This window comes from Desulfosporosinus hippei DSM 8344, from assembly GCF_900100785.1.
In the GTDB taxonomy this organism is placed as follows: Bacteria; Bacillota; Desulfitobacteriia; order Desulfitobacteriales; family Desulfitobacteriaceae; genus Desulfosporosinus; species Desulfosporosinus hippei.
The window spans coordinates 57672-172761 of sequence record NZ_FNCP01000007.1 but is presented as its reverse complement, the minus strand read 5'-3'; the positions used below and the strand labels follow the sequence as shown (position 1 = coordinate 172761).

The 115090-nt window shown below is 40.5% G+C and carries 121 protein-coding genes, 1 tRNA gene, 1 pseudogene and 2 riboswitches (2 of these 125 only partly in view); of the genes and pseudogenes, 94 read left to right on the top strand and 29 right to left on the bottom strand.

Annotation, left to right across the window (positions count from 1 at the left end):
* Positions 1-845, top strand: the end of a protein-coding gene (locus BLS16_RS08440) for a YgiQ family radical SAM protein (RefSeq protein WP_092332231.1). 1204 nt of this gene lie to the left of the window's left edge; only the last 845 of its 2049 coding nucleotides appear in the window; its start codon lies beyond the left edge, outside the window; it ends in the stop codon at positions 843-845.
* A gap of 210 nt (positions 846-1055) precedes the next feature.
* Here BLS16_RS08440 and BLS16_RS08435 read toward each other — a convergent pair whose 3' ends face one another.
* Positions 1056-1700 carry a hypothetical protein gene (locus tag BLS16_RS08435; protein WP_092332256.1) on the bottom strand — a complete coding sequence of 215 codons (645 nt, stop codon included), beginning with the start codon at positions 1698-1700 and terminating at the stop codon, positions 1056-1058.
* Positions 1701-1867: 167 nt separating this feature from the next.
* Here BLS16_RS08435 and pstS point away from each other — a divergent pair, with 167 nt between their 5' ends.
* From pstS to BLS16_RS08335, 20 genes are all read left to right on the top strand, one after another.
* A complete protein-coding gene (gene pstS / locus BLS16_RS08430; RefSeq protein ID WP_092332229.1) occupies positions 1868-2953 on the top strand; it encodes a phosphate ABC transporter substrate-binding protein PstS in 1086 nt (361 codons plus the stop codon).
* A 62-nt stretch (positions 2954-3015) separates the two neighbouring features.
* Complete coding sequence (gene pstC / locus BLS16_RS08425) at positions 3016-3960, top strand: phosphate ABC transporter permease subunit PstC (protein ID WP_092332226.1); 945 nt, start codon at positions 3016-3018, stop codon at positions 3958-3960.
* Positions 3957-4793: a phosphate ABC transporter permease PstA gene (gene pstA, locus BLS16_RS08420; protein WP_092332224.1), complete on the top strand. Its 837-nt coding sequence runs from the start codon at positions 3957-3959 to the stop codon at positions 4791-4793. The genes pstC and pstA overlap by 4 nt, the downstream gene beginning before the upstream one ends.
* A 12-nt stretch (positions 4794-4805) precedes the next feature.
* On the top strand, positions 4806-5558 hold the full coding sequence (pstB, locus tag BLS16_RS08415; RefSeq protein WP_014903573.1) for a phosphate ABC transporter ATP-binding protein PstB: 753 nt from the start codon (positions 4806-4808) through the stop codon (positions 5556-5558).
* A gap of 20 nt (positions 5559-5578) precedes the next feature.
* Entirely contained in the window at positions 5579-6229 is a 651-nt protein-coding gene (gene phoU / locus BLS16_RS08410) for a phosphate signaling complex protein PhoU (protein WP_092332221.1), read from the top strand.
* A gap of 126 nt (positions 6230-6355) precedes the next feature.
* Complete coding sequence (rimO, locus tag BLS16_RS08405; RefSeq protein WP_092332218.1) at positions 6356-7687, top strand: 30S ribosomal protein S12 methylthiotransferase RimO; 1332 nt, start codon at positions 6356-6358, stop codon at positions 7685-7687.
* A complete protein-coding gene (pgsA, locus tag BLS16_RS08400; RefSeq protein WP_014903570.1) occupies positions 7684-8241 on the top strand; it encodes a CDP-diacylglycerol--glycerol-3-phosphate 3-phosphatidyltransferase in 558 nt (185 codons plus the stop codon). The genes rimO and pgsA overlap by 4 nt, the downstream gene beginning before the upstream one ends.
* A 200-nt stretch (positions 8242-8441) precedes the next feature.
* Positions 8442-8966: a hypothetical protein gene (locus tag BLS16_RS08395; protein WP_092332216.1), complete on the top strand. Its 525-nt coding sequence runs from the start codon at positions 8442-8444 to the stop codon at positions 8964-8966.
* Between the two features lie 24 nt (positions 8967-8990).
* Positions 8991-10460 (top strand): AAA family ATPase, encoded by a 1470-nt coding sequence (locus tag BLS16_RS08390; RefSeq protein ID WP_092332213.1) that lies wholly within the window; start codon positions 8991-8993, stop codon positions 10458-10460.
* A 162-nt stretch (positions 10461-10622) separates the two neighbouring features.
* Positions 10623-11861, top strand: a complete 1239-nt coding sequence (locus BLS16_RS08385; protein WP_092332211.1) for a competence/damage-inducible protein A — start codon at positions 10623-10625, stop codon at positions 11859-11861.
* A gap of 24 nt (positions 11862-11885) precedes the next feature.
* A complete protein-coding gene (locus BLS16_RS08380; protein WP_092332209.1) occupies positions 11886-13499 on the top strand; it encodes a DEAD/DEAH box helicase in 1614 nt (537 codons plus the stop codon).
* Between the two features lie 192 nt (positions 13500-13691).
* The gene (gene recA, locus BLS16_RS08375) at positions 13692-14729 is read left to right on the top strand and encodes a recombinase RecA (protein WP_092332206.1); all 1038 of its coding nucleotides are present in this window, start codon (positions 13692-13694) and stop codon (positions 14727-14729) included.
* The gene (locus tag BLS16_RS08370; protein WP_092332204.1) at positions 14716-15246 is read left to right on the top strand and encodes a regulatory protein RecX; all 531 of its coding nucleotides are present in this window, start codon (positions 14716-14718) and stop codon (positions 15244-15246) included. The genes recA and BLS16_RS08370 overlap by 14 nt, the downstream gene beginning before the upstream one ends.
* A 279-nt stretch (positions 15247-15525) precedes the next feature.
* A complete protein-coding gene (gene rny / locus BLS16_RS08365; protein ID WP_092332201.1) occupies positions 15526-17073 on the top strand; it encodes a ribonuclease Y in 1548 nt (515 codons plus the stop codon).
* 201 nt (positions 17074-17274) lie between these two features.
* A complete protein-coding gene (locus tag BLS16_RS08360) occupies positions 17275-17781 on the top strand; it encodes a hypothetical protein (protein ID WP_092332198.1) in 507 nt (168 codons plus the stop codon).
* A gap of 117 nt (positions 17782-17898) precedes the next feature.
* The gene (locus tag BLS16_RS08355) at positions 17899-18681 is read left to right on the top strand and encodes a TIGR00282 family metallophosphoesterase (protein WP_092332195.1); all 783 of its coding nucleotides are present in this window, start codon (positions 17899-17901) and stop codon (positions 18679-18681) included.
* A gap of 164 nt (positions 18682-18845) precedes the next feature.
* The gene (locus BLS16_RS08350) at positions 18846-19106 is read left to right on the top strand and encodes a stage V sporulation protein S (RefSeq protein ID WP_014903560.1); all 261 of its coding nucleotides are present in this window, start codon (positions 18846-18848) and stop codon (positions 19104-19106) included.
* Positions 19107-19247: 141 nt separating this feature from the next.
* Positions 19248-20198, top strand: coding sequence for a dipeptidase (locus BLS16_RS08345; protein ID WP_092332192.1), 951 nt, complete (start codon positions 19248-19250; stop codon positions 20196-20198).
* A gap of 39 nt (positions 20199-20237) precedes the next feature.
* On the top strand, positions 20238-21083 hold the full coding sequence (locus tag BLS16_RS08340) for a PHP domain-containing protein (protein WP_092332190.1): 846 nt from the start codon (positions 20238-20240) through the stop codon (positions 21081-21083).
* Between the two features lie 77 nt (positions 21084-21160).
* On the top strand, positions 21161-21427 hold the full coding sequence (locus BLS16_RS08335) for a hypothetical protein (RefSeq protein ID WP_014903557.1): 267 nt from the start codon (positions 21161-21163) through the stop codon (positions 21425-21427).
* Positions 21428-21475: 48 nt separating this feature from the next.
* Here the strand turns inward: BLS16_RS08335 and BLS16_RS08330 are convergent, their stop codons facing one another.
* Complete coding sequence (locus BLS16_RS08330; protein WP_092332187.1) at positions 21476-21976, bottom strand: HD domain-containing protein; 501 nt, start codon at positions 21974-21976, stop codon at positions 21476-21478.
* 149 nt (positions 21977-22125) lie between these two features.
* Between BLS16_RS08330 and guaB the strand changes: the two genes are divergently transcribed.
* The 6 genes from guaB (at position 22126) to BLS16_RS08300 (ending at position 28437) form a co-directional block, all read left to right on the top strand.
* Complete coding sequence (gene guaB, locus BLS16_RS08325) at positions 22126-23577, top strand: IMP dehydrogenase (protein WP_014903555.1); 1452 nt, start codon at positions 22126-22128, stop codon at positions 23575-23577.
* A gap of 188 nt (positions 23578-23765) precedes the next feature.
* Positions 23766-24101, top strand: coding sequence for a hypothetical protein (locus BLS16_RS08320; protein WP_092332185.1), 336 nt, complete (start codon positions 23766-23768; stop codon positions 24099-24101).
* Between the two features lie 6 nt (positions 24102-24107).
* Positions 24108-25274, top strand: coding sequence for a glycerate kinase family protein (locus tag BLS16_RS08315; protein WP_092332182.1), 1167 nt, complete (start codon positions 24108-24110; stop codon positions 25272-25274).
* Between the two features lie 91 nt (positions 25275-25365).
* Positions 25366-25947 (top strand): TetR/AcrR family transcriptional regulator, encoded by a 582-nt coding sequence (locus BLS16_RS08310; RefSeq protein WP_092332180.1) that lies wholly within the window; start codon positions 25366-25368, stop codon positions 25945-25947.
* Between the two features lie 74 nt (positions 25948-26021).
* A complete protein-coding gene (locus BLS16_RS08305) occupies positions 26022-27098 on the top strand; it encodes a DmpA family aminopeptidase (protein WP_092332177.1) in 1077 nt (358 codons plus the stop codon).
* A gap of 91 nt (positions 27099-27189) precedes the next feature.
* Positions 27190-28437 (top strand): hypothetical protein, encoded by a 1248-nt coding sequence (locus tag BLS16_RS08300; RefSeq protein ID WP_092332175.1) that lies wholly within the window; start codon positions 27190-27192, stop codon positions 28435-28437.
* Here the strand turns inward: BLS16_RS08300 and BLS16_RS08295 are convergent.
* A complete protein-coding gene (locus BLS16_RS08295; RefSeq protein ID WP_242876234.1) occupies positions 28403-29560 on the bottom strand; it encodes a two-component system sensor histidine kinase NtrB in 1158 nt (385 codons plus the stop codon). The two genes, BLS16_RS08300 and BLS16_RS08295, sit on opposite strands and share 35 nt — an antisense overlap.
* Before the next feature lie 561 nt (positions 29561-30121).
* On the opposite strand from BLS16_RS08295, the gene BLS16_RS08290 reads away from it, so the two are divergent.
* Together BLS16_RS08290 and BLS16_RS08285 are read left to right on the top strand one after the other, a co-directional pair.
* Positions 30122-30574, top strand: a complete 453-nt coding sequence (locus tag BLS16_RS08290) for an N-acetyltransferase (protein ID WP_092332169.1) — start codon at positions 30122-30124, stop codon at positions 30572-30574.
* A 137-nt stretch (positions 30575-30711) separates the two neighbouring features.
* The gene (locus BLS16_RS08285) at positions 30712-32298 is read left to right on the top strand and encodes a prenyltransferase/squalene oxidase repeat-containing protein (protein WP_092332167.1); all 1587 of its coding nucleotides are present in this window, start codon (positions 30712-30714) and stop codon (positions 32296-32298) included.
* 139 nt (positions 32299-32437) lie between these two features.
* Here BLS16_RS08285 and BLS16_RS23525 read toward each other — a convergent pair whose 3' ends face one another.
* Both BLS16_RS23525 and BLS16_RS08280 read right to left on the bottom strand, forming a co-directional pair.
* Positions 32438-32599 carry a hypothetical protein gene (locus BLS16_RS23525; RefSeq protein ID WP_014903546.1) on the bottom strand — a complete coding sequence of 54 codons (162 nt, stop codon included), beginning with the start codon at positions 32597-32599 and terminating at the stop codon, positions 32438-32440.
* A gap of 148 nt (positions 32600-32747) precedes the next feature.
* Positions 32748-33527 (bottom strand): tetratricopeptide repeat protein, encoded by a 780-nt coding sequence (locus BLS16_RS08280; RefSeq protein ID WP_092332164.1) that lies wholly within the window; start codon positions 33525-33527, stop codon positions 32748-32750.
* Positions 33528-34031: 504 nt separating this feature from the next.
* Here BLS16_RS08280 and BLS16_RS08275 point away from each other — a divergent pair.
* The 5 genes from BLS16_RS08275 to rd all read left to right on the top strand — a co-directional run bounded on the left by BLS16_RS08275 (position 34032) and on the right by rd (position 39041).
* Positions 34032-34604 (top strand): LutC/YkgG family protein, encoded by a 573-nt coding sequence (locus BLS16_RS08275; protein WP_092332161.1) that lies wholly within the window; start codon positions 34032-34034, stop codon positions 34602-34604.
* The gene (ldhH, locus tag BLS16_RS08270) at positions 34604-36772 is read left to right on the top strand and encodes an L-lactate dehydrogenase (quinone) large subunit LdhH (RefSeq protein WP_092332159.1); all 2169 of its coding nucleotides are present in this window, start codon (positions 34604-34606) and stop codon (positions 36770-36772) included. The genes BLS16_RS08275 and ldhH overlap by 1 nt, the downstream gene beginning before the upstream one ends.
* 705 nt (positions 36773-37477) lie before the next feature.
* The gene (locus tag BLS16_RS08265) at positions 37478-38173 is read left to right on the top strand and encodes an HAD family hydrolase (RefSeq protein WP_092332156.1); all 696 of its coding nucleotides are present in this window, start codon (positions 37478-37480) and stop codon (positions 38171-38173) included.
* A gap of 302 nt (positions 38174-38475) precedes the next feature.
* Positions 38476-38781: a hypothetical protein gene (locus BLS16_RS08260; protein WP_242876233.1), complete on the top strand. Its 306-nt coding sequence runs from the start codon at positions 38476-38478 to the stop codon at positions 38779-38781.
* A 98-nt stretch (positions 38782-38879) separates the two neighbouring features.
* Positions 38880-39041: a rubredoxin gene (rd, locus tag BLS16_RS08255; RefSeq protein ID WP_092332150.1), complete on the top strand. Its 162-nt coding sequence runs from the start codon at positions 38880-38882 to the stop codon at positions 39039-39041.
* 111 nt (positions 39042-39152) lie between these two features.
* Here rd and BLS16_RS08250 read toward each other — a convergent pair whose 3' ends face one another.
* On the bottom strand, positions 39153-41402 hold the full coding sequence (locus tag BLS16_RS08250) for a DEAD/DEAH box helicase (protein ID WP_092332148.1): 2250 nt from the start codon (positions 41400-41402) through the stop codon (positions 39153-39155).
* 137 nt (positions 41403-41539) lie between these two features.
* On the opposite strand from BLS16_RS08250, the gene BLS16_RS08245 reads away from it, so the two are divergent.
* Complete coding sequence (locus BLS16_RS08245; RefSeq protein ID WP_092332145.1) at positions 41540-42397, top strand: hypothetical protein; 858 nt, start codon at positions 41540-41542, stop codon at positions 42395-42397.
* Here BLS16_RS08245 and BLS16_RS08240 read toward each other — a convergent pair.
* Together BLS16_RS08240 and BLS16_RS08235 are read right to left on the bottom strand one after the other, a co-directional pair.
* Positions 42394-43068, bottom strand: a complete 675-nt coding sequence (locus tag BLS16_RS08240) for a Crp/Fnr family transcriptional regulator (RefSeq protein ID WP_092332142.1) — start codon at positions 43066-43068, stop codon at positions 42394-42396. The two genes, BLS16_RS08245 and BLS16_RS08240, sit on opposite strands and share 4 nt — an antisense overlap.
* 212 nt (positions 43069-43280) lie before the next feature.
* Positions 43281-43565 (bottom strand): late competence development ComFB family protein, encoded by a 285-nt coding sequence (locus BLS16_RS08235; protein WP_092332140.1) that lies wholly within the window; start codon positions 43563-43565, stop codon positions 43281-43283.
* Positions 43566-44076: 511 nt separating this feature from the next.
* Between BLS16_RS08235 and BLS16_RS08230 the strand changes: the two genes are divergently transcribed.
* From BLS16_RS08230 to BLS16_RS08220, 3 genes are all read left to right on the top strand, one after another.
* Positions 44077-44556 (top strand): HD domain-containing protein, encoded by a 480-nt coding sequence (locus BLS16_RS08230; protein WP_092332138.1) that lies wholly within the window; start codon positions 44077-44079, stop codon positions 44554-44556.
* A 224-nt stretch (positions 44557-44780) separates the two neighbouring features.
* Complete coding sequence (locus BLS16_RS08225) at positions 44781-45086, top strand: zinc-ribbon domain containing protein (RefSeq protein WP_014903533.1); 306 nt, start codon at positions 44781-44783, stop codon at positions 45084-45086.
* A 92-nt stretch (positions 45087-45178) separates the two neighbouring features.
* Positions 45179-45541 (top strand): TfoX/Sxy family protein, encoded by a 363-nt coding sequence (locus BLS16_RS08220; protein WP_092332136.1) that lies wholly within the window; start codon positions 45179-45181, stop codon positions 45539-45541.
* 12 nt (positions 45542-45553) lie between these two features.
* Here the strand turns inward: BLS16_RS08220 and BLS16_RS23520 are convergent, their stop codons facing one another.
* Complete coding sequence (locus BLS16_RS23520) at positions 45554-45709, bottom strand: hypothetical protein (protein ID WP_176786107.1); 156 nt, start codon at positions 45707-45709, stop codon at positions 45554-45556.
* A 125-nt stretch (positions 45710-45834) separates the two neighbouring features.
* Between BLS16_RS23520 and BLS16_RS08215 the strand changes: the two genes are divergently transcribed.
* On the top strand, positions 45835-46503 hold the full coding sequence (locus BLS16_RS08215) for a YczE/YyaS/YitT family protein (protein WP_242876232.1): 669 nt from the start codon (positions 45835-45837) through the stop codon (positions 46501-46503).
* 106 nt (positions 46504-46609) lie between these two features.
* Here the strand turns inward: BLS16_RS08215 and BLS16_RS08210 are convergent, their stop codons facing one another.
* Genes BLS16_RS08210 through BLS16_RS08195 form a run of 4 tightly spaced genes read right to left on the bottom strand, consistent with a single transcriptional unit; the run spans position 46610 to position 49487 of the window.
* The gene (locus tag BLS16_RS08210) at positions 46610-47365 is read right to left on the bottom strand and encodes an ABC transporter ATP-binding protein (RefSeq protein WP_092332132.1); all 756 of its coding nucleotides are present in this window, start codon (positions 47363-47365) and stop codon (positions 46610-46612) included.
* Between the two features lie 10 nt (positions 47366-47375).
* Positions 47376-48371 (bottom strand): ABC transporter substrate-binding protein, encoded by a 996-nt coding sequence (locus tag BLS16_RS08205; RefSeq protein WP_092332129.1) that lies wholly within the window; start codon positions 48369-48371, stop codon positions 47376-47378.
* Between the two features lie 45 nt (positions 48372-48416).
* Positions 48417-49193 carry an ABC transporter permease gene (locus BLS16_RS08200; protein ID WP_092332126.1) on the bottom strand — a complete coding sequence of 259 codons (777 nt, stop codon included), beginning with the start codon at positions 49191-49193 and terminating at the stop codon, positions 48417-48419.
* Positions 49194-49487 carry a thiamine-binding protein gene (locus tag BLS16_RS08195; RefSeq protein WP_014903526.1) on the bottom strand — a complete coding sequence of 98 codons (294 nt, stop codon included), beginning with the start codon at positions 49485-49487 and terminating at the stop codon, positions 49194-49196.
* Between the two features lie 62 nt (positions 49488-49549).
* Positions 49550-49652: riboswitch (TPP riboswitch) on the bottom strand.
* Positions 49653-49853: 201 nt separating this feature from the next.
* Between BLS16_RS08195 and BLS16_RS08190 the strand changes: the two genes are divergently transcribed.
* From BLS16_RS08190 to BLS16_RS08165, 6 genes and pseudogenes are all read left to right on the top strand, one after another.
* Positions 49854-50120, top strand: a complete 267-nt coding sequence (locus tag BLS16_RS08190; protein WP_092332124.1) for a FeoA family protein — start codon at positions 49854-49856, stop codon at positions 50118-50120.
* A gap of 166 nt (positions 50121-50286) precedes the next feature.
* On the top strand, positions 50287-52374 hold the full coding sequence (feoB, locus tag BLS16_RS08185; RefSeq protein ID WP_092332121.1) for a ferrous iron transport protein B: 2088 nt from the start codon (positions 50287-50289) through the stop codon (positions 52372-52374).
* 29 nt (positions 52375-52403) lie between these two features.
* Positions 52404-52691, top strand: coding sequence for a winged helix-turn-helix domain-containing protein (locus BLS16_RS08180; RefSeq protein ID WP_092332118.1), 288 nt, complete (start codon positions 52404-52406; stop codon positions 52689-52691).
* Between the two features lie 206 nt (positions 52692-52897).
* Positions 52898-53482: a fatty acid metabolism transcriptional regulator FadR gene (gene fadR / locus BLS16_RS08175; protein ID WP_092332116.1), complete on the top strand. Its 585-nt coding sequence runs from the start codon at positions 52898-52900 to the stop codon at positions 53480-53482.
* Positions 53483-53513: 31 nt separating this feature from the next.
* The gene (locus BLS16_RS24865) at positions 53514-53912 is read left to right on the top strand and encodes a hypothetical protein (RefSeq protein ID WP_427846371.1); all 399 of its coding nucleotides are present in this window, start codon (positions 53514-53516) and stop codon (positions 53910-53912) included.
* Positions 53913-54236: 324 nt separating this feature from the next.
* Positions 54237-54472, top strand: a pseudogene (locus tag BLS16_RS08165) (DUF2922 domain-containing protein).
* 250 nt (positions 54473-54722) lie between these two features.
* Here the strand turns inward: BLS16_RS08165 and BLS16_RS08160 are convergent.
* Both BLS16_RS08160 and BLS16_RS08155 read right to left on the bottom strand, forming a co-directional pair.
* Complete coding sequence (locus BLS16_RS08160) at positions 54723-55916, bottom strand: MFS transporter (RefSeq protein WP_092332113.1); 1194 nt, start codon at positions 55914-55916, stop codon at positions 54723-54725.
* Positions 55903-56277: a PadR family transcriptional regulator gene (locus tag BLS16_RS08155; RefSeq protein WP_092332111.1), complete on the bottom strand. Its 375-nt coding sequence runs from the start codon at positions 56275-56277 to the stop codon at positions 55903-55905. The genes BLS16_RS08160 and BLS16_RS08155 overlap by 14 nt, the downstream gene beginning before the upstream one ends.
* Before the next feature lie 233 nt (positions 56278-56510).
* On the opposite strand from BLS16_RS08155, the gene BLS16_RS08150 reads away from it, so the two are divergent.
* From BLS16_RS08150 to BLS16_RS08135, 4 genes are all read left to right on the top strand, one after another.
* Entirely contained in the window at positions 56511-57227 is a 717-nt protein-coding gene (locus tag BLS16_RS08150; protein WP_092332108.1) for a demethylmenaquinone methyltransferase, read from the top strand.
* A gap of 87 nt (positions 57228-57314) precedes the next feature.
* The gene (locus BLS16_RS08145) at positions 57315-57737 is read left to right on the top strand and encodes a CBS domain-containing protein (RefSeq protein ID WP_092332106.1); all 423 of its coding nucleotides are present in this window, start codon (positions 57315-57317) and stop codon (positions 57735-57737) included.
* A gap of 213 nt (positions 57738-57950) precedes the next feature.
* Complete coding sequence (locus tag BLS16_RS08140) at positions 57951-58340, top strand: thioesterase family protein (protein WP_092332104.1); 390 nt, start codon at positions 57951-57953, stop codon at positions 58338-58340.
* A 1-nt stretch (position 58341) separates the two neighbouring features.
* Positions 58342-58956, top strand: a complete 615-nt coding sequence (locus BLS16_RS08135) for an IMPACT family protein (RefSeq protein WP_092332101.1) — start codon at positions 58342-58344, stop codon at positions 58954-58956.
* Between the two features lie 428 nt (positions 58957-59384).
* Here BLS16_RS08135 and BLS16_RS08130 read toward each other — a convergent pair whose 3' ends face one another.
* Positions 59385-60434, bottom strand: a complete 1050-nt coding sequence (locus tag BLS16_RS08130) for a sensor domain-containing diguanylate cyclase (RefSeq protein WP_092332099.1) — start codon at positions 60432-60434, stop codon at positions 59385-59387.
* Between the two features lie 334 nt (positions 60435-60768).
* Between BLS16_RS08130 and BLS16_RS23140 the strand changes: the two genes are divergently transcribed.
* Genes BLS16_RS23140 through BLS16_RS08115 form a run of 3 tightly spaced genes read left to right on the top strand, consistent with a single transcriptional unit; the run spans position 60769 to position 63495 of the window.
* A complete protein-coding gene (locus BLS16_RS23140; protein WP_143015515.1) occupies positions 60769-61479 on the top strand; it encodes a hypothetical protein in 711 nt (236 codons plus the stop codon).
* Positions 61480-61492: 13 nt separating this feature from the next.
* Positions 61493-62344: a PRC-barrel domain-containing protein gene (locus BLS16_RS08120; RefSeq protein ID WP_092332094.1), complete on the top strand. Its 852-nt coding sequence runs from the start codon at positions 61493-61495 to the stop codon at positions 62342-62344.
* A gap of 26 nt (positions 62345-62370) precedes the next feature.
* Positions 62371-63495 (top strand): VanW family protein, encoded by a 1125-nt coding sequence (locus BLS16_RS08115; protein ID WP_092332091.1) that lies wholly within the window; start codon positions 62371-62373, stop codon positions 63493-63495.
* 212 nt (positions 63496-63707) lie between these two features.
* Here the strand turns inward: BLS16_RS08115 and BLS16_RS08110 are convergent, their stop codons facing one another.
* Positions 63708-64460 (bottom strand): TSUP family transporter, encoded by a 753-nt coding sequence (locus BLS16_RS08110; protein ID WP_092332089.1) that lies wholly within the window; start codon positions 64458-64460, stop codon positions 63708-63710.
* Between the two features lie 161 nt (positions 64461-64621).
* On the opposite strand from BLS16_RS08110, the gene BLS16_RS08105 reads away from it, so the two are divergent.
* The 6 genes from BLS16_RS08105 to BLS16_RS08080 are packed head-to-tail and all read left to right on the top strand — an operon-like array spanning position 64622 to position 68525.
* Complete coding sequence (locus BLS16_RS08105; RefSeq protein WP_092332087.1) at positions 64622-65677, top strand: HD-GYP domain-containing protein; 1056 nt, start codon at positions 64622-64624, stop codon at positions 65675-65677.
* 17 nt (positions 65678-65694) lie between these two features.
* Complete coding sequence (gene nth / locus BLS16_RS08100) at positions 65695-66372, top strand: endonuclease III (RefSeq protein WP_092332085.1); 678 nt, start codon at positions 65695-65697, stop codon at positions 66370-66372.
* A gap of 4 nt (positions 66373-66376) precedes the next feature.
* Complete coding sequence (locus BLS16_RS08095) at positions 66377-67135, top strand: fumarylacetoacetate hydrolase family protein (RefSeq protein ID WP_092332083.1); 759 nt, start codon at positions 66377-66379, stop codon at positions 67133-67135.
* Positions 67136-67157: 22 nt separating this feature from the next.
* Entirely contained in the window at positions 67158-67976 is an 819-nt protein-coding gene (locus BLS16_RS08090; RefSeq protein ID WP_092332081.1) for a menaquinone biosynthesis protein, read from the top strand.
* Positions 67977-67979: 3 nt separating this feature from the next.
* Positions 67980-68318 (top strand): GIY-YIG nuclease family protein, encoded by a 339-nt coding sequence (locus BLS16_RS08085; protein ID WP_092332078.1) that lies wholly within the window; start codon positions 67980-67982, stop codon positions 68316-68318.
* Between the two features lie 21 nt (positions 68319-68339).
* The gene (locus tag BLS16_RS08080) at positions 68340-68525 is read left to right on the top strand and encodes a 2-hydroxymuconate tautomerase (RefSeq protein WP_034598897.1); all 186 of its coding nucleotides are present in this window, start codon (positions 68340-68342) and stop codon (positions 68523-68525) included.
* A 120-nt stretch (positions 68526-68645) separates the two neighbouring features.
* Here the strand turns inward: BLS16_RS08080 and BLS16_RS08075 are convergent, their stop codons facing one another.
* Positions 68646-70034, bottom strand: a complete 1389-nt coding sequence (locus tag BLS16_RS08075; protein ID WP_092332076.1) for a uridine kinase family protein — start codon at positions 70032-70034, stop codon at positions 68646-68648.
* 202 nt (positions 70035-70236) lie between these two features.
* On the opposite strand from BLS16_RS08075, the gene thrC reads away from it, so the two are divergent.
* On the top strand, positions 70237-71721 hold the full coding sequence (gene thrC / locus BLS16_RS08070) for a threonine synthase (RefSeq protein WP_092332073.1): 1485 nt from the start codon (positions 70237-70239) through the stop codon (positions 71719-71721).
* 61 nt (positions 71722-71782) lie between these two features.
* Here thrC and pheA read toward each other — a convergent pair whose 3' ends face one another.
* The gene (pheA, locus tag BLS16_RS08065) at positions 71783-72646 is read right to left on the bottom strand and encodes a prephenate dehydratase (protein ID WP_092332071.1); all 864 of its coding nucleotides are present in this window, start codon (positions 72644-72646) and stop codon (positions 71783-71785) included.
* A gap of 510 nt (positions 72647-73156) precedes the next feature.
* On the opposite strand from pheA, the gene pepF reads away from it, so the two are divergent.
* Positions 73157-74959, top strand: a complete 1803-nt coding sequence (gene pepF, locus BLS16_RS08060; RefSeq protein WP_092332068.1) for an oligoendopeptidase F — start codon at positions 73157-73159, stop codon at positions 74957-74959.
* Position 74960: 1 nt separating this feature from the next.
* On the opposite strand, the gene BLS16_RS08055 is transcribed toward pepF, so the two are convergent.
* The gene (locus tag BLS16_RS08055) at positions 74961-75683 is read right to left on the bottom strand and encodes a tetratricopeptide repeat protein (protein ID WP_092332065.1); all 723 of its coding nucleotides are present in this window, start codon (positions 75681-75683) and stop codon (positions 74961-74963) included.
* 231 nt (positions 75684-75914) lie between these two features.
* Here BLS16_RS08055 and BLS16_RS08050 point away from each other — a divergent pair, with 231 nt between their 5' ends.
* The 6 genes from BLS16_RS08050 to BLS16_RS08025 all read left to right on the top strand — a co-directional run bounded on the left by BLS16_RS08050 (position 75915) and on the right by BLS16_RS08025 (position 80560).
* Positions 75915-76544, top strand: coding sequence for an HD domain-containing protein (locus tag BLS16_RS08050; RefSeq protein ID WP_092332062.1), 630 nt, complete (start codon positions 75915-75917; stop codon positions 76542-76544).
* A gap of 23 nt (positions 76545-76567) precedes the next feature.
* Entirely contained in the window at positions 76568-76807 is a 240-nt protein-coding gene (locus BLS16_RS08045) for a hypothetical protein (RefSeq protein ID WP_092332060.1), read from the top strand.
* A gap of 93 nt (positions 76808-76900) precedes the next feature.
* Entirely contained in the window at positions 76901-77227 is a 327-nt protein-coding gene (locus BLS16_RS08040; protein WP_014903496.1) for a HesB/IscA family protein, read from the top strand.
* A 270-nt stretch (positions 77228-77497) separates the two neighbouring features.
* Entirely contained in the window at positions 77498-77791 is a 294-nt protein-coding gene (locus tag BLS16_RS08035) for an ACT domain-containing protein (RefSeq protein ID WP_014903495.1), read from the top strand.
* 43 nt (positions 77792-77834) lie between these two features.
* Positions 77835-79202: a PFL family protein gene (locus tag BLS16_RS08030; protein WP_092332057.1), complete on the top strand. Its 1368-nt coding sequence runs from the start codon at positions 77835-77837 to the stop codon at positions 79200-79202.
* 432 nt (positions 79203-79634) lie between these two features.
* A riboswitch (cyclic di-AMP (ydaO/yuaA leader) is annotated at positions 79635-79776 on the top strand.
* 7 nt (positions 79777-79783) lie between these two features.
* A complete protein-coding gene (locus BLS16_RS08025; RefSeq protein ID WP_092332253.1) occupies positions 79784-80560 on the top strand; it encodes a C40 family peptidase in 777 nt (258 codons plus the stop codon).
* Between the two features lie 631 nt (positions 80561-81191).
* Here the strand turns inward: BLS16_RS08025 and uvrC are convergent.
* Positions 81192-82958: an excinuclease ABC subunit UvrC gene (gene uvrC, locus BLS16_RS08020; protein ID WP_092332055.1), complete on the bottom strand. Its 1767-nt coding sequence runs from the start codon at positions 82956-82958 to the stop codon at positions 81192-81194.
* A 148-nt stretch (positions 82959-83106) separates the two neighbouring features.
* Here uvrC and BLS16_RS08015 point away from each other — a divergent pair, with 148 nt between their 5' ends.
* Positions 83107-83631 carry a hypothetical protein gene (locus BLS16_RS08015; protein ID WP_092332052.1) on the top strand — a complete coding sequence of 175 codons (525 nt, stop codon included), beginning with the start codon at positions 83107-83109 and terminating at the stop codon, positions 83629-83631.
* Positions 83632-83636: 5 nt separating this feature from the next.
* On the opposite strand, the gene BLS16_RS08010 is transcribed toward BLS16_RS08015, so the two are convergent.
* Positions 83637-84080, bottom strand: coding sequence for a DMT family transporter (locus tag BLS16_RS08010; protein ID WP_092332050.1), 444 nt, complete (start codon positions 84078-84080; stop codon positions 83637-83639).
* A gap of 205 nt (positions 84081-84285) precedes the next feature.
* On the opposite strand from BLS16_RS08010, the gene BLS16_RS08005 reads away from it, so the two are divergent.
* The 7 genes from BLS16_RS08005 (at position 84286) to BLS16_RS07975 (ending at position 88987) form a co-directional block, all read left to right on the top strand.
* Complete coding sequence (locus BLS16_RS08005; protein ID WP_034598911.1) at positions 84286-84660, top strand: hypothetical protein; 375 nt, start codon at positions 84286-84288, stop codon at positions 84658-84660.
* Between the two features lie 132 nt (positions 84661-84792).
* Entirely contained in the window at positions 84793-85902 is a 1110-nt protein-coding gene (gene mqnE, locus BLS16_RS08000; RefSeq protein WP_092332047.1) for an aminofutalosine synthase MqnE, read from the top strand.
* 23 nt (positions 85903-85925) lie between these two features.
* Positions 85926-86408, top strand: coding sequence for a metallophosphoesterase family protein (locus BLS16_RS07995; protein ID WP_092332044.1), 483 nt, complete (start codon positions 85926-85928; stop codon positions 86406-86408).
* 31 nt (positions 86409-86439) lie between these two features.
* The gene (locus tag BLS16_RS07990; RefSeq protein WP_092332042.1) at positions 86440-86982 is read left to right on the top strand and encodes a DUF2103 domain-containing protein; all 543 of its coding nucleotides are present in this window, start codon (positions 86440-86442) and stop codon (positions 86980-86982) included.
* A gap of 87 nt (positions 86983-87069) precedes the next feature.
* Positions 87070-88179 carry a hypothetical protein gene (locus BLS16_RS07985; RefSeq protein WP_092332039.1) on the top strand — a complete coding sequence of 370 codons (1110 nt, stop codon included), beginning with the start codon at positions 87070-87072 and terminating at the stop codon, positions 88177-88179.
* Positions 88176-88475 carry an EscU/YscU/HrcU family type III secretion system export apparatus switch protein gene (locus BLS16_RS07980; RefSeq protein WP_092332037.1) on the top strand — a complete coding sequence of 100 codons (300 nt, stop codon included), beginning with the start codon at positions 88176-88178 and terminating at the stop codon, positions 88473-88475. Before BLS16_RS07985 ends, BLS16_RS07980 begins: the two co-directional genes overlap by 4 nt.
* Before the next feature lie 68 nt (positions 88476-88543).
* Positions 88544-88987: a DUF2383 domain-containing protein gene (locus BLS16_RS07975; RefSeq protein ID WP_092332034.1), complete on the top strand. Its 444-nt coding sequence runs from the start codon at positions 88544-88546 to the stop codon at positions 88985-88987.
* A gap of 35 nt (positions 88988-89022) precedes the next feature.
* Here BLS16_RS07975 and BLS16_RS07970 read toward each other — a convergent pair whose 3' ends face one another.
* Positions 89023-89346, bottom strand: a complete 324-nt coding sequence (locus BLS16_RS07970) for a hypothetical protein (protein WP_092332031.1) — start codon at positions 89344-89346, stop codon at positions 89023-89025.
* 233 nt (positions 89347-89579) lie between these two features.
* Here BLS16_RS07970 and BLS16_RS07965 point away from each other — a divergent pair, with 233 nt between their 5' ends.
* Entirely contained in the window at positions 89580-89843 is a 264-nt protein-coding gene (locus tag BLS16_RS07965) for an antibiotic biosynthesis monooxygenase (protein ID WP_014903480.1), read from the top strand.
* A gap of 81 nt (positions 89844-89924) precedes the next feature.
* Here BLS16_RS07965 and BLS16_RS07960 read toward each other — a convergent pair whose 3' ends face one another.
* The 3 genes from BLS16_RS07960 to BLS16_RS07950 form a co-directional block, all read right to left on the bottom strand.
* Positions 89925-90737 (bottom strand): aminotransferase class IV, encoded by an 813-nt coding sequence (locus BLS16_RS07960; protein WP_092332029.1) that lies wholly within the window; start codon positions 90735-90737, stop codon positions 89925-89927.
* The gene (gene pabB / locus BLS16_RS07955; protein ID WP_092332026.1) at positions 90724-92754 is read right to left on the bottom strand and encodes an aminodeoxychorismate synthase component I; all 2031 of its coding nucleotides are present in this window, start codon (positions 92752-92754) and stop codon (positions 90724-90726) included. Before pabB ends, BLS16_RS07960 begins: the two co-directional genes overlap by 14 nt.
* Before the next feature lie 172 nt (positions 92755-92926).
* Positions 92927-93433, bottom strand: a complete 507-nt coding sequence (locus BLS16_RS07950) for a hypothetical protein (RefSeq protein WP_092332024.1) — start codon at positions 93431-93433, stop codon at positions 92927-92929.
* Positions 93434-93595: 162 nt separating this feature from the next.
* Between BLS16_RS07950 and BLS16_RS07945 the strand changes: the two genes are divergently transcribed.
* The 6 genes from BLS16_RS07945 (at position 93596) to BLS16_RS07925 (ending at position 99822) form a co-directional block, all read left to right on the top strand.
* Complete coding sequence (locus BLS16_RS07945; RefSeq protein ID WP_092332021.1) at positions 93596-96367, top strand: helicase C-terminal domain-containing protein; 2772 nt, start codon at positions 93596-93598, stop codon at positions 96365-96367.
* 60 nt (positions 96368-96427) lie between these two features.
* The gene (pssA, locus tag BLS16_RS07940) at positions 96428-96964 is read left to right on the top strand and encodes a CDP-diacylglycerol--serine O-phosphatidyltransferase (RefSeq protein ID WP_092332018.1); all 537 of its coding nucleotides are present in this window, start codon (positions 96428-96430) and stop codon (positions 96962-96964) included.
* Positions 96965-97409: 445 nt separating this feature from the next.
* Complete coding sequence (locus BLS16_RS07935; RefSeq protein WP_092332016.1) at positions 97410-97760, top strand: recombinase; 351 nt, start codon at positions 97410-97412, stop codon at positions 97758-97760.
* 206 nt (positions 97761-97966) lie between these two features.
* Positions 97967-98449, top strand: a complete 483-nt coding sequence (locus BLS16_RS07930) for a hypothetical protein (RefSeq protein ID WP_092332013.1) — start codon at positions 97967-97969, stop codon at positions 98447-98449.
* A 330-nt stretch (positions 98450-98779) separates the two neighbouring features.
* Entirely contained in the window at positions 98780-98926 is a 147-nt protein-coding gene (locus BLS16_RS23515) for a hypothetical protein (protein ID WP_169315538.1), read from the top strand.
* A gap of 11 nt (positions 98927-98937) precedes the next feature.
* Positions 98938-99822, top strand: a complete 885-nt coding sequence (locus BLS16_RS07925) for a DUF1858 domain-containing protein (protein WP_092332011.1) — start codon at positions 98938-98940, stop codon at positions 99820-99822.
* Positions 99823-99888: 66 nt separating this feature from the next.
* Here BLS16_RS07925 and BLS16_RS07920 read toward each other — a convergent pair whose 3' ends face one another.
* Positions 99889-100077 (bottom strand): ferredoxin, encoded by a 189-nt coding sequence (locus BLS16_RS07920; protein WP_014903471.1) that lies wholly within the window; start codon positions 100075-100077, stop codon positions 99889-99891.
* Positions 100078-100496: 419 nt separating this feature from the next.
* Between BLS16_RS07920 and spo0A the strand changes: the two genes are divergently transcribed.
* The 7 genes from spo0A (at position 100497) to BLS16_RS07885 (ending at position 107891) form a co-directional block, all read left to right on the top strand.
* The gene (spo0A, locus tag BLS16_RS07915) at positions 100497-101294 is read left to right on the top strand and encodes a sporulation transcription factor Spo0A (RefSeq protein WP_092332008.1); all 798 of its coding nucleotides are present in this window, start codon (positions 100497-100499) and stop codon (positions 101292-101294) included.
* A gap of 429 nt (positions 101295-101723) precedes the next feature.
* Positions 101724-102401, top strand: a complete 678-nt coding sequence (locus BLS16_RS07910) for a dTMP kinase (RefSeq protein WP_092332005.1) — start codon at positions 101724-101726, stop codon at positions 102399-102401.
* A gap of 29 nt (positions 102402-102430) precedes the next feature.
* Positions 102431-104074: an ABC transporter substrate-binding protein gene (locus tag BLS16_RS07905; protein ID WP_092332002.1), complete on the top strand. Its 1644-nt coding sequence runs from the start codon at positions 102431-102433 to the stop codon at positions 104072-104074.
* A 23-nt stretch (positions 104075-104097) separates the two neighbouring features.
* Positions 104098-105030, top strand: a complete 933-nt coding sequence (locus BLS16_RS07900) for an ABC transporter permease (RefSeq protein ID WP_092331999.1) — start codon at positions 104098-104100, stop codon at positions 105028-105030.
* A gap of 23 nt (positions 105031-105053) precedes the next feature.
* Positions 105054-105911, top strand: coding sequence for an ABC transporter permease (locus BLS16_RS07895; RefSeq protein WP_242876229.1), 858 nt, complete (start codon positions 105054-105056; stop codon positions 105909-105911).
* Entirely contained in the window at positions 105874-106857 is a 984-nt protein-coding gene (locus BLS16_RS07890; protein ID WP_092331994.1) for an ABC transporter ATP-binding protein, read from the top strand. Before BLS16_RS07895 ends, BLS16_RS07890 begins: the two co-directional genes overlap by 38 nt.
* Positions 106854-107891 (top strand): ABC transporter ATP-binding protein, encoded by a 1038-nt coding sequence (locus BLS16_RS07885; protein WP_092331992.1) that lies wholly within the window; start codon positions 106854-106856, stop codon positions 107889-107891. Before BLS16_RS07890 ends, BLS16_RS07885 begins: the two co-directional genes overlap by 4 nt.
* A gap of 54 nt (positions 107892-107945) precedes the next feature.
* Here BLS16_RS07885 and BLS16_RS07880 read toward each other — a convergent pair.
* Positions 107946-108021 (bottom strand) — tRNA-Arg (locus tag BLS16_RS07880).
* A 206-nt stretch (positions 108022-108227) separates the two neighbouring features.
* On the opposite strand from BLS16_RS07880, the gene BLS16_RS07875 reads away from it, so the two are divergent.
* Together BLS16_RS07875 and BLS16_RS07870 are read left to right on the top strand one after the other, a co-directional pair.
* On the top strand, positions 108228-109106 hold the full coding sequence (locus BLS16_RS07875) for a YitT family protein (protein WP_176786105.1): 879 nt from the start codon (positions 108228-108230) through the stop codon (positions 109104-109106).
* Positions 109107-109309: 203 nt separating this feature from the next.
* A complete protein-coding gene (locus tag BLS16_RS07870) occupies positions 109310-110206 on the top strand; it encodes a hypothetical protein (protein ID WP_242876228.1) in 897 nt (298 codons plus the stop codon).
* Here the strand turns inward: BLS16_RS07870 and BLS16_RS07865 are convergent, their stop codons facing one another.
* Positions 110207-110995, bottom strand: coding sequence for a polysaccharide deacetylase family protein (locus BLS16_RS07865; protein ID WP_092331984.1), 789 nt, complete (start codon positions 110993-110995; stop codon positions 110207-110209).
* Positions 110996-111655: 660 nt separating this feature from the next.
* On the opposite strand from BLS16_RS07865, the gene BLS16_RS07855 reads away from it, so the two are divergent.
* The 4 genes from BLS16_RS07855 to BLS16_RS07840 all read left to right on the top strand — a co-directional run.
* A complete protein-coding gene (locus BLS16_RS07855) occupies positions 111656-112918 on the top strand; it encodes a tetratricopeptide repeat protein (RefSeq protein ID WP_092331978.1) in 1263 nt (420 codons plus the stop codon).
* Between the two features lie 107 nt (positions 112919-113025).
* Positions 113026-113553 carry a hypothetical protein gene (locus BLS16_RS07850; RefSeq protein WP_034598944.1) on the top strand — a complete coding sequence of 176 codons (528 nt, stop codon included), beginning with the start codon at positions 113026-113028 and terminating at the stop codon, positions 113551-113553.
* A gap of 2 nt (positions 113554-113555) precedes the next feature.
* Positions 113556-114089 carry a cob(I)yrinic acid a,c-diamide adenosyltransferase gene (gene cobO / locus BLS16_RS07845; protein WP_092331976.1) on the top strand — a complete coding sequence of 178 codons (534 nt, stop codon included), beginning with the start codon at positions 113556-113558 and terminating at the stop codon, positions 114087-114089.
* 134 nt (positions 114090-114223) lie between these two features.
* A protein-coding gene (locus tag BLS16_RS07840; RefSeq protein WP_092331973.1) for a PrkA family serine protein kinase crosses the window boundary here: on the top strand, positions 114224-115090 show its start. 1035 nt of this gene lie beyond the right edge of the window; 867 of the gene's 1902 nt are visible here — the first part of the coding sequence; the start codon lies at positions 114224-114226; its stop codon lies off the right edge, out of view.

Below are 115090 nucleotides of genomic sequence, written 5' to 3'. Positions count from 1 at the left end.
GCCGCCTGCGCAGCTTGCCTAGAGTAAAAAAAGTTTTTGTCCGCTCAGGTATCCGCTATGATGCAGTGCTAGCGGATCGTAAATCAAAGTTTATTCGTGAGCTTTGTGAGCATCATGTCAGCGGTCAATTAAAAGTTGCTCCAGAACATGTCAGTGACGAGGTTCTTAGATTCATGGGCAAACCGGGTAAAGGTGTTTACGAAGAGTTTGTTCAGGAGTTTCGTAAGGCCAATGAGAAGTTAGGGAAGCAACAATATTTAGTTCCATATTTAATGTCTTCACATCCTGGAAGCACAATTAAGGAAGCTGTTGAATTAGCTGAATATGTTCGGGATATGGGTGTAAATCCGGAGCAAGTGCAGGATTTTATTCCAACCCCTGGAACTCTCTCAACTTGTATGTACTATACAGGCTTAGACCCTAAGACAATGACACCAGTTTATATTCCAAGAAGTATGCATGAAAAAGCAATGCAGAGGGCATTGATTCAATATCGTAATCCTAAAAATCGAGCCTTGGTTGAAGAGGCTCTACGCTTAGCTCATCGGGAAGATCTAATTGGCTTTGGGCCAAAATGTTTAATTCGCCCTAGAAATTATGTCAAAGATGCTCAAAATGAGGCGGGTAGTAAAAAAGGTAAAAAGCCTACCAGACGATCTGGTATGAAGAAAAAGGATCCATCTGCTAAAGAGGTACCGGGAAAATCTTCTTCTTATAAAGGATCACCAGGGAATGCTAAAAAAAGTGTTGTAATTAAGTCCGATCGGGTTCAGCCCCAAAGTAAACCCGAGGGCCCAAAGGATGTTAAACGAAAGAAACATGCCAGCCCAAAAAAGATCAAGTGATTCTTAGCTTCAGATGGAGTTTGCCTAAGAGGAATACTTACTCCAGCTGAAGCTTAGAAGAACTTATCCAGGGACGTAGCAGCCGTTATCTCCCAACTTATAGAAGATGGGAGTCTTACGGCTGGTAGTCATCGGATAAAATAAGGGATTTCAAGGCCCCTAAGCTGAAAATTAGCTTAGGGGCCTTGTTGATATTAAAATATATCATTATTAATAGAGTTCCGCCCCGAACTCATCAATCAGAGTAGTCTCAACATCATCAAGACTTATTCTCCCTAATTCCTTAAGATGGCCATCTTCCAACCATTCTAGGTAATTTTCATAGGTGAAGTTTGGATCATCATAGTAAAATTTCAGAAGAGAAAAAGAAAAACCCGCTGAATGAGGATCCTCATCATAACGAAGCAGGTAGTATTCAGTGTCTTCAAGTTTACTCTTAAAAAAAACAGCTTCTCCAGGTACAATCTGCACCACTTTAGCATCCTCATACTGACGATTGACGAATTGAAGAGTAAATGCCTGTAATGGAATCTGGTTATTAGGATGGTGGTCGGTAGTTACACCTGATTCCGGTAGTGGGTTGCTAATTGGCTGTTGTAAAGTTTCCCAGGTATAAACTGATTCGGTAGACAGATCCTCTTCCATCTGTTCAGCGATAACTTCCAACCGGCGTGAAACAACTGAGGGGAGACGGAATTCGGGGCATGAAGTATTGCGACAGTGATAGACAGGAACATTATTCACACGTCCGACACCGTGGGCTAAATCAATTGGAATCGTCCTGGCTGTCAGATATCCTATATCCCCACAACCGCACATTTCTGTAGGTTCTAAAAGTTCATCTTCATCAAACACTGATTGCACCTCGCTAAAGATTAATGTAAGTAAATTCGCCAAGTTTAAGATAATTCCTCTAAACTTATACATTAAATCTAGCCAATTAACGCAAACTTTAAAACAGATAAGATTTTTTATCAAAATACTTACTTATCAAGCACTAGAACCTTGAAGGGGGGATAATTATGTCTATAAGAAAATGGAGACTAATGGTTTGGATGGCCGTCGTAGTTTTGACAATTTTACTTACTGGGTGCGGAGGAGAAAACAAAGAACCAACCGGACAAGAAAAAAGTGATTCTGCTAATCTCACTGGCTCAGGGAGTTCATTTGTTTACCCTTTATTAAATCAACAAATTGAAGAGTACCGTAAAAATAACCCTAAGATTTCCATCAATTATCAAAGCACAGGTAGTGGTGCAGGAATAAAACAAGTTTCTGAGCAAACCATTGATTTTGGGGCAACTGATGGTCCGATGACAGATGAACAGCTCAAATCAGCAAAGGGAGGAAATCTGCTGCACATTCCTTTAACTCTAGGTGCCGTAGCGGTTACCTACAATCTTCCGAGTACTCCGAAGGATTTGAAAATTAGCCCTGGGGTTCTAACGGATATTTTTCTCGGCAAGATTACAAATTGGAATGATAAAAGAATTGTCGACGATAATCCGGGAGTAGCTCTGCCGGATTTACAAATCACAGTTGCCCATCGCTCGGATGGGAGTGGAACCACATATATTTTTTCGGATTACCTAAGCACTATCAGTCCTGAATGGCGAGAAAAAGTAGGTAAAGGGACTTCTTTAAATTGGCCTGCAGGAATTGGCGGTAAAGGTAATTCCGGAGTTGCTGGGGTAATTCAACAAACCTCTGGTTCAATCGGATATTTAGAACTGGCTTATGCAGTTCAGAACAACTTGTCCTATGCCATGATGAAAAATAAGGAGGGCAAATGGACCGCTCCATCTCTCCAAACTACCTCCGCTGCAGCAGCGGCTGCAACAATCCCTGAGGACATGAGGGTGTCAATCGTTAATGCTCCCGGAGCTGAGGCTTATCCGATAGCTGGATTCGCTTGGGCTTTGATCTATCAGAATCAAACAGATAAAGCCAAAGGGACTGCGCTGGTTAACTTCATCAATTGGGCGATACATGATGGTCAGGCGCTCTCAGAGGGGTTACATTATGCCAAGCTGCCTGCTAATTTAGTAAGTCGTGAAGAAGGGATGTTAAAAACCATTACTTTTGAGGGAGAGCCTTTGCTAAAGTAATATTAGTATTGTGTAATCTCGGTGGGGGGCAGAAATGAAGGGAAGGCAAAAGGATTAAGAAAATGAGTAAAAAGCGAAGATTTAAAACTTCTTTAGGGGATCAATTTCTGAGACTTGTCACCTTCCTGATGGCCTTCAGTGTCTTGGTACTCATGGCATGGATGGGATGGCAAATGTTTGATGCTGCGCGACCTAGTATTCATACATTTGGATTTGGCTTTATTACCAGCCGTGTATGGGATCCGGTAAAGGAACAATTTGGAGCACTCCCTTTTATCTATGGCACATTAATGACCTCTCTACTGGCCTTGCTTCTAGCAGCACCCATCGGACTTGGTGTGGCAATATTTCTCAATGAAATGGCCGAATCAAAGTTTCGAGCGGTGATCGGTTTTTTAGTTGAGATGCTGGCAGCTATACCAAGTGTTGTCTATGGGCTGTGGGGGATTTTCGTCTTAGCCCCTTGGTTAAGGGAAACTGTGGAGCCCGGTCTGGCAAAGTGGTTAGGCTTTGTTCCACTATTTCAGGGTACTCCCGTAGGCTTTGGTATGTTAGCTGGTGGATTAATTCTAGCCATGATGATATTGCCGACGATTGCTGCTATTTCTAGGGAGGTTATGGCTTCCGTTCCCAATATGCAGCGTGAGGCTGCCCTTGCTCTCGGAGCGACTAAATGGGAAATGATTAAGGTGGCTGTTTTACCTTACGCTAAGACAGGAATAATGGGTGGAATAATGTTGGGCTTAGGACGAGCACTTGGAGAGACCATGGCGGTAACTATGGTAATTGGCAATCGTCCGGATATTCTTCCTTCTTTATTTGCCCCTGCCTACTCTATGGCGGCAGTGATTGCCAATGAATTTACAGAAGCTACCTATGATTTGTATTTAAGCGCTCTGGTGGAAGTAGGATTTATCCTGTTCGGGATTACATTAGTTCTTAATTTTCTTGCTCGGCTCCTTGTCTGGTCTGTAGCACGTGGGCCTAAGGGAGGAAACTTGGTATGAAGGAATACATTCGAAAATACAAAAATTGGTTAATGTTGAGCATCTTTGTCGCAGCAACTATTATCGCCTTGGTGCCCTTATTTGGAGTTTTGGGGTATGTCTTGAAAAATGGCCTTGGGGCATTGAATATTCAGTTTTTCACCAACTTACCCAAAGCCATGGGGCTGTCAGGTGGGGGAATGGCCAATGCTATAGTAGGGACTTTGATCATGGTATTAATTGCGAGTCTGATCGGTATCCCTGTTGGGATTCTGGCAGGAATTTATCTAACTGAATATGATCGCCATAGTTGGTTCAGTACAGCGGTTCGTTTTGCAACTGATGTATTAACAGGTATCCCTTCAATAATTGTTGGGATAGTTATATATACCGCCGTAGTATTAAAAATGGGTAACTTTTCGGCCTTGGCAGGTGGTTTGGCCTTGGCAATTATTATGATTCCCTTAATCATTCGTTCCACAGAAGAAATGCTAAAGCTTGTTTCCCATTCAATTAGAGAAGCCGGATATGCTTTAGGTATATCTAAAGGTAAAACCATTTTAAAAATTGTGCTTCCAACTGCCGCCAAAGGAATAATTACTGGAGCAATGTTAGCCATCGCTCGTGTCTCAGGGGAAACCGCTCCTCTATTATTTACAGCCTTAGGTAATCAGTATTGGGCACGATCTCTGAATGAGCCGATTGCTTCGTTGCCAGTTCAAATTTTTCAATATGCTACATCTCCCTATAAGGAGTGGCACCAACTTGCTTGGGCCGGATCCTTAGTATTAATTCTTATGATTATTATTATAAATTTGGCTGCCCGATTTGCATTTCGCTCGAGACATAGTTAGGAGGGGATCTATGTGGGACAGACTTTGAGTGTTCGTAAGCTTGAAGCGTGGTATGGCCCTAACAAGACTCTTAAAGGCATAAATATGGAGATTGAGGCTAATCATGTGACAGCTATTATTGGCCCGTCAGGATGTGGAAAGTCAACTTTTGTTCGTTGTATAAACCGTATGCATGAGACGTTGCCCGGCACAAAGGTTATTGGAGAAATCATTTTAGATGGGGAAAGCATTTATGACCAAGATCCCGTGGCCTTAAGAAAAACTGTCGGCATGGTCTTTCAAAAACCAAACCCGTTTCCTTCAATGAGTATTTTTGAAAATGTAGTTGCCGGGGTACGATTAAATGGTCAGAGAAACAAGCAAAACCTACAGGCCATTGCAGAGAGAAGTTTACGGATGGCTGCTCTCTGGGATGAAGTAAAAGATCGCTTGAATTATTCTGGTATTAGCTTGTCGGGTGGTCAGCAGCAGCGCTTATGTATCGCCAGGGCATTGGCAGTAGAGCCTGCAGTCTTGCTTATGGATGAGCCGGCGTCAGCCTTAGACCCTATAGCGACAACTCACATTGAAGAATTAATTAGACAGTTAAGAGATAATTACACTATCCTTATAGTTACGCATAACATGCAACAAGCGGCACGGATTGCAGATTCCACAGCATTTTTTCTTAATGGAGAACTTGTTGAGCATGGAGCAACCTCTGAAATATTTACAAACCCAAAAGATAAACGAACTGAGGACTATATTACTGGGCGATTCGGCTAGAAAAGGAGGATGTAGGTTAAATGAGACAGTCACTTAACGAAGGACAATTTGTTTTAATCCAGTTACTTAAAGATATGGGAAAAGAGGTTGAGCGTATTTTATTGGGTTGTATGCAGACGTTGATTTCTTTAGATCGAATACAAGCAGATTATTGGATTGCCGAAGATCAGAAAATTAACGACTTCGAACGTCAAGTCGATGATGAATGTGTGCGTTTAATTGCAACCCAGCAGCCTGTTGCCAAAGATTTACGGAAAATCATTTCGGCGATGAAAATATCCACTGACCTTGAACGCATGGGGGATTTAGCCATTGATATAGCCAAGATTGTCCGGAGAATCGAGGGGCCATTAATTAAGCAACTTATAGATATTCCGCTGATGGCTGAGAAAGCTCTGGAAATGATGAGACGAGGCTTAGAAGCCTATGCTAACGAGGATATGGAACTGGCGAGTGGTTTAGCTGATCAAGATGATCAAGTTGATCAGCTGTATAAGAAAGTTGTCAGAGATTTACTGGTAATTATGACAGAAAGGCCAGAAGTTTTAGATCAAGGCATGTACTTAGCCTTTGTGGGGCGATACCTAGAAAGGTTTGCAGATCATGCAACTAATATTGGAGAAAATGTCATATATATTGCAACAGCCGGGAGACAGGATTTGAACAAGTGATTAATTTTTATAAACAAATGTTTGAATGAATGCATACTCTGAATACTAATACTGTTAATATTTTTTGACCTTGTTGAAGTGTTGGTTTATACTAAGTACAGCAGACCAATGATATGAGGTGTAGTGTTGACTAAGAAAGTTACAGTTGTCACTTTAGGTTGTCCCAAAAATCAAGTGGACAGTGAAGTGATGTCAGGTTTACTGGCTAAAGATCACATATTTGTCGAAAACCCTGAAGAGGCAGAAGTTATTGTTGTAAATACCTGTACGTTTATTCAATCTGCCAAGGAAGAATCCATTGAAGCCATTTTCGAAATGGCCAATCTTAAGAAATCTGGTAATTGTCAGACCTTGATTGCAGCTGGCTGTTTAGCTCAAAGATATGGTTCAGAATTAATGCAGGATATTCCTGAATTAGATGGTGTTCTTGGAACAGGGAATATCGATGAAATAACAAAGTTAGTTCAAGCAACTGAAAAATCACGTACCTCTCTGATTAAGCAAGGAGCGCCGGATTTTCTCCACAATGAACAGATGGCTAGAATCCGTTCTACACCGGATTATCTGGCTTATGTAAAAGTTGCCGAGGGTTGCGATAACTATTGTACTTATTGTGTTATTCCCTATGTACGTGGGCGTTTTCGTAGTCGTCCCCTGGAATCCGTAATCCATGAAGTAAAAGAAATGGCTGCTCAAGGGGTTAAGGAAATCCTGGTTATGGGCCAAGATACCACACGTTATGGACAGGATTTATATAATGAACTTCGACTTCCTGAGCTTATTCGTGAGCTTGCTCGTATAGAAGGAATCGAATGGATTCGATTAATGTATTGTTATCCAGAGCGTTTCACGGATGAATTAATTGAAATTATGAGCCAAGAACCGAAGGTTTGTAAATATATTGACTTACCGTTGCAACATGCGGATAATAAAATATTAAGAGATATGAATCGACGCGGAACTATTGAGCAAGCAGAGATCCTGATTAATAAATTACGGACTGCAATCCCGGACATAACTCTGCGAACAACTATGATTACTGGTTTTCCCGGAGAAACTGAGCAGGAATTTCAAACGATGCTTGATTTCATTAAGCGTGTCCAATTTGATCGCCTTGGAGTTTTTGCCTACTCTCAAGAGGAAAATACCCCGGCAGGTCAGAGAGAAGATCAGGTACCCGTGGAAATTCGCGAACAGCGTAGAGATCAGATTATGGAAATTCAACAAAGCATATCTCGGCAAAGACTTCAGCGTTGGGTTAATAGAATAGTTAAGGTGCTTATTGAGGTAAAACTGCCCGATGGCCGGTGGATGGGACGAACAGAAGGGGATGCTCCAGAAATCGATGGTCAAGTCTATATCAAGAATACACAGGTCTCATTTGAAGAAGGGGAAATGGTCAAAGTTCGCATCATTGAGGCGGATAACTACGATTTAGTGGGAGTGGTTGTCTCGTGAATTTACCCAATCGATTAACCCTAGCCAGAATTGTATTGATACCTGTTTTTATGACCTTATTGTTATTGAAATTTCCAAAAGGTTATACGCTTTTTCCTTATCAAGACTTGGTAGCGGCGGTAATCTTTATCTTGGCTGCCGCGACAGATGGTTTGGATGGCTATATTGCGCGTAAGCGTAATCAAGTTACGAATTTGGGCAAATTCATGGATCCCTTAGCTGACAAGCTTTTAGTGTCAGCTGCTCTAATATCTTTAGTTCAACTCGGAGAGGTTACGGCGTGGATCGCTTGGATCATCTTGGCCAGAGAGTTTGCAGTTACAGGGCTTCGAGCCATTGCTGCCGTCGACAGGGTTGTGATAAGTGCCAGTAAACTTGGTAAAATTAAAACCACGACTCAAGTAATTGCTATTTCTGCAATATTATTACACGATTGGCCACTTTCTCTTGTAGGTATATATATTGGTCAACCGCTTTTGTACATAGCCCTGTTTTTCACAGTTATTTCAGGCCTGGATTATCTAATGAAATCTCGTAAATTATTACGTAAGTAAGTTTAACTCAAATTCTTCGCAACTATTAATGAGTGCTCTTCCAAAGATGAGCACTCATTTTTAATGTTCTGAACGGAGTATTAATTAAAATTTAGAATTCCTCATATAACCATATTTGGCTATAAAATATTTTTTCTCAGTATATACTACGTGCTATAATGTCGATATAGCATGTAGTATATCAAATGGAGGAAAATGTGATGACAAATCGCCGAATACTGTTGATTAGCCTCGTTGGATTTCTGATATTTGGATTGCTACTGGGGGGTAAATATATTTATCAGAAGCAGTGGGTTGATGTTACCATCTTAAGTCAAAGTCAGGAAATCCCCGGAGTTGTTTCAGCGAAAGTCGAAAGTCACAATGGTTTAAAAGAGATGGTTGTAAAGACCAATCAGTTAACTAACCTTCGACAAGCCTGCCAGATATTAAAAAAAGTTGCGGAAAATGTGCCGATTCGCTTTATTGACAGCAGGAATCAAACTCTTGAGCGGGTCCTTGGGCAAATGCAGTTTGCTGTACAGGAAGGTATCGCAAGTGGAAATTTTACGGTTATGGCGCAAAATCTAAGAACCCAAGCAGAAAATGAAGATGTCAATTTAGAACTGGAAATGGATAGTGATGCCATTTATTTGATCCTTAATCAGGGCCCAGCTCAACTGATAGAGGTTATCGAACGGAATGGGCAAGGTGAGTTTCTATCCAGTGAAAAGGATATGGGTTAATTTAAGAAAGGGAGAAGGTAAGGTATGAAATATGACATCTTATTAGGCCTTGGGATAGGAGTCTTTGCCTTTTTGATGACCATGGGCTATAACGTGTTTCCTATAGGTTTGCTTTTTGTAACGACCTATCTGGTTTGGAAATATGTCATTTCTCGTCAGATGGTTAAAAATGGTAGTGGGGTAGCCGTGCTGACAACCGGAATAGATTTTGAGGACATCGGAGGGCAAAGTGTCGCTAAAAAAGAGTTACAGGAAGCATTAGACTTTCTACTCTATTCAGATAGAATGAAAGCCTTAGGAATTCGTCCTTTGAAAGGAATATTATTGTCCGGTCCCACTGGGACAGGTAAAACATTATTAGCTAAAGCAGCTGCTAGGTATACAAATTCAGCATTCTTATCAGTATCTGGTAGTGAGTTTGTGGAAATGTACGCAGGTGTCGGAGCTGAGAGAGTACGTGGCTTGTTTCGCAGAGCAAGGGAAATGGTGCGCAAGGAGAAGAAGTCTAGTGCCATTATTTTCATTGATGAAATGGATATTTTAGGGGCCAAGCGTGGCAGCAATGTATCCCATCATGAATATGATCAAACACTTAATCAACTCCTAATTGAAATGGATGGTCTTAAAGCAGATCAAGGTCCTAACATCCTAGTTATGGGGGCAACGAATCGACCGGAAGCCCTAGACGCAGCCTTACTTCGCCCAGGACGTTTTGATAGGCAAGTGAAAGTTGATCTGCCAGATAAAGACGGCCGATTAGCAATACTAAAAATTCATACAAAGAATAAGCCACTAGCACCGGAAGTGCGCTTAGAAAATATTGCTCATGAGACTTTTGGTTTTTCAGGCGCTCATTTAGAGAGTTTAACCAATGAAGCCGCTATCCTGGCAATGCGTGAGGAAGCTAGTGAGATTAATGAACACCATTTACATGAGGCTGTTGAAAAGGTGATGTTGGGCGAAAAGCTTGATCGAAAACCAACCCCAGAGGAATTAAGGCGTATTGCGATTCATGAAAGTGGCCATGCCCTCCTGGCAGAAACGGTTCGACCAAATTCTGTTTCCCAGGTCTCTATTCGTTCTAGAGGAAATGCTCTTGGTTACGTTCGCCATTACCCCAAAGATGATTTATATCTTTACACAAAGGATATGTTGGAAGAGCAGATTATGGTGGCCTTAGCAGGAGCAGTTGCTGAAGAACAGATTTTAGGAACCCGGAGCACCGGTGCCGCCGGAGATTATGAGCAAGCTTTAAGCCTTGTTGAAAAGATGCTGCTGGCAGGTATGTCTTCTTTGGGAGTTGCTGATATTTCTCGCTTGAATGCAGATCAACGTCAAACTGAGACAAGAGATATTTTGACTGGGCTTGAAGAACGAACGACAAAAATACTTAAGGAGAACATTGAAACCTTATTAAGGATTACAAAGATTCTTGAAGAAGAAGAGACTTTAGGCGGGGAAGTCTTAAGATCTCATTTACAGACTGTAGCCTAAGCAAAGCCCTCCCAAGTTGAAGGATAACCTTACTTGGGAGGGCTTTTACTATGTCATTGATATTTTAACAAGACAAAGAAGGATATTTTCGTGCTAGATCAGAAATAATTAATCAGGTATGAATCATGAATTTGCGTTGCTTATAGGAGAGTGATAAACTATATGAAAGCTGAAATTGTCTCAACTGGGACTGAATTATTACTTGGAGAAACCCTCAATACCAGTACTCACTATTTAACAGGAAAACTGTCGTCATTAGGCATTGAAGTAGACTACCATACGACCGTAGGGGACAATCCAGAGCGATTAGAACAAGTTTTACGCCAAGCAATTGAGCGCAGTGATCTTATCGTTACAACTGGAGGGTTGGGTCCAACAATAGATGACTTAACAAAGGAACTGGTTGCTAAAGTCTTAGATTTGAAAATGGAGATAGATTCCGCAAGTTTAGAACAGATTAAGCAGTTCTTTGGCCGCAGAAAAGCTCCAATGCCTTCTAGTAATGAGAAACAAGCCTTCTTTCCCACAGGTTCAAAGATCTTGCCAAACCCTATAGGAACCGCTCCGGGAGCTCTTATTACTAAAGATAACAAGACCATTGTTATCTTGCCTGGTCCTCCTTTTGAAATGCAGCCTATGTTTGATAACTATGTTTGGCCAGAATTAGAGCAAATGATTGGACTGCATGCTGAACGGATGAATGAACGTGTCCTTAAAGTTTTTGGTATGGGAGAATCTGCTATTGAGAAAGTACTTTATGACCTGATGAATCTTCCTAATCTTACGATGGCCTTATTGGCTAAAAGAGCTGAGATGCACATTCGTTTAGTTGCCAGAAGCACTGAAATCATGGCGGGTGAGGCTAATAAGGCTCTGGATCAAGTGGAAGAGGAGATTCGGCGGCGTTTAGGAAATAAAGTATTTGGGCGAGATCAAGAAACTATGGTCAGCATTGTTGGAAGAACTCTAAATAACAAGAATTTAACAATTTCTACAGCTGAATCATGTACTGGAGGCTTGCTTGGGGCCGCTTTAACTCAGGAACCGGGCAGCTCCAAGTTTTATTTAGGTGGAGTAGTGAGTTATTCAAATTCTTTAAAACAAGGCCTACTAGGGGTAAGTGAGAAAAACCTTAAAGCATTTGGAGCAGTGAGTGAAGAGGTTGCCAAGGAAATGGCATTTGGTATTCGTTCCAAGACAGGATCAGATCTGGCTATCTCAACAACGGGAATAGCAGGGCCAGATGGAGGCAGTGATGAGAAACCGGTGGGACTAGTTTACATTGGTTTTGCAACGGCTAAGGGTGTCCATGCTGAAAAATTTCAGTTTTATGGTGAACGGGAGTCTGTTCGTCAGTTGACCGTTCAAGCTGCCCTTAATGGAGTACGCCTGATATGTTGAACAGTGAAGGGAGATTACAATTAGGTGATGGTTGAACGTTTACAGACTTTTGGAGATATACAGTTAAGTAAACCACTTTTACAAGCCCTTACGGAGATGGGCTTTGAAGAGCCTTCTCCAATTCAAAAAGAAGCAATTCCGGTTGCTCTAGACGGAGTAGATCTTATCGGACAGGCTCAGACAGGTACGGGTAAAACAGCTGCTTTTGGAATTCCTATTACGGAAAAAGTTAATGCTAAGTTTCAAGCAGTTCAGGCGCTGATTGTAACACCTACTCGAGAACTAGCTATTCAGGTTTCGGAAGAAATTGCGAAGCTTGGCAAATATAAGCACGTAAAACCCTTGCCAATCTATGGCGGGCAGCCTATTGATCGCCAAATTCGGGCATTACGAATGGGTTATCAAGTGGTTGTTGGAACACCGGGCAGGTTATTGGATCATCTGAACCGTGGGACGCTGCGTTTACAGCACGTAAAAATGGTAGTTCTGGATGAGGCTGATGAAATGTTGGATATGGGCTTTATCGATGACATCGAGAGTCTTCTCAGGGAAGTTCCGGCCGAAGGTAAGCAAGTCCTGCTTTTCTCGGCTACCATGCCTCCCGGAATTCGCAAATTAGCCCAAACTTATATGAACTCCCCGCGTTCTGTTACGGTGAGTCGGGATGAATTAACCGTGCCACTGATTGATCAGGTTTTCTATGAGACTAGGGAAAGTATTAAAGTGGATGCCTTAGGGCGGATCATTGACATGGAGGATATCGGTCAGGGGATTATTTTTTGTCGTACAAAACGCGGAGTCGATGAACTGGTAGTGGCCCTCGAAGCCAGGGGATATTTTGCTGATGCTTTGCATGGAGATTTAAGCCAACAACAGCGGGATCGAGTTATGAAGCGGTTTAGGGATGGGAAGACTGAATTGCTAATTGCTACAGATGTTGCTGCTCGGGGCTTAGATATTAATAATGTGACTCATGTTATCAACTTTGATATTCCCCAAGATCCGGTATCCTATGTGCATCGAATTGGACGAACCGGGCGAGTTGGACGTAAAGGGCAAGCGATAACCCTAATATCCCCAAAAGAATATCGTCAGCTTCGCCTAATCGAAAATCTTATTAAGACCAGGATTAAACGGCAGGAGCTGCCTTCCTTAGCTGATATTAGTGAGCGTCAAGCTGAAAATATCAAGATGCAGTTGATTAAGTTAATGCAAAGCAATCGACTGGGAAACTACCGTGCAATTGTTGGGGACTTGCTCCAGGAATATGATTCTATGGATGTAGCGGCTGCTGCCTTAAAATATGCCATAGAAGGAGCAAATGTCGATGAACTTGTTGAAGGCAAAGACTCAGACGAACAGCTCTTTGCTAACACGGGAGCATCTGCAGGTATGGTGCGCTTTTTTATAAACATCGGAAGACTTCAACAAGTCCGGCCCCAGGATATTATCCGCTGGATTGCAGATCAAAGCGGGATCTCTGGAAACAGTATCGGAATAATAAATATTTATGATAAATTTACCTTTGTAGAAATTCCTGATAAATATGCTTCTAGAGTTCAAAGCTGTATGCATCAGACTATGATTAAAGGCCGCAAGGTGAGTGTCGAACCAGCTAAAGCACGTGAAAACTACTAATGTTGATAGAATAAGCCTAAAAAGCTAACCGTTGTGGTTAGCTTTTTGCGTAATTAAGCAAAAAGGCTTTACTAACAGTTTCATAAACAAATTGACAAGTATTGAGGAGGACATCTATAATAAGAACCGAACAGATGTTTTGCTAAAGTGACAAAATGCTAAGGCATATGAGAAGGATAAGGAGGATAAAGCATGGCCGAAACAAATAAGCTCAAGGCACTTGATATTGCTCTTGCTCAGATTGAAAAGCAATTCGGTAAAGGTTCGATTATGAAACTCGGAGAGTCCTCGACAGATAGGATGATTGATATTATTCCGACAGGTTCTTTGGCAATAGACCTGGCCTTAGGAGTTGGAGGGGTGCCTAGAGGGAGGATTATCGAAATCTACGGACCTGAGTCTTCAGGAAAAACTACAGTAGCCCTTCATATTATTGCCGAGGCGCAAAAATTGGGGGGAGCAGCAGCATTCATAGATGCAGAGCATGCCCTTGATCCGGTATATGCCAAAGCATTAGGGGTTAATATTGATGACTTGCTTGTTGCTCAGCCGGATACTGGGGAACAGGGCTTAGAAATCTGCGAAGCTCTAGTGCGCAGTGCTGCCGTCGATGTAATCGTGGTTGACTCTGTTGCTGCTTTAGTGCCACGTGCCGAGATCGAGGGCGAAATGGGGGACAACCATGTCGGCTTGCATGCTCGACTAATGTCCCAGGCCTTGCGTAAGCTGACCGGATCAATCAGCAAGAGTAATACTTGTGTTATTTTTATTAACCAAATCCGTGAAAAGATCGGGGTAATGTTTGGTAGCCCGGAAACCACAACCGGTGGGCGCGCTCTAAAGTTTTATGCCTCAATTCGGATGGATATACGTCGTCAAGAAGCCATAAAATCTGGGCAGGACGTAGTTGGCAACAAGACCCGGGTAAAAGTGGTCAAGAATAAAGTTGCCCCCCCTTTTAAACAAGCTGATTTTGACATTATGTATGGAGAAGGTATTTCTCGTGAAGGAAGTATCGTCGATATCGGGACAGAGATGGAGATAATCGCCAAGTCAGGCGCCTGGTATTCCTATAATGGAGAGCGGTTGGGGCAGGGCCGGGAGAATGTCAAAGAGCATCTTAAACAACATCCGGAAATAGCTCTTGAGCTAGAACAACGGATTCGAGCTAACTTAATGCCTGTAGCAGCTACCCCTGATAAAGAGGAAGATACGTTTGAAGAGTTCTAAGCCTTGCAAAAGCACAATGGAGGCTGCCCTTGATTTATTATCACGTCGGCTTCTTACTCATTATGAATTAGAAACCCGTCTGCTTGAGAAAGGCTATGAAAGCTCGGAGATTAAGGCTGTTTTGGAGAGAATTCTTGAATGGGGCTATGTCAACGATCGGGAGTTAGCGTTAATGTATTCGGAAAGTCGTCTAAAGCGTTATTCCCGGCGAAGGGTTCAACAAGATATGCAAAATCGAGGGATTGAATCAGAACTGATCGATCAGGCTTTAAAAGCAACTTATTCGAGTAATGACGAGTATGAGCAGTGCATGTCGCTGGCTGAACGTTGGTATACCCAAGAAGAAAAACGGTGGGAATTGAAGTGTGCGAAAGATAACGCCAAAAGAACAATCCCTCGTGAACTATGGGTTCGACAAAAAGTAACTCGCAAGCTTGTTCAGAGAGGTTATCCTTCAGATATGGTGCGAAGTGTCATCAATCAAATCGGAAATGAGAGAGAAGATGGCAGTGTATAGAATTGAGCCATTTAGGACAAGCTTGACATTAACTGCAAATGATATTAAAATCTTAACAGAGACCTGTCTCTGTTAAGATTTAACCTTTAAAGGTTTTCTTATAGATTTCGTTGTAGTTAGCTAAAATATGGTTTTTTTGACTAGCGAGCGAGAGTTGTAGGAAACAGGAGGAATGCCTGTTTTAAAGGTTATGCTTAGAGTGACTGGTTTTGGAAACCAGTTTTTTTTATGTAATAATAGAATTTAAAAAAATTTAAACCAAAGGAGGTGTGTAGACGTATGATCGAACTAATTATCACAGGGTTGGTCTCGGTTCTAGTGGGATTAGGTTTAGGTATCTTTGTTGGTTGGCTTTTCCGTAAGAATACGGCTGAAAAGAGTATTGGTTCTGCAGAAGAGGAAGCAAAACGGATTGTCGAAAATGCCCATGCGGCAGCAGAAAGTAAGAAAAGGGAGTCCGTGGTTGCAGCCAAAGAAGAAGTTATGCATATTCGCAATGAAGTTGAAAAGGAAACCCGGGAACGGCGCAACGAACTTCAACGGTTAGAACGACGCTTGCTTCAAAAAGAGGAAAGTCTAGATCGGAAAATCGAATCACTGGAACGTAAAGAGGAAAACCTACACCGCAAAGATAGTGAAGTAGAACAACTTAAAGAAGAGTTGACTCAGATTGTAGGTAAGGAACAGGCGGAACTAGAACGTTTATCTGGTATGACCTCGGAAGAGGCTAAACAGTTGTTGCTTAAACGTGTAGAAGAAGACGTTCGCTATGAATCGGCAATTCTAATTAAGGAAATTGAAACTCGTGCAAAGGAAGAAGCTGAGAAAAGGGCGAAAAATATTATTGCCCTCGCAATACAGCGATGCGCAGCTGATCATGTCGCGGAAACAACAGTATCTGTTGTAGCATTACCGAGTGACGAAATGAAAGGTCGGATCATTGGTCGTGAGGGACGAAATATCCGTACCATAGAAACCCTAACGGGGATTGATCTTATCATTGATGATACTCCTGAGGCTGTCATACTATCAGGCTTTGATCCAATTCGCAGAGAGGTTGCGCGGATTGCTCTTGAAAAACTCATAGCAGATGGCCGTATACATCCGGCACGGATCGAAGAGATGGTAGAGAAGGCTCAGAAGGAAGTTGACCAAAAGATTAGAGAAGAAGGAGAGCAGGCGACTTTTGAAACAGGAGTACATGGATTACATCCTGAATTAATTCGTTTGCTGGGCCGACTTAAGTTCCGTACAAGTTATGGACAAAATGTCCTAAAACACTCGACAGAAGTATCCCATTTAGCAGGCTTAATGGCTGCTGAGTTGGGAGTTGATATTCAGCTTGCAAAACGTGCGGGTCTGCTCCATGACATAGGCAAGGCAGTTGACCATGATATGGAAGGTACCCACGTTCAAATCGGTGTTGACTTAGTCAAAAAATACAAGGAGTCCACCGAAGTAACCCATGCAATCGAAGCTCATCATAATGATGTGGAGCCAAAGACGATTGTTGCAGTACTTGTGGCAGCGGCAGATGCAGTTTCAGCAGCTCGTCCTGGAGCGCGCAGAGAAACTCTGGAAACCTATATCAAGCGCCTGCAAAAGCTTGAAGAAATTGCTGAGAGCTTTGAAGGGGTAGAAAAATGTTTTGCTATCCAAGCAGGACGTGAAGTTCGCATTATCGTTAAACCAGATAAAATTGACGATGTGTTGGCTCCGCGTGTTGCACGAGAAATCAGTAAGCGGATTGAGGAAGAACTCGAATATCCGGGACAAATAAAAGTGGTTGTTATTCGGGAAACTCGGGCTGTAGATTTTGCAAAGTAATTATTATACAAAATAAACAATCAGGCGGCCATTGGTCGCCTGATTGTTATTAGGAGCCAAGGTATTTGGCTTAAGGCTTAGTTTCTAGGGCTAATCCCATAAATGACCAGCTTAAATATGCGTTGATTGAGCAGGAGATTGTTGAACGATGCCGAATAATAAGCATGTTAGGACAGCGTATAGAGAGGGCTGAAATCGAGAATGTTTAGTACTTATAAAGATGGAGGGCGTTTGCAAGACGGAGTGGGTCTGCTTACTTCAATACTCATGAGATATAACGAGGTGGGATCAGTTCACTATTGGAGAGAAGAACATGCACTAAAGTTCACGTTCCTGGTTTCCCAACCTCAAAAGGTCAAGTCTCTCCAGGATTTATTAGCACCTGCCTTGGAATTCTTCCATCACTTAGAAGGTCAAAAAATGCGAGTTTTTGATGTGGTTTGTAGAAGCGAGGAGTCAGTCTGTGTCATTACTGTGACCAGAGATGTTGACAGTATGTCTCAACGGGAGGTAGGATTAATCGTTGAGCTTATCAAAAAGAAGTACAAGCTGGAATTAATTTATGATGAATTATATTTGCCAGAAGATGAACAGGTATATCAGGAAGAAAAGATCAGTCAGATGTTGTCTTCGATTCAGAGTAATGATATTAATAAGAATGTTCTAGCCTTGCGAGAGGAAGGCAAAGTATTAGTTTTTAAGACGTAAATGATTATATTTATTTATCGAAATTTTAGTTAAAACAGTTATTTAGTATAGTAAAAAATGGTATCCTATGTATATTGGCTAAATTAGGGTTAGCCGCTGGGAAGGAGGGTTAATTATTTGCATATATTGTTTATAGGGGATATAGTGGGAAAACCTGGAAGAGAAGCTGTTAAACGATTCCTGAAACCACTTCAAGAGAAACATCAAATTGATGTAACCATTGCCAATGGTGAAAATGCAGCTGCAGGAAAAGGCTTAACCAAAGAGATTGCCGATGAGCTCTATGCCAATGGAATTGAATTCTTAACAATGGGCAATCATGTTTGGGATCAAAGAGATATTATGAACTTTATTGATCGTGAGTCTAGGTTGATTAGGCCAGCTAATTATCCAGTTGGAGCACCGGGACAGGGACATGGTTTCATCCGTACTAAGGGTAAAAAAATAGGAGTTTTGAATCTTTCAGGCCGGGTATTTTTACCCTCGCTAGATGACCCATTCAGTGGAGCTATTCGCTGGATTAATCAAATTAAACAAGAAACCTCCATCATTATTGTGGATTTTCATGCTGAAGCAACTTCGGAAAAGGTTGCTATGGGGTGGTTTCTAGATGGAAAGGTTAGTGCAGTCATTGGTACTCATACTCATATCCAAACTGCAGATGCTCGCTTACTTGATCAAGGAACAGCGTATATTACTGATGTCGGTATGACAGGGCCCAGGGATTCAGTACTAGGAGTAAAAAAGGAAATAATTATTAATCGCTTTTTAACTCAGCTACCTGCAAAGTTTGAATTAGCAAATGGACCAATACAGCTGAATGCTGTGGTTTTAGATATTGACGAAGAGACAGGGAAAGCGCGGCGGATCGAAGCAATTCAAGTGACTGGTGAGAAGTGATACTGCCCAAATTCACCCTAAGGTTTATTGAAAAGATGTCTTATCAGTAAAAAATCTGAAAATTCTTTATTGATAAATAGAGGATTTTGTCTGCTCCTTCTCGAATACATATATTCTAAGTTGTGGTAATACTTGTAAATGAATTCGAGCAGGAGGATGTGTCTATGGAAGTTTTAAAAGTCTCAGCAAAATCAAGCCCGAATGCGGTTGCAGGAGCACTTGCGGGAGTACTTCGTGAAAAGGGCGGCGCTGAGCTACAGGCTATTGGTGCCGGTGCTCTTAACCAGGCTGTAAAAGCCGTAGCAATTGCACGTGGTTTTGTGGCTCCGAGCGGAGTCGATCTTATATGTATTCCAGCCTTTACAGACGTTTTAATTGAAGGAGAAGAGCGGACAGCAATTAAATTAATTGTACAGTCTCGTTAGGGAAGTTTGGAATATAGAAGGAAGCGATTAAACACCTGTTTGCCTAGGTCTAGAGCAAACAGGTGTTTATTATACTAGTCAGAAAGCTTAATGATTCTGTTTGTAAAAAGGACGTTCCGATTATTGAGGGAGGCGGATTGCATGAAATATCATATTATTGACGGTCATTGTGATAGCTTAAGCCATTATGTCAATGGTGAAAGAACATTGCAAGATCCCCTAGATGGAGGGCATTGGGATATCCAGCGGGCCAGGGCAACAGGCATAACTTTGCAATTTTTGGCTGCGTATATTGAGACAGAGTATAAACCTATGATGGCCACACATCGGGGCTTGCAGTTAATTGAAGGTGCTCATCGACTTATTGAAAGTCATAGGGAACAACTATTTCTTATACAGAGCAAGAACGATCTTAATAATATTCCTGACCCTAATCGAACAGGGATTTTGTTAAGTGTGGAGGGGGGAGAGATATTAGGGCAAAATCTCTTTATGCTTGACATAATCTATCGTTTGGGAGTGAGGGCCTTAGGACTAACCTGGAACCAACGCAATGAGTTGGGAGATGGGGTTGGAGAATTGAATACTAGGAGCAGATTAACGAGTTTAGGAGAAAAAGTCGTCTTACGTATGAATGAATTAGGGATGCTGATAGATGTTTCGCACCTTAACGAAGAGGGATTTTGGCATGTGACTGAATTGTCTAAGGATCCTATCGTTGCAACACATTCTTGTTCTAAGATGTTGTGTAATCACCCGCGTAATTTAACGGATCAGCAATTACTGGCTTTGGCCAAGCATAAAGGGCTAGTGGGGGTGAATTTCAATCCAGGCTTTCTAAACGAAAATGGGGCGGCAACGAGAGAAGACGTTGTCCGTCATATTTGTTATATTGCAGAGATGGCAGGGGTGGATGCGGTTGGATTAGGGTCGGATTTTGATGGAATTCCTGAAGTGCCAAAGGGGTTAGAACATGTGGGAGAGTATTGTGATTTACTGGATGATTTAATAAAAGTTGGCTTTTCGACAAAAGATGTTGAAAAGATTAGTTATCGTAACTTTAGAAGAGTACTCCTAGAAGTTTTAAAGTAAGCAATAACAACTTTGCTGCTGCAAGAAAGGGGTTAAAAAATGTCTTCAAGAAATGCGTTATATGAAGTTGATTTGCACTGTCACACCACTGCCTCTGATGGTTTATTGACCCCCCGAGAACTTGTTCGCATGGCTGCCGAGATAGGCTTGAAAGGCATTGGAATTACTGACCATGATACAATCCAAGGCTGGCGTGAGGCAGAAGAAGCCGGAGTCCAATATAAAATAGAAGTACTTCAGGGAGTAGAGCTTAATACAGATTGGAAAGGACAAGAAGTACATATCCTTGGATACGCACTCGACAATACGCCTAAGTTGAATAAGCAGCTTAAAAGTCTTCGTGAAGCTCGTGAACTCCGAATGCAAGATATTTTGAAGTGTTTGGCCACACTCCATATAGAGCTTCATGATGAGGAAGTTCGGAAGCTATCACAAGGGGATTCCATTGGTCGCCCTCATATAGCCCAGGCCCTTGTAGAACGAGGTATTGTGCGAGATACACGTGATGCCTTTGAGAGGTATCTAGGCAGGGGTGCACCAGCTTACGTTCCACGTTATAAAATAAGTACCGAAGAAGGAATTCAATTAGTTCGAGAAGCTCAGGGTGTGGCGGTTCTTGCTCATCCGGGGATGCAGGGACTTGACAACGAGATTGCTGTATGGGCGAAAATGGGTCTTCAGGGACTGGAGGTTAGACATTCTGAGCACAGTGAAGAGGATGTCAGAAGATACATGGCAATTGCTCAACAGTATGAGTTAATTATGACAGGTGGTTCGGATTTTCATGGAGAAAAACGTAAGCCCGGAGTTGAGCTAGGAGAATGGGGAGTTCCTCTTACTGTTCTCCGACAAATTCAGAGATTATCAATTCTCAACAAAAAATAGATTCCGCAGTGACGGGTTTAAAATGCATTTTTCCGGCATAGACTATTAATACAGATAATGCCGGGGGGGCGTAATGATTGAATTCAAACGAGGAAATAAAGCTATTAAGGGCCCGTGTCGGAGAATTAGAGCAGCGTGTCGAACATTTACGAGTCAGTCGTAGAGTGCTTATGAACTTGTTAGAGAAGGTAGAAAGAGAAAAGGTAGCTTTAGTGCGCAACCTGGAAAAGGAAAATGTGCGCTTACAGCGAGATAACAAAAGGTTTGCTAAATGGATTTTTATCAAGAACAGGGAAATTGTAGAGCTTCAAGATAAAATGGAATCATCCGCCAAAAAAGCATGAACCACCTTCCGGTGGTTCATGCTTTTTTGGCGGATGAATTTTAGTAGCTTAATGTGTATCATCCGCTTGTTTCAATATTCGACCCAAATCAGTATTTGGAGAATGGTGTTCGCGAATTAAGTGACAGACAATGGAATTCATTCCGGATTTTCTAGCTAAGTATTCACTCCACAGAGAGTGTCGGGTATAAATTTTTAAGGGGAATGAAAAAAATGAGGGCCCCTTTTCCAAGATAGACCATAGAGGCTTAGGTGCTTTATGCATCAGAACAATATAAACCCTTTGCCAGAGACGGATTGAGACAACTGATTTTCCACAATCATGAAGGAGAGCAGCAGAGATCAGATTTTGATAATCCAAATAAGAAAGAGGATAGCTGGCTTTAATGATACTCTTGGCGACATCAATGGCATGACGTTGCTCTGCTTTGGACTGGCGCAAAAAAAGTTCCGCAGCAGCTGATGATAAATGCTTAGTTGCCCATTCAACATCGGCTGGTTTAATACGGGGCATAATAGTTCGAATGAATTGGTGAATACGGTAAAACATGCTTTACCTCCTTCATCCATCATAATAACAATGATAATGTTATACAAGCAAGAGGGGTACAATAACTGAAATGAAAAAAATTATTTTGTTATGCTTTTTTACTCTATTTCTGATATACTAATTAGAAAACTATTCGAAGGGAGCTAATTATGTCCAATCGTATAATCAATGAAACGGCACTAACGTTTGATGATGTTCTCATTGTTCCGGCTAAATCTGAGGTATTACCAAGAGATGTCGATGTAAGTACGTACTTAACAAAAAAGATTAAGCTTAACATTCCCCTTATGAGTGCGGGCATGGACACTGTTACAGATTCTCGGATGGCAATATCCATCGCTCGAGAAGGCGGAATAGGGATTATTCATAAAAATATGAGCATAAAGCAGCAGGCCTTAGAGGTTGATAAGGTTAAACGTTCCGAACATGGTGTTATAACAGACCCGATCTATTTAAATCCAACTGATACTATTATGCAAGCTTTAAAACTTATGGAGCGTTACAAAATTTCTGGGGTGCCCATTACCGTGGCTGGCAAGTTGGTTGGAATCCTGACAAATAGAGATTTGCGTTTTGAGAAAAACTATGAACGGCTAATTTCAGAAGTCATGACAAAGACTAATCTAGTGACTGCCCCTGTTGGAACTACCCTCGAACACGCTCAAGAAATTTTAGGGCAGCATAAGATCGAAAAGTTACCGATCGTAGACCCGGAAGGTATGCTAAAAGGACTTATTACCATTAAAGATATTGAAAAAGCTCGTCAATATCCGAACTCAGCAAGAGATGAAAGTGGTCGTTTGCTAGTGGGGGCAGCAGTAGGGGTTACTGTAGATACATTACAGCGTGCTGAAGCATTGGTTAATGCTCGTGTCGATGTTATCGTCTTGGACACCGCCCATGGACATTCCAAAGGGGTAATAGAAATGGTAAGTCTATTGAAAGAACGTTTTCCTGAGACCCAAATCATCGCAGGTAATGTAGCAACCGCTGAAGCTACTCGTGATTTGATCGAAGCAGGCGCTGACGGAATTAAAGTCGGAATAGGGCCGGGCTCAATTTGTACCACGCGGGTAGTAGCGGGAATTGGCGTTCCACAAATTACGGCTGTTATGGATTGTTCGGAAGAAGCTGAAAAATATGGAATACCGGTTATCGCCGATGGAGGGATCAAATTCTCAGGAGATATTGTAAAGGCCTTGGCAGCCGGTGCTCGAATCGTTATGATTGGAAGTCTCTTTGCTGGGACGGAAGAAAGCCCTGGAGATTTAGAAATATACCAAGGGCGAAGCTTTAAAGTATATAGAGGGATGGGTTCAATAGGTGCCATGAAAGAAGGCAGCAGAGATCGCTATTTCCAAGAAAAGGATCAGAAACTTGTTCCGGAAGGTATTGAAGGACGAGTTCCCTATAAAGGGCCTGTCTCTGAAACGATCTATCAAATGATTGGTGGATTGCGGGCTGGTATGGGATATTGCGGAACTCCAAATATTGATGCCCTGAGAACTAAGACTCATTTCATTCGCATTACCGCTGCTGGACTTAGAGAAAGCCATCCTCACGATGTGACGATAACTAAGGAAGCACCGAATTATAGCTAGAAAGCCTTTAACTTTAAATCTAACTCGTGTTTGAGGGGTTTATTCGGGGAACCAATCCACTTATCCCCTTTTCATTAAATTATTTAACCTACGAACTATATTAGCCGATAATCACCGGAAAGAGGGGGAGAGTGTTACTCTCTCCCTAATAGTTAGTGGAGGGGAAGTTTGTAATATAGGGGGTACTAATGAATTTAGCTTTTTGGCGATATTTGCTTATCCTAAGCTTACTTTTTATTTTTTGGGGTGATTTTTTTGACTCGGGTGGGACACTTAATCAATTAGCCTTTAATTTTGCACTATTTTATCCAGTTGGGTTTCTGGTGGGTTATCGTGGGAAGTCTGAAAATTTGGTTTCTGCATATATTGCGGCCTTTTTGTTTAATCTATTATCCTATCTGATTGCTTATCTTGTAGAGTTTCCAATTGAAAGTTGGTTAATCGTTGTAGCTGACTTTACAAGTCTTGTTGTTTATCTTAACATTGGAATCTATGTTGGACGACGTGCTCAATCTAAGGAGTGAATCATTATGAAAATCGTTATTGCTCCAGATTCATTTAAAGGCTGCTTAAACGCCTTAGGGGTTGCCAAAGCAATGCGTATGGGGGTTCAAAGAGTTTATCCGGAAAGCAATATTGAAATGATCCCTATGGCGGATGGTGGAGAAGGAACTGTTGATGCAATCCTTAGCTCAGTTAAAGGAGTTAAGATCGAGGTTAGTGTTACAGACCCCCTTGGACGACCAATACAGGCCACCTACGGTCTTATCGATAATGGTCAAACAGCTATTATTGAGATGGCAGCTGCATCAGGGTTGACCCTCTTAGCCTATAAAGAGAAAAACCCCAGAATAACCTCGACTTATGGAACAGGCTTGCTCATAAGGGATGCTCTTGAGCGCGGTGTAAATAAGATTCTTCTCGGGATTGGTGGGAGTGCAACTAATGATGGGGGAGCAGGTATGGCTGTTGCTTTAGGCGTGAAATTGCAGGATTCTGAGGGCAAGGCTCTCCCGTTGGGAGGAGAAGCGCTTTTAGATTTGGCGGAAATTGATATGTCAGAAATTGATCCGCGCTTGTCCGAAGTTAAAATTGAAGTTGCTTGCGATGTTCAAAATACTCTCTGTGGTTCGGAAGGCGCAAGTGCTGTTTACGGGCCACAGAAAGGTGCCAGTCCAGATGATGTAAGAATACTGGATGCCGCTTTGAAAAACCTTGGAGAGCATATAAGTTTAGTAAAAGGAACTAATTTGTTGGAATTAAGCGGCGGGGGGGCGGCAGGAGGGCTTGGGGCAGGTGCTGTAGGATTTTTAGGTGCTCAGTTGCGAGGGGGGTCGCAAATTATCTTAGAAGTGTCAAATGCAGAGGAAAAGATTAAAGACGCAGACTTGGTTCTCACTGGTGAAGGAAGAACAGACTTTCAGACAGCTTACGGGAAAGTCCCTGTTGGAGTTGCTGCTTTGGCTAAAAAGTACTGTGTTCCGGTTTTGGTAATATCAGGGTCTGTTGAGGGGTCTCCTGACGCTTTTTTTGTTCAAGGAATTCAAAGTTGTTTTAGTGTTTCTGAAGGGCCCGGAACCTTAGATCAAGCTTTTGCTAAGGCGAAATCCCAACTGGAGCGTACTGTCTGGAGGGTTATGACGGTTTGGAAACTTGGAAGGGACAGTGTTAATAGAAAAAAGTATTTAAACAAATAAAATCCCCCTGGAAAAAGAAGGTAAATAATGGAAGATGTAGAATGATATATAAGTCAGCTATATCTACATTGGTATGCAAGGGGGGGGATAGATGAGTGAATTATCTCGTAGAGAAAGAAAAAAGAATGAAACCCGAGAAAAGATATTCTCCAATGCTATGCAGCTATTTCGTTCGCAGGGTTTTTCCGCTACCTCTGTTGAACAGATTACCCAGCAAGCTGATGTAGGCAAAGGAACCTTCTACAACTATTTTCCTACAAAGGAAGCAGTTATTAAAGAGTTTTCCAAGCGATCTTGGCAGGATCTTGCAAACAGAGGGCGTCATAAGCCTAGTTTGGGTACACGACAACGTTTAAGTGCCCTCTTACAGGACTGGGCTGAATTTATGATTAGGGATCGTGAAATTGCCTGGGTAACTATTCGGAGTCGTGAAGGTGCGGATTACGATATGAGCTTACATTATGGTTTACTGGCAATTCTCACGGTTGGACAACAAAATGGCGAGATCAATAGTGAATATGATCCCTCTTTTTTGGCGGAGAGCCTTGAAGGAATGATGGTTCAGCACTTTATCCGTTGGCATGTTTCAGGGAGCGGAGATCTCCGCGAAGAACTGAACCACGCCTTGGTTGTCTTCTTTAATGGCCTCTCGGAAAAGAAGTGGGAAGCCTGAACGATTTAATAATTATTTGTTATTACTCATATCCCTCCGTTGTACACATAACCATACAACGGAGGGGTTTTTTGATGCGTGCAAGAAATACACCCAGAGATTTAGGGCTTTGGATGGGTCTGATGCCAGCAGGAGAGAATAATGATATAACTGATGTACCAGGAGTTCGTGTAGGGCATCTGTCATTAATTGAAGGGTCTGGCCCCCTGATTAAGGGAAAGGGACCAGTCAGGACTGGGGTAACAGCGATTTTGCCTCGACCGGGGAATCTCTATCGCCAACCATGTAAGGCTGGAGTAGAGGTAATAAATGGATATGGTAAATCTCTCGGAGTTCCCTTCATTCAAGAAATGGGCATTCTAAATTCACCGGTTTTATTAACGAATACCCTTAGTGTAAATGATGTAGCAAATGGAGTGATTACCTATCTCTTACAACAGAATCCTGAAATAGGAAATGATGCCAGAACTCCAAATATTGTTGTCTTGGAATGTGATGATTCATACTTGAATGACATTAGAGGACGTCATGTAAAGTCTTGGGATGCAATATTAGCCTTGCAACGTGCTTCAAAGGGGCCTATTGAGCAGGGAAGTGTGGGGGCAGGGGTTGGAATGTCCTGTTTTCAATTAAAAGGAGGTATCGGGAGCTCCTCCCGGTTAGTTCAAGGTCAAAACGGTCGTAGTTATGTTGTGGGAATAATTGCGTTAGCAAACTTTGGTTTACTAGAGGATTTTATCTTAATGGGAGTCCCGGTTGGAAAATTATTATCGCTAAAGGAATTAGGCTATATCCCGGGGTCTTTAATTCTTGTAGGAATAACGAATGCTCCCCTGTCCCGTTGGCAATTGAAGCAACTGGCTGGTAGAGCAAGTCTAGGAATGGCTCGGACTGGCTCGATCTCTATGCAAGGCAGCGGTGACTTTTGTTTAATGGTTAGTAATAATACTCATGATGAGGAATACTTGTCAGACTGGGCTTTAGATGATTTTTTTAGGGCAGTCGTTGAAGCAAGTGCCGAGAGTATTTGGAATTCTATGTTTTCGGCTAAGACTATGGAAGGAAGAGATGGGCGTATTCGTTTAGCCCTGCCAATCGAAGAAACACTATACTTATTACGTAGTTGGCAAGGCGGTTTGGCAGAACGTTAATGTGATAGCAATGTTATGTAGATTATTTGTCATGATCTTCGTACTTAGCGCGTAAACATCCTTATGGAGTAAAGCTAAGGGAGGGTCATTGTTGAGTATTACCTGGAATTCAATCTGGGAAACTCATCCTGACGTTTTTATCGTTAGGGAATGGAAGGAATACCCAGAAGATAAAAAAAGAGCAAGTCGTCTTCCTCTTCAGTATGCATATTTTATGGGTGGTGAGACGACTTTACGAGTAGGAATTATAGCAAGTGCAACAATGAATAGGGAAGAAGAATTTCTTCTCGCAGGATTATTATGGGGACATCGACTCAGCAATGGCACAAAGACGGTGATTTACTATGTAGCCCCGGACTTTTCAACGTCCTTCTTAACAGCGCTGTCAAAGGTTGGAGGGATTATTGATGCAAGAGCAGTATATTGGCGTGAAAAATTAATGCCTAGCTTATATCCTATTCCGGAGAAGCAACTATTTAGTCGTGTAAGATATCCAATGGGCGAAGACCGACCGAATTGGAAGCGTTGGGGAGAAAGTCTTAATCCTGTGGCTAGGCAACAATTGGTAACGGTGAATAATTTTTTTAGTCAACTGGCTGATAGAAGAGTTCGTACTGTGGTTAAAAATCAAACTATTAATATCTATTGGGGAAACTATGAAATTGCTGAAGTTCGGAAAAAAGGAAAGAAATTTGAGCTTAATAGTAAAGTAAAATGGCTCAAATCATCCGAACAAATGCAAAAATGGCAAAAGCAAGGGTGGGTCGATGCTTCAGGTTCTCTTAACCCTGAGTTTTCTGCGACAATTTTAGAAATTTTAGATTACCTTGAATCTTTGCAGAAGGCAGGTCAACTTCGCTTCCATGATCATCTTGCTTTGATGCTCCATAATGGGGACGGTGCATTAAAGATGCTGTGGGGGAGTCCATGGGCCTGGCCATGGCTTCCCAAAGACCGTAGTGAAACCGCAGTACTAGAATTAGAAGAGTGGTTTTATTTTCAGGGAAATGGCCAGCTGAGTGTTGTATGTCCAATATTTGACAAGTCTTTATTGAGAGCTGCCCGCAGTATTTTGTTGGCTTCCGTGCTGGAAAGGAGCCTGTTATTAGTGAGCGCCAAAGACGATCAGGGAAATATTTTAGTATGGGATGGTAGAGTACACTGGCTTACGACACCGGGTAAAGAAGAGGAACTTCGGCGTAGTTACTCTTGGTTAAGTGATGTAAGCAGGTTCCCTATATGGACACTGCCAGAAGACTGGCAAGAAAATGGAATCGATGCGCTAAATTGTCAAAGTAATCACTTTAGTCAGTCACTCGTGCAGAAAGGGTATCTGTAAAATCTTCTAAACGTGGAAGATTTATTGTTACAACTGTACCGGTTGTGGTAGATGAATCAGAAAAATGTAGCTTACCGTGGTGGGTTAGAATAATTTGTTGAGCAATAGTTAACCCCAGTCCAGTGCCTTCTTCATGCGTAGTAAAGAAAGGATCAAGAATTTTGTGGCGAAGGGTCTCAGGAATACCCGGCCCATTATCAGTGACGCTTATGCTGACCCAGGACTCATTTTGGGTTAATTGTATGCGGACTTTTCCGCCTAGGGGAGAAGCTTCAACGCCGTTGTTAACGATGGAGATTAATGTCTGGTGAAGCTGTTCTCTGTCACCCATTACATAGACAGACTGCGGGGGAAATTCCACATCTAGAGACACTCCGTGTTTTGAAGTATAAGGTTTAGTAGCTTCACTTAAGGAAGAAATGCATTCTACCAGGTTGAGCTTTTCAAAATGTGGTGCAGAAGGACTAGTAATTAAGATGAACTTGTTAAGTAGCTGGTTAATTGTTTCAATTTCATCGAGTATTAGTACTTGATATGGGCGAAATAGCTCAGGCCATTGCTCAGGAGTAATTAATTGCATAAAGCCTTTAATTGTCGTCAGGGGATTGCGGATTTCGTGGGCTAAGCCGGCTGAAACTTGACTCACTATCGAAAGCTTCTCAACTTGTAACTCATTTTCTAAACGATTTATTGATTCGCTGATATCAAATAGGGTTACAAGGGTTCCTGAAGGTATGTTCCGGTCTAGCAAAGGGCGGGTTCGAAATTTTAAATGCTTGGTAAGACCTTGTTGTGTCCAGTTAAAATCACCATTTTCAGGTATATTAGTCGGTTGGGCATTTGGTAAGATACCTAGAACATTATAAATGGATTTGCCGACTAAGCTGGATTGGGGTAGAGATAAAAGTATTGAGGATTGTGCATTTAAGTCTAGAATAGTACCTAGATTATCCAGGATAATGACTGCTTCGTTAGTATAATCTGCTGTTTGAATTAGAGGAGGATTTTGCCGCAAAAGCACTCGAATCGTTTTAAGATGGTGTTCATGGAGACGAAGTTTTTGTTTTTCTGTATGATTAAAAAGAAGCATCATGACAAGCAGAAAAAAGACATGTGCCAGCATTAATGGGCCAGAAGGAAGTACTGGATTTAGATATGAACCTAGTATAAGCAGGGTCGACGCTATTATCCAAACTTTTCCCCATGAGGTAAACCAAGGCTCGAACCAGACAACTAGGATTGTGAATGTGATAAATTCTAAAGTAATGCGCACTAATTCAGAGACGGGCAAGTAATAACATAAAACAACGCAGATTAGAAAAAAAACTGAGAATAGGTTAAAAACCCATTGTCGATGGAAAGACTGAAATCGAAATTTAAGGGGAACCACAATGAAAGTCTCCTTCCAAAAACTACTAAAAGCAACACACTGACATAGTTTACCATATAACGAGGTAAAAAAATGTAAGAAAAAGGAGAAATGATATTTTTAGGAATAATGACAAATCCGCCTCACAGGCGTGCTTAGAAAAATTAGATGGAAAAAAATAGAACAAAATCCGACAGGTAACCGTTTGCTTAAATACTGATAGAAAATATTAATTGTAAATTAACGAATATGGGTATGCAAGAAAATTAGATATGGTGTATAATTATGCAAAAATCATAAAAGGAGATCATCAAGATGAAATTGCGTAAGGCACGAATAGCGGATGTCGAAGCTATGATGTCATTGATTAATAGTAATGCAGAACAAGGGCTCATGCTTCCCCGATCAAGAAATATGTTGTATGAGAACATCCGTGAATTCCTGCTAGCTGAAGTAGATGAAAATTTAGTTGGAGTTGCTTCACTGCACATACTCTGGAGTGATTTAGCAGAGATAAGAGCGTTGGCAGTGGCCAGTGACTACAAGCGAAAAGGAATTGGAACTCAAATTGTCAAAACTCTTGAAGATGAAGCTAGAGAACTTGGATGTGCTAAAGTTTTTGCCTTGACATATCAACCAGAATTTTTTAAGTTTTGTGGATATAAAGAGGTTAGTAAGGATCAAATGCCTCAAAAGGTATGGACTGAATGCATTAACTGTATAAAATTCCCCAACTGTGATGAAATTGCTGTTAGTAAGATTTTATAATTTCATTAAGTGCCGTTTTCCCAGGTACCATTCAAAATGCCGAACTATGAGTTCGGCATTTTGAATGGAACGGAATTTCTCTTCTTTTCATAGTTAATACTATGGCATTTGCTAAATATGAAGACGGAGAGAGTTCTATGGATTTAAAATATGAAGTCCAAGAGAGTCTTGATCTTGCTAGAGAATATGTATCTGAAGGTGTGAATCAGATACTGTCAGGAAAACTCGATGAATTGCATGGTGTCTCTCCAAGCCAAGGGGCTACGGCTTTGGCGGCACTGGCACTTCTGGCGATAGGAAGAGGATTTGAAAATGCACAACTGCGTGGAATACAGTGGTTAAAGCAGCAAAATCAAGGCGGGTGGGGAAAATTTCCCGGTGATGATCCGGATGAAGAGATTACCCAGATAGTTAGGATGGTTCTGCAGGGAAGTGAAGGCGGATGGAAAGCCAAGATTAAACTTCTTTCACAAGCCAAGAGATTTTCTCACGTAATTTTATCCCTAGGAGAAAGAGTTATTCCGGGATTGGAGGGGCCTACGCCTGAGGAAATAATGCTTCCTACCATTCTTGAGGATAAAGTATTAACAAGACTACCCCTTTATGGGAGATCTGTGGTGATAGCTGCCTCGCTGCTGGCCTCAAACTCTCAAGATGGAATTCCAAAGGGGATCCAATACCTTATAAATAGTCAAATGTCGGACGGTTCTTGGGCTGAAGATATAATTGCGACCAGTATGTCAATTTTGGCCTTAGTGAGTAAGGGAATGTATATAGAACAAACCCAAAAAGCTGGGCGGTGGTTGGTAAAGAAACAGTATTCAAGTGGAGGATGGGCTGCTTTTGACCAACTAAAAGTATGGTCAATGGGATGGGCAGTAAGTGTCTTTGGAGAAGTAACTCAGAACTCTTCAGAAATCCCATGGCTTGAGGACGCAGTCAGCTGGTTGCAAAGAGCGCAAAATACAGATGGCAGTTATGGCAGTACTCCTCCATACACTCACCCGGATTTAGATGATACGGCAGTTGCTTTGATAGGTTTACATCAAGTAGTTGGAGAAAGAAATAAGCTTGGAGTAAACCTACTTGAAAGTTTACAAAACCCTGACGGGAGTTGGAGTACATTTCCTAGTTTCCAAGGTATACCTCCTAATGTTTGCTCAGAATTTCCAGTGTATATTTCCAGTGTTGACGTAAGTATTCATGTGTTAGAAGCCTTATGGCGAAGTTCGCGAGTACAAGAGGAGAAAATCTGGAAGGGGCTTAATTGGGTATTAGCACAGCAAGACGACCAAGGGGCTTTTCCCGCATCTTGGTTTGAGGGCTCAATTTATAGCACAGCTCAGGCTATGGAATTGTTAAGTAAGTGGAAGTTCAGTTGGGAAGGATGGAATACTGCACGCCACATTATTGGAGCCAGGAAAAAGGGGCTAGAGTATCTAGTGGAATCACAGAAGTTGGATGGGAGCTGGGGCTCTGTTGTGGAAACAGGTTTGACAATCGCAGGGCTATGGCGTTTTTCAAGAAACGTTCCCCTGAGAGTTCTGGAAAGTGGAATTAGAAATCTCATCTCGGAACAGAACAGTAATGGCTCTTTTACACCGTCTTATCGAGGCATCTATGCAAAGGGATGGAATTACGAAGAGCCTATAACGACAGCTTTGACAGCTATTCGTGCCCTGCAGCGTTATCAACGGTTATATAAGGCATCCTTTTTCAGATAACCTCTATTCATCATCGAATTTTACAAATGTCTCTATCCCAAATAGAAATAATTAAGAGCCTTCTGTAAAGGCTCTTAATTATTTGGTGCAGATTTTTTGTCCTTATTAAGGAAAATCCTTGTATTATTATAACTGCCTACTAATGTTTCTTAAGAATTGTATGTAGAAAGTTCCACTGGAAGTCAAGATAGGCATTCTTCATCTCGTTTTCACTCAAGCCTTTGGAGAGGAGATAATCACGAGAGGATGCTTCAAAATCACGGATGAATCCCAGAATTTCACTTGCATGAGTTGACAGCATTTTTCACCCTCCATTTCAGTACTTGCGGTTAGTCTTGTCCATTATTGGAATAACCTATAAGTATTATCCTTATTATAGAGAATTTTACCCGAGAAAGCTGTTGGAATAGGGAGTAAGGATTGAAAACAAAAGGGAAAAGAAAGGAGAACTATTTAATATTTTTGTGGTTTTTTGTGGAATCTAACTGAACTGATGGGCAATGACGCCAAAGTGACAGATCAAAAACGCGGTAATTACCAGAACGGTAGTGTTTTTTTGCTAGATCAAAGTCATTAAGAATAAAATAACAATCCGCAAGACTATGGTGGATATTAGCTAAATAGCTGAGGGTTAATATTTTTTGTGTAATCCAATTGTTACTGCTTTTAGGAAACTTGTTTTGTTTTGCAAGGTGTATACTACGCTCAAACATTTTTACTGCTTCTTGAATTCTGTCAATTTGAAACAGTACACGGCCTTGAGTTGCCAGTAAAAGAGGGTCAACTAACGCATGAGGATTATCCCGCAAAATATACAGTGCCCGCAAAGGTTTGCCTTCTTTAAGAAGAATATCCCCAAGGGTCATACAAAGTAAGGGGTCTTGACTTGATAAGAACTTTTCAAGAATTGAAATTGCTTGAGTTGGTTCATGAAAGTAATAATATAGTTGGCTGGCAAAACGAGCGATAGATAAAGGACTGCTGTCTTGTGAAATGGTGTGGGCCATTCGTTGAGCAGATAACCTTTTTCCGGGAGGGTTAAAGTTTTTCTTCATTACCATTCCTATGTAGGAAAGACCAAAACCCACTGCCAAGCTATATAGCCCGCTTCTAAAATCAACGTAAACAATGATAATTAAAGCTATAAGTATGGAAATTGTAGCTAAATATAGGAAGAAATACAGCTTTTGTACATAAAGAATTTCTGGATCGTATTGCATACTACGCATTCTATCCCCTCAATTATAACTACGATTCAAGGCAGATAAATAGAACTACTTTACACATATTGATGATAAAATGTAAGAAGGAATTGTTTCAGAGTGAAAAATTCTGAAGAAGTAGAAAGACACCTTGGGTTAACAAAGGTGTCCAAGTTTATCATTATGGTGAGTGGTAAGTGTTGACAAATTTTTGAGGATTTCCGCGTCCGGAAATCCTCTTTTGCGCAAAATCCAGGAGATTTAACTACTAGACTTTACTAATTAAACCATAACGCAAATAATGTCGAAAATCAATATGTAAATTATAGGAAGTCTGTAGTTCGGCTGGAATTTTTGAAGTATTGTTTGTGTCAAGATTTACTTATATGATTACTAATCATAATATTTTTAATTTTTAGTTCCTAAGTTATTGTAATTGTCATTAAAATGTCTTAAAATTAGATTCTAAGGTGGCATGATGGTCTGACCACTTGTTAATTAAAAGATTCATCAATTAGGAGGAAGGTTTACATGCATAAAGATCAACAAGACGATCTATATAACAAGTTCAAGACAAAGATAGAATTAGTAGCCGGTGAGTGTTATCGTGTTAACACTGCATTAGAAGCCAGTGAGCTTGTCTGCAATGTTTTAATTGAAAAAGGAATAAAAGATGTGGCACTCTTAAATTCGCCTATCTCTCAAAAAGGAGATTTTGTAAATTTATTTGAGAAAAAAGGGATAATTGTCTACACCGATAATTTTCGCCAGGTAACACCTGACGCACAAGCCGGTATAACTCAAGTAAATTATGCGATTGCGGAGCTTGGCTCTTTAGTACAGGCCGATGCTGATGTTAACCAGCGTCTATGTTCGACCCTCGTTCCGATTCACATTGCACTTATTTCAACCGACAAATTAATTCCAACTCTAAAGGATACGATGGCCACAATTCACAGCTTGCCGGAAATACCCGGTTTTGTAGGGTTTATAACAGGACCTAGCAGGACTTCAGATATTGAGCGAGTTTTAACAATCGGAGTTCACGGTCCTAAGCAACTTGTAGTTGTCTTTGTCGATGAGGAAGTTGGAGGTGTGGCATAATGGCTGACAAACAATTTAAAAAGAAAATTTCTGATGCACTCGATAATAATGTTTTACGAGGAGCCTTGGGGCGTTTTGGAGATGCCTACGTGATTTCTCGTGAAAAAGCTTATGAAGGTTACGATTTTAAAGAAATCAGCGATAATATTGCAGAAGTAAAAGCCTATGCTGCCAGTCATTTGGATGAAATGATTGATCAATTTGAAAAGCAAGCTACAGCTCGAGGCGCAAAAGTATATCGTGCCTCAACTGGTGAAGACGCAAAACAATATATTCTCGAGTTAGCAAAAAAGAAAGAAGTAAAACGGGTTGTAAAGTCCAAATCAATGGTTTCAGAAGAGATTTTACTGAATAAAACCTTAATGTCGGCAGGAATGGAAGTACAGGAATCCGACTTAGGTGAGTGGATTGTACAACTTGCCGGACAACATCCGTCTCACATGGTTATGCCAGCAATCCATATGACGAAAGAAGAGGTTGCCGACGTCTTCTCCGGACATTTACACAAGCTAAATCAGCCTGTCATAGCTGAGCTTGTTAAAACAGCTAGAGAAGAACTGCGAAAATCGTTTCTAGAGGCAGATATGGGTATTTCGGGTGCTAACATGGCAATTGCTGAGACAGGAACACTAATTATGCTTACCAATGAAGGTAATGGTCGTTTAACTTCAACCTTGCCGCCTACTCATGTTTTCTTAGTGGGCATAGAAAAACTCGTACCAAAGTTTGAAGATGCTACACACATTCTCCAAGCACTACCAAGAAGTGCGACAGGTCAACAAATTACTAGTTATGTAAGTATGGTAACAGGCCCGACACCTGCTTATTATCCAGACGGAACAGTTCAAGATAAGGAATTCCATATCGTCTTAATGGATAATGGCAGGCGCAAGATGTATGAGGATGAAAAGTTTAAAAAGACTTTTCAATGTATACGCTGCGCATCTTGTTTGAACGTTTGCCCAGCATTTCAACTTGTGGGTGGGCATGTCTATGGACATATTTATACTGGGGGCATCGGAACCATTTTAACTAACTTTGTAAATTCTGAAAAAGATGCTCAGAATCCTCAAAATCTTTGTCTCCAATGCGGCAAGTGTTCAGAGGTTTGTCCCGGACAATTAGACATACCTCAAATGATTTTAGAGTTACGCAATCGTATGGGAGAAAAGACCGGTCTTCCATTCACCCAAAAATTTGCCCTTGATGTAGTGTCTAATCGGCGTTTATTCCATTCAATGCTGCGCATGGCCTCAATTGCTCAAAAGCCGTTTACTAAGGGACAGCCAGTTATCCGACATTTACCAATGTTTCTTTCCGGTCTCACGGAGAAGAAGAGTTTACCTGCTGTCGCCAAGGTTCCTTTTCGAGATGTTATTAAAACCATCAATCAGGATGTTAAAAACCGAAAAGGGAAGATTGCACTTTATGCAGGCTGCCTAATAGATTTTGTCTATCCCAGAATTGGTGAAGGGGTAATTAAGGCGCTCAATGAAAAGGGTTATGAAGTAGTTTTTCCTGATGGACAATCTTGTTGTGGAGCCCCAGCGACCTACATGGGTGACCGGGGGAATGCACGTAAGTGTGCGATTATGAATATTGAAGCTTTAGAGGCTGAAAAGGTCGATTATGTTGTCTCTGCTTGCCCGACTTGTACACATGCTCTTAAGGAGAGCTTCAAAGAGTTACTGCAGGATGACCCGGCTTTAGCTTCTCGTGCAGAAGAATTAAGCAAAAAAGCAAAAGACTTCTCCAAATTGTTATTTGACTTGGGAGGCTTAACACCAGGAGGAGATGGAATTCCCCTGAAGGTAACCTACCATGATTCCTGTCACTTGAAAAGGTCAATGGGAGTGTATACCGAACCACGAAAAATTTTGACCGATACTTCAGGAGTTCAACTTATTGAGATGAAGGAATCTGATCGTTGCTGTGGTTTTGCAGGATCCTACTCGATTAAATTTCCGGAGTTATCCGGTCCTATCTTAGACCGAAAACTAAATAACATTGAAGAATCAGGTGCGGATGTTGTGGTTGTAGACTGTCCGGGGTGTTTGATGCAGATCTCAGGGGGGCTTGATAAGAGAAATCCTGGAGTAAAAGCAATCCATACTGCGGAGCTGCTTTTAGATAAACGAAAAAATGTGAAGAAAAATAGAGTTAAGTAGCTAGTTCTACATTATTAGTGATAAATATTTATTTTTCTGCCAAGGATTTTCCAGTGGGCAGCAAGAAGTAAGTGAGTGTAAAGCAAACACCTTTTTGTCTTAAAAAGTAGGCAATGTGTTGCCACGAAAGCGAGCGAAATCGTTATAGGGAAAAAGGATGTTGCCTAGAGAAGAGAGGCCAGAAGAGGAAAACCCATTACCAATGACGTTTTTTGCTATAGAGCTTATAAGGGGTCGGACTTGAACTATTACTAAAGCTTAAGTTGTAAGAATGAATCGATGCTTGTCAAACTTTTATAAGGATCTATACAATGCGTTTTTATGATATGAATGGGTGTATCCGATACTGAAGCCTTATAACTTAAGTTAGCCCTTCTGAAGTGCCTGCAGCATACAAAGGAAGGGTGCCTTAGGGATTGCACCTCTGAAAACAGAGCGGGTCGTTGCATGAACTGAGATTAAAAGAACCCCAAGAAATTATTTTTTGGGGTCTTTTTTTATCGTTAACTAATCTCCGCCCTAAAAAACCCAGGCAGAAATTAATTTTATAAAGTTATAGATAGAATCAAAATAAGGTGGGAATAATATTTATTAGTTAACTTTAAACATCTCAGCTGTCTAGAAGGAATTTTAAATAAAAAGGGAGAATACTACCTTAAGAGCACAGACAACTGTGTTTAAGACCTCAATAGGAGGATAATAATTGTGATCCAAGCTATTCTCTTTGACATAGAGGGAACATTAACCAATCTTGATATGGTAAAGTTTATGCAGAATTATCTGGGTATATTAGCACCGCGTTTTTCACATATAATTTCTCCCGATAAGTTTACAAAACAATTAATAAAATCTATGGAAAACGTTCAAAAGGAAGGGAATCATGAACAAACACTAATGCAGGCTTTTTTCGAAGACTTCTCAAAATCTACCGGCCAGTCTGTTCAAACTTTAAAACAAATCTTTGATAGGTTTTATACAACTGATTTCCCTGCTTTACGTTGTCTAGTACAGCCAAATGCTCAAGGGGTTAAAGTTGTAGCTAAGTCAATTCAAGAAGGGTTTTTAACTGCTATAGTTTCCGATCCCTTAATGCCGCTAGTGGCCATTCAGGAACAGATTCGTTGGATGGATCTTAATCCCGAGCAATTTAAAGTGATTGCGTCCTTAGATAACTTCCACTATACTAAACCACATCTAGAGTTTTTTGCTGAAATTGCTGAAAAGCTTGGTGTTAGATCAGAAAGTTGTTTGTTAGTAAGTACGCATATCAAAGATCTTATCTGTCAAGAACTAGGTATGCAGGTCTTTTTAGTGGAAAAAGCCTTAGAATCTAAGAATCAGGATCATCAGGCAGGTCAGTTAGAGGATCTTTATCGACTTATTAGTAATGGTCTGTTATAGAAAATCTTAGCCTGCTTTTTAGCAATTATGAGGCTCCATCTACTTCAGAGTAGGTGTTCCTTATTCTACTTCGGTGAATAGCCTTCCCCGTGAAATCACGATGTTCTGCTTTAATTTAAGGAGTTACTGCGAAGATACAGAAAGGAAGGATTAGGGTGGGAATCCTTTGCCATTACGTCGTCGATAGTATTATAGATAGACCAACCCCGCCTTTTCCTTCTGTACGCATGGCGCAGTTGTTTTACGAATTTCTAAGGCGATATAATGAGTGGAAGTATATAAGACGCCAGGAAACGATTGGAATGTTTATTGTTTTAACCCTGGGCTTTTTAGCGCTAACTATGCCGTGGTTGTTTCCCAAAGTTGGTATTGTTATAAGTATAGCAATGTTTATTCTATTTTATTTTGCTGCGAGACACTATATCAAGCTAAATGAGCAAGTATGTCATTTATATGTTAATGTTCATATTTTGCATCATCATTTAACCGGTAAATTAGAAGTCGGTTTTTGTGACCATCGGGGGACTTGTCAATGTGCTGAGGATTTTCGGGTTTATGTTTTGAAAAAATATAACATCTCTTTTGATGATGGATTTCCATTAAGGTAAAAAGTGAAAGGAGTGGTGCGAAAACTAGCAAAAAAGCGAGAATAATGTTAGAATAGATAATATATCATCCTTAAAACTAGAAATGGAGGAAGAATTATATGAAAAAATATGTTTGTTCAGCCTGCGGCTATGTCTATGACCCAGAAGTTGGGGATCCAGATTCCGGTATTGCACCTGGTACAGCTTTTGAGGATATTCCTGATGATTGGGTATGTCCGTTATGTGGGGTAGGTAAAGATATGTTTGAGGTTTCAGAGTAACAATTTACATATGAGTTATTTTTGAAATACCCCCGATACGGTTAGCGGATAAAAGGATGAACGGGAAAAGCTGAGAGCTTTTCCCGTTCATCCTTTTATAGTATAGTTTTGTTAGAGTTCCATTATTGCAGCTTCATCCCGGTCTAGCTTCTCCATGCATACCTTCAACCGGGTACGCAGGGCAGAGTCACTTACAGCATCTCTCATCTGCCGCATCAGGTCAATAGTGCGTCTAAAAACACTGATGATATCCCCTTCGTCCAGGTTGCACATAGCTTGTACTTCAATAAACGTACTGCCTTGGCTCCACGCGTGGGTAATCCCGGCCACACGCGGATCAAATCTAATGGAATCTTGTCCGCAGATACTTTGAATATACTCAGCGATTTCTTTAACAGGGTTGGCATCAAAGACGCTTGTTTTTTGAAACATATCATTTTTTCGGGCTTCAAAATCAACGCTGGAAAGTAATGCATTTAGTTGATCATCATCTAATTGTGTAAAAATATCTGAGTATATTAGTTCGGTTACTAAAAGTTCTTGAACATAAATACGACTAGCGCAGGTTCCGCGAGGTAATAATTCATCACCTCTTAAGTAGCCAATCTGCCTGAGGTGGTTTTTCTTAGCTTCAAATTCCTGAAGAAAAGCGTTTTCTTCAGGAAGGGCTGCCAAGGCATTTTGAAGTTCCTGTTGCTGCTGCTTAATCGCCAAGTAAGATTTACTTTGAGCAAAACAGTTTTCCTGATGCTGTGGTGCACAATTTTTCGGAGTTTGAGAGAGAAGTTTCTCCCAGGTGCGTATCTTGCGAGCCATCTCTCTTCCGTAGACACGTGATTGCTTGCGAGGTCCTAAAGATTTATAGACTTTTTTTAGCTTCTCTAACTCTTTTCGCTTTGGATGGTGTTTTAGTGGACAGTTAAAGGAGCCAACCTCTCCGCAAATATGCTGATGAGTTCCTTCAAGCTTTTGCTGAATCTGGGCTAATTCTAGATTAAGCCTCTCTGAGCTCAGCTTGTAGCTGTAGGATGAAAAACTCTTTTGGAAATAGATTTCTATTTGGGCCTGAGATAATGTCGCGGTTAGATTAAGAACAGTATTGTAGGTAAGTCTAAATTGACTGGTTAGAGGTTCTAGGCGATTTAACTGGAATTTTGGCGGTGGGCTTTTCTCCATATAGGCCAGATCAACTAAGGCAAAGGAGTAACCTTTTTCATCCAGACCACGACGTCCTGCCCTGCCGGACATCTGGAAAAATTCATGATTGGCAAGAGGCCGAAAGTTTCTGCCATCGTATTTATTTAATGAATCAAAACATACGGCTTTGACAGGATAGTTTATGCCAACGCTGAATGTTTCTGTGCAGTAGAGGACTTTAATCAGCCTTTCCAGAAATAATTCTTCCACGATAACCTTTTGAGAGGGCAGTAAACCGGCATGATGATAGGCTATACCTTTTGAACATAACCGTTTAAGTTGACGTGTGGAGGATGACCAGTCCAACTCGGAACCAAAGAGGTGAATAAACTTTTCTTCGACGATTTTTCGTTCGGCAGGTTTTAGATAGTTGGAAATATTAGCTAATTCCATTGCTTTTATAGCACATTGTCTACGGCTAAAAACAAAAAATAGTGCTGGCAGATGATGGCGTTGTATGGTTCGAATGAGGTCTAAGTGGGTCGTAGGGCCAAAGGGGTTTTCGTCATTTGTTCGATCTTTAAGTTTACGGCGGTAGTAGCGCCATAGTTGATCGTAGTCGACAAGGCCGGTGTCTTTTGTATAGTAAAAGTACTCTAAGGGTACAACCCGATTATGTTCTTCAATAAGAGCAACCTCTTCGTGCCGAATGGATTCAATCCAGTCCACGAGATGTTTGGCATTAGCAATTGTAGCGCTTAAGCCAAGTATCTTCATTTTTGGAGGGGCTAAAATAATTGATTCTTCCCATACCGTCCCACGTTCTTCGTCATTCAGCCAGTGAATTTCATCAAACACAATGTGAGACACAAATTCTAAGGTCGGATCTTCTGTAATAACTTGATTGCGAAATACTTCTGTCGTCATGATTAGTAGAGGAGCATTGGGATTGAGAACCACATCTCCTGTCATTATCCCTACAGCTTCTTCTCCAAACATTTTTTTAAAGTCCCTAAACTTTTGATTACTGAGTGCTTTGATTGGTGCGGTATAGATTACTCTTAAATGTTCTTTCATGGCCTTTTCTATTAAATAATCCGCAACAAGGGTTTTCCCAGTACCAGTAGGTGCAGCAACAATGACTGATTTGCCAGCATCAATGGCATCAAGAGCCTCTTCTTGAAAAGGGTCCAGGCTCATCTCGTGATAAGTGCGCTTCGACATTTTAGTCAGCTCGTTTCTGATATGTTTTACTAATTTTAACAAAGCAATGAATAATGGTCAAATTTATACAGGCATGGTCTGAATTAGTGGTTGAATCCATAGGATGAAACTAGAGACAAGGCTAGGGGGGATCAGACATGTCTTCCATAAGATTAGAGATTGAAAAGGCTATGGGACTCAAGTTTCCAGAGCGAAATGGAGAAGTAGTCGTACGGTTTGAGGAATCTGTAGAAATTCCCCAACCAGCTGAAACACTTATGAGGGGTCTATATCGCGATCCTGATCGGGTTCGTCAAGGTTTTAAATTATTACATCAAGAAACTGGTTCGATTATTGAAATTCTTATGCCGAAGCGATCACGTTTGCGTGAATGGGCAGATTCCCTTCCAGAGCGTCCAAAAGAAGCAGAATCCTTCTTGCGAGAAACTGCGGAGCAACTCCTGTTAAAAGAACAACGTCTAGTCCAAGCTGAACGTGATTTAGTTGGACAATTACAAGAAAGTGGATTGGAAGATGTATATCCAATCCCACTTTCGGCGTTTGGAATATGTAATTATCGAGATCCTTCGGTTAAACTGTTTTTAAAACCTTTAGGACGATTTGCGGAGCTAAATGAGATTAATCCGGAAACATTGCGGCAAGCTGTTAGAGTACACTTCTTATTCTTGCTTTTATTAGTGGCTGGAACTGACTTGGATGGCCAAGTATATGCCAGGGGCAGTGACGATAAAGTTATTCATTGGTTAACAAGTGTCTATACTATGCGCTATCTGAGAAACCAATCAACAGAAATGTCCCATTGTTATCAAGAATGGGTGAATGCCTGGGGAGGAAAACTCCCCAATCAAAGTTTGCTTAATGACCGAGAGTGCGAAAAAACTCGTGCAGCTATGGTTTTTTGGCGGCGTCAACCTAACATAAGCTGGGATGAATGTTGGCGGATCATGTGCCAATTCGAGCGACCAATGAGTACGAACTCAATGGTGTTTGATTAGGGCCAGTCAGCAAGTTCATGGGGTTTTAGAATTTCTAAACGACCATCAACCAGTTTCAAAATCCCTGACCGCTTCCACCCATTAATTGCTCGATTGACACATTCTCGTGATGTTCCAATCATGCTGGCTAAATCCTTGTGGGTCATCGAAGCATCAACAAAAATTGGTTTTCCTGCAGTAGCTGCAGGTCGTGCTAAGCGAAGAAGAAGGGCCGCAAGTATTCCGGTGGTTGAGCGATTTGTTAAAATCCTTATAAATTCTTGAGCAAGTCTTAATCTTCGGCTGAGGGTACGTATAAGAGCCACGGATAGAGCTGGGTTAGCTTCTAATAATCGGGGCATTATTTCATTGTTTAAAATTAATAAGGTGCTGTCTTTAATTACTTCAGCAGTTGCTGCGTATGAACCAGACTCTAGTAGTAAAACCTCAGCAAAGCATTCATAGGGGCCACACCAATCAATTATTTGTTTCTCGCCGGTTTGAGTGGATCGACTAAGTTTAACTTGCCCGGTAAGAACAAAGTAAACTGATGATCCAATCTCGCCTTCGACAAATAATATCTGACCCCGACGGTAACGTCGTTCTATAAGATAGGGGAGAAGCGGTGCGATATCCTGAGAGCTTAAAGACGAAAATAGGGAAAACCGGCTAAGATCTTCAGAGTTAAGCATTAATTCACCTCATTTTCAAAATTGAGGTCTTTCTGCAATTCACAAATCTAATAAAACACATACAATAAGTGTGAGGAGGATTGGGAATGGCAGAAATTGAATGGACTCCGGTGCGCATAAAGTCGGTAATCGACGATCCTTTTAGGGTATTTGCCATATTTGTATTGGTAGTTCTATCTGTGATAACTGTGATTAATGCTGAGTAGGCTATACTATATGATTTGATCGTGCTGGTGAGACGGTGTAGCACTTACTTGTTGGGCAGCCCGCACTACCTCAGCCATAATTCGTGCTTGGTCAGGAGATGTTTGCGACTCTAACTGAGTCAATATTTCTCCTCGCGAAGAAACATAATAGCGTGCCGGCAGTCGATTTAAAGCCAATGCCATAATATCAGCCTGACAACGCTCGCATGAGCAACCTAGAGTATTATTGCCGAGATATTTATTAAGCGCCTGTTGGACAACTATTTCTGTATGGTTTTTAAGATCAAGCATAGGTGTGGGTCAGCTCCTTTGATCATTTTGGTTATGTCCAATAATAATGGTTTATCCTTAAAAGAACAAGTAGATACTATCAGATTAAATAATAATAACTAGCCCTTCGATTAATGAAATATTAAAACAGAGCTTCTATTTTAAAGTGATATTCTGAAGTCGTCTGTTTAAAGATAATAGTTTACTATTGCAGTTAACTTATAACGTTTGAAATACTTAACCCAATTATTTTTGAATTTTAACTAACAAGTTCTTGCCAAAGCGATGGTCTCATAACTTAGCCGCCAAATTGCAATACCTTTCATATGATAGCTCTTAACAAAACCAAAGCGGATTTTGGTAGAAAGTCCAGCTCCATTAGGGGGAAGAGAATCTATTATATTCCTAATGCAGTTGCGTTAAGAGGCAGTTGAAGATAAAATTGAGCGCAGGGGTAAGAAGATACAATTGGGGCGAGAGTGACAATTATTTCTTTTTTTTGTGGTAAGGAAAGTTAAAAGGAGCAGAAGTTATGAATTGGCAATTTATTAATGATTTGCAGGACATCTACTCTTTATTGGATGAAATAGGTGCACAGACGGCTGAACGGGATTATCCTATTTTGTGGGAAAAGGTACATGCTACAAGTTGTGCACAAATTGGGCGTATGTTAGCGGAAAAAAGAGGTGTAGATGTGGAGTGGGCTGCCTTAGCCTGTGCTTTGCATGATATTGGTAGGTGGTTCTCGGGCCGCCAGAATGAGCATGCCCCAAAAGGAGAAGAGCCGGTAAGGGCTTTTCTTAGTCAAAGAGCTGATACAAAGGAAACCAAAGAGCTCATTATTAAGGCTGTCATTAATCATTCTAAGAAGGAGGAAATCGGATCACCACTTGAGGAGATCGTTAAAGATGCAGACATATTAGATTGTCATTGGCATGGGGAAGATATGACTAAACCCTTTCATATTGCCAGACTAAGAAAGGCCTTGGAGGACTTGAATGTTCAAACCTGATCAAGATCTCTAACTATTAAGTTTTAATATTACAATTAAAGAAAAGATAATAATTTGTAGAAAATTTTGGTTGATAATCCCCACACCCTCTGCTATACTGACCGTGTGCTTGTTAAATCTTGGGCCTAACTTAAATTGGAATCCATAGTTCTGACCTTATTTGGTGCACGGATGATAATTTGTAGGATCCAACATACAAGAACACCAAATAAGGAGGAGTTATCATGGCTCAAGACAAATACCTAATATGCCGCGATTGCAGTCAAGAATTTGTATTTTCAGCAGGTGAACAAGACTTTTATGCTGAAAAAGGATTTGAAAATGAACCAACACGTTGTCCTGCTTGTCGTCAGGCACGCAAACAACAATCAGGTGGTGGCGGTAGAGGTAATTTCGGAAGTCGACCACAACGTGAAATGTTCCCAGCAGTCTGCGCAAGTTGCGGTGTACAAACGGAAGTTCCATTCCAACCATCGGGTGAAAAACCAGTGTACTGCCGTGATTGTTTCCAATCTATGCGCCGTTACTAAAATGATGATTATCAAAAGGCTAGGGATTTATCCCTGGCCTTTTGTATTGCTATAAACTATAATTTACTTGATTGTCTTTTTAGGAGGGTCTAATGGGAATTAGCGATAGTTACAAAGAATATGTGATTGATCAACTTGGTGAGGTAGGATCAGTTACCATTAAAAATATGTTCGGCGCTGCGGGGATTTATTTTGATGGATTAATTTTTGGCTTGATTGCAGACGATACTCTTTATTTCAAGGTTGACGATTCCAACAGATCAGACTATGAGCGAACAGGAATGGAACCTTTTAAACCATTTTCTGACCGATCGATGATAATGCCATATTATGAGGTTCCTGTTGATATATTAGAAGATAGAGAACTGATAGCGGATTGGGCCAGTAAAGCTTTATTAGCATCTAGAAATAGTAAAAGGAAGTCCGGAAAAGGAAGATTACTATGTGAGGAGTAAAGTATTCTAGGCTTAATCTAAGATTTCTAGATCATCAGGGCTTTTATCCTTTGTGAAAATTACATCTTCTTTGCTTTTTCCAGTTGTATTAGGTTCAGGAGAAGTTTTAGAAGTATGTTTAGATGAATTAACATTTCCATGATCAGAGAGCTTGTTAAGCTTTGTCATAATTTGAGTCCCTCCTTTATTATTGAAAAATTAGTAGATATAACTATAGTCCACTATACTAAGTATGATAATTGTCTGTTAGAATTATGTATTTGTCTTTAAGGCAGAAGGCTATGGTGATAATAATGGTTAAAAGGATTATAAGATTATTTTTAGGTTTATTCTTGTTTGCAGTTGGCATAGTGTTGACAATTAACGCAAATCTGGGGTTAGCTCCTTGGGATGTTTTTCATCAAGGAATAGTTTATCTTACAGGTATTACGATGGGGCAAGCTAGTATTGGAGTAGGAATTATTCTAGTAATTATAAATGCAGCTTTAGGAGAGAGGGTAGGATGGGGATCTCTTGGCAATATGCTGTTTATTGGATTGTTCATGGATTTGATAATGTTAAATTATCTTATTCCGATAGCAACAGACCTTATTTCTGGCCTTATCATGATGTTTTTAGGCATGTTTATAGTAGGAGTTGCCAGTTATTTCTACATCGGAGCAGGATTAGGTTCCGGTCCGCGTGATGGTTTAATGATTGCTTTAACTAAAAAGACCAATAGATCAGTGAGGTTTATCAGAAATTCTATAGAAATCAGCGCTCTTATTGTAGGATACCTATTAGGTGGTTTCATAGGAATAGGGACGTTGATCATGTCTGTTGCCCTTGGCTATATTATTCAGTTTATCTTTAAGCTCTTTAGATTTAATGTGAAGCAAGTGCAACACAGATTTATAGATGATGATGTTAGGTTTCTCAGAGAGAAGTTCTTAAAGACTAAACCCTCCAATGAAACCGTTTGATGAGATAGTTTCTTAATATAGACCGGATTAACTTAAAAACCAAAGGCGCTTGGTCATATTGATCAAAGCCTTTGGTTTTTTAGGTTAATGGGTTAAGGGCATGAGTTTACTTGATGAGTAAATTCAAAAGCTCTTTTTTAAGGTCTAATGACGCACTTGATAGTAATACATCAGGATTACGTGGTTGAGGAAAGGGGACAATCAATTCTTGTAGAACAGACGCCGGTTGTTGACTCAAAACAATTATTTTATCGGAAAGAAGTATAGCCTCGTCAATATCATGGGTTATGAACAAAACTGTATGGCGGGTTTGGTTCCAGATAGATGACAGCCAGCGTTGTATTTCTTGGCGGGTTAAGGCATCTAGGGCTCCAAAAGGTTCATCAAGCAGCAAAGTTTTTTTGCCAAATAGAATTGTTCTCAACAAAGCACCCCGTTGACGCATCCCACCAGATAATTGATGAGGGTAATGGTTTGTGAAGGATGCAAGTCCGAATTGATTTAACCATTTATGAGCTTCCTCTAGCGCATTATGTTTGTCTTGATGCTGTATCTCGCATCCCAGAAGAACATTTTCTAGAAGAGTACGCCAGGGTAAAAGTAAATCCTTTTGAGGCATGTAGCCGATATTCCCAGAAAGGCCGTTAATCAAGGAGCTGTCCAGCATGATTTCTCCACAATCGGGGCTTTCAATACCTGCTATAAGATTGCATATCGTACTTTTTCCACATCCCGAAGGACCAATCAAAGAAACAAAAGAACCTGTCTCTATCTCAAAACTTAGAGAATTAATGATCTTCATTTGACGATCAAGATGTGGGTTATAATATGATTTCGAAAGGCCTTGAAGAGTAAGTCCCATCTTCTTCCCCCTAAGAATTAGGTAGAAAATCGTTAGTGTAGGCTTTGGCGGGATCGATCATTTGTGGCAATAAATCTCTCTCGACAAGCCACTTTGCATAACTTTCCCAAACCTGAATTTTCTGTTCTCCCCAACGAGTAGCGTCTGCCTGATATTGAGGACTGAGCCATGCTTGGCTTTTGCGAATAAGCTCAGGATTTGCTTCAGGTGCATTCTTTATTAGGATTTCGGCAGATTCGGCAGGATTCTTAATGGCAAACTGATACCCGGCGCTTACAGCTTTCATAAATTTCCCTACGAGCTCCGGTTGAGATTTTATGGTAGCCTCGTTAGTAATTACAACAGGGGTATAAAAATCTAGAGCAGGATCCACGTCTTTTAGCCAAAGCATGTCTAATGGTTGTTGGCGTAATTCTGCTTCTATCCCTGTCCAACCATAAAAAATCCAAGTCAGGTCTATATCCTTTGTTAAGGAGGTTAGTTGATCGGCTTCACCAATATTAATCATCTTTATCTTTGAGAAATCAGCCTTTTCCTTTTCCATGAGTGCTTTTAAAATAGCGTCTTCAGATGGGAGGCCCCACCCACCGTAGGTCTTACCCTCGAAGTCTTTAGCATTATGGATGTTTTTCATGGTTGGAGATGCGAACCCGGAGGTGTTATGTTGAATTATTGTTGCTAAAGAGACAATTGGAACCTCATTAGCTCGGGCAGTGGTAACTTGTTCCTGTTGACTAATTCCAAACTCTGATTTGCCTGCAGCAACTAGCTGCTCAACATTTCCGGAACTGGAAGGTTCCAGGATTTTGACAGCTAGCCCTTCCTCTGCAAAGTACCCCTTGTCTTTTGCTACAAAGATACCCGTATGATTTGTATTAGGAGTCCAATCGAGTATAAGAGTTACCTCAGTAGTTGATTCAACTTTAGAGGAATCAGTTGTTGAAGGATTTGCACTGCATCCAAACAGTAAAAGAGAGATTATTAATAAAGAAAGTAATTTTTTCATATACAAGTCCTTTCCAATAAATTCTAGCTTGATGAAAAATACCTGCTAGTTAAGATTATCATCCGGATCTTTAGCGATCCAGGGCAAGGCAATTCGAGCAAGAGCAGAGATAAGTGTAAAGTAAACAAAACTTAATAGGGTAATGGTGAAAATTGCTGCAAATACACGATCTGTCAAAAACGAATGGGACGAACGGGTCAGGTATACCCCTAAACCGGAGCTAGAACCAAGCCACTCCCCAATAACAGCTCCCATGACGCTGTAAGTTGCGGCGATTTTAAGGCCTGAGAAAAATGAAGGCAGGGCATGAGGCCAGCGAACAATGTAAAAGACTTGCCAACGGGTGGCCCCCATACTTTTCAAGAGATTAAGTAGGTCCCGATCAGTCAATTCTAATCCTTCAATAAGGCTAATCGTGATTGGAAAAAAACAAACTATAATAATGATAATAATTTTGGGGGTGAGGCCATAGCCCAGCCAAAGAATTAGAAGGGGGGCTATAGCTATCAGTGGAACGGTCTGAGATATAATCAAAAAAGGATAAATAAGTCGTTTAATCCAAGGGGATAAAACCATAATTCCAGCGGTTATTAGACTGAAGATAACGGCGAGAAGGAACCCAACAGTTGTTTCCAGTAATGTCGTTAGAGTATGCATCCATAAGAGTTGGCGTGTTTCCCATAGGGCTTGAGCGATTTGGAGAGGTGTGGGAAGAATCCAAAGGGGGATTTGAGCGGTGATAGTAAGGAACTGCCACATCCCGAGAAGAAAGAGGAAGAATAGCAGTGAAGGAATTCTATCTTTCCACTTCTTTTTGATCATCTATTTGGTGCGGTACTTATCAATTTTTTCGCCTATTGTAGAGCCTGTAGGGACGTAATCCATCTTAATATAGGACATTACTCTGGATGCACCAGCCCGAATGCAAGCTTCTTGAGCCTCTTTAATAATTGCCCAGAGTTGGTCAGGCTCGCCTTCCATAGTAGTTTCCATTGGGCCGACTTCGTAAGTGACTCCACTCTTTGCAATTACTTTAATGGCCTCGTCCACAACTTCATAGATTCGTGATTCTTCAACTTTGGGAACAACTTGTAGAGCCATAATAATATTTGCCATAATCTATCCTCCCAATTAATTTAGTTTAAATATATAAAAAAACACCGCAAATAATAATGCGGCGTGTTCTTATCTCTGCTCCCTACGCTGGCATTACCCAGATCAGGTTAAGGGTCGGACAATAGTCCCTCTCAGCCAGTAGCCCCAGCTCCCCTGTTACCATATAATACTACTTTAAGTATATCATGTCTTTACGCGTTGATGCAATGGTCTGTGTGTTGTTAGGAACGCCCTATGCAATTCGAATTTTTATTATTGACAGGGTTTTAAATGAATAGTATTCTGTAAATGAAGTGAGATGTATTCTCAGTTATATTTTCAACTAAGCCTGAGAATGGTTATCGTTTTGATAAAGGGGGGAAACTGATGGAACGCTTTTTACAGGATGTAAAACCTGGGGAATGGGCGCGTGTTGTGCATATTGAAGGCGGGGGTGCTTTGCGCCGGAGAATGATGGATATGGGAATCGTCCCGGGAGTAGAAATAGAAGTTGTACGTTGTGCTCCATTAGGTGGTCCGCTTCAGATTCGTTTAAAAGGGTATTATTTAGCTATGCGCCGTGGGGAATGTGCTAAGATAATAGTTTCGGTACCTGAGCAAAATCTTCTGGAACCATCGTTAGCAAGTCGTTAGCCTAGTTCTACCAAAATTTGCCCGGAATAAGCATCTGTATTAGGCTCTGATTATTTAATCTGTCTATAATATCAATTGTTAATAAAATTGCATTATTGTTATTGTGCGTATAGAGGTGCCGCTAGGACATAATTTTTGTGTTGCGTGGAGAGGAGGCGGTAGAGTCATGAAAATAGCTCTTATGGGTAATCCTAATGTTGGTAAGAGTACAGTTTTTAATGCTTTGACTGGATCAAATCAACAAGTAGGAAATTGGGCGGGAAAAACTGTAGAACGAAAATCAGGAGTAATTCAGAGAGCCAATGAACAAATTGAACTGATTGATCTACCAGGTACTTATAGTCTAACCGCTTATTCTCAGGAAGAGATTGTTACACGTGAGTATATTCTGCGCGAAAAACCAGATGTCGTTATGGCTTTGGTTGACGCTTCAAATATTGAACGAAACCTTTACTTAGTTCTTCAGATTCTTGAGCTAGCACCAAGAGTTGTAATCGGTTTAAACATGATGGATTTAGCTAAATCTGCAGGCATAAAAATACTTTCTAATAAATTAGCCCAGGTCTTAAATGTGCCTGTTGTAGAAATTGTTGCTGCCAAAGGACAAGGAGTCGAAGAATTCTTGTCTGAGGCAATCCGCGTGGGAAACCTCAAAAAAGATCCTTTACGGGATGAGGTTCCTTATCCAGAGGAACTTGAAAGACGGATTCAAGCAATGGAACATTTATTAGCGGATACAATCTGGGCGACAAAGTATCCCTTGCGTTGGTTGGCTATTAAACGTTTAGAACGGGATTCGGAAATTGGACAGACTTGGAGGAGTATACCTCAGACCTCCAAAAGGTCGAAGAATAATGATTCCTGCTGTGAGTCAGGAGATTCTATAAAATACGTACTGCAAGATACGGATACCTTGCCTGGAGAAGATTTGCTCCAGGCTTATGAAGTTGAAGGGTGGAGCAAAGATAAATTTGAAATGACCGTAGCGGATGCCAAGTACCAATATATTTCTAAGATCCTGCCAGAATTCAGGCTACACGAGGGCCCTATAAAACGCACTTGGACGGATAGACTAGATGAATGGATATTATCTCCAATGTGGGGCTATCCCATTATGTTGATAATATTGTCTCTAGTATTTTGGTGTTCTTTTGTTGCAAGTGCACCTTTAGGTGGTGCTGTTTCAGATGGAATGGCCTGGGCCGCAGATATGATTGTAAACCTGATGCAGAAGGTGCAGGTTTCTGATGCTATTCAAAGCTTAGTGCGAGATGGAATTTTCGCCGGAGTTGGTGCGGTTCTGGCTTTTGTTCCTCAAATTGCAATATTCTTTGCTTTTTTCTCTTTAATGCAAGATAGTGGCTATTTAGCGCGGGCTGCATTTTTAGGAGATCGGTTTATGCAACTCATGGGACTCCATGGAAAATCATTTTTCTCCTTGGTGTCTGGGTTTGGCTGTAATGTACCGGGTATTATGGCGACAAGAACTTTAGAAGATCCCAAAGATCGCTTGATTACCATGTTAATTAACCCATTGATTCCCTGTGTTCCGCGCTTAGGTGTGATGAGTGCTGTTGTGGCAGCCTTTTTTCCGGGATCTCTGGGTGCCGTTATTATGATTAGTCTTTTATCTTTAAGCATGATTCTGGTCATGTTCTCAGCAATCTTATTAAGAAGAGTCGTTAAACAAAGGGAACGCTCAGCCTTTGTTATGGAACTCCCTTTATACCACGTTCCTACTCTGCGCAATATTTTATTGCCCACCTGGCAAAAAACCTATTCCTTCCTAAGAAGGGCGTGGACGTTTATTTTAGTTGCTTCAATTGTGGTTTGGGTCTTAAGTTCCTATCCCCAGGGAGTCCCTATGGATGAGACATGGGCAGGTAAGATGGGAGGATGGCTTGCCTTTATTGGACAACCCTTAGGATTTGACTGGAGGATTATGGTAGCGATTGTGTTTGGCTTTACCGCTAAAGAAACAACTCTCTCTACCTTAGGAATTCTATATGGTGTTGCTGCAGATGCATCCCAGTCGATTGCTCAAGCCATGACGGGAGCTATGACCCCATTAGGAGCATATACTTTTTTAGTTGTTTATATGTTATATATCCCTTGTCTGGCTTCTGTTGTAACGACCTATAAAGAATCCCATAGTATTGGTTGGACAAGTTTTGGCGTTGCCTATAACCTTTTGCTTAGTTTTGTAGTTGGTTGGCTTATTCTCCATATCGGACTGTTTCTTGGCATCCAGTGATTGTAAAAAACTCTCGGGAGTGAATCGGATTGCTTACAGATATTTTGAAAGTTTTGTCTCGTAAAGAAGCTACCTTATCAATGTCACAGCTTGCCCTTGAGGTAGGCTATTCCTTAAAAGAAATTGAAAGCGCTTTAGAACAGATGGAACACATGGGGTATATTTGTCGAGAGATCTTTGGCCAAGACTGTAGCCCGAGTTGTGGAATGAATCGCTGCAGTGGGCACTGTGAAGATTGTGGCTTCCATTCACCAGACACATTTATCTTTTGGGGACTGACTGATAAAGGACAGACAATGCTAAATCAAATACGGTAAGTGAACTTGTTCTGCTAAAGCTTAACGTCGAGACTTCTGTAGGGAGTCTAGCCCTACTGAAGCTAGAATAAGGACATCCACTTACAAGATGTGGATTTTTCGGAAGATGGTGTTGGAAAATTAAATATATGATATGATATAAAGTGGATAGAAATTAAAAAATATCTACACTATTTATGGTCTGGATGAAGGGAGTTTATGATTTGATGATTAAGCCCCGTGAGGAGAAATATCATGCTATACTTGATGCGGCCACGGAGGCTTTTGCGGAATATGGCTATTATACTTGCCAAGTATCTAAAATTGCCAAACTGGCTGGAGTAGCAGACGGAACTATTTATTTATATTTTAAGAATAAAGAAGATATTCTGGTTAGCCTTTTTTCGGATCGCATGGGGAATTTTATTCGTGAGATCCAACAATCAATAGCGCAATGTACGACAACTAAAGAACGCTTATTTTGTATAATTCGAACTCATTTTAAATACATGCAGGAAAATCGATCTTTGGCAATAGTTACGCAGATTGAGTTAAGACAATCTGACCCAAAAATTCGAGAAGCTATTTCAGGGCCTTTAAGAGAGTACTTTCATTTAATTGAACAAGTTCTTAGTGAAGGCGTTCAGAAGGAAGAAATAACTTTAATGGACATAAAGGTGGGGCGGCAGATGTTCTTTGGAACTCTGGATGCTGCCATTAGTGACTGGGTAAGTTCTAGGAAGCCTCGTCCTTTAGAAGGAATTGAAGAGTTAATTTATGAGCTTATGCGGGGAGCTTTCAATATTAAATAAATGAAATCACGTTGTTAGTAAGGAAGAGTCCTTGCACTTTGGTGACTGCACCTTGATTGGCGGTCAGAGTATTCTCCTCGGGAATTCCCCAGAGGATAATCCCCTGGGTGTAGCCCAAATTCGGAATCGATTCCGAATTTCCACTGTCCTGTCCGGCAGTGAGCTTGATCCATACTCTTCAAAGAGGCGCATGTGTTTATTAGGCTGTGCTTTGAGGGTAACTCACCCAGTTCTCCAGCCGCTTTCCCCATTCTCTATGATTGACCATGGATTTAGCCTCCGTCATGCGCCGTCCGATCTCGCCGGAGCTGTAAAGCAGCATTCTGCTGGTCTGATCTTTAATACTGTTAATTTCGGCCGCGCTAATCTACGGTGTCTGCTCGCTTATTCCCTTCGCCATGATTTTCGAGCTCCTCTTGCTTATTCATAAGCTTTTCCGGAGGAAAGGCTCCCATAAGATAAGTCGGATTTGAACAGCCTTACTCTAGGTTATGTGTTCAAGCCCTCACTGGTGACAAAATAATGGCAAAACCGTAAAGTGCCTAGATGCTTTACGGTTTTGCCATTATTTTGTCATAAATACCCCGGACGAGGGTAACCCCTGCCGGACAAGGTGCATAAGATAAGAGGGACTAACCAAATTATTCGATTTGTTGAAATACCTGTTGGTATCCGTAACCCGGAATAACCGCTTTGACCTGACTGAGGAATAAATCCCTGTTCAAGCGATCATAGGAGGAGAGGGGGAGTCGGTATGGCAAATACGCAGCAGAAGACCCTTCGCCTGACCTTTGTTACAACATTGGGAGCATATTTACCCTTGCGCCGCCGGCACCACGGGCAAACCTGACTGCCGCGGAAGTTGAGGCCGCTATGGAACTGATTATTTCCAAAGTTGTGTTTCTCACCACCGGCGGCGAATTGATTGGTAAAAAAGATATAAAGATAACGGATTCAACAACCGATTTGTATGATCCGGCCCAGTATTAAAGCCTGCCAGAGGGGAAAATGCCTCACCTGCCGATGGCTGTTGATTTTGCGGCCCAAGGGCCGCTCTTAGGGATAAAAACTCGGCCCGGCTCCAGACATGGCAGTTCAAATTCGGAATCGATTCCGAATTTGAGCAGAAATCCTATATAAAAGGCCAGAAACTTCATAAATAACGGGCTGTAAGACAAATTACGGTAAAAGCGAAAGGACTCTTCCTTACAATTAATAGTTTGAACACTGTAACAATAAATTATCGTGCGGCAATCCGTTGTGCATTTGCGGCAGGTCGATTTCTCATAAATAATGCAGTAAGTCCGGCAAGAAGTGGGAGTAAGAACAATACCGAAATCGAAGTTGATAGGCCATAAAGATCTCCGATTCTCCCGATAGGAATTACCAGAAGGCCCCCAATTCCTCCTGCGAATCCCATCGTTAACCCGGCTGCGAGAGACTTATTATTGGGAATGGCTTCTTGAGCTGCAACCACAGTTACGGAAAAACTGGATAACAAGCAGGCACCGGCAAGAGCTAGCAAAACAACGCTCAAAGTGCCATTTGTGTAAAGGAAACCGTAAAAGCATGGTGTTGCTAGGACAAGAGAACCGATCGTTAAAGGTTTCCGACCAAATCGATCCGAAATATACCCCCCTAAAATTCCTCCGATTGCTCCAGAAAAGAGCATTATGAAGACTAAATGACTAGAGGTTGTAGAGGAAAGATGTTGTTCGTGGAAATATAAGGGGAGAATGGTTAACAAACCGGTATAGGCCAAAGCACGAATGGCAATGACACTAGTAATGGCCAAAAGTTCTTGGCGAGCTTTCAGTAACGAAAGCCATACCTCGGCCAGAGTAGGTGGCGTACTTCCCCCACGAAGTACATGATTATTGGGGGCGAAAAAGTATAATAACAGTGCGACAATGATACCTGGGATAATCGTATAAATTGTCGCTCTGAGACCATAGTTCTGAAATAGGGGAACGAGTATTAGGGGGCTGAGTGCAAAACCGATGTTTCCAAAGGCGATAAATGTGGAGAGTAGAACTGCTTTACGATCACCGCTGACAACAGTTATCATTGTTGATGCTTGAGGATGAAAGGCAGCTGTTCCGAGACCGGCAAGACTGGCTAAGAGTACTAAAAGCAGGTAGTTGTTGACTAAGCCGGTCAAACTGAGCATAATTGCCATCCATAAGGTTCCTACGTGTACAAGCCATCGTTTCCCTTGGCGATCAAGAAAATAGCCAAAGACAGGTTGTATGAAAGAAGAACTGATAGTAAACGCTGAGACTAATATTGCTGCTTTAGTGGCGTTAAGAGCTGTTGCGGCTACTAGAAAGGGAAGCATTTGTGGTAAGTAGTTACTATACATGTCATTTAACATATGAGCTAATGAAAGTATACCAATTGTAGAATACTCAATGGGCTGATTAGATTTTATCATCTTGGATACCCCTCTCAGACTTGTCATTAATGATTTGGGTATAGTTGTTAAGAAAATACTCCAAATTTTCTTTGCGTTGACTAATGTCTAGAGCATAATTTTTAAGAGCAGCTTGTCCGGAAGGAGTGATGGAATACCATTTTCGTGGAGAACCAGTCTCTGAAGTCTTCCAGCTCGATTCTACCCATTGCTTTTCCTCCATATCTTGAAGGGCACGATAAACACTTGGACTGTCAGTTAAACAAAATGGCAATTCTTCCTGCAAACTTGAAAGAATCTGTGCTCCATAGGCAGAAGAAGACTTTTCTAAAAGGAGAAGAATAAATGCATTGGTGTGACGACTCTGTTTAGACCTACTCAAGTTGATACCTCCTAACTGTTTATTACAGTATACTGTGTATATAAGTATACTGCAATATACAGTATGATTTTTGCTGGATTTAACCAGATAGTCTAATCATGAAAGATATTGCTTTTGAATGAGGGGAGATAATTTCAACCAGACGACAAGCTCTCTAGACAAATGCTTAATGTAAGGGTAGTATTTAAGAAAATGTTAATACTAACTATAAATCATTAGATAGGGAGATTATGATGGATTTTGCAGGGAAAGATAAGGCTACATATGTAAAAGAGACATTTAATTCGATTGCACCTCGATACGATTTGATGAATACCTTAATGAGCCTAGGAATGGATAAAGGATGGCGGCGTCTTGCCGTTCAGAAGGTAGGGGCAATGCCAGGTATGCATATCCTTGACGTTTGTTGTGGTACGGGTCAACTATCGCTCGAACTAGGAAATGCTGTGGGCTCAGAAGGAAACGTGACAGGGTTAGATTTTTCCCAAAAAATGCTTGAGGTCGCCGAAAAATCCTTGCAACAAGCTTCAAATCCAGCTCATATTCGTTTTATTCAAGGGAATGCTATGGAACTTCCCTTTTCTGATAATTCCTTTGACGGTGTTACAGTGGGCTGGGGATTAAGAAATTTACCGGATTTAAGACTAGGATTAAAAGAAATGATAAGAACGGTTAAGCCTGGAGGAAAAGTTGTTTCACTGGATATGGCTAAGCCTTCATTATTAGGATTTAAACAGGCTTATTGGTTATATTTCGAAAAACTTATTCCTTTAATGGGTAAGGTTTGGACGAGAAAAGCTAGTGCCTATCAATATCTGCATGACTCAGCTCGAGAGTTCCCTGCCCAAGAAGAATTAGTACGGATTTTTGCAGAGTGTGGACTAAAGGATACCTGTTTTACTAATTTAGCTGGCGGTGTTGTAGCAATTGTTTCAGGGAAAAAGCCATAAAGCCATTTTAATCTTGCATGATTCTGTATTTAGTTGCTCATACTATCCTTGATAAAGATGAAATCTTGATAAAAGGAAGGGATTAGTATGAAAGTTCGCGACGTTATGACTAGACAGGTTGAGACAGTTGCTCCTAGTTCTTCGGTTGAAGAAATTGCACGCTTGATGAAGCGTAATGATGTTGGCTCAATTCCTGTATGTGAAGGGCAGAAAGTCTTAGGTATTATTACTGACAGAGATATTGTTCTGAAGGTTATAGCCGATGGAAAGAGTGTTAGCAGTGTATCCGCCAAGGATATAATGAACTCACAGGTTATTACAGTGACTTCGGATCAAGATGTACACGAAGCTGCTCGTATAATGGCCGATAATCAAATTAGGAGATTACCCGTTTTGGAACAGGGAAGTATCGTCGGGATCGTAGCATTAGGAGACTTAGCGATTGAAAAAATTCATGTCAATGAAGCAGGAGATGCTCTGAGTGACATTTCACAGGGAGCTCATCATTGATATTTTATGACGAACTCATTTAGCAAGCAGAATATTTCGATATTCCTTTCCGCTTGTTATCTTTACTGGCTGTTAGAGCTTAAGGAATGTGCCAACCTTCATTAGAACGAAACGGATAATAGCGTTGTGAAAAAACCACAACGCTATTATCTGTTTTTGTGGTAAACTAATTGAGAAAATCGATAATCTTACAAAGAATAGGATGTGTTCGCTTTGGATTTAAATGTTGGAAGAAAAGGACGGGCCCAGACAACTGTAAGTACCTTAAATACAGCAAAAGCCATGGGGAGTGGACAGCTTGAAGTCTTTGCAACTCCTGCAATGGTCGCACTCATGGAACAGGCTGCTGTTAATGCCTTAGAATTGCCTGAAGGACAATCAAGTGTAGGAACTTCCTTAACAATTAAACATAATGCCGCAACCCCTATAGGTGCTAATATTTTTGCGATCGCTGAACTTGTTGAAGTGGACCGTCGTAAACTGGTTTTCACGGTAGAAGCATTTGATGATGCTGGACAGATTGGTGTAGGAAAGCATGAACGTTTTGTCATTGATGCCGATTCTTTTTTAGCTAAGGCTCAAGCTCGTAATCAGGGGATGTAACGTGAAATCCTTTAACACAATCTCAGAATTGAATACATGGGAGCAAATAATTGATAAATCCCGCTTCATAGGAATTGTGGTTCCACTGACCTCAATAGATCAATTGGACATGGCAATGAAAAATATTCGTGATAACTATCCCAACGCTCGCCATTACGTCTATGCCTATCGATTATATGAAGGATTAATTGAGAAGTCTTCGGATGATGGAGAACCTCAGGGGACAGGTGGCCGCCCTGTAATGGATATTTTACAGCATGGAGATATATGGAATGTGTTAGTGGTTGTGGTGAGATACTTTGGCGGTGTACTGCTGGGGACTGGAGGTCTGTCGAGGGCTTATGGCGGAACAGCTCGGCAGTTAATTAATGAGACCAACTTAAAGAAATTGTCACTTTATCAGGTGTACCATTTAAATGTGCCTTATGAATGGTATGAAATGATTAAGTATCAATTTGGTCTTCGAAATTGGTTAATTTCGAAGGAAGATTTTAGTGAGGTTGTGCAGCTACTTGTACATGTACCAGAAGTGGAGTCTCAAGCATTTACTCAATGGATTAATGACTTTAGTAAAAAACAAGTGAGTTATACAGAGCAGAGTACAGTGTGGAGATGACAGATCAAAGATTAATAAGAACATTTAGATTATTCTAAAGAGTTAAATTTTAAGAAAGTGATCACAATCACTTTCTTTTTATTTATATGTCTGATATTATAATAGTGAAGATCAGAACAATTAATGCTGTTGCTCAATAGTTTAGTGAAAAGAAGAACAATCTGAGAGGGGGAGTTATTATGTTAGCTTTCATTCCTATATTAATAATTGGTGGATTTTTAGGGGGATGTGCAGTCGTAATTACTGCTTCGTGCTGTCAACTTGTGAAATTAACGACTAACTTACCAAAAAGTAATGGCACATTACCCAGAGCAGTTCAAGCCTAGTTAGATAATCTTCATGTGATGGAATTCAATAAAACACCCTTAATGGGTGTTTTTTTTGTTTTATCGAAGGCTGTAAAATTTTTAATTGCTGCCCCGGCAGTATTAACGATAGATACTTTGGTTGCGTCCGGTAGTTTTGGCTTCATACAGAGCATGATCTGCTCTTAAGATTACGGATGAGGGAGTATCGGAGGGGTGCCATAAAGTAGCACCGATACTCACGGTAACAGATACATAAGCAGATGTTTGATGATATACTTTGGTATTCTCAACCACTTCCCGAATCTTTTCACTGATAAATAAGACAATTTTCTCCGTTGCTTCTGGAATAAGAACAACGAACTCTTCTCCTCCGTACCTGGCAATTAGATCTTCTTCTCTTAAATTGTTTCTAAGCTCTCGTACAATGGTTTTAAGAACGGTATCTCCGAATAGATGCCCGTAGCAATCATTAAATTGTTTGAAGTTATCAACATCAACTATAAGCAGGCCAAAGGTTACAGATCTTTTATGACGTTGGCAAAGGGAAATATATTCATGCAAGCGCTTTTGAAAATAACGATGATTATAGACTCCGGTTAAGCCGTCAGTAATTGATTCTCGTTCTACTATGGCATACAAAAGTGCATTCTCCAAGGCTGAAGTAGCATGACCAGCAACAGTTTCAAGAAATTGCATTTGCTCAGGAGTTATTTCGGGTTGTCTAATGGCGTGAATATTTATGGTGCCGGTCTTATGCTGAGCATTTTGAAGTGGTAGGCAACATATCCATTCCCATTCCTGTGTTCTGTTGCCAGGTGAGCAATAATAAGTTACACCTTTAGCTAACACTTCAGCGAGAAAAGAGAAATCAAGATTTGATGGAATTTTTGGAGTGATTGTACGTGAATCAAAAACTCCAATCACTTCAAACTCTTGTGTGTTTTCATTGAATAAACATACACTCGCTTGATCAATGCTAATAAGGGAAGCAATAGCGCTTATAATATTAGCTGCAATAACTTTAGGATCAAGAGATGCATTTAGTGCGCGGGCAATATCTAAAAGAACATTTGTCTGTAATCGGATTTCTTCCAGTTGGCTTTCTAATAGCTGAATCCGTTCCATCAATGTAGAGTTGTTTTCTGAATCCATTCTCTGATGACTTGACATAGATGTGTGCCCCCTATAACCCGAAATCTAAAAGAGTATAATCAGAGGATAATTGAATTAGGACAAACTATATATAGTATTCTCTTTTAAATCGAATAATCCTTTGCTTATAATTTGTTTCCCTAAAGAAAGTTTTTGGAAAATGCATCAAAAAAAATGCAATTCAAAGAGTAAGAAGAAGGAGAAACAGGACTTCTGTCGAATTTTTAAACAAACACTGAATTAATATAAGGGGGGGACCCATGTTCTGACATATAATATTACTGTTGTTTTAATAAGTATTCCATTTATTGCGTTTTTAATTTGGCAAGCGAAGATGTTAGGATTAACCAGAATGAGAGCATTTTTAATTTCTGTTCTGTTAAGTTGTGCTGTCTTGATGTTTCCGTATGCGCTTCGCTCAGGCTTGATAGCATTGTGGATTTTGTCAGTGCTTGTTTTGATGATTTTAGGGACAATGTGGCCAAAAATTAAAAACTATAAAGTATTTGGCGGAAACGATCCGATTACAGAAGAAGCAATAGTAGAAGAAGCAATAGTAGAAGAAGCAATAGTAGAAGAAGCAATAGTAGAAGAAGCAATAGTAGAAGAAGCAATAGTAGAAGAAGCAATAGTAGAAAAAACAATAGTAGAAGAAGCAATAGTAGAAAAAACAGTAGCTGAAAAAATAATAGTAGAAGAAACGATATCAGGTGAGACTATATTCGATGATATATTTTTCGAAAGTAGTAATGAGTCAGAATTAAGTGGTTTAGCCATTGATGAACTTATTGATTTAGGATTTAGAGAAAAGCAAGCGGGAAATTTCAGTCAAGCGTCCCGTTATTTCCTTCACGCTTTAGGGTTAAATCCAGTACCGGATTTAGCCTTGTGTCTAATAATGGATTGTTATTGGCTGCTAAATAATATGGAGGACTCCGAGTCCTTAATAGAATTAAACAATTACGTTAAGACATGTTTAGCACAGTTTAATCCGGAACTTCGGCGCCGCTTTGATGCATGGATAATCAAAGAGAATCTTAGCAAACAAATATTTAATGATTAGGAGGCATTAGCCTGTGAAAGCAACAAAAATTATAATTGGCTTGCGAGTTATTAGTATTTCAGATGGAACCCAAATTGGGGTTGTAAAAGATTTAGTTCTTAACCCCCAGGGAAAATCCTTGGATTTTATAATTATTGATCAACCTTCGGACTATTTTGGTGCAAAAGTTATTGCTTATACAGACTTATTAGGTATTGGAGAGTTTGCAATTACTATTCCGAATCAGGATGTCATACAAGATGTAGCTCAAAATTCAGAGATTCAAAATTTATTAAAACAGGATATCCGAGTAATTGGAACAAAAGTTTTAACTAAAAAGGGTCAACTCATTGGCGAGGTAAGAGAAGTAATTATCAACGAGGAAACTGGTCGCATTGCTTCCTGTCTCTTTGAATCCGATGGAGAGATGCAAGAAATTCAGGCCGAAAAAATTATTACACTCGGGAAAGAGCTACTAATAATTGAAGAAGAATCTACTCCCGTTGCGTTTGAGAGCTTTGCATCGAACGACGAATTATTAAATTCAACCGTAACACCAGGAATATTTGTAGAAGATGAAGTTACGGAAGATCAAGTTAATAACTACCAAATTATGGAAGAAACCAATCAAGAGCCTGTTGAAGAAGTAGACCCTCGACCAGATTTATTTGAAAAGGCAGATGTTCTTGAAGAACCTGAAACTGATTTTAATCTCTTTGAGCAGCGACAACTTCAATATTTTATCGGAAAAAAAGTAGACAAAGACATAATTTTGGACAATGCAGATATCTTACATGCCGGTGAATTCATTACACCCGAAATGGTAACACACATTACAACGAGAAGTACATTGATGGAAGTTACTTCTCATTTGCAAAAAAACTAAGGAAAGAATAATGAGAAATAACAACTATGAAAAAAGCATGGTTACTTATCTTAGTCTTATTGCTGCAACTATGTGTTACACTAGGGTTTGGAGCCGTTGTTTCTTATGGCAAAACGCGTGATCAGGCACCTGCAGGCCTATTCATTTGGGGCCATGATATTTCCCATTTGAGTAGAGAACAAGTATCTGCTCAAATAAGAGAGAAAATACCAGATGCTATTACGTATGAAGAAGAGGTATATCCTCTTAAGTGGGAGAGGACTAACGCTGCGATTGAACAATGGTTGGATCTTGTCTATCCTCCAGCAACAGGATCATTGATTTCAGATGTTCTTCAAAATCTAACTCGTCCTTTAAATGTTCTCCGAATGGGCGATCTTAGTTTAAATAAAGAAGAAGGTATTTCACAGCTGCAAGAATTCAGCCAGAGAATCAATCAACCTGCGCGTATTGCTACAATAGAGTTTGTGGATGGTCAATTGAAAAGAACCAATAGTTTAACTGGAATAGAAGTTAATGTTGAGGCAACCTGGCTGAAACTTTCCCAAGAACATGAGCAAGAACGAGTTGAAGCAGTGGTTAATATTGTTCAACCTCAGCCAAGCACTTATGATATAGCTAAAATTGGAGATGTTTTGGGGGACTACTCGACATTTTTCAACCCTCATGAAGAACAGCGTACTAATAACGTCCGTTTGGCTGCCATGGCCTTAAATAATCGCTTAATTCCTCCTGGCGGGGTGTTTTCATTTAATGAAGTAGTGGGAGAGCGTACAGCTGCTTCGGGTTATTCTCCAGCCATAGTTTTTGTTGATCGGTCGATGATCAGAGACATAGGTGGAGGTATTTGCCAAGACTCAAGTACGCTATATCAAGCAGTTCGCCAAGCTAACCTCGCAATAGTCGAAAGGCATACTCATTCGTTGCCGGTGTCTTATGTCATCCGAGGTCAAGATGCCACGGTATCTTATGGAATCCTGGATTTTCGCTTTCAAAATGATACACAAGGATATTTATTAATAAGTGCCCAAACAGGCACGAACTGGCTTAGAGTACGCTTGTTTGGACTAGCTGATAATACTCACCCCAAACTCCAAAAGCCTCAAGGTTATCCAAGAGGACTCGAGTCTTGGGAGATGGATCCCAAGTGAACTTTTAAAGAGATTATTCAAAAGACTCCTGATAAGCTTAGACTTATCGGGAGTCTTTTCTACTATTCGATATAGGGTTTAGTTTACTTCTTTACAAAATCTCTTATCAGAGCTGCTTATCTAGGTTATTCGATTCCGAGACACCCGTTTCTTGGGCGTTGTTAACTTCTAGTCGTAGATTACCCCATAGAAGTCTCTATGTACAGCATTCCTTATATATACTGAAGGATTAGTTTTGCACCAACTAAAAGAGACATTATAATGAACAAAGGTTTCACAAGTGCTGCACCTCGATGAATAGCCAGCCTCGTTCCGACATAGGAGCCCAAAATCATGAATACTGCCATTGGAACACCATAGGAATAGAGAACCTTTCCATTCCAAGCGAATAGAAAAAGGGATGCGATATTACTGGTGAAATTCAGAACTTTAGAATTGGCAGAAGCAATAACAAAATCAAATCCAAATAGTGCGATGAACGAAAAAATCAGGAAGGATCCTGTTCCCGGGCCAAAAAAACCATCATAAAATCCTAAGATAAGTGCGAATAGACAGCCAATAATTGTGTTGAAGGGGGTTAGTCCTTTAAACGTATTCTCCATGCCAAGGTTTTTATGGACAAAGGTATAAATTCCTACTACAAGTATTAAGACAAGAACAGCTTTGTTTAAAAAATCTGAACTGACACGAAGCACGGCCCAAGCACCCAGGGCAGCGCCCAATAATGTAAAGGGGATTTGCCATTTGACCAGCGGAAAGTGAACTTTTCCTGAACGAGCAAAGGTAATGGAACTGTTTAAAGAAGCTAAGGAAGCAGAAAATTTATTAGTCCCAAGTGCCAAGTGAGGGGGTATACCCACCATAAGCAAAGCGGGTAAACTAATAAGCCCACCTCCACCGGCTATTGCATCAACCATCGCAGCAAAAAAACCAAGAGTGCAGATTATAATTAGATCAAAAAACATTATTGTTACCTCATTTGCGAAATTGCTTTTATAGTATACTCCCAATATTCGATTCAGTCATTATACTTTTATATTGAGGACTGGGAAAAATGTTGAAAATAGTGTAGGATTGTATTGTTGGGTTGAAAACTATGCTTCCATAGGAAGGAGCAGACCGATAAGTGCGGCAGGTAAGTGTTAATTCGTTAAAGATGGGTGATATATTAGGTAAGACAATCTTCTCCAGCACAGGCAGAGTCCTGTTAGGTAAAGGTGTTAAGCTTACTCCGTTGTATATTGCGAAATTAAGGGATATGGGAATTTCCATACTTTATATTGAAGATGATCGTTTTGACGATGTAATTGTCGAAGATGTTATTAGCGAAGAGCATCGCCGTGAGGCTATGGAAATTCTTGAGAAAAGCACAAGGTCGGTGCGGTTAGGCAAAGATCTGGATGGTTTTGACCTGAAAAGAATTATCAATAAAATTGTCGAAGAGATCCTCTTTAAAAAGGATATACTAGTTAATATGATGGATATGCGCAGCCTAGACAACCAGATGTTTGCCCATTCTGTCAACGTATGTGTCCTTTCGACTATTCTTGGTAAGGCCTTAATGCTTGACCGAGAAAAACTAGAGACCTTAGCTATTGGCGCAATAATGCATGATTTTGGCAAGATTCATCTTGATCCAAAGCTTATATCAAAAGTTGATTTAACAGAAGAAGAAATTGAAGTTCTTAAAACGCATACAATCCTGGGATTTGAAGATCTTAGAAAACGAAAAGATCTTAATCTGGTCGTCGCCCACATCGCTTTTCAGCATCATGAACATATCAATGGAACAGGCTATCCCCGACGCTTGAAAGAGGGCGAAATTCATCCTCTGGCCCAGATTGTAGCTATTGCGGATCTCTACGACAAGCTGACTTCTGACCACAGCAATGTTAAACGAATTATGCCATACGAGGCTTGTGAAATTCTTATGGGTCTTGCTGGGGTACTATATCCCTTAGAAATGATTAGGATTTTTCTCAAGAATATCGCAGCTTATCCCACCGGGGTTACAGTAAGACTTAATACAGGTGAGATTGGGGTTGTAGTCGATCAGAATCTGAGCATGCCTGCAAGACCAATCGTGCGAGTTTTTGATGAATCTGAATTTGGGTCAAATGCGGTGAAAGAGTACAATATGGTAGGGAAACGCACAATCTTTATTCAGGAAGTCTTAAGTTAGTCTGCGGAGGTAACAGTATGTTACAGATTGGTTCTAAAGAGCCAGTTTCGATGTTAATTTTTGATGCTTTACAGGAGAGATTTCCTGATGCACACTGCGAGTTAGAGTACAACACGCCCTTCGAACTTTTAATTGCAACAATCTTATCTGCACAATGCACAGACGAAAGAGTTAATCTTGTCACTGCTTCGCTATTTGCTGAAGCAAATTCCCCCCAGGCAGTTCTGGATTTAGGGCAAGCTAAGCTTGAAAACAAAATTCGTTCTTTGGGCCTTTACCATAATAAGGCTAAGAATATTCTTGCTGCCTGCCAGGTATTAGTGGAAAACTTTCAGGGACAGGTACCTTGGGATTTGGAGTCGCTGAAAGGGCTACCTGGAGTAGGAAGAAAAACAGCTAATGTCGTTGTCAGCAATGCCTTTGGAATTCCTTCAATTGCAGTAGATACCCATGTGTTTAGAGTCGCCCATCGCTTGGGTCTCTCAAATGGTAAAACCCCTGAAAAAGTTGAAGAAGAATTAATGGGGCTCTTTCCACAAGATAAATGGTCACTGCTTCACCATCTTCTCATTTTTCATGGGAGGAGAATATGTAATGCCCGAAAGCCGGGATGTGAGGCTTGCCCAGTATCCGAGTTTTGCAAGATGTACAGGGAAGAGAAGGGTTTGCTTCCCCAGAAAGATAGAGAGGGTTGATCTCATGAAATTTGTACGTTTTCGCAGTAATAGTGGGATTGGATATGGAATCATTGAAGGAGAAAAAGTGCGGGTACTGGATGGATCATTTCTCAACCCCCTTAGTAAGCCTACAGGCACTATGCTGTCAATTGATGAGGTAACCTTGCTTGCCCCTGTAGAGCCTAGTAAAGTAGTATGTGTTGGGCTAAACTATGCTTTGCATGCCCAAGAGTTGGAACATTCATTACCGGATGACCCGGTAATTTTTATAAAACCTGAAACTAGTGTTATTGGCCCGGACGCAGAGATCGTCTATCCAAAAATCAGCCAACAAGTAGACTATGAGGCTGAACTGGCTGTGGTCATAGGGAAAACTATTAAGGAAGCTACTGAAATTGATGCCGTAGAAGGAATTTTCGGTTATACCTGTGCAAATGATGTTACAGCCAGAGATCTGCAAAAAAAGGATGGTCAATGGACCCGTTCGAAATCCTTTGACACCTTTTGTCCCATCGGCCCCTGGGTTGTGACGGATTTGGACTCCAGTCAGTTAGATATTCAGTCAACACTTAATGGTGAAATAAAGCAATCTTCAAATACGCGTAATTTTATAACCCCAGTTCCTAAACTTATAAGCTTTATATCTCAAGTTATGACACTTAATCCTGGCGACGTTGTACTTACTGGAACACCGGAAGGAGTAGGCCCTGTTCGCCCCGGAGATGAAATTGTCGTAAAGATTCAAGGAATCGGGGAATTGCGCAATACTGTTAAAAAATGATCTCATACATGGGGGTATAGGCATGATACGCATCGGACATAACCCAAATACAAATATGTTACCCATGTTCCATTTCTTAGATATGAACCATCCTTTAATTGAATCGGTTGTAGCTGAGCCAACAGGGCATAACGCCATGTTAGCTGCCGGTGAGATAGATATGGCACCCATCAGCGCATTCTCCTACGGTGAGCATTGGAAGGATTACGCAATATTACCCAATCTCTCGGTTTCTACAAAAGGACGAGTGGGATCGATTATCCTATTCTCGAAAGTACCCTTAAAGGATTTAGATGGTTTAACAGTCGCCTTAACAGACGCTTCGGCAACTTCCGTAAATTTGACAAAGATTATACTCCATCATTACTATGGGGTAATGCCACACTATTTGACCATGTCTGCCAATCTCCAAGAAATGTTTTTAGTTGCTGATGCAGCCCTCCTCATTGGAGATGCAGCCATTCAAGCGGCTTTACTTCAGCCCGACTGTTATATCTATGATTTGGGCGAAGAGTGGCTGAAATTTACTGGTTGTTCTATGACATATGCAGTGTGGGCATTCCCGAAATTACTCTTATCTGAGCGAGAGCAAGAGATTAGGATCATCCATAAACTGCTTATCGAGGCTAAAGTTAAGGCACTTTGTAATATGGAGGATGTTATCTTGACCTGTCAAACCATGCTTGGAGGGACACATGGTTTCTGGGTCGGATATTTTGCCCAGTTTAACTATGGTTTAGATAGCTCACTGGAGTGTGGATTAAATAAATATTTAGGCTTGTGTTTTGAACTCAGTTTACTTCCTAGTCTTCCCGTTCTTGAGTTTTGGCCTAAGGAGTAGAGTATGGGTTATTGGGTATACCTGGTAAGGTGCGGAAATAACACACTTTATACTGGCGCAACCACAGATTTAGACCGCAGGATTAAAGAACACAACCGAGGTTCTTCCGGTAAGAAAGGTGCAAAATACACCTCTTCCCATCTACCGGTTACTTTAGCCCAAGCTTGGGAAGTTGGGACGTGGAGTGAAGCTTTAAGATTGGAGCATGCAATAAAAAGGTGCCTTAGAACAGAAAAGTGCCAGTTGATAAAAGAGCCGGAACACATTTATCAACTGGCAGAGCGGCGGGGGCTTTCTTTTTCGGCTTTATTGGTTTCAAAAAACGATAAAATTAGTAATTAAAATTATCTGGAGGGAAAAACATTGCCATTTGTACAAATTGATTTATTAGAAGGACGCACCCTTGATCAAAAACGATTACTAGTAGAAAAAGTTACCCAGGCAATTATAGAGTCAACTGGAGCGGCTCCAGAAAATATCTCGATTATTATTCGGGATATGCTAAAGGAAAATTATGCAAAAGCTGGTAAGCTTGCTAGCGACAAATAGCAAAAAGGTAATTGTACAATAAAGTGCGAAGAGCATCATCTCTTCGCACTTTATTGTACAATTATATAAAGCTAGGCTATTTCCTGAATAGCCGGGTGGTTGAAATGTGGTCTGGTTGGGTTATACATTATAAGCGCTTCCTCCTAAAAACTCTCTTAAAATAGAGTTGAAAGGAACCGTAGAAATATCTAATATCTCAAAAAAGGATAACAGGGTTAAAAGGTGAACAGCCATTTCATAGTCAGGGCATTCCGGAGTAATTGAGACTAATAAATGCTCTGCATATGGGCGTAAGGCATTAAGTTCATACAAGAGGCTAGAGTTAAACATGACATCTGCTTCTTCCTGATAGGGAAAGATGTTATTATTTTCTCCTCGACGAACACTATCCCATTGTGCTAGTGTTCGAGCAGGTTCAGTTCCCCGAAATTGATTGTCCCTGACAAGACGGCGTATGAGCCGAACTTCAGTCGTAGAAACTCGAGTATAAGCATCAATATTGAGCTGGAATAGGGCGCTGACATATATCTTAAACATTTGTGAACGGTCGAGTGAAGGGAGTAATGAGGGGTTAAGAGCATGAATTCCTTCAATTACAAGAATTTCGTCAGAACCTAAGCGCATGGTTCTTCCGGATTGGCATCTCCCGCCACAAACAAAATCAAAGAGTGGAGTTTCCACTTCAGATCCTCCGATCAAGGCGTTTAATTGATCCGCCAAGAGAGGTAAATCCAGAGCCTCTAAGCACTCAAAATCGTATTGGCCGTTACTGTCCACTGGGGTCTTATCCCGGGGTAAGAAGTAATTATCGAGGGATAAAGCCACTGGGCGGAGACCGTTAACCCGTAATTGGGTGGACAATCGTTGAGCAAAGGTTGTTTTTCCGGAAGATGTAGGACCGGAAATAAGGATAACTCTGACTTTTGAACGTTGACTAAAGATTCGGTCAGCAATTGAAGAAATCGTCTTTTCGTGCAAAGCTTCTGCCAAATAGATCAGGTCTTGAGAAGACTTACTTGAAATAATAGCATTCACATCATGAACATAGGAAAGGTGTAAGTTTTCAAGCCATCTTTGGGTTTCTGAAAATGTCGCAGATAGTTTTTCTGGTGGAACAAAAGGAGACAGAGATTCAGGATGGTTTACGTTAGGAAAGAGAATGATAAACCCAGGCAGAAAATGGATGAGCTTAAAATGTTTTAAAGACCCGGACCGTTCCAGAGGAGGATAGATTGTGGTGATCAAATCCAGATCAACTTGGCAATGATATAGATGGTCATTACAGGTTTGATAGGAGATTGTTTGATCTGACTCTACCCAAACTTTTAAATGATCCTCAATAGTCTGTATTTCCCTAGAAGAAAGTACAGAATTTTCAAGTTCACAGTATACACCATCTAGGATAGAGTGAGAAATCTTAAGTTGTTCACCAGGAAAGAGTTCTTTGACAACTCCGATAAGTCCAATAATAAGAGTTTGACGATATTTGCGGATTGAGTAATCTGACATTTCTGCGCTCCTTTCTGAAATCAGCGGATTTTCTTAAGAGGTATTCAACAATAAATTAGAGTTTCCTTCAAAAGGTCGAGTAAATTTATAGACTAGATATACTTTGCACTACTAAGAAGGAAATTTATTCTTATAAGGCGAATATACAGCAAATAGAATGTAAATAATTAATCGAGTTAAAGGGGTCAAGGAGGGAAATGGATTGTACGAAAGCACACGGGGTAATCTTTACGGTCAAACAGCGTCACAAGCTATCACATTAGGAATGGTACCAGGCGGGGGACTTTTTGTTCCTTCGACGTTTCCCAACTTGAATTGGCAAGACCTTCAGGGGTTAACATATGGTGAGGTCGCAAAACGTGTTATGATGCCATATTTATCGGATTTCTCTGAGGAAGCAGTTGCGGAAATTATCAAAGTTTATTCTGACGGTCGATTTGCTGGAGAAGATCCGGCACCTTTAGTGCCCGTTGGAAGTTTGGGAGTTCTGGAACTTTGGCATGGACCGACTGCAGCATTTAAAGACATGGCTTTGCAAGTATTGCCAGACTTATTAAAAACCAGTCTTAAACAGTTTAACCGAGAAGAGGACGTCTTAATTCTGGTAGCCACATCTGGGGATACTGGTAAAGCTGCCTTAGAAGGGTTCAAAAACAGAGAGGGAATGCACATTGTTGTCTTCTACCCTGCGGGCGGTGTAAGCCCGGTTCAAGAGCGTCAAATGACAACGACTGAAGGTTTAAATACTCATGTTGTAGGTGTGGTTGGAGGTAACTTCGATCAGTGTCAGACAGCTGTTAAAAATATTTTTGCTTCTGATACTTTGAAGACTCAGATGCAAGAGAATAAGTTGATTTTCTCCTCTGCTAATTCTATTAACTGGGGTCGGCTTTTGCCGCAGATAGTATACTATTACTGGGCATACTTACAGGCTGTAAAACAGGGTAAGGTTACACCGGAGAGTAAAATAAATGTTGTAGTCCCTACCGGGAATTTTGGCAACTTACAGGCTGCTTACTATGCTAAACGCATGGGGTTGCCCATCAACCGTATTATTTGTGCTTCGAATTCCAATAATGTCCTGGCAGATTTTTTCAAAACGGGTGTATATCAGGGTCAACGGCCATTTTTTCAAACCATATCCCCTTCTATGGATATCTTAATCTCCAGCAACTTTGAACGTTTTCTATTTGAAATGAGTGGACGAGATTCGGAAAAAATTCAGTCTTGGTATGATGCAAGCAATCGAGGGGAATTTAAGGTTGATTCCGCTACTTTGAAAGAATGTCAAGCTACTGTCTATGCTGGATGGGCTAATGAAGAAGAGACTCTTAATACAATTGCAAGTAGTTATGAAGAGTATCGATATGTCTTTGATCCCCATACTGCAGTTGCAATGAAAGTGTATGATGATTATCTTACCGCAACCAAGGATCAAACATTCACAGTTATTGCTTCCACTGCAAGTCCTTTTAAGTTTTCTTCAAATGTAATTCGAGCTTTGGCAAGGGATATAAAATCAACTTGCTCAGATGAGTGGGAAGCGCTGGAACGCTTAAGTCAATTAACAGGATGGGAAATCCCCATAGGGTTACAAGGTTTGGATAAGAAGCCCGAGAAAAAGGCTAGATCATGCTCGCCTGAAGAAATAAGTGAGCTGATTCCCAAAATGTTTTTCGATAAGTAGAGTCTATCTAAAGTTATATTTAAAAGTTATATGATTAAGGAGTGAGGTTTATCCTCACTCCTTAAAAAGTTCTCTCTTGGGGGTGTGCTTTGGGGTAGGAACCGAGAAGTTTGACCGCTATGTGTTCTTCTTTAAATGCCCAAAGTACATCTTGAATGGGAGGAGCAAAGACATAGCCGTCAACATCAACAAAGAAAACATATTCTCCAAGTATTCGTTTTGAGGGACGAGATTCTATACGACTTAAATTAATATGTCGTTTGGCAAATTCTCCTAATATCCGATATAAAGAGCCCGGAGTGTTTTCGGCAATCACCAATAGTGAGGTTTTATCTTCGCCGTCGGACATTTCCGCAAGGTTATGGCCAACCATCACGAAACGAGTGGCGTTTAAGGTAGCATCTTGGATACATTCTTTGAGAATATGTAAATTATAGAGACGGGCTGCTCGACGGGGACCGATAGCCGCCCAATTTTCTCTGATTGAAGATATTCTATGGGCCGCTTCCGCAGTGCTAAGACAAGTGATTTGCTGAGCATTAGGAAGGTGGTTCTCTAGGAAATCCCTGCATTGCCCGATCGCTTGTTCATGAGAATAAATTCGTTCGATTTGTTCAAGTGGCATAGATTCGTGTGCTAAGAGACATTGGTCAATTGAATGGATAAATTCATGGGTAATAAAGAGGTGCTCAGTTTGTCCTAGTGTATCCATGGTTACGCCTACTTGACCTTCTGTCGAATTCTCTAAAGGGACAAAAGCCCAGTCGATTTCATGATCATTGCAGGCAAACAGTAATTTGGGTATCGTTGAAAATGGGATCAGATCTGGGGGTGTTGCTATTAAATCAGGATGAGCAGCTAAAAATAAAAGTATAGCCTCCTCTGAAAAACTTCCCTTTGGACCTAAAAAACCAATTTTTTGCATGTCTATCTCCTTCCTAAATATCAAGAGATATTAGCAGTAGCCAAATCTCTGGTTTAATTGTCTGATTTGAACCTTTGAGGGTTTGTTGGAATGTTATGGGCAGCTAGATAATAAGAGCAGGTATAAAAAAAACTGTCCCATCAATTTAAAGATGAGTCAGAATCTTATAGAGCCTACTTATTAGGAGCTACAATTCTGCCATATTATGTAAAGACTTGATGAATATTGAGTATTTTCCTACTATCATAATACAGATAGAGATTAACGGCAAGTTATCGTCGAAAGCAAATAGCAATACACTTGCATAGGTCGCAATGATCGAGTAAAATATAACTTGGAAGGTTGGGGAACCTTCCAAGGGGATAGTGGACAAGGTGGAGCAGGCAGTGGAACGTACGCTGCCTGTTTCGCTGTGTTTAGGGTAATTTTCCTAGTCTCTAGAAAATAGTAATTTACAGTTAGGATGTATATAATAATAAAGGTAATTATTACTAAAGGGGGTAACTATTTGTGGATCAGCAACGACTAAAGTCTAGAACAGAAATCTCAGAGGCTCATAAATGGCGTTTAGAGGATATCTTTTTAGATATTAGCAAATGGGAAGAAGAGTTTTCTCGGATTGAGAAATTATTGGGAGAGGGGAAAAAATTCGAAGGGCATTTAGCAGATAATACGGATAATCTTATCTCCTGTTTCGAGTGGATGGACGATTTGAGTCTTCGTTTAGAAGAAGTATACGCATATGCACGTATGAGACGTGATGAGGATAATCGTAATGCAAATTATCAAGCCCTAACCGATCGCGCCGGTGCTCTAGCTGTCAAGGTCGGCAGTGCAGCCTCTTTTGTAGTGCCGGAATTATTAGCCATGCCAGAAGGAAAGCTGGCAGAGTTCCGCGCAGCTTCACCTAAAATGGAACTATATAACCATGCCTTGGATGACATTCTTCGTAAGAAAGAACATATTCTTAGTTCGGCAGAGGAAAGATTATTAGCTGAAGTTGGTGAATTGGCAGAGGCACCGGGAGCAATTTTCACAATGGCTAATAATGCAGATCTAAAGTTTCCGAATATAACCGATGAATCCGGGGGCTCGATTGAATTAACTAAAGGGAACTTTATCCAATTTATGGAGAGCCAAAAACAGGAGGTTCGCAAGGAAGCATTCAAGACACTATATGGTACTTATGCTAAGCAACGGAATACTTGGGCCGCAACCTTAAATTCCAGTATTAAGTCTGATGTTTTCTTTGCCAAAGCGAGGCACTATCCTTCGGCCTTAGAAGCTTCTTTAGACGATGATCGGGTTCCGTTGAAAGTTTATGATTCTCTTATCAATACGGTTCGTGAATTCTTGCCTCAGATGCATAGATATGTGCAACTGCGCAAAAAGGCTTTGAAACTTAATGAATTACATATGTATGATATCTATGTACCTATCGTACCTGAAACAACTATGAAAATAACCTATGAAGAAGCTAAAAATATGGTTATTGCTGGTTTGAAACCATTAGGTAAGGATTACATAAGTATTCTTGAAGAAGGGTTCTCTAAGAGTTGGGTTGATGTTTATGAAAATGAAGGAAAAACGAGTGGGGCTTATTCTTGGGGCACCTATCGTTCTCATCCCTACGTATTACTTAATCATCAAGATACACTCGATTCAATGTTTACCCTCGCACATGAGATGGGGCATTCACTGCATACTTATCTTTCCAACCGCAGTCAACCTCATCTTTATGCCGGATACAAAATTTTTGTGGCTGAGGTAGCCTCCACCCTTAATGAATCATTGATCATGGAACATCTTTTAAAAGAAACCCAAGATACTAAAATATTGGCCTATTTAGTAAATCATTATTTGGAACAATTTCGAGGTACTATTTTCAGGCAGACGATGTTTGCGGAATTTGAGAAAAAGATACACTCAGTAGTCGAGCAGGGGGGAGCCTTAACTGCCGAAAATCTCTCGGAAATGTATCGTGATTTAAATATGGCATACTATGGTAACGACGTAATATTAGATCCAGAGATCGCTTTAGAATGGGCGCGTATACCTCATTTTTATAATGCTTTTTACGTCTATAAATACGCAACCGGTTTCTCCGCGGCAATTGCCTTTGCCCGGGCCATTTTAGAGGAAGGGGAGCCGGCGGTGGCTAGGTATCTAGAGTTTTTAAGTGGCGGAAGTTCAGACTATCCCATCGAATTATTAAGAAAAGCAGGAGTGGATATGGAGACTCCTGCCCCGGTACGAAATGCGCTGGGAGTTTTCTCGGAACTTGTAGACCGATTGGAGAAACTTCTAGGCTAGGTTAGGGCTTAACCAGAGCTTGAAAACGAGTGTCGTGTTGAACTGGAGAAAAGTCATGCTCGCTCCGGGCGACTGACTTGACATCAGGATCAAGTGCTATAGCTTGTTCCAGATATACCAGGACTTTCTCAACATTGCCTTGGCGGCCGTATATGCTGGCTATGCCATAATAACTCCAGGTGTCTTGATCATCGAGCTGTAAAGCTTTTTGATAGGAAGCGATAGAATCATCCCACTTACCGGCAAGTTCATAGGCCAGGCCTAAATTGAAATTTGCATAAACAAAGGTGGGGTTTAGATCAAGGGCTTGCTTAATAAGGGCAAGCCCTTGATCATGTTGCCCTTGAAAAGCTAGAGTGGCCCCTTTGGCATTCAGTGCTTCATAACAAAGGTCATCGATTTGCAAAGCTTGATTAAAGAGGACTAAAGCTTCAGGAAATTGGCGTTGATAATAAAGCTTCAGTCCCTTTTCATAGAGAAGAAGGGCTCGAGGGTCAGAAACACGATGAGTTTCGGTGGGGCTGGTGGTAGTGAGTTGCTTATCTGGATGTGAAGAAGAGGAATCAAGGCTTTGCCCTGAAGTTATGGACAGGGGCTCGGGGTTTGTAGGGGATTCCTGATTAAGAGTTGATAGTGGAATCATAGAGTTAGTTGAGACTATGTAAAGGAAGGCTGCCATAGATGCCCCCAATATAAGTAAAAATGTTGGTAAGTATTTGCGCATAGCTTCTCCTAAGTAAAATATATTTTTAGGAAAAGTATATCATAATTTAAGCATTATCGGTTTGGAAATGGGTGAAAACTAGATACCCAAAGAATGCATTTAGAATAATGAGTACAATATTCCATAACTGGTAAACTTGACAAGCCGAAGTTACGGGAATAAGATAAATTTAAACTAGCACTAAGTTTGAAATCTTACGATTTATCCTTCTGGAATGGGGGGGATTGGAAAATGGATAATACAGCGAATCACGATGCCTTACAGCAGATTATTCAAGTTGCTCAAGGTTTTTATGCAAGAAAGGATCGTGCCCATGATCTAGACCATGCACTACGAGTCAGAGAGTGGGGGAGAAAACTTGCTCTAGAAGAAGGTGCAGATATCACTGTCGTCGAATTGGCAGCACTTTTACATGATATCGGTCGGTCTGGCGCTGTTGAGAAGACTCACGCTGAAAGCAGTGCGGGTTTAGCTGTGAACATACTTTTAAAAAATGGCTATTCGGAAGAGATTGTTAGCCAAGTTAGAGAGGCTATCGTTTCTCATTCTCGAGAGGCAGGTCATGAACCAAAGACCCTTGAAGCGAAAATTGTGTACGATGCCGATAAATTAGACTTTGTTGGTGCCATAGGATTAGGACGTTTATTTATCTGGGCCGGTGTTCAAGGCTGGACTTTGGTAGGAGAAAACTCCTGTGAAAAGTTTTACCGCGAAAGAATCTGTAGTTATCGGGATCACCTATTCACGAAGACCGCTCGGACTTTTTATGATCCACTATTTCTTTATATGGAAGGATTCTGGCAACAATTCCATGCTGAACGATTTAAAATTTCTGATTCTGGACAAGCTGATAGTAGATAAGCTTGAAAGGATGAATCACGATAATGCGTTGGCTTTGGCGATTGTTCACGATTCTAGTATTCTTAGGACTTGCTCGGACTATATTTCTTCCCCAACCGAAGGCTTTTATTGCTTGGCCGAAAGATCATAGTTGGGTTCAGGTAATCCAAGGGGAATTAAAGCAATGGCAGAGATTCTCGCAAGATCTGCCGGCAAGTATTGAAGTTGAGGTTCGTCGTCTTTGGAAAGATTTCCAACCAAATAGCAATGGCAAACAAGTATAAATTAGAAAATTGGAGTTATATTTAGAAGATACTTTTAAAAAAACTTGAAGTATGGTATATTTAGAATCAGTTGAATTAAAAGGAGTGAAGATAATGGTTAATATTACGGAACTAGCTGCCCAAAAAGTTAAAGAAGTGCTTAAGAACCAAAATAAAGAAAATGCATTCCTTCGCCTTTATCTTGCAGGCATTGGCTGAGGTGGGCCGAATTTCGGCATGACTCTGGAAGAGTCAAAAACAGATGAAGATATTCTTGATGTAGAGCACGGTGTTTCCATTCTTACGGATAAAAAACTTACAACCCACTTAGAAGGTGCTGTAATCGATTTTGTGGAATCCAGTCATGGTGGCGGATTTGAAATTCGTACAGCAAAGTCCGGCGGAGGTTGTGGCGATAGTTGCGGCGGAAGTTGTTCATAAAAGTTTTCCCAAGAGAGCTCGGACGAGCTCTCTTTTTCAATAGGAATAATGATCATTTCATTCTCTAGCTGGTTACTAAACTAAAATAATCATCTTAAATAATGATGAAAAATCGCTAGAATATCCTTCTTTTGAGTGTGCACTTTATATAATTATATTGTAAAGTAATTTATTGAAAGTTTACATAAAAAGAATAGGCTTGAGTATACAACGTAAATATGTTAGTCTAATCCCCATATAGTTGATTGGTCTACAAAGGGAGGAAAAACGATGACAATGCCACGAGAAGAATCTAACCGTGCAATTATTACGGTAATAGGTCGTGACCAGATTGGAATTATTGCTTGGGTTTCAGGACGCCTAGCAGATTGCCAGGTAAACGTACTAGATATTAGCCAAACAATACTTGATGAATTTTTTACAATGATTATGATTGTTGACTTAGAACCTGCGACTATTGAGATTGATGGATTGGCTCAAACTCTGGAGCAAGAGGGTAATGAAAAAGGGTTGCAGGTCAAGGTTCAACACGAAGATATCTTTAGGTTTATGCACCGCATTTAATGGTATTTATTTAATTCTATTAGTGGAATAGTGGAGGTAAGTAATGACGATCACGTTCGCACGAGAAGAAATTCAACAAACAATTAATATGATTCAGAAAGAAAATCTTGATATCAGAACGATTACCATGGGTATAAGTTTACTCGATTGTAGCTCTGATGACATCGGCAAAATGGAATCGAAAATCTACGATAAGATTACTAAAAATGCTGGGCGCTTAGTAGAAGTTGGTGAGCAAATATCAGCTCGTTATGGAATTCCCATCATTAATAAGCGAGTTTCGGTGACTCCTATAGCGATTGCAGCTGCTCAAATGAACTCGGAAGAAATGGTGCGGATTGCAAAAGCTTTGAACAAAGCCGCTCGTGAAATCGGGATAAATTTTATTGGCGGTTTTTCAGCTCTTGTGCAAAAAGGGTTTACTAATGGCGATTTGGCACTGATTGATTCAATCCCACAAGCACTGAGCGAGACAGAGTTTGTCTGCTCATCGGTTAATATTGGTACCACAAAAGCTGGAATTAACATGGACGCCGTACTAAAAATGGGTAATATAATCTTGAAATCAGCACAACTTACTGCGGATAATGATGGAATAGCTGCAGCTAAGTTAGTTGTATTCTGTAATGCGCCGGAAGATAACCCCTTCATGGCTGGTGCTTTCCATGGTGTCGGAGAACCGGAAAGGGTTATCAACGTCGGGGTTAGTGGGCCAGGGGTTGTGGCTAAAGTTGTAAAAGAACATCCTAATGCAGACTTCAGTGAGCTTTCTAATTTAATAAAGCAAACTTCCTTTAAAATCACTCGGATGGGCGAGTTGATTGCACGTGCCGCCTCCAAGTCACTTAACGTTCCTTTTGGAATTGTAGACTTGTCTCTGGCACCTACTCCCGCAATCGGGGATAGCGTGGCAGAAATATTAGAGAATATGGGGCTTGAGCGTTGTGGAACTCACGGTACAACGGCAGCTTTAGCTTTGCTTAACGATGCCGTTAAAAAGGGCGGAGCAATGGCATCATCTCATGTCGGAGGGCTGAGTGGCGCTTTCATTCCAGTGTCAGAAGATGCGGGAATGGTAAGAGCGGTTGAAGAAGGAGCCTTAACACTTGACAAGCTGGAAGCAATGACTTGTGTTTGTTCAGTCGGTCTGGATATGATTGCCCTACCGGGTGATGTTAGTGCAGAAACAATTTCCGCAATTATCGCTGACGAAGCAGCCATAGGAATGATCAACAAGAAAACAACTGCTGTACGAGTAATCCCAGCGATTGGCAAACAAGCCGGGGATAGAGTGGAATTCGGAGGGCTATTAGGCGGAGCGCCGATCATTGCTATTCATCCATACTCGTCGAATTTGTTTGTTCATCGTGGAGGTCGTATTCCTGCACCAATTATTAGCCTTACTAATTAGACCTTATTTCGTGATGTTTTAGTTTTAAAGTAAGGCTTAATTTTGGGGTTTTCTCAAATTCTTTGACCCTTACTCTACAACTTTGCATAAGGTTTTATCCATTTAATGCCCCCACCATCAAAAGGTGGGGGCACTTCTGTTCAGGTTTTTTGTAAAGTTACTTTTGATAATGTCTTCCTTATTACATACTATCCAAAGTGTTGTATACTAGGAAAACAATGGATGAATGTTAGATTGAAATTGGGATACACTGTTGTAGGGATTTAAGTGAGACCATTCATTTTGAGTGAATACGACAGAATTAGCATAAGACGGATAATACCCACCCCTTTAAAACTTAAAAAAAAAGAGAATAATGGAAAATATTTACTGAGGAATAAATTTCCTCGGGAGTAAATGCAGGACATTTTAGGTTTGTCTCGAATAGTATGTATTAAGAAAAAGCTGAGTCCAAATGCCGTACTTTGGAGCGGGGGATAATTTTGGGGTGAATCACGTGCCCATTCACGTGTAGGGCTTTACACCTACTGCCCGAATCCGTCAACTAACCTCGTAAGCTAAGAAAGGTGGACGTACACTTGGTGGTTTCCTCATCTACGCGGAAGTGGTTGGGAAGCATCACTTTCGCTGGTCTGCTTTTAGCAAGCAGCCTTCCGGCATTAGCTTCATCTGAACAGAGTACGACTCCGAGTCCTATTCCCATGAAGCCTTTGTTAGTTGCTTCAGCAAATGTATCAGATGACACTTATACTCAGACAGTTCGAAAGCAACTACAATGGACTGAAATCACAGCAAAGACCAGTGTGAATGTGGAAAGTCTACCCGCACCGGAAAAATCAGAGCCTGAACCTATCTCAACACAAAGTAAATCTGTAATTGTCGCAAAGAAAACTCAGCCGACAACGGATTTGCAAGCTGCAAAGAAAGCGCAGGCAGCAAAGATTGAAACCAAAGCAGTGCAAGTTGCAGAAGAACCTAAACAACAGGTATCCCGTTCAAGTGATTCTACACTTGTCAGTAATGCCCTAAGCCTAACAGGAGTGCCCTATGTATTTGGCGGAACCAGCAAGAAGGGTTTCGATTGCTCAGGGTATACACAGTATGTTTTTAAGGGTTCAGGGATATCTTTGCCTAGAACATCTTCTGCGCAATTTAATGTAGGGACACCAGTAAAGAAAGATAAGCTACAATCGGGCGACTTGGTTTTCTTCTCGACTTATGCGAAAGGCCCGTCTCATGTAGGTGTTTACATTGGTGGTGGACAATTCGTACATGCTTCAAACAGTGGTGTGCGTACCACAAGCCTTAACGATAGTTACTATGCTGCTCGGTATGTAGGTGCTCGTCGGGTTAACTAGTTCCAAAAGTTTTAAAGTCCAGCAATTTTGCTGGACTTTTTTGTACTATCAGAAAGTATAAACTTTCGTTATATACTGCAAGAAGATTTAATACGTGCGAAGACAGTGTCTTCGTCCAAGCATAAGTGCAACTAGGCAGCCGCCTGCGCCAGAGGCTGCAAGACGGCTAATACGTGCGAAGCCAGTGTCTTCGGGCGCCAGCCAAGTTTTCTTTATACCCAGTTCCAATACTATAAACTTAGTTATATACTGCAAGAAGGTTTAATACGTGCGAAGACAGTGTCTTCGTCTAAGTATAAGGGCAACTAGGAAAACTCCTGGCGCTGGAAGCTTCTTCGCTAAGTTATCAGTGGGTGGACAGTGTCAGCAAGAAGGGCTAATACGTGCGAAGACAGTGTCTTCGTGAGGGTGCCAGCCAAGTTTCTTTTACGATAGCAGCAGTTATAGTTGTGGTATCCAGGGAATAGGCGTGTATTTAATACATTCTCCTCCCGGTTTAACCAGAGCAATTGCAGAATTATGAATATAGAAATCGGTAATTGAGCATTTATGGGTGCGTTTGAAATAACACTTGCGACATAGTTCGACTCGATAATTAAGAATCACGGAATTGTGTTTCCTCCTTTACAGGTCAATCACTTTTAGAACCTGAGCAAAAATAATCGTAGATTGTTTTAGCAGTATTGTATGGGATCCCGGAAGCTTGTAATTCCACGATGCTAGCAGACTGAATATCTTCAAGTGACGGAAAATGACGTAACAGCTGTTGCTTACGTCTTGGGCCGATTCCCGGAATATCATCCAGAATTGAAAAAGTCATATTTTTGGCACGCTGCTGACGATGAAAGGTAATCGCAAAGCGGTGGACTTCATCCTGAATTCTGCCAAGTAAAAAAAACGTAGGATGATTCTTAGGCAAGAGAACCTGTTCTCCAAACTGATTAATTAGTCCGTGGGTTTGATGACGTTCATTTTTAACCATTCCGGCAACTGGAATTACTAGATTAATTTCCTTTAAGGCACTTAATGCTGCCCTTATTTGCCCTTTACCCCCATCCACCAATATTAAGTTAGGAAGAGTTTCGTTTTCGGAAACTAATCGTCTATACCTGCGAAAAATTACTTGCTTCATGGCAGCAGTATCATCAGAAGTATCCATGGGTTGGATTTTATATTTACGATAACCTCTGCGTTCAGGTTTGCCTTCAATAAATTGTACCATTCCAGCAACAGTGTGTGCTCCTGAAATATTGGAAATGTCAAAGGCTTCAATTCTTCTGGGAACTGAAATGTTTAAGAGTTCCCCAAGTGTATTTAAAGCATCTCCTGTTTCTTGCTGTTGATTAATTTCAAGAGTGATTTGGTCATGAAGAGTGGTTTGAGCATTTGTCATGGCCATTAGTACCAATTCTCTTTTTTTTCCTTTCTGAGGAATTGTGATAGGGAAGAGTTTGGATAAAGCCAAGGACTCAATGGCTGGAATTAAGATTTCTTTGGGCCATACTGCCCGTTCTATATAAAACTGAGCAACAAAAGAAATAAAAGCTTCTTCCGGCTCTTCGTAATAGGGAAAAATAAAATTATCTCTAGCAAGCAATTTTCCTTGACGCAAATAGAATACTTGAATACACATCTGGTCAGTTGTGGTTGCAAAACCCAAAACATCGCGATCAATAAAATCATTGAGGGTGATGTTTTGTTTTTCTCCTAACTGCTTCAAATCTTCAATAAGGTCTCGGTATTCCTTGGCTCGTTCAAATTGTAGAGCTTCAGAAGCTTTAATCATTTTCCCTTGTAAGAGAGTAAGGATACCACTTTGATCCCCTTTTAGAAAAGTTGATACCTCTTTGCGCATTCCTTTATAGACTTCAGGGGGAACCTCTTGAATACAAGGGGCAAGGCACTGTTCTAAATGATAGTAAAGGCAGGGTTGTGAGGGGATTTGACGACATTTTCGAAAAGGAAATAGTCGATTTAGTAAACGAGCTGCTTCCCTAGCTGCCGTTGCATTAGGATAAGGGCCATAGTATTTACTTTTATCTTTCTTCAACTGTCGTGTTACAAGAACTCGAGGGTGACTTTCTTCGGTAATTGATAGGTAGGGGTAAGATTTATCATCGCGCAAGAGAATATTGTATTTTGGGTTGTGTTTCTTAATTAAATTACACTCTAAGACAAGAGCTTCAACTTCGGAATCCGTCGTGATATATTCAAAATCTGAAATATGACTAACTAGCCGGGCAGTTTTTCCGTCGTGTGAACCGGTGAAATATGATTTAACTCGGTTTTTAAGAACTTTTGCTTTCCCGACATATATAATTTGAGCTTGATTATCTTTCATTAAATAAACGCCAGGTTTTTCTGGCAACAAGGATAGCTTCTGTCGAAGCAGATTCAATATTCCCACCTCAAGTCTATTTTAGAGGTTGGAATTAAGAGATGCAAGTTTAATAATCATATCTTTAAGTAAACAAACGTATATATGGTATATGAAGCATTGTGGTTGTCAGAAAAAGTAAAGTTCAAGTATATTGGAGGGGATTGATATGCCTAATACTTGGGGACGACCACCGCGCAACGATCTATGGCGGGACTTACAAGCACTTGCTTTGTGGATCTTGATTATTGGAGTTGTAGGTTATGTCCTTTTTCCAAGCTTTTTTAAAAGCGTATATAGTCATCTTTCAGATCCGGTTTCCCAAGCCAGTACAATTAACGACCAATATTCTCTTAATAATCCTCCAAATCCCAACACTGATTTCACAAGTGATCAAAATTTCTTGGGCCAAGATTTTTCTAGTGTATCTAATGCACTATACAATAATAGTAATAACGAAGTATCTATAGGTTATTGGGTTATCTTTGTAGCTGATGGAGAGTTTAAGCAACTGTCAGTTAGCAGTGATTCCTATGCCTATTTGTTGCATTTAATAGAAAGTGATAAAAACGCTGCTGGTAAAATTACAGTGATATTGTCTTCCAACGGCCAAATAAGTAAGTATAATGTGAGTGATGAAATATACGCCATAATCACAAATATGGCGTTAATTGTAAATCGCAGTAGTAAGTAAGTCTATTAGCGAAAAAGAAGTTTAGCGCCTGCTGCGAATAGACCGATGCCGAGCAATTGCCAAGGACTCCAGTGAACTTTTGTAACTCCGAATAAGCCGAAATGATCAATAAGAACAGCCATACTGACTTGTCCGATGATGATTGCAGTCGTAGCGTTACAGACACCAACTTTTGGAATACTTGTTGCTACAAGTCCAACGATAATGACACTAAGAACCCCACCTAGATACAGATACCAGGGAATAGAGCTCCAGGTATGGTTTAAGAATGGTGCTCGCCAAGTGAGTATTACCCCTAGTGAGACAAGTGTACCGATAATATGGACAATGAGTGTGGCAGATAGAAGGGACGTCTTTTGACTTAAAGCTGAGTTTAACGTACCTTGCACTGCCATTGCAACTCCAGAAATCGCAGCAATTAAAAATGGGAGAGAAAGTAATTTTGACATTTAAATCCTCCTGAAGCAATTTTTGAATTTTCTTTAATCATTATCATAGACTTAATCAATAAACCATTGGATACTCGAGTTTTCACCACTTAAGATTAAATATCCGTGGGGAATTAAGGCAATTCCGTTAAGATGTATCAGTATTCAATACAAAGTTAAGGGGAAAATGTAAGTATCGTAAAAATAATTTAAAAAGAGGTGCATCATGGACATTGATTATAATTTGGTACAACGCGCCCAGATGCTTCTCACCCTAGACCATCCTTTAACACAGGTGAGAGAGATTCTCCTGAGGGAAGGTTATCCCCAAGAACAAGTGGTTGAATTAATGGATGCAACTGAAGAAGTGCTAAATTATCTTGTACCTCCCCAATACGATGAAAATAAAATCGGCATCGATATTTTACATCCAGGGGAAGAGAAAAAAGAAGGCCGAAAACCAACTGTCGATATATTAATTGACAAACGCTCTGGTCGTCTGGAATTAATAACCCCTCACCAACCGGAGACCTGGCGAGTGGCCAATGAGGTTCGTAAAGCTATTAAACGACAACGTAAAACAATGAAAAATTATCACTAAAGTTTAATGGGGCTGTAATTAATTACAGTCCTTTCCTGTACCTTTTCGACATCTTTCCTATATCTTTTCTCGAATTTCAGGAATTATGTTATAATTAAAATACATAACAATTATAGGAAAGAAGGGTCTGTTGTGGGTTTTACTCCAGTAATCGATGGATTAGAAAAAATCTATACAAAAATAAATACTCAGCAAAGGCTAAACAAAGAGGATGGTTTATTACTCTTACAAACAACTAATTTACTTGGTTTGGGTTATCTAGCTAACCAAAAGAAACGAATGATGACTGGGAATCAAGTTTTTTATAATAACAATGCCCATATTAACTACAGTAATGTGTGTAAAGTTAAATGTGGACTCTGCGCTTTTGCCAAAGATCCAGGGGAAAAGGGTTCCTATACGATGACTATTGAAGAAGTGGTTGATAAAGCAAGGCACTTCGCCAAACAGGGCGTTACTGAACTTCATATAGTTGGAGGCATACATCCGGATCTTCCCTTTTCATACTACTTAGAAATGATTAAACAAATAAAAGAGTCTGCTCCACAAGTGAGTTTAAAAGCCTTCACGGCGGCAGAATATGATTTCTTTGCGCAAAAAGAGAATTTACCGGTTATAGAAATAATAAAAATTCTAAAAGATGCAGGACTAAGCTTTATTACAGGTGGGGGAGCGGAAAATTTTAGTCCAAGAGTCCGAGAAATCATTTGTCCCGGAAAGTTGAGCGGAGAGCGCTGGCTAGAAATACATCGTCTCGCCCATACCCTAGGAATACCATCTAATGCAAATGTTCTGTATGGTATTATAGAAACAGATGAAGAACTAATAGATCACCTTTTAGCCTTAAGGAACCTGCAAGATGAGACAGGTGGCTTTAAGGCCTTGATTCCCACCGCTTTTCATCCTAAAAATACAAAATTTGAGGATCTCCCTCAAGCAAGTGCCGTACGAACATTAAAAGTGATTGCTGTTGCTCGCTTAATCTTAGATAATTTTCGTTATATCAAGGCCTATTGGGTTTCTTCTAGTCCGCAAGTAGCCCAAATGGCCCTTTCCTTCGGAGCCAATGATTTAGACGGAGTAGTACGCGAAGAGAAAATCTATCATACTGCAGGAGCTACAAGTCCTCAGATGCAGACTGAACAACAGCTAGTTGAGATGATTCATGAATTGGGATTAGAGGCAGTTGAAAGAGATACCTACTATAATATCATTAAGACAGTATCCCCCAACCGGGGTTGAGTTAAAGCCAAGAGGTGAATAAAATGCACATTGCTGTATTGTCAGACACTCATTTGCGCCCTGGTAAATCTCTGCCAAGTTTTGTCTGGGAACACTTGAATCAAGTAGATATGATTCTACATGCAGGTGATTTGACGAATATGGGATTGCTTGAGGAATTATCTTCCATAGCACCGGTTCGGGCTGTATGCGGGAATTGTGATGGTTGGGATGTAGCACTTCCTGACCGGGATATTATTGAATGCGAGGGTGTAAATATCGGCTTAATTCACGGGCATGTGGGAAAAGGAAAAAACACCCCTGATCGAGCTTATTATGCTTTTGTTGATTCAAAGGTAGATATTATTGTTTTTGGGCATAGTCATACGCCTTTTTTGGAGTGGAGAAATGGCCTCCTCTTATTTAACCCTGGTTCTCCAACAGACAAACGAAGAGAGCAATACTTCTCTTTTGGACTAATTAATATTCAACATGGGGAGATACAAGCAAAGCATGTTTATTTTTAAATGCTAAACAGGATGTGTCCGGAGGATATCAATGAAACATCGTAGGAATAAAGTCAAACGTGAACATGGTATTATTCAAAATGCATTAGAATGGTTAGAAAATCTAAGCCTTCTGGTGGAAGTTACTGACATCATTCCAGGTGTTATTGATGTGAACCGATCCTCTGAAAGAGGTATTGTTTATAAATATGAAACACAAACAGGATGCAAGCTGTTGCTTAAAAGTAGTGGCTCAATCCAAGAAGCCTTTGTCGTAACAAAATACCCTCAGCGCATTAAGGAATGGGTTAATAAAGAATTTCCGTCATCCGATATCTTAAGGGTTGAGCAGGATGATACTACTTCGCCGAACACTCGCGCTGGGAAACCTTCGAAAGTCCGGCCAAAATCGGGGATTAAAGCCGAGTCTACCCCAATGGCGAAAGGGCGGAGATCGAAGCGACGATCTGCTAAAAAAGGACTAATGTTAAATGCTTATTCTGACGATAAATCAATAACAGTGGCTGATCAACTGGATGGTTCTATGAGGAAGGCCTTAAAAGATCTTAAAAATTCTTTGGAAAGGCCAAGGTAAGAAGCCAAGAAAGTAGACGATAGATAATTTTAAGCCCTTAACCTTTAGCATGCGAATCGGCTGCTTATGTAAGGATGGTGTATAAGCGTGGAAGTAAGTGGCATATCAGCACCTAGTTCGGTTAACGCAGCCGCCCTTCTAAGCAAGTTTCAGCTTGGAGAGCGGCTTCTGGTAGAAGTTATGAACATTTCCGGTAAGGGCGAAGGGAGTATTAGGGTTAAAGGACAAAACTTAAATGCCCTTTTAGAAACATCAACTCAGGTGGGGGAGAAGTTTTGGGTTAAGGTAGGGAATTTAAATGAGGGAGGCTTATTACTTATTCGTGAGCCAATTCCCGGCAAACTAAAAGATAGTTTATCTGTTCCACCACAAGTCCAACAGATAAATGAGCGGGGCTTACCTAATAACCAAACTATTGTCGCATTAGTAAAAACCTTTCCAACAACGACTTTAGAAGTGTTTAGTGCATTATTCGGAAGTATGCAGGGAACTTCGTTAAACAATGAATTATTAACATACTTGAAAAAGGCAATTCCGCAGTGGAGTAGTCTATCTGGAGATAATGGAAAAGATGAATTGTTGAGGAGCTTGAAAAAGCTTGGTCTTAATTACGAACATCGGATACATAATATGCTTAAATTAGATCAACCTGCTAAAGAGATTGAAAAACAAAGTCTCCTGGATACGTTTAAAGGAGTACTCCTGAAAGCGATTCAAAGTCAAGACAATGAGGACAGGAATGATTCGGATAACCCACTAGTTCAAATGCTTCAGAAAATAACCGGGCAGCAAATGTGGTTAAAAACAGGAGCCCTGGATAGTGCGTACCTGATACTACATCTACCACTCTTGAATCATGAGCAGCTTATCCCTGCTCAAATAGCTATTGAAAGTTCTCGTAAAGGATCAAAAATGGATGAACACCATTGTCGAATTGCTATCTTAGTTCAAACCCAGGAACTTGGAGAAATAGGAATTGATGCTTTTTTTAATGAGAATATTTTCACATGCAAGGTACTAAGCGATGATTCCTTGCTCCCGCGACTCCTTGAAGTAGCAATACCTGAAACAAAAGAGAAATTTATAAAACTAGGCTTTCAATTAGAAAGAGTCGAATCGGGAGAACTAAGACAGAACCTTGAATTTCTTAATTTTCTCCATGGATCTCGACGAAGTGGAGTTGATATTCTGAGATGATAGAAAATAACAAAAACAAGACTAAAAAGAAGAGAGAAGATAAGGCTGCCGCCTTAGTCTACGATCAGGCTGGGGCCCCAAGAATTGTCGCTAAAGGAGTAGGCGAAGTTGCTCGTAAAATAATAGAAAACGCTGAAGAAGAAGGTATCCCTATTCAAAAGAACGAGGTGCTTGTGGAAGCTCTGATGCAAGTTGAATTGTCAAAGGAAATACCTCCTCAACTTTACCAAGCCGTGGCTGAATTGTTAGCTTTTGTATATCGGTTAGAAAAAGTTAAATCCACCGCTAGGTTATAAATGATACATAATTCAGAGAATGCTTCGCAAACTATTAAGACAATGAAAATAGGATGCAGGAGGTCTTTATGAAGACATCATTTGAAGCTTTAAACACCATACTCAAAGGCGAACAGATGGCCATCGATCAATACCAGGCCTATATAGACACATTAACCGATAGCCCACTACGAAACCATCTTATAGCAATTCTTACAGATCATAAAGAGCACGCGACCCGGATAGCTTATTATATTCAAACAAATGGAGGGCAGGTTGAAGAAGGGGGGGGTTTCCCGGGTTTGATCGCTGAATGGAAAACTAGACTAGCAAATATGAGGGAGATTGCACCCGCAGAAATGCTTAAACGTCTTTATGACGGAGAGGATAAAGGATTGGCTAGAGCGGTTCAATATTCGGAGCAATATTTAAACAGCGCAGAAAAAGAGGTTTTAAATCCTATATTCTCAAACGAACATGATCACCTAAAGCAGTTGCAAAACTTACAAGAGGGGCTTTACAACAATATATAGAATAAAAAGCGGCATTTGCCGCTTTTTATAGGTGCTTATTTTGTTAGAGATTCTTTATGTGATTGTTTCCGTGATAATCGCTTTCGAGCCAACATATTAGCAACTTTGCCATTGTCCCCTAAGAAGATGCCTTGTAGTCTCCATTCACGGAAAGTCTGCCAGAACTGCTGTTCTGATATTCTGTGGGTATAACCTTCAGATTCTTCATCGTATGGCCAAAAGACGTCAACCCATAAAGTACCATTGCTGCTTAAAACTAATAGGAAATGAACTAGTTCAGGATTTGTGGATTCAGAATCGCGCATTAGTATGTGTGAGCGCCCGTTAGGAAAGTCAGTTCGTATGTAACTTAACTTCATTTTAAACTTAATCCCCCTCTGATAATTCCAGAGATTCCTGATGTATCAGGTTTAGTATAGCATGAAATGATTGATAAAACGATGGGCAATTTTACTATATCCCCTACTCCTGTCAACTTAATTTATGCTGATTGTCGAATAAAAGTTCATAAAAAATTCACGTATGTGAACAGAACATTCAGGACAAACTGAGAACGCTAAATATTAAATTAAGGTTAATGGGAGGATATTTTATGTTGACAGTTATTCATACCTTCAATGGTCCTGATCAGGATCGAATTCTGGGAGAAGTTAGGACAGGGATACAATCTGTTGAAGATATCGAGGGATTTAAATTTGCCTCAGTTAATAAGCAACAAAACACCAAAGATATAATGCTTTTTTCGAAATGGGAAAATCGTACAGCGTATGAGAATTGGGCTGATACAGTTGGTGAAAACAAAGCATTCAAGCAAGCAACGCCACAAATGTTTGAGGTTTTGGATGAAAAATATTAATTGAAATGCAAAAAAGGTGCCATGGGTTTGAGGGTTCAAACTTTTGGCACCTTTGCCTTATTAACATAGAAGGGTAGAGAATTAAAATTCTTTGATCAAATTCGAGTACGCGTGTTCAAGATTTCTCGTGATAGAATCTTTAGAGTGTGGCAATGAAACGCTAAAAGAAGAACAACCTTTTAAACTTTGTACTGGCATTAAACCCATCAAGGAGTTAGTCATGAAGACTTCATCAGCAGACAAGAGATCGTTTAGGGTATAGAAACCTTCTTTGGTAAAGATATTATTTGAGCGAGCTAAATCAAGAATAATTTGGCGGCGAGTCCCAGGCAAACAACCACTTGTCAGTGCAGGGGTATATAGAGTCTTATTCTTAACAAAGAAGAGGTTGCTCATTGTCCCTTCTGCCAAATATCCTTGGGTATTGAGCCAAAGTCCTTCATCACATCCATTACTTACAGCTTCTTCTTTTGCCAAGAGGTTCTCAAGATAATTAGTTGACTTAATTTGACACAGTGGAGATTGCTCATTTCGGGGATATGGCAAGAGGTGTAGTTTAATACCGGAAGAGTACTGTTCAGGTGTGTATGGTATTGAGCGTTGATGAAGCAGTAACTGAGATGGAAGATTGGTTGCTGGTGTTCCTCCGCTTAAGGTAATTCTAAGTGCAAAAGGGTTTGGATAACTAAATTGACTGACAAAGTCATGAATGCTTAATAGCCATTTCTGTTGATCAGGCATTTTGAGGCCCAGTATCTGAGCCCCCCTATACATACGCTCCCAATGCAGATCGACAAAGAGTGCACCGCGAGTTGTAATAAGGAGAGTTTCAAAAAGTCCAAATCCAAATAAAGCCAAACGATCATTTGTCGAAATTGTACTAATGGGTGTCATGTAGATGACCTCTCAAAACATTAAATAATGCTTTTGCTTTGTGGAGAGTCTCATCATATTCATCCTCAGGCTTGGAGTCAGCGACAATCCCGCCTCCTACATGAACAAAGGCCTTGCCATCTTTTATTAATATTGTCCGAATAACTATGTTTAAGTCCCAAGCTCCATCAAAGCCTATATAACCAATGCTACCGGTATAAAGACCGCGAGAGTACGGTTCTAACTCCTCGATAATCTCCATAGCTCTGATTTTAGGAGCACCTGTGATGGAACCTCCTGGAAAAATTGCCTTGATAATCTCACTAGGTTTTAATCCTTGTAACAATTGTCCCGTTACCGTAGAAACTAGATGCCAAACCGTTGGATATTTTTCAAGCCTAATTAAGTCAGGAACCTTAACTGTTCCAAACTTGCAGATCCGTCCGAGATCATTTCTTTCTAGATCAATAATCATGGTGAGTTCAGCTCGGTCTTTAGGACTGTTCTGAAGTTCCATGGCTTGTTGTTGATCTGCTGAGGGTGAGTCTTTGCGTGGACGAGTACCCTTTATTGGACGTGTTTCAACTTGTCCGTTGGGAAGAATTTTTATAAATCGTTCAGGCGAACTACAAAGAACCTGAAAATCCTGGTAAGGCAGGAAGGCTGCAAAGGGAGCAGGATTTTGTTGATGAAGATGAGAATAGAGACTCCAAGTATCGCCTTCCCAATTTAAGGAGAAGCGTTGAGTTAAGTTGGCTTGGTAAATATCACCTGCATAGATATAGTCAATTACACGTTGTAAGTCCGCCAAGTATTGTTGCTTGCTTACACTAGGCTCAATAATAGCGGCGGGGCGATTATCCGAGAGGATTGATAATTCTTGTTGAGATTCGTATTTGAGAAAAGCATTGATTGTTTGTTCTAAGCGTGCAATTCGAGAATTTGCTAATTCCCGTCGGCAAGATCCATCTTCTTGCATACCACAGGCCGAAATCCAGTATTTGTTCTCGGCATGATCATAGATAACTATTCCATCATACCAAGCAAATCGCCAGAGTGGTAAGTTAAGGTCATCGGTTCCTACCTGACGAAGATGTTCAAGTTCATTTTTTAAATCATAACTTAAAAAGCCCACAGCCCCTCCCGAAAAGGGAAAGGGAGAATGGGGGACATAATATTTACGACTAATCTTATCAAGATATTCCAGACTTTCGATTCCTTGAAGGGGAGTAATGTCAAGTTTAGATCGATCGGAATAGAAAACTTCGAGTTTTTCCGAATAGGCGGTTGCTTCCAGAAAGGGGAAGGCCCCCATATAAGAATACTTCCCGAGTTCTTGGTAGCCGTTGCCGCTATCTAAAAAGAAGGGTGCAGATTCTCCTTTTAAGGCTGGAAATAAACGATGGGGAGGAATTGAAATTGAGAGCGGCTGAACAACCCATTGTGAAGGGGAATTATGAAAATTCCAGTCTTTGGCATTTTGAAGGGCGTTCTTTAACAACTGGTGGCCAGATTCTGTTAATATGGCTTCCGGATGAAACTGAATACCTTCTATCGGCAAGTCGGTATGTCGAATCCCCATGATTTCGCCATCGTCCGTTTCGGCAGTAATTACAAGATCTTCAGGAAGAGTGGAACGCTCGATTATCAGAGAGTGATATCGTGTCACTACTAAAGGGTTGACTAGCTCGCGGAAAACTCCTTGTTGATCATGTCGAATAGGCATTGTCTTCCCATGGATTGGCTGCCTAGCCCTGATCACTTTTCCCCCAAAGAATTGTCCTATAGCTTGATGACCAAGACAAACCCCTAAAATAGGGATACGTCCTTTAAAATGTTCAATGACCGCTAAAGAGAGAGGAGCTTCGTCGGGGGTACAAGGGCCGGGTGAGATTACAATTAGGTCGGGGTGTACCTCTTCTATATCTTCAAGTTTACAGGCGTCTTGTCGCCTAACTATGATGTCTTCTCCAAGTTCTCCGAAGTATTGATAAAGGTTATACGTAAAAGAGTCATGATTGTCCAACAAAAATATCATAAATGTATCCCCTTCAATTCGCACATCTAAAATGTACGTAATCCCTTATAGTGTTGCTAAGAAAAGCTTCCTTTATAACCTCTGCCAAGAGCTGAGAATATATAGTTTAGCAAATATTCAAAACTAAGATAGGATAGTTGTACAAAAAGAAAAGTTGCGGTTAAGCAACTTTCTATTTCGCTTTGTTATTGTGCAATGCATCTAATAATTCCTGAAAGGCTGGTTGAAGGTTAGGGTTCTCAAGCCCTTGTAAAATAATAGTCTGATTGATGATAACCTGACCTACATTTGGCCCCTCCACTTCAATTTGTATGGACTGTACATCAAGATTAAGAGTGTGGTTATCAACCATAAATTTCATTCTCTTTGGTTGTGGGAAATTAGCCTGAATTTTTGTCGCCTTTACTAGGGTTTCCGTAGATGTCTCAGATGGACTCGGTGTATGCAGATCACTCAATACAAAAGAAGCTTCTAAGAGGAACTTTTGTAGAACAGCCATATTAGTGTTCCAGGGTAATTCCAAGAGCTCTGATTGATTCATGCCTGTTGGGGAAACTGACAAAATTACGTAAGTTCCATCTTGTGTTAAAAAAGGTTTTGGAGAACATCCGTTCAAGAAAAGGCTAGTGAATAAAATGGCGAGACTGAGTCCGAACATCGATATCTTTCTTCTTAACAATGGGAATCCTTCTTCCTAATTAAAGATAGTCGAATTCAAATTCATATTCAAATTTCTGAACGTATTTTAAAGAGTATTCGCTATAGATTTCAAAAATCCTGCTTTTGTTGGTTCCAGTCTTGAAAATAGTGTACAATATCAAGTAGAGAGGGGTCAACATTTGTGGTCAAAGATATGGTGTTTTTTGATATTGAAACATTGGGTTCTGAATTTTCACAAGGGAAAATAGTGCAATTTTCTGCACTTCGAGTCCGTGACGGACTGATTCACGAATCATGCTTTTATTCTTATCAACCGGTTGACTCAGAAGAACCAGGTTGTAAAGACTATAGACATAGAAATATTGACTTTAATAACGATAACTGGTTAGCAAAGCATCGTCAAGACATTATTAATTTTATGAGTGAGGCAGTCTTAGTAGGTCATGAAGTGAACTTGTTCCTCACTATTCTTCAGCGGGAATTAAACTTCCATTTTCTGCAGCCTTTTTGGGACACCTCAGAATTAGCAAGGATTTTCTTCCCTACGCTGCATCATTATCAGCTCGATTTTTTAGCAGAAAAACTATCTCTTCCGTTAAGGAAAGAAGATCAACAACTAATAGAGGAAAAGACATGGTTGACTTGGAAGCTTTATGAAGCGTGCTGGGAAAAGGGGTTAAAGTTTGATCTTAGTTTCTTTAATCAGGCCAATGGTTTTATTGCTGAATGGGCTGGCAAGGGCTTCTTTGAAGAATTACAGAGAGAAATAACCCGATCATTTCCCGAACGACCGATTCGTACAGATCTGGTTCTTACCCCATCTTCTGAGGGGTTGTTTTCAGCTGAGAAAAATTTTTCAGCAAGGATTCCTGACTCGACAGACTGGGTTGTGGAGAACTTTGCCCCTGGAGGAAATCTTGAACAAAACATCCCGAGTTATGAGAGTCGATCGGGGCAGATGAAAATGGCCAAACTCATAGCAAAGGGATTCTCTTCCTCACAACATGTTGTTGTTGAAGCTGGCACCGGAACAGGAAAGTCATTTGCTTATTTAATACCAAGTCTATGGTCTGCCAAAAAAACAGGCCAGAAGGTCGTTGTGGCAACTCATACTATTCCCTTACAGGAACAGCTTCAAAAGAAGGATATTCCGATTTTAGAAGCAGTCCTACCTTTTCCTTTTAAGGCTTCAGTATTAAAGGGAAAAAATAATTACTTCTGCATAAAGAAATGGCAGGGTTGCTTAGCCAATCGAGAAAACGTTGGTGTGCAACAGAAATTGGCAGTGCTTACTATTCTAGTTTGGGTAAGGGAAACATTAACGGGTGATGTCCAAGAACTATCAAAAGTTCCCGGCTTAATGGAACTTTGGCCTAATATAAATGCCGATAATGATATGTGTATTCCTGGAAGATGTTCAAAGGCAGGAGTTTGCTTCTTGCTCAGAGCTCGCAAGAGAGCCGAAGAATCAGATGTATTAATCGTAAACCATTCACTCCTTTTTTCTGATTTGAAAACAGATTATAATGTATTGCCAGAATATCATTACTTAGTCCTTGATGAAGCACACCAGATCTATCAAACTGCCTTGCAGCATCTAGGCTCTGAATTATGTTCGGAGAATGTAACAAGGGCTGTAGATAGCATTTACCGATCCACAGGACTTAGTTTTTATTCATCTACGAAGCAACGTTTGGGATCTTTAGAAAATTTAGTTCCTTCTGTTCCTTGGGAGATTTTTAATAAACGACTAGATGGGATTCCCGAAAACTGTGTAAGTGTTTTAAAGCAAACTAAGGAACTATTTGAGTTGTTGTCTTTGATTTTAGGAACGGAGAGAACATTCCGATTTATTGCCCAACATACTGCCAGACAATGGTGGGAAGGGTTAAATGTTCAAATCGAAAACCTTACCGGAAGGATTAAAGCTCTTCTTTCTATATTGGATAGTTTAGCGAGTGTTTTAAGTGAAGAAGACGCTGATGAGGTCGAAGACCTTAAGTATGCAATATCTAGCCATCAAAGAGAGTTACAGGAATATGTAGAAACTCTTAAACTGGCAATTAACCTAAACAATCCTAAACAAGTTACTTGGCTAGAACAATCATCGAGATTGTTTCTGAAAACGTCTCCAATTGATGTTAGTGATATTCTAAGAGAAAAAATCTTTACTCGACTTAACTCGGTAATCATGACTTCAGCCACCTTGAGCATCTCAGATTCATTCGAGCATTTTCTACAAGATATTGGTTTGCCTAGGTCAACAATTACTGCCCAGGTGGATTCTCCTTTTGATTATGAACAACAGATGCAATTAATTATCGTTAAAAATGGTATCAGACATTTAGATTCCAAGGGACAGAAGGCTCCCGAGCTTGCAGACTTTATAGCGGAAGTCGCTGAGCGTATGCAGGGTAGGACACTAGTCCTTTTTACTTCGCATGCAATGCTTCGGCAAACCTATGAGTACCTAAATCCTTTATTAGCTAGGACGAAGATCCAATCACTGGCTCAAGGAATACAAGGTGAACGCAGCAGTTTATTAGAAGCTTTTAAAAGAAATCCAAGGAGTGTTCTTTTAGGCGCTAATAGCTTTTGGGAAGGTATTGATATTCCTGGTGATACATTATCTTGCGTTATAGTAGTGAAACTTCCATTTTGGCCACCGACACTTCCTTTAATTGAGGCCCGTTCCGAGTATCTTAAATCCCAAGGTAAGGACCCTTTTCGAGAACTCTTATTGCCCGAAGCAGTTATTCGCTTCAAACAGGGATTTGGACGCCTCATTCGATCAAAGGGGGATAGAGGAATAGTTATTTTATTGGACGACAGAGTTATTGAAAAATACTATGGTAGATTTTTCTTAGGATCCTTGCCCATAAAAACCCATGTTCGTGGGGAAAACAAGGTCGTATTTCGTAAAATTGAGGAATATACCAGTCATTTAGGCTAAGAGCTTTTATAATCACCTTAAAAATGATAAACTAGAGAATATCAAGAGGAGGAGGTTCAAATGAAGGGAAATCCAATTACTACTAGTATGATCCCAAGTATTTTTACTTTAGCAAATCTGTTTTTTGGTTTTTTAGCCCTAATTTTGGTTATCGAACAGCAGTATACTCTGGCAGCTGCTATGATAGTTCTTTCGGTTTTAATGGATAGTTTAGATGGTAAGGTTGCCCGCAGACTTTCGGTAAGTTCTGATTTCGGTAAAGAACTGGATTCATTGAGTGATTTGGTATCTTTTGGGGTTGCTCCGGCTATTCTTACTTATCAAGCAATTTTATACCCCCAACCGGACTTCGTAAGGTATATTGGGCTAGGTATTGCAGCAGTATTTGCTTTATGTGGAGCAGTTCGTTTAGCTCGGTTTAATATGCTTAATATTACTACCTATTTCGTAGGTGTCCCCATTACCTTTGCTGGTGGGTTTATGGCTTTATTAATGTTTTTTCGCAATATGTTGCCTTGGTATATTTATCTGGGGAGCATGTTAGTTTTAGCATGTCTTATGGTTTCGAGGATTAAAGTGGCAAAGTTAGGGAAATAGAGGGGCTTGTATCACACAGCGCTACGTGCTTACGACGCAGAGCAAACTAACCGTTTAAGCTCTTTTCTCTGGGGAGCGGGGTTCCCGCCAGATGAGCCATCCTTGGCTCACTGGCGGCAGTGCACGTCCGTGTGCACTGCCCCGTATCTGGGGTCGCTTAAACGGAAGTTTGCTTTTCTGCTTACGTAAAGACTCCGCGCTCGTGTGACACTGCGTCCCTGGTCTTGGGACGGGGGAACGTTGTTTGGGAGAAGGCACATTTCATGTGCACCTTCCGGCTTGGGTCTAGGATATTCAGCGATGCTATTTTTCTAAAACAATTTCATGTAACAAGAGAGAGCGGATAAGGAAATTACCTTTTCTGCTTTTTTCTTTTTATCACCCTTACTAGAGCAAAGGCATATAGTATGGCACGGGAAGAGAATTGCTTTAGGGGGGGCATATTATGGATAATCAACAAATAAGCTGGAATAGCGTAGGTTTACGTATGGTTCAGGGACTAACAACAACCATTGATGCGGTACGTCAGTTAGATGTTCAGGAAGCATCTTTAGTTATGAGGCTGTTAGGGAAAAGCTGTACACGCATGATAAAAGAAGGAGTGGGACATCAGTTTGGAATTGCCTTGATTGAGACCAGCGCGCAATTAGCTATGAAGGAAAAGTTAGTTTTAGAAGATGTTCTAAAGGTGATTACAGGTATAATTGGACGACTGTATTTCACAGCAAATACTGAAGAAGAGCGTTTGCTCGTTGCTCAACTTGAAGAAGCTGTGAAGAATTACCAAGCGGTTTAGGATATCAATATTTACTATGTCTGCATACATTACCACTGAGCGTTGGATATCAAAGGCGTGTAAAGGAGGACAGAGATATGCGTATTTATTATGTCCGTTTACCGGAGTTTGTGCTTAATGTATTAAGAAAAGTTTTTGGCTAATGTGGTCTTAAAGTAGCATTTCCCTCTTAGAATATATAGTAGAGACAAGCAAGGAGGGATATTATGCGAAAAAGTCGATATGTTTGGTTACTTGGGATATCGCTGTTTTGTCTAATGACAATCGTTGTCTTAAAGACTCCTCAAGCAGTGATATCGACTCTGGCAGATCCGCAATACGGGGATTCATCGAGGGAAACGATTCAACAATTTTGGAAGTTTATGGACCTGAGGCAAACTGATTTAGCTCGTGAACTGTTAAGCCTGCCCAAAGACTCTATGGATGAAAAAGAATTCAAGACCTGGGAATCTCTTGTAAACAAAGATCCGCTACTGTCTTTACAAAAGGTTGAATTTATGAATTCAGACGCCAATGATTCACAAGGGGTTGTTGTACGGGTTTCATGGACGTCAACTGTAGAAAAAGTGCAACAATTTGTCTTTTCTATGAATTTAGTAAAAACCGAAAAGGGTTGGAAAATTCAAGGGATTAAGCGTATTAACGACCTCTCGTATATTGGAGGGGAAGATCATGGAAGGTCAGTATAGGCCTTACAGTTCTAAAAGTTCAAGCAAAAGAAAAGCACCAATGCGCTTGTACGCGGGTTTTATCTACTTAACTATTGGATTGGTTTTGTATCTGTCTACTAGATGAACTAAGGGATGTAAACCACGGTATACCAGAAGGGTAAAACCGTGGTTTTTTTCTTTAATAAAGAATTTAGGCTTCTGAATAGTTTGTCTTCTATTGGTTTAAACTGAGGTTGAAATATAGTTTACTTAAAGCGTGTTCAAAGACACACTGAATCGTGTTTTAGATCACACTTAAAAGTTTTTCTTCCTGATAAGATATAACCATAAGAAGGAGGTCATTTTAATATGGCAGACGTAAAGAAAGAGGCTCCCGAGTTAGAATGTGCTAACTGTGGAACAACAAGTGAATTAACCCCAGTGATGACATATGTTCATCAAGGCGAAGAGAAACATGTGTGTACGCGTTGTTTGCCAATGCTCATTCATGGTTAGGAGATGAGTATATGCGATTTACACTTGATATGAAATTAAAAGACATCATGTCTTCGAATCCCAAGACAGCAGAAGCTATGCAAGAATTAGGATTACATTGTTTGGGGTGTGCATTTTCAGTTAACGAAACTTTAGCTAATGCAGCCCAGATGCATAGTATTGATCCAAATGTTTTGCTGGAAAAGGTCAATTCTGTGGAACAGGGGGAAATGTCAGCAGAGGCTGCGGCCAAAGCTCAACCGCCCGGAGGAATACTGCAAATGGATAAGAAAACTTATTCAATTGCACCCCATATACCGGCAGGTGTCGTGACTCCAGAAATTTTGCGAAAGATTGCTGATGTCTCAGAAAAGTACAATGCTCAGGCAATTAAAGTGACTTCAGCTCAACGTATTGCTATCGTTGGATTAAAGCCGGAAGATGTTCCTAAGATATGGGACGAGCTAGGAATGGATCCGGGTCATGCAGTGGGATTATGCGTGCGAAGTGTTAAGGTATGCCCTGGTGATACCTTCTGTAAACGAGGTCTGCAAGAAACATTGGCTTTGGGTATGGAGATAGACAAACGCTATCATGGAATGCAATTGCCATCAAAATTTAAAATTGGTGTTGCAGGCTGCCCCAATAAATGCACTGATTCTGCTTCCGTAGATCTGGGATTAATGGGTACTAGTAAAGGATACCACTTGTATGTAGGAGGAAATGGTGGAGTTAAGCCACGACAGGGGAATATTCTTTTAGAAAACTTAAAAAAGGAAGAAATATTACCAATCATGGATGCTGTCATTTCATACTATAAAGAGAATGCAAAACCCCAGGAAAGAATTGGGCGCTTAATTGACCGTGTTGGTATTGAAGGACTACGGGAATTTGCTGAGCAAGCAAAACAATTATAGTGAGAACAGTAAAAGCGGATGAAATCATCCGCTTTTACTGTTTCTTACTAACCTAATCAATCTTAACTAATTGACATGGATCGCATCTGTTGGACAGCCGTCAGCTGCATCCTTAGCAGCGCCCTCAACTTCACTAGGAACTGGATTTGTATACGCTACAGCTAATCCGTCATCTTCCATTTTAAAGACCTCGGGACAAAATTCAGGGCAAGCTCCACATCCAATACATGTGTCTTTATCGACTGCAGCTATCATAATACTTCCTCCTTTTAAGATCATTCGAGGATAGTATGTCCATAATGACAATAAACTTAACATAAAACCGGGCCAATTTTGTAAATTTTCACTATTATCAAGGTTTCATGTTAGAATCTTTATGCACTCAAGTCATAAGTTAGATAAATCTCGATTGTGTTCACATTAATTCGCTAATTATATAGGGAGTATTATTCTAAATGAAAAATATTAGACTATTTTGCGATAAATATAAATTCCATAAATATCCATATAACCCCATTGTGTGAAGGAATTACAGCATTTTTAACAGGATAGGGATGTTGCCTTATTATTTGCGATTTCGACATCTGCCTTAGCGTATAATAAAAGCACCGGAAAGATGCAAATGCTAATCAATAATTGAACCGGAATACAATTAAGGCGGGATGAATTGTATAATGAGTAAAAAAATAAAAATAATTGTCGCGGATGATAATCGGAATTTATGTCAAATGCTACAAAACTATCTCCAAGGCCAAGAAGACTTAATCGTTGTTGGAGTTGCAAATAATGGGTTAGAAGCTTGGGAGCTCATTCAAAATCAAGAACCAGACTTGATTATTCTTGATTTAGTGATGCCTAATTTGGATGGTCTAGGCGTATTAGAAAGAATTAACTCACGAACAACTTTAAATCGTCCTAAAATTATAATGCTCACAGCCTTTGGACAAGAATCATTAACTCATCAAGCAATGATGCTGGGAGTCGACTATTTTATCCTTAAACCCTTTGATTTAGATATTCTCAGTAAACGCATTCGCTCATTGACTCAGGATATCCCATCTTCTCAACCATCTCAGAATAGTTCAGTTACCCCAGTTGTAACAAACGTAGGAAGCGGTTTGAATTTGCATGTAGAAGTTACGACAATGATGCATCAAATTGGGATTCCGGCTCATGTGAAAGGATATCAGTATATTAGAGATGCCATTCTGATGGTAGTTGAGGATGTTTCTTTACTAGGTGCCGTAACCAAAGAGCTATATCCAAGTATCGCTAAGAAATTCGACACTGCTCCAAGTCGGGTAGAACGTGGGATTCGACATGCTATAGAGCTGGCTTGGGAACGAGGGCATACAGATACTTTAAAAAGAATTTTCGGGTATTCAATGAATATCGAACGACAAAAACCCACTAATTCCGAATTTATTGCCTTACTTGCGGATAAATTACGGGTTATGAGTAAGGTTTCATAAATAGATCAAGAACATAGCTTAATAACGTTTTGGAGCCGAAAAGTTACTTAATATTTGATCGAAAATGTCTAATGATATATAACCAGCTTAAAACACACTTTGAGTTTTAAGCTGGTTTTTCATTCTGCCATTTTTATTGGCTAAGGATCTTGAAGACAATTTTCACTTCCGTTTGACTAAGATATTACGGTTAATATCGAAGTCTAAAGGGTAAAGCTAATGATATTTATTATATTAGAATTAATTTTATACAGGGTACCTCAAATTAAAAAGGAAATACTGCTTTTAGATTTATAGTGTGAAATATTAACTTTCAACATTAAAAGTGTTGTTGAAAAGGGTTTTTATTGATAGACTAATTACCATAAAGCCACGTTAATCGCTAATAATCCCAAATTTAAAAATAGCCAATAAAGGAGTCGGTATTTCTTGTATGGTAAACTAATTGTAATCGAAGCAGGGGATGGAAGCGGTAAGGCAACTCAAACTAAATTGCTGTTTGATAAACTATCTTCTGACAATTATAAAGTTAGACAGGTTACATTTCCTGATTACGGTAGTGATTCTTCTGCTTTAATCAAAATGTATTTAAATGGGGAATTTGGCAATGACCCTAACGATGTTAATGCCTACGTAGCGTCAAGTTTCTATGCTGCAGATAGATTTGCATCTTATAAAAAAGCATGGGGAGAGTTCTATCAGGATGGAGGCATTATATTAGCAGATCGATACACCACTTCAAACATGGTTCATCAAGCGGCTAAAATAACAGACCCAATTGAGCGGAAGTTGTTTCTGGACTGGTTATGGGATTTAGAGTTTGTAAAGTTTAAGCTTCCAATCCCAGACTGCGTTATCTTCCTGGATATGCCTCCAAAAGTAAGCCAAGTACTTATCAACAGTAGGGCCACGCAAACTGATAATGGTGAAAAGGATATCCATGAAAGGAATCATGATTATTTAGTTCACTCCTACAACAATGCCACGCAGTTAAGAGAATCATACGGATGGGAAAAGGTCAATTGTGTAGACAACGGAAAGCTGCGAAGTAGAGAGGATATACATAAGGACATTTATAGAATTGTAACCAAAGTTATCAAAACTTGAGTATTATTCATAACGGAGGAGGGAAGAGGATGTTTGAGGGTAAGAAAAATTTGGTGATAACTATCGCAGTTTTAGTGATAGGAACTATAATCTTGTCTGGTTGCGGATTGAATACTGCCTTGAAAAATGAAGAAAAAATGACCAGATTAACCCCTGTAGATGGTGGGGTTTTCCGTTTTGGAATGATTTCAAGTCCCTCTGCTCTTGAACCGGCTTTTTTAGAAGAAATTAATGGTATTGAAATTTGCAAAGAACTCAATGATGGATTGATAAGATATGACCCAAATACCCTAGAGATAAAACCTGCAATAGCAGAAAGCTGGGATTATTCAGAAGACAAGAAAGTTATCACGTTTCAGATTAGGAAAGATGTAAAGTTTCATGACGGAACGAGTTTGAAAGCCCAGGATATTATAGATGTCTGGAATCGTTTAGCCGCTAAAGATACACTATCCCCTTTAGCCTTCCTACTTGAACCTATTGTTGGGTTCGCTCAAGTGAACAGTGGAGAACTTGAAACAATTTCTGGATTAAAAGCCACTGATGATTATACACTGGAAGTGACCTTGAAAGAAAAAAATGCGGTTTTTCTGACCTCTTTAGGGCACCCTGCAGTAAGTATTTATAAGCTTGAGTCTGCGAACAAAGCTGGGAAAGATTTCGGCACGCCGGCGGCAAGGCCCGAGACATTAATTGGAACAGGGGCCTTTAAGTTTGTTAAGTGGAATGCTGATCAAGACATAATCCTAGAAAAATTTACTGATTACTATGGAACTAAGGCCCATGTGGATAAAATCATTTATAAAATCTTTAAAGATGAGTCTACAGCTTTTAACGAGTTCCGTGCAGGAAATTTGGATTATGTAGATATGGTCCCTCCGGGTCAAAGACAATCTATTCTTAAAGAAATTCCGGATCAAATTCTAAAAACAACTACACTCACAACACAGTATATTGGATTTAACCTTGCTAAGGATCCGTTTAAGGATAATATAAATATCCGTAAAGCCATTGCTTGCGCTCTTGATATTCAGAGCATCGCCGATACTGTATTAGAGGGTAGTTCTATGGTGTCAAATGGTCCATTACCTGATACAATGCCAGGTTATGATATTGACCATAGAGCACCAACCTTTGATCAGAAAAAAGCTAAAGAGTACTTAGCTTTAGCAGGGTACCCTGATGGACAGGGACTTGCGCCCATTCAATACGCCTATAACTACACGCAAGAAAACCAGAGAGTTGCGGAAGCCTTTCAAGCCCAGCTTAAAGAGGTGGGAATTCAAATTCATTTAAAGAATATGGAATGGGGTTCCTACATTAATGCTATGCAATCCGGTGAACTTCAAATGTTCCGGGTAGCCTGTGTTGCCGATTATCCCGATCCAGACAATCTCCTACGGATGCTTTATTCCAAATCTCAATGGGGAATGAACAATGTTACTTTTTATTCTAATCCGGAAGTTGAGCGGTTGCTGACACAAGGCTTAGAAGAAACTGACATAACAAAACGAATGGCGATCTACAAAAAGATACAAGAGTTAATTGTTGAAGATCAACCAGCAATTTGGACGTTTAGTACAAACTATCTCCGTATATATGGAGATAAGGTTCATAATTTGACGATTAATGCTCTTGATCAAAAAGATATGCGTAGTGTGTGGCTATCATAGACTACTAGGAAGAAGGTAAGTTTGTGATACGTTTTATCATTTGGCGTATTCTTCAATGCGTACCTGTAGGTTTAGGGATATCAATGCTAACCTTTTTGATGTTATCTCTTGTACCGGGGGATCCAGTAACCTTAATGCTAGGCCAACACGTTTCTCCTCAAATTATGAACAATGTTCGCCAGGAATTAGGATTAGATCTGCCTTTTTTTAGTCGTTATCTGCAGTATGTCTGGAATATCCTTCACGGGGATCTTGGCCGGTCCTATATTCAGCACCAAGAAGTAACTACGATGCTCCTCGACAAAATCCCTATTACCTTTAATCTGACATTTGTTGCAACGACCTTCGCAGTTACAGCAGGTGTGCTTATTGGTGTATTGTCTGCAGTTAAGCAGGGCAGCCCTTGGGATACTTTTACTACGGGTTTTACTCTGCTAGGTATATCCGTACCAAGCTTTTGGTTAGGAATGATACTTCAACTAATATTTGGAGTTATATTTCGTATATTGCCGGTTAGTGGCTCTGGTGGTGACGGCTTTCAACTACAGTATTATATTCTTCCCGGGTTTACCTTGGGATTTGCCTCTATGGCAATGTATGCAGGATTAACTCGTTCCGGTATGTTGGAAGTCTTGAGACAGGATTATATTCGAACAGCTCGTGCCAAAGGACTTTCTAAGCCTGTGGTAGTTTTTAAGCACGGATTAAAAAATGCACTTATCCCTGTTACAACTCATGCGGGTATGGACTTTGCAAGCCTGATGGGAGGAACTGTTTTAACAGAGATGATTTTTTCTCTTCCTGGGATTGGAACTATGCTTATTAATGCAGTCTCCCGACGAGATTATCCTGTTGTACAAGGCGTTACTCTCTTTTTAGCCCTTGTATTCGTGTTGGTAAACCTGCTTGTAGATATTTTATATGCAGTTTTAGATCCTCGAATAAGATATGATTAATCCTTTTGGAGGAGCTGGCAAACTTGAAATTATCAAAGGGGTCGCAATTTGGACTTTTAATTGTTGCTTTGATGACCCTCGTTGCCATTCTTGCTGAGACTATTGCACCCTACGATCCTGTGCAAGTTGTCTTGAAAGATTCTTTGCAAGGGCCCAATTTCAAACATTTCATGGGAACAGATTTGCTGGGGAGAGACATCTTGAGCAGAATTATTTATGGAGCTAGAGCTTCGTTAATGATTGGAGTTACTGCAACAAGTATTTCTTTGCTTCTTGGGGTAATCGTCGGCTCGGTTTCAGGATATTATGGAGGTTGGGTTGATTCCTTAATCATGAGATTAACAGATATTTTTTCGGCATTTCCATATTTTCTGATGGCAATTATTATAATGACTTTCTTTGAACCAAGCATGATCTCAGTATTTTTTGTATTAGGTATAGTAGGATGGACAAATTATGCCCGACTTGTTCGAGGACAAGTCATCTTAATTAAGGTTAGCTCATATGTTGAAGCTGCTCGTTCAATTGGTGCAAAGGATGGGCGAATCATAGTACATCATGTCTTCCCAAATATATTATCTCCACTGATTGTCTATACGACAATGAATATTGCGGGGGTTATTTTAGCTGAAGCTGGATTAAGTTTCTTAGGCTTGGGTGTACAACCACCAACTCCGAGCTGGGGAGTGATGCTATCCGAAGGCAAAGACTTTATTTTTAATGCCCCTTGGCTGATTTTTTGGCCGGGCGCAGCCCTTTTATTCTCGGTAATAGGTTATAATTTGTTGGGAAATGGCTTGCGTGATAGGTTAGATCCCCGTTCTAAGCAAGGAGGAGAAAGTAATGGGTCGAGACTTGTTAATTCATGTCAAAGATCTTAGAACTTACTTCTATACCGACGTCGGAGTAGTTAAGGCTGTTGATGGTGTTAACCTAGAGATTGGAATAGGGGAAACCCTAGGGATAGTTGGAGAATCGGGTTCAGGAAAAAGTATTACAGCCATGTCTATGATGCGGTTAATCCCCCAGCCGCCAGGAAGAATAGAGGGTGGAGAAGTGCTTTTTTATGGTAAAGACCTGCTCAAATTGTCGGAAAAAGAAATGATGAAAATTCGGGGCAATGAGATAGCGATGATTTTTCAGGACCCTATGACATCCTTAAATCCTGTGCTTACAGTTGGGGAGCAGATGATTGAGACCATAGTTCTTCATCAGAAAGTGAGTCGCTCTATGGCGAAGAGAAGGGCTATTGAGATGCTGGAAAGGGTGGGTATTCCTGAGGCGAAAGGTCGGGTTAATAATTATCCGCATCTATTTAGTGGAGGCATGCGTCAACGAGTTATGATTGCCATGGCGTTATCTTGTAACCCTAAGCTTCTTATAGCAGACGAGCCAACAACAGCGCTTGATGTTACGATTCAGGCTCAAATTTTGGATTTAATGAACAACCTACAGCAAGAATTGGGCACTGCTATTATGCTAATTACGCACAACTTAGGTGTGATTGCAGAATTATGTCAAAAAGTATTAGTTATGTATGCCGGGAATACCGTTGAATATACAGATGTTAATACATTGTTTGCTAAGCCAATGCATCCTTATACTTATGGAATGTTAGAATCATCCCCTAAACTTGAGCTAAGAAAACAACGATTGGATCCTATAGAAGGTCATCCCCCTGATCCATATCGTTTGCCTCAAGGGTGTAATTTTGCTCAGAGATGCCGCCGAATAATGCCTGTTTGTGAGCGAGAGAAGCCTACTTTGTTAGAAATCGAGCCAGGTCATTTTGTAAGTTGCTTTTTATACGAAAGGGTAAAAATATGATTGGGACTAATAAAGCAACGGAGACACTTCTGAAAGTTGAAAATCTGAAGAAATACTTTCCAGTTAAAAAGGGACTGGTTATTCAAAGGCACGTTGGTGATGTTAAGGCAGTTGACGGAGTTTCCTTCGAGATTTATCCTGGGGAGACCCTGGGTATGGTTGGAGAAAGCGGGTGTGGAAAATCTACCCTTGGGCGGACTATTCTAAGATTACTTGAACCTACTCAGGGTAAGGTGATTTTCGAAGGGCAGACTCTTAATGAGCTATCTCGCGAAGAAATGCGCAAAATTCGCAGCCAAATGCAAATGATTTTTCAAGACCCTTTCGCCTCGTTAAATCCTCGAATGAGAGTAAGAGATATTATCGGCGAGCCTATTTTAATCCACGGAGTTCTAAATCGAGTGGAGCGGGAAAAACGTGTCTCTAAGCTTTTAGATGTTGTAGGACTGAGCACTCATCACGGGGAACGCTATCCTCATGAATTCTCAGGAGGTCAATGTCAGCGGATTGGTATTGCTCGGGCGTTGGCTGTCAACCCCAAGCTAATTATATGTGATGAACCGGTATCTGCTTTAGATGTATCAATTCAAGCTCAAGTAATTAACCTGCTGGAGGATTTGCAAGCAGAGTTTAATTTAACCTATCTCCTCATTGCTCATGATGTGGCTATGGTTAAACACTTAAGTAATCGCGTAGCAGTTATGTATTTAGGGAAATTAGTAGAACTTACAAGCTCAGAAGAATTATATCTGAATCCTCGACATCCTTATACTATTGCCTTATTATCTGCAATTCTGCTTCCATATCCTAATCAGAAAAAGGGTCGAATAATCCTAAAGGGAGACGCTCCAAGTCCGGTTAATCCTCCTTCAGGATGTCGTTTTCATACCCGTTGCCCTGAAACGCAAGATATTTGTAAAGTAATGGATCCGGAGTTAATCGATATAGGTAATAAGCATTTTGTAGCTTGTCACTTGACAATTCATACTTATGAAAAGATAAAGGTTGGCAACTCTGTTACCAACCATCAATAATTATTTCTCAAATAAAATTATAAAGCCACAACAATAGTTGTGGCGTATTTCTCATGGTGCGCCCGGCGGGATTTGAACCTGCGACCTCCGGCTTCGGAAACCGTCACTCTATCCACTGAGCTACGAGCGCTAATTGAGGCACTTCAATACTTTATCCAATTATATGTAGTTTGTCAAGTTAAAATTAGCGAGTACAATGAGCAGGTCAATATTTGTTGCTATATACTAGATCGAGGTATACTAGATTGAGGTTGTTATCTATGAACATATGATTTGTCTCTTGAAAGGCTCTACTGTATAATTTAAGTTTAAAATGTTTAGCACAATTGTGCAGAAATGGAGGTTCTATTGATAAGACGGATTCGAGATTACTTCACTTGGCAGTTGTTTAAGCACTTTATTGGAATTATAATCGGTTCAACTGTAGTAAGTGTGAGTATTAACACATTAATTATACCTAATGAAATCGCTGATGGTGGAGTTACAGGTATAGCAATCCTTTTACATTACTTGTTTAATTGGCCGGTAAGTTGGGCCGTTCTTTTTTTAAATCTGCCCTTATTCTTTCTAGGACTTCGAATGGTAGGCAGGGATTTCCTAGTATTCAGTATAGTTGGTGTTGCTGTACTGTCGGCAACCTTATCACTGACTGCGCATCTGCCAGCCCTAACTCATGATACTCTTCTGGCTTCAATTTCTGGAGGGGTTCTCACAGGGATAGGGATGGGGATAATTTTTCGATCCAGAGGATCCCTTGGCGGCACTGATATTTTAGCAGTACTGCTTGCAAGAACGACTGCGTTTAGTGTTGGTCAAATATTGCTTGGAATTGATGCAATAATATTTTTATGTGCTGCTCTTTTATTTGGGCCAGAGGTGGCAATGTATGCTATGATTTATATGTTTATCGCTACACGAGTCGTGGATCTTGTTCAGGAGGGGTTAAGTGTATCTAAGTCAGTTCTGGTGGTAACGTCCCAACCACAGAGAATTGCAGAAGAGATTATTGCCAAACTTGAGCGAGGGGTTACACTTTTCCAAGCAACTGGTGCTTTCTCAGGCGAAGCTAAGCAAGTTGTTTATTGTGTTATTAATCGGTCAGAACTTTCTCAGATTAAAGAAATAGTACGTGATTTTGACCCTCAAGCCTTTGTCGCGATTTCTGAAGTGCCAGAAGTGGTTGGGGAAGGGTTTTCATCATGGAAAGGACATTAAGAAGATTCTTTGGTTCAAGATCTTATTGATTGTTGCAAAAAAAAGAACTTTTTTAGAGTTATAAAGTTAGCTTGAAACGAGGGATAGGATTGTTTGCGCGGCGTAAACGTAGTTCGAGAAATCCTTGGAAGATTTCAATTTTATTTTTAGTGGTTATTTTCTTAATATTTGTTTTCGGGCCGTTAATTTGGCGAATTCAACATATGAAGCAGGCAAGAAGTGTATACGATGTTTCTATAGTACAAGAAGATTTACAGTGGATTGAGAATAAAGGATGGTTAAATAAGCTACCTTACGTTAAAGAAACAAAACTTTGGGTTGCTCTTAATACGGGTAGTGCAAGCCTAGATGTAACAGAGTTAGCCTCATACCAAGATGAAAAGCACCATTTTTGGTTATACCTTTATTATTTGCCAAAGGACGGACGGTCAGCGCAAGATGTTTTGGACAAAATGAGTGAAGGTAATCTTAAACAATTGGCGAAAGCATTAATGTCAATCTCTAACGGTAAGCCAGAGGAGTCTCAAAAATTACTCTCTGGGAGCAATCTAGAATGGAAGGAGCTATCAATTGATGAACAGACCCTTAGGCATTTAATCATGGCTCAAGCAGCTTTGATTAGGGGAGACCGTCAGACTGCCCAGGCTGAGCTTCAAGCTGCCCAACAACTAAATCCCAATAACCCTGCAGGTCTCTCGCTAGCCTTTGATGAGGCTATTGGTGATGGGCAATGGGCAAGAGCTATAGAACTTAGCCGGATGATTGATGCTCAAACATGGCGTCCGACTAATGTGTTGTATGAGACTAAAAAGGCTATCTTAGCAGTTCGTGAAGGCGATACCATAAGTCTGTCTAAAAGCCTTTCTGCTATAGAAGGGCTCCATCAAGGGGATGCCTTAATTAAGTATGTGAATGGAATTAAAGCAGTGACAGAAGGGGACTTAGACGAAGGAAAAGAATTACTTGATCAAGCTCAAAAAGAAGGGTTAGAGGGCGAATTGGGAGTTGATGCACAAAAAAGTCTGAATCAGATTGTTGAGCGTCTGAAAGCAGATAGAAGTCTGCAAAAAGTGGTGGCCGAAATGAACGAAAAATGGTGATTATCTGGCTGTGAGAGGTTCTTCTTTTAAATTGCTCTCTGGAGGCCAGGTGCTGCTTGCTTGTGATAGCAATTGTCCAATAGGAATTAAAGTATTTCCTTTAAGTTTAAGGCTTTTAATGACAGTGGGCAGGGCTTCCACGGTATCCGGAGCAGAATCAGAAGCGTGAAATAAGATTATATCTCCTGCTTTAGCTCCGCTTCCCGCCCGGGAACCATTAAGTACATTGTTAATAACAGCGCTTGGTCCAGGACGTTTCCAGTCAAGAGAATCAACACTCCATTGGATCACCCGATAACCCAATTTATCGGCGGCGGCAATTACCTTGTTATTATAGGCACCGTTGGGGGGACGAAGTAGCCGTATTTTTTGATTTGTTAACGGTTCTAGAACTTGCTGGGCTGTAATAATCTCTTTTTCAATTTCTTCCGAGGCCAGTGTATTAAGATCAATGTGACGGTTTCCGTGGGAACCGATCTCGTGCCCCTCTGCGACCATTCTGCGCACTAACTCCTGATGTTTGTCGGCCCAGGGACTCGATAGAAAAAACGTAGCTCTAATGTCTTCTTGCTTAAGAATATCTAGTATGGGCTCTGCTGTTTTTTCCCCCCAACTAATATCGAAGGTCAGACCAATAGCTTTACTGTCAATGTTCACAGAGTAGATAGGCTTTAATTTTCCAGAGAAAACTGAAGTGACATTTTCACGATAAGCAAGCATGACGAATAAAAGGATTCCCCATAAAGCTAGATTTCGCCATGAGGGACGTTTGAAAATAATAATCCGCATTTTGGCACTCCTCCTTCGACTAAAGGATATTCACACAATAGCCGGATGATGTAAGACTAAACAAAAAAACGCCTAAAAAAGGCGTTTTTAAAATATTGTTTTATTAAATTTTTGTTTAGTTAACGATGGATAAATCGTTTGCTTGTCTGAATTAAATCTACTTTGAACAACAGCTTTAGGAAAAAATGTAAGACGATAAAAGTAACAGCAATAAAAACGAGTATTCGTATTAAGAAAAATGTAACAGCGAATACCAAGGAAAAGACCTTGCTGAGGATTAGGGCAGAAAGATATAATCCTAGAACAAGAATGAGGATTTTAAGTGCAAATAACCAATAGTTTGAAGACTGTGTAGGACGATAAGCATTCAAGCCAAACACTCCCTTCTAGCTTAAGATTATCATATTTCGACTTTTATGTCTAGATTACAAGTTAGTTCGATTTGAACTGCTTTATAAAACACATGTTCAATTTGAGGCATCAAATAATGTCTTTCAACAATAGTAAGTAAGCCAAAATATCTGACTACCCTGTAGCAGGGGCAAGTTAAAACGTTATGTACGGAAAAATCAGCAGTGCTTTATTTGAAACTTATATCTTTATAATATGCCCAATAAATCAACTCGTGCATATGATGGAGCAGACACGGAGGGGATTAATATGCACGACGGAGATTTATATATCTGGCGAAATCTTATGGAAGATGGAACTCAGTTTCTGGGAGATGAGCAGTATCTAAAAGCTGAGAAATACTATATTCAGGGCTTACTAAAAGCCTACGAGTTATCCGTTCCGGAAATTGTGGCATTTACTCTAAGACTACTGGCAACGGTAAGAGTGCGACTGGGAGATTACGAATTTGCCGAAGCGGGCTTTAAAGAAGCTCTACGAATTTGTCAAGAGATTGAGAACGACAAAGGAATGGCTGAAGCCTGGGCGGGTTTAGCAAGTATATCCGTCAAAAAGAAGAGGCTTAAGGAAGCTGTTAACGAGTATGAACAGGCAATTGCCGTTTACCCAAAATCATCTCCTCAGCTTAGGCTTGGGATGCTTTTTGCTGACCTAGGGCAAGTCTACACAACCCTTGAAGATTGGGCTCAAGCAAAGCAATCATATACTCAAGCGCTCTACCTCTGCCGTATACATGGATTCCCTAAAGGGGAAGCTGAATTAAATGTTCTTTCCGGCGAATTGTGCTTTCGTCTGGGCCAGAAAAATGAAGCTTTAAGATACTTGAAGCATGCCTGTCAACTTTTCGCTCAAATAGACGATATGGTAGCATTAGCAACGACACTTCAGTATTTAGCTTTATTATATTTTGACCAAAATAAAACATTATTGGCTTTTGAAAGTCAACAAAGGGCAGTCGCCATAAGTTTAAAGTATGATTCTAAAGAGGCTTTTAGTGAAGCTTGCTTTTTCTTAAGTAAAATTGAACAGAATATGGAAAATTTCAAAGAAGCTCGATATTATTTAGAACTATCGGTTCTCTTTTATCCAGAACAAAATATAGATCTGGCTTTGCGTTATCAAAGTCTGGGGAACCTACTTTTTCTTTTGATGGATTTTTCAAGATCTGAGTTGTACTATTTCAAAGCTCTAAATCTTTTTGAATTGTTCCAGGATGAACAACGTATTAGCGAAGTCCATGAATCATTAGCTCTTATAAAAGAAATGCAAGAGCTAAAAGAAGGTCTTCCAGACTTCCAAAGTAAAAAAGATGTCAGGAATAAATTGCATGGAGAATTTACCTTGGCTGCCTTGATATATTTGGCTGAGTTTTATGAAAAACGTTATAACTTCCGTGCTGCTTTGGAATGCTATTGGAAGGCTTTGAAAAGGGGGCGTGATACAGAGAGTGAAACAGATTGGATAGAGTATAGGGTTCAGCAAGTATCCAAACGTCTGCGCAATAAGAGGTAAAAAACAAGCCTGTTTCCATATTCTTATAAAACTAGCTTTATTAATCAATCAAATTCAGTTAGAATAGTAATAGATAGTTGCAAAAGAGGAGACAGGGGGGGATCAACATGCGTGAGGAAGATTTGATACTTCTGGAATGCTTAGAAGATGTGTATCACACCTTTGAAAAGGCCTTAAAGAAGGCTCATCAGGTTCGTTCGATTCATGTCCAGAAATTTGAACAGCTCCTTGTTGAGATAAGCAGCGAGAGGCGGATCTTTGAAGATATATCGATTCCAGCTCGACTTGTTGTTGAGCAACTCCTAGAGTCCCAATTTAAGGTGGGACAGGTTGCTATAGAAGCTGAGCGCCTTAAACAATCCTTTGCCAGTGTTGCCTATGTCAAAGTTGAGGAATTCGGAATAATATCCACTAAAATCGGAGAGTTGGAAGTTTCCTGGAGAGATGGAAACTATTCTTATTATCTTTATCCTGACAAAGTTGAATTGAGAGCAACGGATGAGAAATCATCGATTAAGTTGTTTTTTTCCATATCGTTTAACCGTCAAACGCTGGAACGGTTCCCTGAAATCCTTATTTCTCCTAATGTTGTCTATATCCATCCTCAACTCGAAAAATGGATACGGAAGGTGTAAAAATGTCGAATCTATCTCAAGGGTTAGTCCAAATATATACTGGAAATGGGAAAGGGAAGACTACAGCAGCTTTTGGCTTAGCAGTCCGTGCTGTCGGGCATGGTTTCCGAGTTTTCATTTTACAGTTTATGAAGGGGAACAATAGCTACGGTGAGTTAGAGGGAATTAAACGGTTAAGTCCCGAATGTCAACTCGAGCATTATGGAGGAGCCGGGTGGGTGCATAAGGGAGAAAATCTTGCCGAAAATATCCATGAGGCTAAGAAAGCACTCCAAAGAGCCCATGAAATAGTAATTTCCGAGAATTGGGATATTGTCATTCTAGACGAAATACTCAATGCAATTTGGTTTGAACTTATTCCGGAAAAAGAAGTTGCTGAACTAATTGATAAGAAACCAGCTAATATGGAACTGATTTTGACAGGAAGAAACGCTTCACAGTTTCTGATAGAAAAGGCGGATTTGGTAACAGAAATGGTGCCCCTAAAACATCCCTATGAAAAAGGAATTAGATCCCGTCAAGGAATAGAGTATTAAAAAAAGACATCTTTTGAGATGTCTTTTTTAATTAAGTATACACAGTGGTTCAATGACTTATATTCTTCGACAATGCATATACATAGGTATTATCCCGACAAGTCTTGTTGATTGTTAGTGAAGGGAGGGCTACTATGGAAGTCATTAAATGGTTGCGTGAATATCGCGCAGTAGAGGCTGCACTGGCTTGGAGTGGTACGTTTGCTGATTACTTGCAAATGGTTACAAAAAACCCAAAATTGGCCCTGCATGCCCATGCTCGAATCTATGAGATGATCAAAGCCGCCGGGGTTGAAACGATTGGGGATCAGAAGATTTATAAATTCTTTGACAAAGAGCTTTTTGGGCTAGATAAGACGTTAGAGAAGCTGATTGAGGAGTATTTTCATAGTGCAGCGAAGCGCTTAGATGTTCGTAAACGGATTTTACTGCTAATGGGGCCTGTAAGCGGTGGGAAATCGACTATTGTCAGCCTATTGAAAAGAGGACTTGAAGAATACACGAGAACAGAGGAAGGAGCGGTATATGCCATCGATGGGTGTCCAATGCATGAAGATCCCCTGCATTTGTTGCCAGTATCTTTACGTCAACAATTTGAAGATACCTACGGGATTCGTATTGAAGGAAATCTATGCCCCGTTTGCCGCCTGCGTCTGGATGAAGAGTTTGCCGGGGAGGTTGAAGGCTTTCCAATAAAGAGAATTTTGTTTTCGGAGGAGCAACGGGTCGGCGTAGGAACCTTTACTCCCTCTGATCCTAAATCTCAAGATATCGCAGACTTGACTGGAAGTATTGACTTTTCTTCGATCACAGAATATGGGTCAGAGTCTGATCCTCGTGCCTATCGATTCGATGGTGAGCTTAATAAGGCCAACAGAGGGCTTATGGAGTTCCAGGAGATGCTGAAGTCAGACGAGAAGTTTCTTTGGAATCTTTTAAGTCTTTCCCAAGAAGGAAATTTCAAAGCAGGTCGTTTTGCGTTGATTTCTGCGGATGAGCTG

Coding starts and splice junctions, on each gene's coding strand:
- pstS (WP_092332229.1), top strand. CDS start 1,868: ATGTCTATAAGAAAATGGAGACTAATGGTTTGGATGGCCGTCGTAGTT.
- pstC (WP_092332226.1), top strand. CDS start 3,016: ATGAGTAAAAAGCGAAGATTTAAAACTTCTTTAGGGGATCAATTTCTG.
- pstA (WP_092332224.1), top strand. CDS start 3,957: ATGAAGGAATACATTCGAAAATACAAAAATTGGTTAATGTTGAGCATC.
- phoU (WP_092332221.1), top strand. CDS start 5,579: ATGAGACAGTCACTTAACGAAGGACAATTTGTTTTAATCCAGTTACTT.
- BLS16_RS08395 (WP_092332216.1), top strand. CDS start 8,442: ATGACAAATCGCCGAATACTGTTGATTAGCCTCGTTGGATTTCTGATA.
- BLS16_RS08390 (WP_092332213.1), top strand. CDS start 8,991: ATGAAATATGACATCTTATTAGGCCTTGGGATAGGAGTCTTTGCCTTT.
- BLS16_RS08385 (WP_092332211.1), top strand. CDS start 10,623: ATGAAAGCTGAAATTGTCTCAACTGGGACTGAATTATTACTTGGAGAA.
- recA (WP_092332206.1), top strand. CDS start 13,692: ATGGCCGAAACAAATAAGCTCAAGGCACTTGATATTGCTCTTGCTCAG.
- rny (WP_092332201.1), top strand. CDS start 15,526: ATGATCGAACTAATTATCACAGGGTTGGTCTCGGTTCTAGTGGGATTA.
- BLS16_RS08360 (WP_092332198.1), top strand. CDS start 17,275: ATGTTTAGTACTTATAAAGATGGAGGGCGTTTGCAAGACGGAGTGGGT.
- BLS16_RS08350 (WP_014903560.1), top strand. CDS start 18,846: ATGGAAGTTTTAAAAGTCTCAGCAAAATCAAGCCCGAATGCGGTTGCA.
- BLS16_RS08345 (WP_092332192.1), top strand. CDS start 19,248: ATGAAATATCATATTATTGACGGTCATTGTGATAGCTTAAGCCATTAT.
- BLS16_RS08340 (WP_092332190.1), top strand. CDS start 20,238: ATGTCTTCAAGAAATGCGTTATATGAAGTTGATTTGCACTGTCACACC.
- BLS16_RS08330 (WP_092332187.1), bottom strand. CDS start 21,976: ATGTTTTACCGTATTCACCAATTCATTCGAACTATTATGCCCCGTATT.
- guaB (WP_014903555.1), top strand. CDS start 22,126: ATGTCCAATCGTATAATCAATGAAACGGCACTAACGTTTGATGATGTT.
- BLS16_RS08320 (WP_092332185.1), top strand. CDS start 23,766: ATGAATTTAGCTTTTTGGCGATATTTGCTTATCCTAAGCTTACTTTTT.
- BLS16_RS08315 (WP_092332182.1), top strand. CDS start 24,108: ATGAAAATCGTTATTGCTCCAGATTCATTTAAAGGCTGCTTAAACGCC.
- BLS16_RS08310 (WP_092332180.1), top strand. CDS start 25,366: ATGAGTGAATTATCTCGTAGAGAAAGAAAAAAGAATGAAACCCGAGAA.
- BLS16_RS08305 (WP_092332177.1), top strand. CDS start 26,022: ATGCGTGCAAGAAATACACCCAGAGATTTAGGGCTTTGGATGGGTCTG.
- BLS16_RS08295 (WP_242876234.1), bottom strand. CDS start 29,560: ATGCTGGCACATGTCTTTTTTCTGCTTGTCATGATGCTTCTTTTTAAT.
- BLS16_RS08290 (WP_092332169.1), top strand. CDS start 30,122: ATGAAATTGCGTAAGGCACGAATAGCGGATGTCGAAGCTATGATGTCA.
- BLS16_RS08285 (WP_092332167.1), top strand. CDS start 30,712: ATGGATTTAAAATATGAAGTCCAAGAGAGTCTTGATCTTGCTAGAGAA.
- BLS16_RS23525 (WP_014903546.1), bottom strand. CDS start 32,599: ATGCTGTCAACTCATGCAAGTGAAATTCTGGGATTCATCCGTGATTTT.
- BLS16_RS08280 (WP_092332164.1), bottom strand. CDS start 33,527: ATGCGTAGTATGCAATACGATCCAGAAATTCTTTATGTACAAAAGCTG.
- BLS16_RS08275 (WP_092332161.1), top strand. CDS start 34,032: ATGCATAAAGATCAACAAGACGATCTATATAACAAGTTCAAGACAAAG.
- ldhH (WP_092332159.1), top strand. CDS start 34,604: ATGGCTGACAAACAATTTAAAAAGAAAATTTCTGATGCACTCGATAAT.
- BLS16_RS08260 (WP_242876233.1), top strand. CDS start 38,476: ATGTTTATTGTTTTAACCCTGGGCTTTTTAGCGCTAACTATGCCGTGG.
- rd (WP_092332150.1), top strand. CDS start 38,880: ATGAAAAAATATGTTTGTTCAGCCTGCGGCTATGTCTATGACCCAGAA.
- BLS16_RS08250 (WP_092332148.1), bottom strand. CDS start 41,402: ATGTCGAAGCGCACTTATCACGAGATGAGCCTGGACCCTTTTCAAGAA.
- BLS16_RS08245 (WP_092332145.1), top strand. CDS start 41,540: ATGTCTTCCATAAGATTAGAGATTGAAAAGGCTATGGGACTCAAGTTT.
- BLS16_RS08240 (WP_092332142.1), bottom strand. CDS start 43,068: ATGCTTAACTCTGAAGATCTTAGCCGGTTTTCCCTATTTTCGTCTTTA.
- BLS16_RS08235 (WP_092332140.1), bottom strand. CDS start 43,565: ATGCTTGATCTTAAAAACCATACAGAAATAGTTGTCCAACAGGCGCTT.
- BLS16_RS08230 (WP_092332138.1), top strand. CDS start 44,077: ATGAATTGGCAATTTATTAATGATTTGCAGGACATCTACTCTTTATTG.
- BLS16_RS08225 (WP_014903533.1), top strand. CDS start 44,781: ATGGCTCAAGACAAATACCTAATATGCCGCGATTGCAGTCAAGAATTT.
- BLS16_RS08220 (WP_092332136.1), top strand. CDS start 45,179: ATGGGAATTAGCGATAGTTACAAAGAATATGTGATTGATCAACTTGGT.
- BLS16_RS23520 (WP_176786107.1), bottom strand. CDS start 45,709: ATGACAAAGCTTAACAAGCTCTCTGATCATGGAAATGTTAATTCATCT.
- BLS16_RS08215 (WP_242876232.1), top strand. CDS start 45,835: ATGGTTAAAAGGATTATAAGATTATTTTTAGGTTTATTCTTGTTTGCA.
- BLS16_RS08210 (WP_092332132.1), bottom strand. CDS start 47,365: ATGGGACTTACTCTTCAAGGCCTTTCGAAATCATATTATAACCCACAT.
- BLS16_RS08205 (WP_092332129.1), bottom strand. CDS start 48,371: ATGAAAAAATTACTTTCTTTATTAATAATCTCTCTTTTACTGTTTGGA.
- BLS16_RS08200 (WP_092332126.1), bottom strand. CDS start 49,193: ATGATCAAAAAGAAGTGGAAAGATAGAATTCCTTCACTGCTATTCTTC.
- BLS16_RS08195 (WP_014903526.1), bottom strand. CDS start 49,487: ATGGCAAATATTATTATGGCTCTACAAGTTGTTCCCAAAGTTGAAGAA.
- BLS16_RS08190 (WP_092332124.1), top strand. CDS start 49,854: ATGGAACGCTTTTTACAGGATGTAAAACCTGGGGAATGGGCGCGTGTT.
- feoB (WP_092332121.1), top strand. CDS start 50,287: ATGAAAATAGCTCTTATGGGTAATCCTAATGTTGGTAAGAGTACAGTT.
- fadR (WP_092332116.1), top strand. CDS start 52,898: ATGATTAAGCCCCGTGAGGAGAAATATCATGCTATACTTGATGCGGCC.
- BLS16_RS08160 (WP_092332113.1), bottom strand. CDS start 55,916: ATGATAAAATCTAATCAGCCCATTGAGTATTCTACAATTGGTATACTT.
- BLS16_RS08150 (WP_092332108.1), top strand. CDS start 56,511: ATGGATTTTGCAGGGAAAGATAAGGCTACATATGTAAAAGAGACATTT.
- BLS16_RS08145 (WP_092332106.1), top strand. CDS start 57,315: ATGAAAGTTCGCGACGTTATGACTAGACAGGTTGAGACAGTTGCTCCT.
- BLS16_RS08130 (WP_092332099.1), bottom strand. CDS start 60,434: ATGTCAAGTCATCAGAGAATGGATTCAGAAAACAACTCTACATTGATG.
- BLS16_RS23140 (WP_143015515.1), top strand. CDS start 60,769: ATGAGAGCATTTTTAATTTCTGTTCTGTTAAGTTGTGCTGTCTTGATG.
- BLS16_RS08115 (WP_092332091.1), top strand. CDS start 62,371: ATGAAAAAAGCATGGTTACTTATCTTAGTCTTATTGCTGCAACTATGT.
- BLS16_RS08110 (WP_092332089.1), bottom strand. CDS start 64,460: ATGTTTTTTGATCTAATTATAATCTGCACTCTTGGTTTTTTTGCTGCG.
- nth (WP_092332085.1), top strand. CDS start 65,695: ATGTTACAGATTGGTTCTAAAGAGCCAGTTTCGATGTTAATTTTTGAT.
- BLS16_RS08095 (WP_092332083.1), top strand. CDS start 66,377: ATGAAATTTGTACGTTTTCGCAGTAATAGTGGGATTGGATATGGAATC.
- BLS16_RS08090 (WP_092332081.1), top strand. CDS start 67,158: ATGATACGCATCGGACATAACCCAAATACAAATATGTTACCCATGTTC.
- BLS16_RS08085 (WP_092332078.1), top strand. CDS start 67,980: ATGGGTTATTGGGTATACCTGGTAAGGTGCGGAAATAACACACTTTAT.
- BLS16_RS08075 (WP_092332076.1), bottom strand. CDS start 70,034: ATGTCAGATTACTCAATCCGCAAATATCGTCAAACTCTTATTATTGGA.
- pheA (WP_092332071.1), bottom strand. CDS start 72,646: ATGCAAAAAATTGGTTTTTTAGGTCCAAAGGGAAGTTTTTCAGAGGAG.
- BLS16_RS08055 (WP_092332065.1), bottom strand. CDS start 75,683: ATGCGCAAATACTTACCAACATTTTTACTTATATTGGGGGCATCTATG.
- BLS16_RS08050 (WP_092332062.1), top strand. CDS start 75,915: ATGGATAATACAGCGAATCACGATGCCTTACAGCAGATTATTCAAGTT.
- BLS16_RS08045 (WP_092332060.1), top strand. CDS start 76,568: ATGCGTTGGCTTTGGCGATTGTTCACGATTCTAGTATTCTTAGGACTT.
- BLS16_RS08035 (WP_014903495.1), top strand. CDS start 77,498: ATGACAATGCCACGAGAAGAATCTAACCGTGCAATTATTACGGTAATA.
- BLS16_RS08030 (WP_092332057.1), top strand. CDS start 77,835: ATGACGATCACGTTCGCACGAGAAGAAATTCAACAAACAATTAATATG.
- BLS16_RS08015 (WP_092332052.1), top strand. CDS start 83,107: ATGCCTAATACTTGGGGACGACCACCGCGCAACGATCTATGGCGGGAC.
- BLS16_RS08010 (WP_092332050.1), bottom strand. CDS start 84,080: ATGTCAAAATTACTTTCTCTCCCATTTTTAATTGCTGCGATTTCTGGA.
- BLS16_RS08005 (WP_034598911.1), top strand. CDS start 84,286: ATGGACATTGATTATAATTTGGTACAACGCGCCCAGATGCTTCTCACC.
- BLS16_RS07995 (WP_092332044.1), top strand. CDS start 85,926: ATGCACATTGCTGTATTGTCAGACACTCATTTGCGCCCTGGTAAATCT.
- BLS16_RS07990 (WP_092332042.1), top strand. CDS start 86,440: ATGAAACATCGTAGGAATAAAGTCAAACGTGAACATGGTATTATTCAA.
- BLS16_RS07980 (WP_092332037.1), top strand. CDS start 88,176: ATGATAGAAAATAACAAAAACAAGACTAAAAAGAAGAGAGAAGATAAG.
- BLS16_RS07975 (WP_092332034.1), top strand. CDS start 88,544: ATGAAGACATCATTTGAAGCTTTAAACACCATACTCAAAGGCGAACAG.
- BLS16_RS07970 (WP_092332031.1), bottom strand. CDS start 89,346: ATGAAGTTAAGTTACATACGAACTGACTTTCCTAACGGGCGCTCACAC.
- BLS16_RS07965 (WP_014903480.1), top strand. CDS start 89,580: ATGTTGACAGTTATTCATACCTTCAATGGTCCTGATCAGGATCGAATT.
- BLS16_RS07960 (WP_092332029.1), bottom strand. CDS start 90,737: ATGACACCCATTAGTACAATTTCGACAAATGATCGTTTGGCTTTATTT.
- pabB (WP_092332026.1), bottom strand. CDS start 92,754: ATGATATTTTTGTTGGACAATCATGACTCTTTTACGTATAACCTTTAT.
- pssA (WP_092332018.1), top strand. CDS start 96,428: ATGAAGGGAAATCCAATTACTACTAGTATGATCCCAAGTATTTTTACT.
- BLS16_RS07935 (WP_092332016.1), top strand. CDS start 97,410: ATGGATAATCAACAAATAAGCTGGAATAGCGTAGGTTTACGTATGGTT.
- BLS16_RS07930 (WP_092332013.1), top strand. CDS start 97,967: ATGCGAAAAAGTCGATATGTTTGGTTACTTGGGATATCGCTGTTTTGT.
- BLS16_RS23515 (WP_169315538.1), top strand. CDS start 98,780: ATGGCAGACGTAAAGAAAGAGGCTCCCGAGTTAGAATGTGCTAACTGT.
- BLS16_RS07925 (WP_092332011.1), top strand. CDS start 98,938: ATGCGATTTACACTTGATATGAAATTAAAAGACATCATGTCTTCGAAT.
- BLS16_RS07920 (WP_014903471.1), bottom strand. CDS start 100,077: ATGATAGCTGCAGTCGATAAAGACACATGTATTGGATGTGGAGCTTGC.
- spo0A (WP_092332008.1), top strand. CDS start 100,497: ATGAGTAAAAAAATAAAAATAATTGTCGCGGATGATAATCGGAATTTA.
- BLS16_RS07905 (WP_092332002.1), top strand. CDS start 102,431: ATGTTTGAGGGTAAGAAAAATTTGGTGATAACTATCGCAGTTTTAGTG.
- BLS16_RS07890 (WP_092331994.1), top strand. CDS start 105,874: ATGGGTCGAGACTTGTTAATTCATGTCAAAGATCTTAGAACTTACTTC.
- BLS16_RS07885 (WP_092331992.1), top strand. CDS start 106,854: ATGATTGGGACTAATAAAGCAACGGAGACACTTCTGAAAGTTGAAAAT.
- BLS16_RS07875 (WP_176786105.1), top strand. CDS start 108,228: ATGGAGGTTCTATTGATAAGACGGATTCGAGATTACTTCACTTGGCAG.
- BLS16_RS07870 (WP_242876228.1), top strand. CDS start 109,310: ATGAAGCAGGCAAGAAGTGTATACGATGTTTCTATAGTACAAGAAGAT.
- BLS16_RS07865 (WP_092331984.1), bottom strand. CDS start 110,995: ATGCGGATTATTATTTTCAAACGTCCCTCATGGCGAAATCTAGCTTTA.
- BLS16_RS07855 (WP_092331978.1), top strand. CDS start 111,656: ATGCACGACGGAGATTTATATATCTGGCGAAATCTTATGGAAGATGGA.
- BLS16_RS07850 (WP_034598944.1), top strand. CDS start 113,026: ATGCGTGAGGAAGATTTGATACTTCTGGAATGCTTAGAAGATGTGTAT.
- cobO (WP_092331976.1), top strand. CDS start 113,556: ATGTCGAATCTATCTCAAGGGTTAGTCCAAATATATACTGGAAATGGG.